Origin of the sequence: Caballeronia sordidicola (assembly GCF_000729995.1) — a bacterium.
Classification (GTDB): domain Bacteria; phylum Pseudomonadota; class Gammaproteobacteria; order Burkholderiales; family Burkholderiaceae; genus Caballeronia; species Caballeronia sordidicola_A.
Genome location: NZ_JNFG01000019.1, coordinates 1 through 114,822, shown reverse-complemented (window position 1 = coordinate 114,822; position 114,822 = coordinate 1). Strand labels below are relative to the sequence as shown.

The 114,822-nt window shown below is 60.3% G+C and carries 103 protein-coding genes and 1 tRNA gene; 48 read left to right on the top strand and 56 right to left on the bottom strand.

Annotation, left to right across the window (positions count from 1 at the left end):
• Positions 1 to 468, bottom strand: a 468-nt coding sequence (locus FH08_RS0119245) for a M17 family peptidase N-terminal domain-containing protein (RefSeq protein WP_031359904.1), incomplete at its 3' end; no start/stop codon positions are given.
• A gap of 254 nt (positions 469 to 722) precedes the next feature.
• Between FH08_RS0119245 and lptF the strand changes: the two genes are divergently transcribed.
• The 5 genes from lptF (at position 723) to FH08_RS0119220 (ending at position 5,359) form a co-directional block, all read left to right on the top strand.
• On the top strand, positions 723 to 1,820 hold the full coding sequence (lptF, locus tag FH08_RS0119240) for an LPS export ABC transporter permease LptF (RefSeq protein ID WP_031359903.1): 1,098 nt from the start codon (positions 723 to 725) through the stop codon (positions 1,818 to 1,820).
• 4 nt (positions 1,821 to 1,824) lie between these two features.
• Positions 1,825 to 2,973 carry an LPS export ABC transporter permease LptG gene (gene lptG / locus FH08_RS0119235; RefSeq protein WP_031359902.1) on the top strand — a complete coding sequence of 383 codons (1,149 nt, stop codon included), beginning with the start codon at positions 1,825 to 1,827 and terminating at the stop codon, positions 2,971 to 2,973.
• A gap of 41 nt (positions 2,974 to 3,014) precedes the next feature.
• On the top strand, positions 3,015 to 3,383 hold the full coding sequence (locus FH08_RS0119230; RefSeq protein ID WP_031359901.1) for a sirohydrochlorin chelatase: 369 nt from the start codon (positions 3,015 to 3,017) through the stop codon (positions 3,381 to 3,383).
• Between the two features lie 340 nt (positions 3,384 to 3,723).
• A complete protein-coding gene (locus FH08_RS0119225) occupies positions 3,724 to 4,065 on the top strand; it encodes a helix-turn-helix domain-containing protein (RefSeq protein WP_031359900.1) in 342 nt (113 codons plus the stop codon).
• Positions 4,055 to 5,359, top strand: a complete 1,305-nt coding sequence (locus FH08_RS0119220; RefSeq protein ID WP_031359899.1) for a type II toxin-antitoxin system HipA family toxin — start codon at positions 4,055 to 4,057, stop codon at positions 5,357 to 5,359. The genes FH08_RS0119225 and FH08_RS0119220 overlap by 11 nt, the downstream gene beginning before the upstream one ends.
• Positions 5,360 to 5,549: 190 nt before the next feature.
• Here FH08_RS0119220 and cobA read toward each other — a convergent pair whose 3' ends face one another.
• The 6 genes from cobA to FH08_RS0119190 form a co-directional block, all read right to left on the bottom strand.
• Positions 5,550 to 6,308, bottom strand: coding sequence for a uroporphyrinogen-III C-methyltransferase (cobA, locus tag FH08_RS0119215; protein ID WP_031359898.1), 759 nt, complete (start codon positions 6,306 to 6,308; stop codon positions 5,550 to 5,552).
• A gap of 9 nt (positions 6,309 to 6,317) precedes the next feature.
• Positions 6,318 to 7,643, bottom strand: coding sequence for a sulfate adenylyltransferase subunit 1 (locus tag FH08_RS0119210; RefSeq protein WP_200878764.1), 1,326 nt, complete (start codon positions 7,641 to 7,643; stop codon positions 6,318 to 6,320).
• Positions 7,644 to 7,674: 31 nt separating this feature from the next.
• Positions 7,675 to 8,637, bottom strand: coding sequence for a sulfate adenylyltransferase subunit CysD (gene cysD / locus FH08_RS0119205; protein ID WP_031359896.1), 963 nt, complete (start codon positions 8,635 to 8,637; stop codon positions 7,675 to 7,677).
• A gap of 67 nt (positions 8,638 to 8,704) precedes the next feature.
• The gene (locus FH08_RS0119200) at positions 8,705 to 9,436 is read right to left on the bottom strand and encodes a phosphoadenylyl-sulfate reductase (RefSeq protein ID WP_031359895.1); all 732 of its coding nucleotides are present in this window, start codon (positions 9,434 to 9,436) and stop codon (positions 8,705 to 8,707) included.
• Positions 9,433 to 9,969, bottom strand: a complete 537-nt coding sequence (locus tag FH08_RS0119195; RefSeq protein WP_031359894.1) for a DUF934 domain-containing protein — start codon at positions 9,967 to 9,969, stop codon at positions 9,433 to 9,435. Before FH08_RS0119195 ends, FH08_RS0119200 begins: the two co-directional genes overlap by 4 nt.
• Before the next feature lie 20 nt (positions 9,970 to 9,989).
• Positions 9,990 to 11,669, bottom strand: a complete 1,680-nt coding sequence (locus tag FH08_RS0119190; RefSeq protein ID WP_031359893.1) for a nitrite/sulfite reductase — start codon at positions 11,667 to 11,669, stop codon at positions 9,990 to 9,992.
• A gap of 219 nt (positions 11,670 to 11,888) precedes the next feature.
• On the opposite strand from FH08_RS0119190, the gene FH08_RS0119185 reads away from it, so the two are divergent.
• The 6 genes from FH08_RS0119185 to FH08_RS0119155 all read left to right on the top strand — a co-directional run bounded on the left by FH08_RS0119185 (position 11,889) and on the right by FH08_RS0119155 (position 17,206).
• Positions 11,889 to 12,830 (top strand): CysB family HTH-type transcriptional regulator, encoded by a 942-nt coding sequence (locus FH08_RS0119185; protein WP_031359892.1) that lies wholly within the window; start codon positions 11,889 to 11,891, stop codon positions 12,828 to 12,830.
• Between the two features lie 159 nt (positions 12,831 to 12,989).
• Positions 12,990 to 14,132 carry an ABC transporter substrate-binding protein gene (locus FH08_RS0119175; RefSeq protein WP_235210410.1) on the top strand — a complete coding sequence of 381 codons (1,143 nt, stop codon included), beginning with the start codon at positions 12,990 to 12,992 and terminating at the stop codon, positions 14,130 to 14,132.
• A 123-nt stretch (positions 14,133 to 14,255) separates the two neighbouring features.
• Positions 14,256 to 14,340 (top strand) — tRNA-Leu (locus FH08_RS0119170).
• A gap of 84 nt (positions 14,341 to 14,424) precedes the next feature.
• Positions 14,425 to 14,625 (top strand): DUF6538 domain-containing protein, encoded by a 201-nt coding sequence (locus FH08_RS54405; protein ID WP_419178019.1) that lies wholly within the window; start codon positions 14,425 to 14,427, stop codon positions 14,623 to 14,625.
• Between the two features lie 121 nt (positions 14,626 to 14,746).
• Entirely contained in the window at positions 14,747 to 15,166 is a 420-nt protein-coding gene (locus FH08_RS0119165; RefSeq protein WP_031359890.1) for a hypothetical protein, read from the top strand.
• Between the two features lie 444 nt (positions 15,167 to 15,610).
• Positions 15,611 to 17,206: an NYN domain-containing protein gene (locus FH08_RS0119155; RefSeq protein WP_031359889.1), complete on the top strand. Its 1,596-nt coding sequence runs from the start codon at positions 15,611 to 15,613 to the stop codon at positions 17,204 to 17,206.
• A gap of 172 nt (positions 17,207 to 17,378) precedes the next feature.
• On the opposite strand, the gene FH08_RS0119150 is transcribed toward FH08_RS0119155, so the two are convergent.
• The 3 genes from FH08_RS0119150 to FH08_RS0119140 all read right to left on the bottom strand — a co-directional run bounded on the left by FH08_RS0119150 (position 17,379) and on the right by FH08_RS0119140 (position 20,391).
• Complete coding sequence (locus tag FH08_RS0119150; RefSeq protein WP_031359888.1) at positions 17,379 to 17,687, bottom strand: hypothetical protein; 309 nt, start codon at positions 17,685 to 17,687, stop codon at positions 17,379 to 17,381.
• Between the two features lies 1 nt (position 17,688).
• A complete protein-coding gene (locus tag FH08_RS0119145) occupies positions 17,689 to 19,020 on the bottom strand; it encodes an acyclic terpene utilization AtuA family protein (RefSeq protein WP_031359887.1) in 1,332 nt (443 codons plus the stop codon).
• Between the two features lie 66 nt (positions 19,021 to 19,086).
• Positions 19,087 to 20,391, bottom strand: a complete 1,305-nt coding sequence (locus FH08_RS0119140; RefSeq protein ID WP_031359886.1) for a CitMHS family transporter — start codon at positions 20,389 to 20,391, stop codon at positions 19,087 to 19,089.
• 136 nt (positions 20,392 to 20,527) lie between these two features.
• On the opposite strand from FH08_RS0119140, the gene FH08_RS0119135 reads away from it, so the two are divergent.
• The gene (locus tag FH08_RS0119135) at positions 20,528 to 21,427 is read left to right on the top strand and encodes a LysR family transcriptional regulator (RefSeq protein ID WP_031359885.1); all 900 of its coding nucleotides are present in this window, start codon (positions 20,528 to 20,530) and stop codon (positions 21,425 to 21,427) included.
• 27 nt (positions 21,428 to 21,454) lie between these two features.
• Here the strand turns inward: FH08_RS0119135 and FH08_RS0119130 are convergent, their stop codons facing one another.
• The 5 genes from FH08_RS0119130 to FH08_RS0119110 are packed head-to-tail and all read right to left on the bottom strand — an operon-like array spanning position 21,455 to position 27,239.
• Positions 21,455 to 22,807, bottom strand: coding sequence for a 2-hydroxycarboxylate transporter family protein (locus tag FH08_RS0119130; RefSeq protein WP_031359884.1), 1,353 nt, complete (start codon positions 22,805 to 22,807; stop codon positions 21,455 to 21,457).
• A 39-nt stretch (positions 22,808 to 22,846) separates the two neighbouring features.
• A complete protein-coding gene (locus tag FH08_RS0119125) occupies positions 22,847 to 24,217 on the bottom strand; it encodes a short-chain fatty acid transporter (protein ID WP_031359883.1) in 1,371 nt (456 codons plus the stop codon).
• A gap of 47 nt (positions 24,218 to 24,264) precedes the next feature.
• The gene (locus FH08_RS0119120) at positions 24,265 to 25,089 is read right to left on the bottom strand and encodes an amidohydrolase family protein (RefSeq protein ID WP_031359882.1); all 825 of its coding nucleotides are present in this window, start codon (positions 25,087 to 25,089) and stop codon (positions 24,265 to 24,267) included.
• Between the two features lie 33 nt (positions 25,090 to 25,122).
• Positions 25,123 to 26,325, bottom strand: coding sequence for a CaiB/BaiF CoA transferase family protein (locus tag FH08_RS0119115; RefSeq protein WP_031359881.1), 1,203 nt, complete (start codon positions 26,323 to 26,325; stop codon positions 25,123 to 25,125).
• Positions 26,322 to 27,239 carry an HpcH/HpaI aldolase/citrate lyase family protein gene (locus FH08_RS0119110; protein WP_031359880.1) on the bottom strand — a complete coding sequence of 306 codons (918 nt, stop codon included), beginning with the start codon at positions 27,237 to 27,239 and terminating at the stop codon, positions 26,322 to 26,324. Before FH08_RS0119110 ends, FH08_RS0119115 begins: the two co-directional genes overlap by 4 nt.
• 75 nt (positions 27,240 to 27,314) lie before the next feature.
• On the opposite strand from FH08_RS0119110, the gene FH08_RS0119105 reads away from it, so the two are divergent.
• Positions 27,315 to 28,196 (top strand): LysR family transcriptional regulator, encoded by an 882-nt coding sequence (locus tag FH08_RS0119105; RefSeq protein WP_031359879.1) that lies wholly within the window; start codon positions 27,315 to 27,317, stop codon positions 28,194 to 28,196.
• A gap of 115 nt (positions 28,197 to 28,311) precedes the next feature.
• Here FH08_RS0119105 and FH08_RS0119100 read toward each other — a convergent pair whose 3' ends face one another.
• A complete protein-coding gene (locus tag FH08_RS0119100; RefSeq protein WP_031359878.1) occupies positions 28,312 to 28,599 on the bottom strand; it encodes a hypothetical protein in 288 nt (95 codons plus the stop codon).
• Between the two features lie 86 nt (positions 28,600 to 28,685).
• Positions 28,686 to 30,407, bottom strand: coding sequence for a ubiquinone-dependent pyruvate dehydrogenase (poxB, locus tag FH08_RS0119095; protein ID WP_031359877.1), 1,722 nt, complete (start codon positions 30,405 to 30,407; stop codon positions 28,686 to 28,688).
• Between the two features lie 303 nt (positions 30,408 to 30,710).
• Between poxB and FH08_RS0119090 the strand changes: the two genes are divergently transcribed.
• From FH08_RS0119090 to FH08_RS52965, 3 genes are all read left to right on the top strand, one after another.
• A complete protein-coding gene (locus FH08_RS0119090; RefSeq protein ID WP_031359876.1) occupies positions 30,711 to 31,424 on the top strand; it encodes a pseudouridine synthase in 714 nt (237 codons plus the stop codon).
• Positions 31,425 to 31,569: 145 nt separating this feature from the next.
• Positions 31,570 to 32,439: an alpha/beta hydrolase gene (locus tag FH08_RS0119085; protein ID WP_031359875.1), complete on the top strand. Its 870-nt coding sequence runs from the start codon at positions 31,570 to 31,572 to the stop codon at positions 32,437 to 32,439.
• Positions 32,440 to 32,560: 121 nt separating this feature from the next.
• Complete coding sequence (locus tag FH08_RS52965; protein WP_031359874.1) at positions 32,561 to 32,737, top strand: hypothetical protein; 177 nt, start codon at positions 32,561 to 32,563, stop codon at positions 32,735 to 32,737.
• Here FH08_RS52965 and FH08_RS0119075 read toward each other — a convergent pair.
• Positions 32,703 to 33,842 (bottom strand): NAD-dependent epimerase/dehydratase family protein, encoded by a 1,140-nt coding sequence (locus tag FH08_RS0119075; protein ID WP_051888370.1) that lies wholly within the window; start codon positions 33,840 to 33,842, stop codon positions 32,703 to 32,705. The two genes, FH08_RS52965 and FH08_RS0119075, sit on opposite strands and share 35 nt — an antisense overlap.
• Positions 33,843 to 33,901: 59 nt before the next feature.
• Here FH08_RS0119075 and FH08_RS0119070 point away from each other — a divergent pair, with 59 nt between their 5' ends.
• The 3 genes from FH08_RS0119070 to FH08_RS0119060 all read left to right on the top strand — a co-directional run bounded on the left by FH08_RS0119070 (position 33,902) and on the right by FH08_RS0119060 (position 36,830).
• A complete protein-coding gene (locus tag FH08_RS0119070; protein WP_031359872.1) occupies positions 33,902 to 34,933 on the top strand; it encodes a CDP-6-deoxy-delta-3,4-glucoseen reductase in 1,032 nt (343 codons plus the stop codon).
• A gap of 293 nt (positions 34,934 to 35,226) precedes the next feature.
• Positions 35,227 to 36,411, top strand: coding sequence for an acetylornithine transaminase (locus tag FH08_RS0119065; protein WP_031359871.1), 1,185 nt, complete (start codon positions 35,227 to 35,229; stop codon positions 36,409 to 36,411).
• Positions 36,408 to 36,830 (top strand): GNAT family acetyltransferase, encoded by a 423-nt coding sequence (locus tag FH08_RS0119060; RefSeq protein WP_031359870.1) that lies wholly within the window; start codon positions 36,408 to 36,410, stop codon positions 36,828 to 36,830. Before FH08_RS0119065 ends, FH08_RS0119060 begins: the two co-directional genes overlap by 4 nt.
• 76 nt (positions 36,831 to 36,906) lie before the next feature.
• Here the strand turns inward: FH08_RS0119060 and FH08_RS0119055 are convergent, their stop codons facing one another.
• The 7 genes from FH08_RS0119055 to FH08_RS0119025 form a co-directional block, all read right to left on the bottom strand.
• A complete protein-coding gene (locus tag FH08_RS0119055; RefSeq protein WP_031359869.1) occupies positions 36,907 to 37,611 on the bottom strand; it encodes an ABC transporter ATP-binding protein in 705 nt (234 codons plus the stop codon).
• 44 nt (positions 37,612 to 37,655) lie between these two features.
• Complete coding sequence (locus FH08_RS0119050; RefSeq protein ID WP_031359868.1) at positions 37,656 to 38,432, bottom strand: ABC transporter ATP-binding protein; 777 nt, start codon at positions 38,430 to 38,432, stop codon at positions 37,656 to 37,658.
• Positions 38,433 to 38,458: 26 nt separating this feature from the next.
• On the bottom strand, positions 38,459 to 39,628 hold the full coding sequence (locus FH08_RS0119045) for an ABC transporter permease subunit (RefSeq protein ID WP_031359867.1): 1,170 nt from the start codon (positions 39,626 to 39,628) through the stop codon (positions 38,459 to 38,461).
• A 14-nt stretch (positions 39,629 to 39,642) separates the two neighbouring features.
• Complete coding sequence (locus tag FH08_RS0119040) at positions 39,643 to 40,593, bottom strand: branched-chain amino acid ABC transporter permease (RefSeq protein WP_031359866.1); 951 nt, start codon at positions 40,591 to 40,593, stop codon at positions 39,643 to 39,645.
• A gap of 185 nt (positions 40,594 to 40,778) precedes the next feature.
• Positions 40,779 to 42,062: a branched-chain amino acid ABC transporter substrate-binding protein gene (locus FH08_RS0119035; RefSeq protein ID WP_031359865.1), complete on the bottom strand. Its 1,284-nt coding sequence runs from the start codon at positions 42,060 to 42,062 to the stop codon at positions 40,779 to 40,781.
• A 485-nt stretch (positions 42,063 to 42,547) separates the two neighbouring features.
• Positions 42,548 to 43,504 carry a 4-hydroxy-3-methylbut-2-enyl diphosphate reductase gene (gene ispH, locus FH08_RS0119030; RefSeq protein WP_031359864.1) on the bottom strand — a complete coding sequence of 319 codons (957 nt, stop codon included), beginning with the start codon at positions 43,502 to 43,504 and terminating at the stop codon, positions 42,548 to 42,550.
• Between the two features lie 2 nt (positions 43,505 to 43,506).
• A complete protein-coding gene (locus FH08_RS0119025; RefSeq protein ID WP_031359863.1) occupies positions 43,507 to 43,962 on the bottom strand; it encodes an FKBP-type peptidyl-prolyl cis-trans isomerase in 456 nt (151 codons plus the stop codon).
• A gap of 327 nt (positions 43,963 to 44,289) precedes the next feature.
• Between FH08_RS0119025 and radC the strand changes: the two genes are divergently transcribed.
• The 4 genes from radC (at position 44,290) to nadB (ending at position 47,659) form a co-directional block, all read left to right on the top strand.
• The gene (radC, locus tag FH08_RS0119020; RefSeq protein WP_031359862.1) at positions 44,290 to 45,066 is read left to right on the top strand and encodes a RadC family protein; all 777 of its coding nucleotides are present in this window, start codon (positions 44,290 to 44,292) and stop codon (positions 45,064 to 45,066) included.
• Positions 45,067 to 45,405: 339 nt separating this feature from the next.
• On the top strand, positions 45,406 to 45,639 hold the full coding sequence (rpmB, locus tag FH08_RS0119015; RefSeq protein WP_031359861.1) for a 50S ribosomal protein L28: 234 nt from the start codon (positions 45,406 to 45,408) through the stop codon (positions 45,637 to 45,639).
• Between the two features lie 11 nt (positions 45,640 to 45,650).
• A complete protein-coding gene (rpmG, locus tag FH08_RS0119010) occupies positions 45,651 to 45,818 on the top strand; it encodes a 50S ribosomal protein L33 (RefSeq protein ID WP_006478046.1) in 168 nt (55 codons plus the stop codon).
• 242 nt (positions 45,819 to 46,060) lie between these two features.
• On the top strand, positions 46,061 to 47,659 hold the full coding sequence (gene nadB, locus FH08_RS0119005) for an L-aspartate oxidase (protein WP_031359860.1): 1,599 nt from the start codon (positions 46,061 to 46,063) through the stop codon (positions 47,657 to 47,659).
• 11 nt (positions 47,660 to 47,670) lie between these two features.
• Here the strand turns inward: nadB and hutG are convergent, their stop codons facing one another.
• The 15 genes from hutG to purN form a co-directional block, all read right to left on the bottom strand.
• The gene (gene hutG / locus FH08_RS0119000; protein ID WP_031359859.1) at positions 47,671 to 48,471 is read right to left on the bottom strand and encodes an N-formylglutamate deformylase; all 801 of its coding nucleotides are present in this window, start codon (positions 48,469 to 48,471) and stop codon (positions 47,671 to 47,673) included.
• A 12-nt stretch (positions 48,472 to 48,483) separates the two neighbouring features.
• Positions 48,484 to 49,869 (bottom strand): formimidoylglutamate deiminase, encoded by a 1,386-nt coding sequence (locus tag FH08_RS0118995; protein WP_031359858.1) that lies wholly within the window; start codon positions 49,867 to 49,869, stop codon positions 48,484 to 48,486.
• Positions 49,866 to 51,098 (bottom strand): imidazolonepropionase, encoded by a 1,233-nt coding sequence (gene hutI, locus FH08_RS0118990; RefSeq protein ID WP_031359857.1) that lies wholly within the window; start codon positions 51,096 to 51,098, stop codon positions 49,866 to 49,868. The genes FH08_RS0118995 and hutI overlap by 4 nt, the downstream gene beginning before the upstream one ends.
• Entirely contained in the window at positions 51,095 to 51,685 is a 591-nt protein-coding gene (locus tag FH08_RS48500; protein ID WP_035566612.1) for a HutD family protein, read from the bottom strand. The genes hutI and FH08_RS48500 overlap by 4 nt, the downstream gene beginning before the upstream one ends.
• A gap of 2 nt (positions 51,686 to 51,687) precedes the next feature.
• Positions 51,688 to 53,370, bottom strand: coding sequence for a urocanate hydratase (gene hutU / locus FH08_RS0118980; RefSeq protein ID WP_031359855.1), 1,683 nt, complete (start codon positions 53,368 to 53,370; stop codon positions 51,688 to 51,690).
• A gap of 282 nt (positions 53,371 to 53,652) precedes the next feature.
• Entirely contained in the window at positions 53,653 to 55,173 is a 1,521-nt protein-coding gene (locus FH08_RS0118975; RefSeq protein WP_081889513.1) for an HAL/PAL/TAL family ammonia-lyase, read from the bottom strand.
• A gap of 84 nt (positions 55,174 to 55,257) precedes the next feature.
• On the bottom strand, positions 55,258 to 56,049 hold the full coding sequence (locus FH08_RS0118970; RefSeq protein ID WP_031359853.1) for an ABC transporter ATP-binding protein: 792 nt from the start codon (positions 56,047 to 56,049) through the stop codon (positions 55,258 to 55,260).
• 19 nt (positions 56,050 to 56,068) lie between these two features.
• On the bottom strand, positions 56,069 to 56,839 hold the full coding sequence (locus FH08_RS0118965; protein ID WP_031359852.1) for an ABC transporter permease: 771 nt from the start codon (positions 56,837 to 56,839) through the stop codon (positions 56,069 to 56,071).
• Between the two features lie 40 nt (positions 56,840 to 56,879).
• The gene (locus FH08_RS0118960; protein WP_031359851.1) at positions 56,880 to 57,602 is read right to left on the bottom strand and encodes an ABC transporter permease; all 723 of its coding nucleotides are present in this window, start codon (positions 57,600 to 57,602) and stop codon (positions 56,880 to 56,882) included.
• Positions 57,603 to 57,694: 92 nt separating this feature from the next.
• Entirely contained in the window at positions 57,695 to 58,561 is an 867-nt protein-coding gene (locus tag FH08_RS0118955; RefSeq protein WP_031359850.1) for a transporter substrate-binding domain-containing protein, read from the bottom strand.
• A gap of 406 nt (positions 58,562 to 58,967) precedes the next feature.
• Positions 58,968 to 59,852 (bottom strand): carboxylating nicotinate-nucleotide diphosphorylase, encoded by an 885-nt coding sequence (nadC, locus tag FH08_RS0118945; RefSeq protein WP_031359848.1) that lies wholly within the window; start codon positions 59,850 to 59,852, stop codon positions 58,968 to 58,970.
• Between the two features lie 35 nt (positions 59,853 to 59,887).
• Positions 59,888 to 61,018, bottom strand: coding sequence for a quinolinate synthase NadA (nadA, locus tag FH08_RS0118940; protein WP_031359847.1), 1,131 nt, complete (start codon positions 61,016 to 61,018; stop codon positions 59,888 to 59,890).
• A 148-nt stretch (positions 61,019 to 61,166) separates the two neighbouring features.
• Entirely contained in the window at positions 61,167 to 62,363 is a 1,197-nt protein-coding gene (locus tag FH08_RS0118935; RefSeq protein WP_031359846.1) for an acyl-CoA desaturase, read from the bottom strand.
• A 280-nt stretch (positions 62,364 to 62,643) separates the two neighbouring features.
• Positions 62,644 to 63,945 (bottom strand): RsmB/NOP family class I SAM-dependent RNA methyltransferase, encoded by a 1,302-nt coding sequence (locus tag FH08_RS0118930; RefSeq protein WP_031359845.1) that lies wholly within the window; start codon positions 63,943 to 63,945, stop codon positions 62,644 to 62,646.
• The gene (purN, locus tag FH08_RS0118925) at positions 63,942 to 64,592 is read right to left on the bottom strand and encodes a phosphoribosylglycinamide formyltransferase (protein WP_031359844.1); all 651 of its coding nucleotides are present in this window, start codon (positions 64,590 to 64,592) and stop codon (positions 63,942 to 63,944) included. The genes FH08_RS0118930 and purN overlap by 4 nt, the downstream gene beginning before the upstream one ends.
• 203 nt (positions 64,593 to 64,795) lie before the next feature.
• Between purN and FH08_RS0118920 the strand changes: the two genes are divergently transcribed.
• The 8 genes from FH08_RS0118920 to FH08_RS0118890 all read left to right on the top strand — a co-directional run bounded on the left by FH08_RS0118920 (position 64,796) and on the right by FH08_RS0118890 (position 73,761).
• On the top strand, positions 64,796 to 65,785 hold the full coding sequence (locus tag FH08_RS0118920; RefSeq protein ID WP_031359843.1) for a bifunctional riboflavin kinase/FAD synthetase: 990 nt from the start codon (positions 64,796 to 64,798) through the stop codon (positions 65,783 to 65,785).
• Between the two features lie 141 nt (positions 65,786 to 65,926).
• A complete protein-coding gene (gene ileS, locus FH08_RS0118915) occupies positions 65,927 to 68,761 on the top strand; it encodes an isoleucine--tRNA ligase (protein WP_031359842.1) in 2,835 nt (944 codons plus the stop codon).
• Positions 68,761 to 69,267: a signal peptidase II gene (gene lspA / locus FH08_RS0118910; protein ID WP_031359841.1), complete on the top strand. Its 507-nt coding sequence runs from the start codon at positions 68,761 to 68,763 to the stop codon at positions 69,265 to 69,267. The genes ileS and lspA overlap by 1 nt, the downstream gene beginning before the upstream one ends.
• Positions 69,268 to 69,287: 20 nt before the next feature.
• Positions 69,288 to 70,505, top strand: coding sequence for a bifunctional phosphopantothenoylcysteine decarboxylase/phosphopantothenate--cysteine ligase CoaBC (gene coaBC / locus FH08_RS0118905; RefSeq protein ID WP_031359840.1), 1,218 nt, complete (start codon positions 69,288 to 69,290; stop codon positions 70,503 to 70,505).
• A 46-nt stretch (positions 70,506 to 70,551) separates the two neighbouring features.
• Positions 70,552 to 71,565, top strand: a complete 1,014-nt coding sequence (locus FH08_RS0118900) for an LLM class flavin-dependent oxidoreductase (protein WP_031359839.1) — start codon at positions 70,552 to 70,554, stop codon at positions 71,563 to 71,565.
• Positions 71,562 to 72,008, top strand: a complete 447-nt coding sequence (dut, locus tag FH08_RS0118895) for a dUTP diphosphatase (protein ID WP_031359838.1) — start codon at positions 71,562 to 71,564, stop codon at positions 72,006 to 72,008. Before FH08_RS0118900 ends, dut begins: the two co-directional genes overlap by 4 nt.
• Positions 72,009 to 72,733: 725 nt before the next feature.
• Complete coding sequence (locus FH08_RS51925) at positions 72,734 to 73,363, top strand: hypothetical protein (RefSeq protein ID WP_152602867.1); 630 nt, start codon at positions 72,734 to 72,736, stop codon at positions 73,361 to 73,363.
• An 8-nt stretch (positions 73,364 to 73,371) separates the two neighbouring features.
• Positions 73,372 to 73,761: a fimbrial protein gene (locus FH08_RS0118890; protein ID WP_051888365.1), complete on the top strand. Its 390-nt coding sequence runs from the start codon at positions 73,372 to 73,374 to the stop codon at positions 73,759 to 73,761.
• A 40-nt stretch (positions 73,762 to 73,801) separates the two neighbouring features.
• Here FH08_RS0118890 and FH08_RS0118885 read toward each other — a convergent pair whose 3' ends face one another.
• The 9 genes from FH08_RS0118885 to clpS form a co-directional block, all read right to left on the bottom strand.
• Complete coding sequence (locus tag FH08_RS0118885) at positions 73,802 to 75,082, bottom strand: D-tagatose-bisphosphate aldolase, class II, non-catalytic subunit (RefSeq protein ID WP_031359836.1); 1,281 nt, start codon at positions 75,080 to 75,082, stop codon at positions 73,802 to 73,804.
• 4 nt (positions 75,083 to 75,086) lie between these two features.
• Positions 75,087 to 76,064: a sugar kinase gene (locus FH08_RS0118880; protein ID WP_051888364.1), complete on the bottom strand. Its 978-nt coding sequence runs from the start codon at positions 76,062 to 76,064 to the stop codon at positions 75,087 to 75,089.
• The gene (locus FH08_RS0118875) at positions 76,057 to 77,049 is read right to left on the bottom strand and encodes an ABC transporter permease (protein ID WP_031359834.1); all 993 of its coding nucleotides are present in this window, start codon (positions 77,047 to 77,049) and stop codon (positions 76,057 to 76,059) included. The genes FH08_RS0118880 and FH08_RS0118875 overlap by 8 nt, the downstream gene beginning before the upstream one ends.
• Positions 77,046 to 78,572 carry a sugar ABC transporter ATP-binding protein gene (locus FH08_RS0118870; RefSeq protein ID WP_031359833.1) on the bottom strand — a complete coding sequence of 509 codons (1,527 nt, stop codon included), beginning with the start codon at positions 78,570 to 78,572 and terminating at the stop codon, positions 77,046 to 77,048. The genes FH08_RS0118875 and FH08_RS0118870 overlap by 4 nt, the downstream gene beginning before the upstream one ends.
• The gene (locus FH08_RS0118865) at positions 78,569 to 79,459 is read right to left on the bottom strand and encodes a substrate-binding domain-containing protein (RefSeq protein WP_031359832.1); all 891 of its coding nucleotides are present in this window, start codon (positions 79,457 to 79,459) and stop codon (positions 78,569 to 78,571) included. Before FH08_RS0118865 ends, FH08_RS0118870 begins: the two co-directional genes overlap by 4 nt.
• A 27-nt stretch (positions 79,460 to 79,486) precedes the next feature.
• Entirely contained in the window at positions 79,487 to 80,293 is an 807-nt protein-coding gene (locus FH08_RS0118860) for a DeoR/GlpR family DNA-binding transcription regulator (protein ID WP_051888369.1), read from the bottom strand.
• Between the two features lie 95 nt (positions 80,294 to 80,388).
• A complete protein-coding gene (locus FH08_RS0118855; protein WP_031359830.1) occupies positions 80,389 to 81,759 on the bottom strand; it encodes an amino acid permease in 1,371 nt (456 codons plus the stop codon).
• Positions 81,760 to 81,901: 142 nt separating this feature from the next.
• Positions 81,902 to 84,202: an ATP-dependent Clp protease ATP-binding subunit ClpA gene (gene clpA / locus FH08_RS0118850; protein ID WP_031359829.1), complete on the bottom strand. Its 2,301-nt coding sequence runs from the start codon at positions 84,200 to 84,202 to the stop codon at positions 81,902 to 81,904.
• Positions 84,199 to 84,513 carry an ATP-dependent Clp protease adapter ClpS gene (clpS, locus tag FH08_RS0118845; protein ID WP_031359828.1) on the bottom strand — a complete coding sequence of 105 codons (315 nt, stop codon included), beginning with the start codon at positions 84,511 to 84,513 and terminating at the stop codon, positions 84,199 to 84,201. The genes clpA and clpS overlap by 4 nt, the downstream gene beginning before the upstream one ends.
• A gap of 627 nt (positions 84,514 to 85,140) precedes the next feature.
• On the opposite strand from clpS, the gene FH08_RS0118840 reads away from it, so the two are divergent.
• Entirely contained in the window at positions 85,141 to 85,350 is a 210-nt protein-coding gene (locus tag FH08_RS0118840) for a cold-shock protein (protein ID WP_031359827.1), read from the top strand.
• 100 nt (positions 85,351 to 85,450) lie between these two features.
• On the opposite strand, the gene FH08_RS49535 is transcribed toward FH08_RS0118840, so the two are convergent.
• The 3 genes from FH08_RS49535 to icd all read right to left on the bottom strand — a co-directional run bounded on the left by FH08_RS49535 (position 85,451) and on the right by icd (position 88,042).
• Positions 85,451 to 86,041: an ImmA/IrrE family metallo-endopeptidase gene (locus FH08_RS49535; protein ID WP_031359826.1), complete on the bottom strand. Its 591-nt coding sequence runs from the start codon at positions 86,039 to 86,041 to the stop codon at positions 85,451 to 85,453.
• Positions 86,042 to 86,061: 20 nt separating this feature from the next.
• Positions 86,062 to 86,382 carry a hypothetical protein gene (locus FH08_RS0118830; protein WP_152602866.1) on the bottom strand — a complete coding sequence of 107 codons (321 nt, stop codon included), beginning with the start codon at positions 86,380 to 86,382 and terminating at the stop codon, positions 86,062 to 86,064.
• A 406-nt stretch (positions 86,383 to 86,788) separates the two neighbouring features.
• A complete protein-coding gene (gene icd, locus FH08_RS0118820; protein WP_031359824.1) occupies positions 86,789 to 88,042 on the bottom strand; it encodes an NADP-dependent isocitrate dehydrogenase in 1,254 nt (417 codons plus the stop codon).
• A gap of 424 nt (positions 88,043 to 88,466) precedes the next feature.
• Here icd and FH08_RS0118815 point away from each other — a divergent pair, with 424 nt between their 5' ends.
• From FH08_RS0118815 to FH08_RS0118775, 9 genes are all read left to right on the top strand, one after another.
• Positions 88,467 to 89,045 carry a pseudouridine synthase gene (locus tag FH08_RS0118815; RefSeq protein WP_031359823.1) on the top strand — a complete coding sequence of 193 codons (579 nt, stop codon included), beginning with the start codon at positions 88,467 to 88,469 and terminating at the stop codon, positions 89,043 to 89,045.
• A gap of 329 nt (positions 89,046 to 89,374) precedes the next feature.
• Positions 89,375 to 89,569 (top strand): hypothetical protein, encoded by a 195-nt coding sequence (locus tag FH08_RS0118810; protein ID WP_031359822.1) that lies wholly within the window; start codon positions 89,375 to 89,377, stop codon positions 89,567 to 89,569.
• 330 nt (positions 89,570 to 89,899) lie between these two features.
• Positions 89,900 to 90,352 carry a DUF192 domain-containing protein gene (locus FH08_RS0118805; protein WP_081889512.1) on the top strand — a complete coding sequence of 151 codons (453 nt, stop codon included), beginning with the start codon at positions 89,900 to 89,902 and terminating at the stop codon, positions 90,350 to 90,352.
• A 348-nt stretch (positions 90,353 to 90,700) separates the two neighbouring features.
• Positions 90,701 to 92,806 carry an elongation factor G gene (gene fusA / locus FH08_RS0118800; RefSeq protein ID WP_031359820.1) on the top strand — a complete coding sequence of 702 codons (2,106 nt, stop codon included), beginning with the start codon at positions 90,701 to 90,703 and terminating at the stop codon, positions 92,804 to 92,806.
• A 146-nt stretch (positions 92,807 to 92,952) separates the two neighbouring features.
• Positions 92,953 to 93,441, top strand: a complete 489-nt coding sequence (locus FH08_RS0118795; RefSeq protein WP_031359819.1) for a cupin domain-containing protein — start codon at positions 92,953 to 92,955, stop codon at positions 93,439 to 93,441.
• A 320-nt stretch (positions 93,442 to 93,761) separates the two neighbouring features.
• Positions 93,762 to 95,396, top strand: a complete 1,635-nt coding sequence (locus FH08_RS0118790) for an ABC transporter substrate-binding protein (protein ID WP_031359818.1) — start codon at positions 93,762 to 93,764, stop codon at positions 95,394 to 95,396.
• A gap of 51 nt (positions 95,397 to 95,447) precedes the next feature.
• Positions 95,448 to 96,479 (top strand): ABC transporter permease, encoded by a 1,032-nt coding sequence (locus tag FH08_RS0118785; protein ID WP_031359817.1) that lies wholly within the window; start codon positions 95,448 to 95,450, stop codon positions 96,477 to 96,479.
• Positions 96,476 to 97,339, top strand: a complete 864-nt coding sequence (locus FH08_RS0118780; protein WP_031359816.1) for an ABC transporter permease — start codon at positions 96,476 to 96,478, stop codon at positions 97,337 to 97,339. The genes FH08_RS0118785 and FH08_RS0118780 overlap by 4 nt, the downstream gene beginning before the upstream one ends.
• Positions 97,336 to 99,408 (top strand): ABC transporter ATP-binding protein, encoded by a 2,073-nt coding sequence (locus FH08_RS0118775; protein WP_031359815.1) that lies wholly within the window; start codon positions 97,336 to 97,338, stop codon positions 99,406 to 99,408. Before FH08_RS0118780 ends, FH08_RS0118775 begins: the two co-directional genes overlap by 4 nt.
• A 62-nt stretch (positions 99,409 to 99,470) precedes the next feature.
• Here FH08_RS0118775 and FH08_RS0118770 read toward each other — a convergent pair whose 3' ends face one another.
• The 3 genes from FH08_RS0118770 to aspT all read right to left on the bottom strand — a co-directional run bounded on the left by FH08_RS0118770 (position 99,471) and on the right by aspT (position 104,010).
• Positions 99,471 to 100,334 (bottom strand): aldo/keto reductase, encoded by an 864-nt coding sequence (locus tag FH08_RS0118770; RefSeq protein WP_031359814.1) that lies wholly within the window; start codon positions 100,332 to 100,334, stop codon positions 99,471 to 99,473.
• Positions 100,335 to 100,453: 119 nt separating this feature from the next.
• Positions 100,454 to 102,235 carry an aspartate-alanine antiporter family protein gene (locus tag FH08_RS0118765; protein ID WP_031359813.1) on the bottom strand — a complete coding sequence of 594 codons (1,782 nt, stop codon included), beginning with the start codon at positions 102,233 to 102,235 and terminating at the stop codon, positions 100,454 to 100,456.
• Positions 102,236 to 102,327: 92 nt separating this feature from the next.
• Entirely contained in the window at positions 102,328 to 104,010 is a 1,683-nt protein-coding gene (gene aspT / locus FH08_RS0118760; protein ID WP_031359812.1) for an aspartate-alanine antiporter, read from the bottom strand.
• A 580-nt stretch (positions 104,011 to 104,590) separates the two neighbouring features.
• On the opposite strand from aspT, the gene FH08_RS0118750 reads away from it, so the two are divergent.
• The 6 genes from FH08_RS0118750 to pdeM all read left to right on the top strand — a co-directional run bounded on the left by FH08_RS0118750 (position 104,591) and on the right by pdeM (position 112,905).
• The gene (locus FH08_RS0118750; protein ID WP_035566604.1) at positions 104,591 to 105,571 is read left to right on the top strand and encodes a LysR family transcriptional regulator; all 981 of its coding nucleotides are present in this window, start codon (positions 104,591 to 104,593) and stop codon (positions 105,569 to 105,571) included.
• Between the two features lie 38 nt (positions 105,572 to 105,609).
• Positions 105,610 to 106,611 (top strand): 2-hydroxyacid dehydrogenase, encoded by a 1,002-nt coding sequence (locus tag FH08_RS0118745; protein WP_031359810.1) that lies wholly within the window; start codon positions 105,610 to 105,612, stop codon positions 106,609 to 106,611.
• A gap of 246 nt (positions 106,612 to 106,857) precedes the next feature.
• On the top strand, positions 106,858 to 107,949 hold the full coding sequence (locus FH08_RS0118740) for a ligase-associated DNA damage response exonuclease (protein ID WP_051888361.1): 1,092 nt from the start codon (positions 106,858 to 106,860) through the stop codon (positions 107,947 to 107,949).
• Complete coding sequence (locus FH08_RS0118735) at positions 107,946 to 109,616, top strand: ATP-dependent DNA ligase (RefSeq protein ID WP_031359808.1); 1,671 nt, start codon at positions 107,946 to 107,948, stop codon at positions 109,614 to 109,616. Before FH08_RS0118740 ends, FH08_RS0118735 begins: the two co-directional genes overlap by 4 nt.
• Complete coding sequence (locus FH08_RS0118730) at positions 109,613 to 112,243, top strand: ligase-associated DNA damage response DEXH box helicase (RefSeq protein ID WP_031359807.1); 2,631 nt, start codon at positions 109,613 to 109,615, stop codon at positions 112,241 to 112,243. The genes FH08_RS0118735 and FH08_RS0118730 overlap by 4 nt, the downstream gene beginning before the upstream one ends.
• Entirely contained in the window at positions 112,240 to 112,905 is a 666-nt protein-coding gene (pdeM, locus tag FH08_RS0118725) for a ligase-associated DNA damage response endonuclease PdeM (protein WP_031359806.1), read from the top strand. Before FH08_RS0118730 ends, pdeM begins: the two co-directional genes overlap by 4 nt.
• On the opposite strand, the gene FH08_RS0118720 is transcribed toward pdeM, so the two are convergent.
• Positions 112,899 to 113,351 carry a hypothetical protein gene (locus FH08_RS0118720; protein ID WP_031359805.1) on the bottom strand — a complete coding sequence of 151 codons (453 nt, stop codon included), beginning with the start codon at positions 113,349 to 113,351 and terminating at the stop codon, positions 112,899 to 112,901. The two genes, pdeM and FH08_RS0118720, sit on opposite strands and share 7 nt — an antisense overlap.
• Before the next feature lie 251 nt (positions 113,352 to 113,602).
• Between FH08_RS0118720 and FH08_RS0118715 the strand changes: the two genes are divergently transcribed.
• A complete protein-coding gene (locus tag FH08_RS0118715; RefSeq protein WP_031359804.1) occupies positions 113,603 to 114,775 on the top strand; it encodes an MFS transporter in 1,173 nt (390 codons plus the stop codon).
• Positions 114,776 to 114,822 lie beyond the last annotated feature (47 nt).

Below are 114,822 nucleotides of genomic sequence, written 5' to 3'. Positions count from 1 at the left end.
TTCCGGCTTGCTCTTCATCTGCGTGAACTTGTAGGTCAACTCGCGCAGCGCGAGGATGGCACAGCGCACGCCCCAGTCGCTGGTACGCTCGGGCACCGGCAACTGGGCGAGCGTGAATGCCACGTTCGCGATCTTTGTGGCGAGCAGCGCCCGCCATGCGGCGCGCGCGGCTTCCGTGTAAGTCTTTTGATTGAAACCGTCCTGCTTGCCGAGGCCGACCAGCAGGATCCGAGACGCGCCAATCCCCGTCACTTCGGTCAGCATTAGGGTGGAACCGGCCTTGCCGCTCATGTCGCCGGCTTTCACCGTGCGCGTGAGCAGTCCCTTGGTCACCAAATCCATCTCGCGGGCTGCGCCCGTCAACGTCTGCGCTTCGAACACTCCGAGCACCACTACATCGGCCTTCCCGTTAAGGAAACCATTTGCCGAGCCTTTGCTCCAATCACAGGCTTTTATGCTAAAGTCCATCGCGCTTATCCTCGGATAAAATCTGGGCTGAAGGATGAAAGCCGCAATTATCCGCTATTTTTTTCCGAGGCGGTCGCGGGCAGCGATACCCGGATTGAATGTCTCGCACATGACTCGTTCGTGACTCGTTCAATCGGCACGTTTGTCATGGCGTGCGGTCCAAACGCGGATCCAAGCGCGGATCCAAACGGCGGACCCCACATAATCCAACCGCCAATCCAACCGCCTCGCCGCCGGTTTCCACCTGACAATCAATGATCTTCGAACGCTCCCTTCAGCGTGAACTCGCGTATACGGCTGGCGCCGTATTCATGGTTCTGCTCACGATCATGCTGACCACGATGATGATCCGCATCGTCGGCTTCGCAGCATCGGGGCAAGTCGATCCGCGCGACGTCGTCGTGCTGATCGGGCTTACCGTCATCGGCTATCTCGCCGTGATCATGATCGTGACCCTGTTCGTGTCCATCCTCTTCGTGCTGACGCGCTGGTATCGCGACTCGGAAATGGTGGTGTGGCTCGCGTCGGGCATCAGTCAGACTGCGCTGATCAAGCCGATCGCGCTGTTCTCCACGCCCATCATTATTGCCATCGTATTTTTCGCGTTCGTGGTCTGGCCATGGTCGAATTTGCAAAGCAAGCTGATCAAGGCGCGGTTCCAGCAACGCGACGAAGTCTCGCTGCTCGCGCCTGGCCAGTTCCGCGAATCGCAGACCAGCCACCGCGTGTTTTTTATCGAAAAGATGTCGCCGGATCAGGGGCACGTGCAGAACGTGTTCGTGACGAGCACGGAAGGCGGCAAGGTCAACGTGGTGGTATCGAAGAACGGTCATACTGAAACGCACGCCAATGGCGATCGTTTCGTGGTGCTGGAAAACGGCCGGCGCTATGACGGCATTCCGGGCCAGCCGAACTTCCGTATCATGGAATTCGAGCGCTACGGCGTGAAGATCCAAAGTCAGCAATTCGTGAACACGCCCACCACGACCGGCATGTATACGGACGAATTGCTGGCCAATCCCACTCGCGACAACCTTGCCGAAATTGCGTGGCGCGCGGGTCTGCCGCTGATCGCGATCAACCTGATGCTGCTTGCCATTCCGCTGTCTTATCAGAATCCGCGACGCAGTCGCACAATCAATCTCGTGATGGCAGTGCTGATCTACCTGACGTATTCCAACCTGCTGAACGTGGTGCAGTCGTGGATCGAGCAAGGCCGGGTGTCGTTCGTCTTCGGGCTCGTGGGACTGCACATACTCGTCTCGATCATGGTTGCGGTCATCTTCTGGATGCGCATACGCAATCGCCCGCTCTTCAAGCTGTCGGCGTTCACCCGCTCGAAAGGGGCCTGACGCAATGCGCATTTACGAACGGTATTTCGCGCGCCAGATCTATCTCGCGTTCATCTTCATCCTGTTTGCGTTCTCGGGCCTGTTCTTCTTCTTTGACCTGATCAATGAGCTGAATACGGTCGGCCACGGCAACTACAAGTTCGGGCTCGCCGTGCTGCGGGTGGCCTTGCAGACGCCCTCGCGCTTCTACGAAATCATTCCGGTTGCCGCGTTGATCGCGGCCATCTACGTGTTCGCGCAAATGGCCGCCGCGTCCGAGTTCACCATTTTCCGCGTGTCCGGATTGTCCACGGGCAAGGCGCTGCGCTCGCTGCTCAAGATCGGCATACCCATGGTGTTCCTCACGTATGTGATCGGCGAAGTGGTCGGTCCCTACTCCGACCAGCTCTCCGAGAAAGTGCGGCTCGAGGCGCTGGGGTCATCGGTGTCCATGAACTTCGAATCAGGCGTCTGGGTGAAAGACACGCTGACCGCGCGCGCGGACGGCGAACAGGTCACACGCTTTGTGAACGTGGGCACGCTGAATCCGGATACGACCATTGCGAACGTGCGTATCTACGAATTCGATTCGCTGTTCCGGCTGACGAATGTGCGGATTGCGAAGAGCGGTGTGTTCCAGCCGCCGGGCCACTGGAAGCTCACCGATGTGACGGACACCGAACTCGTCGATGCGCCGCCGCAAGCGGTGAATCCTGGCGATGCGCTTAACCCCGTTTATCGCGCGAAACAGATCACCGTTCCCGAGTACTCGCTGCGCTCCGAACTCACGCCGCAGATATTGTCGGTGCTGCTGGTGTCGCCGGACCGGATGTCGATGTTCAGCCTGTTCCGCTACATTCAGCATCTGACGGAAAATCATCAGGACACGCAGCGTTACCAGATCGCGTTCTGGCGCAAGATCCTGTACCCGCTCGCGGTGCTCGTGATGCTGGTGCTGTCACTGCCGTTCGCCTACCTGCATACGCGCGCCGGCGTGGTCGGTGTGAAGGTGTTCGGCGGCATCATGATCGGTATGAGCTTCCAGCTGATCAACACGCTGTTCTCGCACATTGGTACGCTGAACACCTGGCCCGCGCCATTGACGGCCGCAGCGCCGGCGCTGGCTTACCTGGTCGTCGGCTTGATCGGGTTGCGGTGGGTGGACCGGCACTAGGGGCTTCATGCGTCGGGGCTTTGAAGACAGCGGAGAACGCGATGAGCAAGCACGGCATGATCTTGTTTGGCCACGGCGCACGCGATCCACGCTGGGCCGAGCCTTTCGAACGGCTCGCCACGAAGCTGCGCGCAATGCGCAGCGTGCCTGTATCGCTGGCGTTTCTTGAACTGATGACCCCCGATTTACCCACGGCTATCGAACGCCTGGCGGCGGATGGATGCGATGCGCTCACCGTCGTGCCCGTGTTCTTCGGCCAGGGCGGCCATATACGACGCGACCTGCCTGAATTGCTGGATCGATGCCGGGTGATGTTTCCATCGCTGACCATTCACTGTGCAACAGCGGTCGGTGAAGACGACTCGGTGCTGGATGCGGTCGCGCAATATTGCATTCGGCAGATTGAATAGGTGTATCGCCTCGCACTGATGTGCTGACGAAAGCACGACCGTGTTCCACTCTGCCCCGCGAGTCATGGACTTCCGGGGCATTGTCTTGTCCGAGGGATTGTCTTGGCCGACGCCGCTGCGCCTGCTCCCACAAGACGGCCGCAGGATGAGCTTCGGCAAACGCCGATGTGGACATTTCACCGATCAAACGTCTTTTAAATAGCCAAAAATAGTCATATCTGAATAATTAAGTAGGTTATTTGATCAGATATGGATAATTTTGCTATTCCGAAACATTGACGATCTGCGAATTTTGTCTATACTGACCAATTAAGTGGGTTTATATGTCAGATACGACCAAATGAAGCGCAACAACAAGGATTTTTCTTCGCCAGAACTTGGTTATCAAGCCACGGGGCTGGGACGCGCGGTCGCCGCTGCCCGCATCGCGCGCAACATGACCCGGAAGGATTTTTCCGAGCGAGCCAACATCAGCCCGAGCACCCTGATACGCATAGAAAACGGCGATGTTTCGGTCAGCTTCTCGTCGTGGCTGCACGCGTTCGAACGTGCCGGCCTTCTCGGATTGCTCCAGCCGCTCGCGAATCCGCAAAACGACGTGGTAGGCGAAGCGCGACGCAAGACGGAATCTCGTGTGCGTCCCCGCAAGACCGCTTCGAAGACAGGCGAATATGATTTTTAATACGACGACATGGAGCAAATACGTCTTCATCTCCCTCGAAGGTGCAGCCGAAGCGGTTCCTGCCGGCAAGCTCGAACTACTCGAAGAAGGCATCAAGCCCGTCGGGTCGACTTTCGTCTACGGCAACAAGTACCTGCAGCGTGCAAACGCCGCAGCCGTGGATCCGGTCAGCATGCCTCTGGACGAGGCGAAGCGGTCCAAAGAAGCGGTATTTCAGCCACCTGCCGGATTAGCGCTATTTGGCGCAATTCGTGATGCTGCCCCGGATTCTTGGGGACGGCGCGTGATCGAGAATATGTTGAGGGCGGCGCCTGATGGTTTGCCCGAAACTGAATATCTGGCTCATGCGGGCCCGCACCGGACCGGCGCGCTGGATTTCAGGGACTCCCCCACCGCCCCCGCGGAACCCGGCAAGTTACCGGATGCAAAAGAGCTCTCCTATCTGCTCGACGCAGCAGCCATGATCCAGGAGGGCAAACCGGTACCGAAAAAGCTGCAGTTACTCTTTAGCGTCGGCGCAACTTTCGGAGGCGCGCGGCCCAAAGCCGTGCTGCTGGACAATGGGCGGCAATGGGTTGCCAAATTTCCCGTCGCCCGGGACGGGTTCAACGTTCCTGTTGTGGAGCGCGCCACGCTTGAACTCGCCCGCGAGTGCGGTATGCGCGTTCCTGCCACCAAGCCCGTTCACTTGGCCGACGGGCGGGATGTCATGTTGATCGAACGATTTGACCGCATGCCGTTGTCCGGAGGCGCATTCGGCAAACGCCACGTCGTGAGCGCGCTGACCATGCTCAAGATGCATGAGAGCGATACCGCATCGGCCAATTACACGGACTTGGCGGACCTGCTTGGTGAACGCGGCGCGACGGGCTTTGTGGCGGCCGACAAGGTCGAGTTGTTCAAGCGAATGGTCTTCAACATCCTGGTGACGAACGACGACGACCATCTTCGCAATCATGCATTTGTGTGGGACGGAGCAAACAAGGGTTGGCGCCTCAGCGATCTTTACGACGTCGTACCGAAGCCGCAAGTCGGCACCGAGCGCTTCCTCGTGCTGGGCGTAGGTCCGGCAATGGGCCGACTGGCGACGCTCGACAATGCGCTCTCCGCGGCGGGGCGATTCGGTCTGCTCAAGCACGCGGCCGTCGAAATCATCCAGCATTTGTCGGCTGTTGTGAGGGAGTGGCGGATTTACTTCGAGGAGGTCGGCGTTCCCCGGGCCGAGTGCGACAAGATCGCCTCTGCATTCCGCAAGCCGCAGGCCATTGGGCTGCGTGAAGTGGAGAAGGCATAGTTCTTCAACGCTTGCGGGACGGGACGGTGCAGAACCTAATTGTGCGGGCATCAAGAAACCGGCACAGGTGTAAGAAAGCCCCGTGGGTCTATGACCCACGGGGCTTTTCAGACGACGAATCGCAACGGACGTTAAGCCGAAGAACTCCACGCGCAGCGGCGCGGTTTCGCCGCGTCAACGTCAGCCTAAATCAGGCCGCAGCCTGCAATGCCGCATCCGCGCTTTGCACGGGGACCAACACCGACCGCTCCGCAAACGCCTCACCGATCATCAACAAACTCGGCTGCGATGCGTCGAGCCAGTTCTGCGCATCACCAATCGCCATTTCGCCCAGCGTCAGCGTCAACGAACGCTCACGTTCGGTACTGCACGCCTCGACGATGGCAACCGGCGTCGACGCTGGCCGCCCTGCATCGATAAGCTGCTGCGCAATCTCCGGCGCGCTGTCGCGGCCCATGTAGAACACGAGCGAATCCGCACTCGCCTGCTGGCGGATTTCATCGCTGTCAGGGGCACGGCTGTAGGTCGCCAGGGCAACACTACGCGCGACCCCGCGCAAGGTCAGCGAGCGCTTCAGCGTCGCGGCGCTCGCCAATGCAGCCGTAATCCCCGGCACCACTTCGTACTCAATACCCGCCGCTTCGAGCGCGCGCATTTCTTCGTCGGCGCGGCCGAACAGCATGGGGTCTCCGCCCTTCAAACGCACGACGACATCATGTTCGCGGGCGGCATCGACGATCTGCTTGTTGATGAAATGCTGCGCGGTCGAGCGCTGTCCGCAACGCTTGCCGACCGCGATCTTGCGCGCTTCGGGCGCGTAATCGAGCATGGCCGGCTCGATCAATGCGTCATGCAAAACCACATTCGCCTGGCTCAACAACCGGGCGCCACGAACCGTAATCAGGTCGGCAGCCCCCGGCCCCGCGCCGATCAAATACACCTTACCCATAGTCAATTCTCAGGCTGAATACGCGCGAATCATCCCGGCCGCAACCGTGTGATGCGTCGCTTCATCGATAAGAACAAACGCGCCCGTGCCCTGATGCGTGTCGTAGGCATCGCAGACGATCGGCTTTTGCAGCGTCAGCGCCACGCGACCGATGTCGTTCATCGTCAGGTTATGGCGGTCCACCGAATGCAGCAGCGTATGCACGTCGAGGACTTCCTTGATCGCGCCAATCCGCGCGAACACCGTGTTCGTGGTCTGCTTCAGCAAGTACTTGCGCTGCGGCGAGAGCGGTTCTTCATCGAACCAGCAGAGGTCCGCGTCCAGCTTCTTCGCCGGCTCGATCTTCGTGCCGCTTGTGTTACGCGGCACGAAAGTATCACCGCGCGACACATCCACATCTTCCGTCAGGCGAATGGTCACCGTCTGGCCCGCGAACGCACGATCCACTTGCGCCACGCCGCCCGGAACCGGCGCGATGATCTCGGCAACGGTTGCATCGCGATTGGCCGGCAGCACGGTGATCGTGTCGCCCAGTTTCACTTCACCAGACTCAACACGGCCCATGTAGCCGCGGAAATCGTCGGCCTGGCTACCATCCTGGCGTGCGACCCATTGCACCGGGAAACGCAGCGCCTGATCGACAGGCTGCGCAACCGGCAAAGCTTCGAGCAGATCAAGCAGCGGCTCGCCCGCATACCACGGCATGCGCTCGCTGGCGGTTACGATGTTATCGCCCTTCAACGCCGACACCGGCACGAAGCGCACATCGGCAATCCCCAGCCGGCGCGCGAGTTCGACATACGCATCACGGATCTCGTTGAAGCGCGACTCGCTGAACTCGATCAGGTCCATCTTGTTGATCGCGACGATCACATGCTGCAGCCCAAGCAACTTGACGATCGCGCTATGGCGCACCGTCTGCGGCAACAGTTGCGCGACGCCATCCTTGAACGTCACGCGCGTTGCGTCGACGAGAATGATCGCGGCATGTGCCGTCGATGCACCCGTCACCATGTTGCGCGTGTACTGCTCGTGGCCGGGGGTATCGGCGATGATGAACTTGCGCTTCGCAGTCGCGAAATAGCGGTATGCAACGTCGATCGTAATGCCCTGCTCACGCTCAGCTTCAAGACCATCGGTCAGCAGCGACAAATCGATTTCATCGCCAACAGTGCGCTTATTCTTCGCCCGCGACAACGCGGACAACTGATCCGACAACACGGCCTTGCTATCGAACAGCAGGCGGCCGATCAACGTGCTCTTGCCGTCGTCCACACTGCCTGCCGTGATGAAACGCAACACGCCGAGGTCTTCGGGTTGATGAATACTCATGATGTTTCCCTGTTCCTTGTTTGCGGCGTGATGCTTAGAAATAACCTTGTTTCTTGCGGGTTTCCATTGCGGCTTCGGACGCTTGATCGTCCATGCGCGTGGCGCCGCGCTCGGTGATTTCCGTCACGGCCGTTTCAGCGATGATCTTCTCGACATCGTCGGCATCGCTGGCAACGGGGCACGTGCAACTGATGTCACCGACGGTCCGGAAACGCACTTGCGCCACTTCCGACACTTCGCCTTCCTGCAACGGTGTGATCGGCGTCAGCGGCACGAGCAAGCCATTGCGGCGGATGATCTCGCGATCGTGCGCGTAGTAAATGGACGGCAGTTCAAGCTTCTCACGGCCGATGTATTGCCAAATATCCAGTTCAGTCCAGTTCGAAATCGGGAACACGCGCAAGTGCTCGCCGTTATGCAGGCGCGCGTTATAGATGCTCCACAATTCGGGGCGTTGCGCTTTCGGATCCCACTGGCCGAACTCATCGCGGAAAGAGAAGATGCGCTCTTTCGCACGGGCCTTTTCCTCATCGCGACGCGCGCCGCCGATCAACGCCGTATAACCGTATTCTTCGATGGTTTCGAGCAACGTCACTGCTTGCGCAGCATTACGCGAATCGGTTTCGCGACGCAGGCGCACGGTGCCTTTCTTGATCGAATCTTCGACATGACCCACCACGAGTTCCGCACCAATTTCAGCGGCACGGCGATCGCGGAAGTCGATCACTTCGCTAAAGTTATGACCGGTATCGATATGAACCAGCGGGAACGGCAGCACGGTCTTGCGACCCGAGCCCAGGCCAAATGCCTTCAACGCGAGATGCAGCACGACGACCGAATCCTTGCCGCCGGAGAACAGCAAAGCAGGCTTGCTGCACTCGGCCACGAGTTCGCGCAGGATATGAATGGACTCGGCTTCGAGCCAGTCGAGGTGGTCCATCCGGTCACCGCGATTCGCGATCGGGGCGTTGACTGTTGAATCGAGCGTGCTGCTCATATGCGTCGTTCCTTGGTTGCTTTGCATGACACCTAGCTTGCGGCGACATGCGTCAATATCAATGCGTTCAGAGCGCCGAACTTGGCGCTGCGCTGCGGTCTTCCACGAGTCTGATATTCGTCACGTGCAAGCCGCATTCCTTCGTGTCCCGCGATTCCCACCACCAGCGTCCTGCCCGGCTGTCTTCGCCTGGGCGAATGGCGCGCGTGCACGGCTCACAGCCAATGCTCGGATAACCGCGCGCATGCAGCGGGTTGACGGGGACGTCGAAGGCCTTCAAATAAGCCCAGACATCCGCTTCGGTCCAGTCCGCGAGCGGATTGAACTTGGCTATTCCACGCGGTGCGTCCTGCTCTTCTTCATGCAACTCTACGCGCGTTACGGATTGCTCGCGTCGCTGCCCCGTGACCCACGCGCTCACTTCCTTCAGCGCGCGATTTAGCGGTTCGACTTTACGAATGCCACAACAGCTTTTACGCAGATCCACGCTTTCATAGAACGCGTTCAGACCGTGATCCCGAACATACTCTTCCACCGCTTGCGGCTGCGGATGAAACTGTTCGATGTCGTAGCCATACCGCTCTTTCACGCGATCGATCATGCCCAGAGTTTCAGCGTGCAAACGGCCGGTGTTCAGCGAGAAGATGCCGATTTTTACGCTGCGCGAAAGAATCGCGTGCGTGAGCAACATATCTTCGGCGGCGAGACTGCTGGCTAGCTTGACGTTCGCATGACGTTGCGCAATGGAATCGAGCAGCGCGTCAAGACGTTCGACTTTGGCTTGCAGTTCGGCATTCATGCAGACGCTCCGACAGCCGCTTTTTCACGACGGCGAAACAGCGGTTCCGGATTGTCCACAGCGCCCTGATACGAGATGCTCAATTCGCCGAACGCGTTCAGCGCGTCGTGAATGTCTTTATCGGCGCGAACGGCGAACGCGTCGAAGCCGCAACGTGCGTGAAAACGCAACTGATCGCGTAGTACATCGCCAATAGCGCGCAGCTCACCCTTCCACTGATAACGCTCGCGCAGCAAACGTCCGATGCTGAAACCGCGGCCATCGCTGAACTTGGGGAAATCGATGGCGATCAGTGCGATCTTGTCGAAGTCTTCGACAAGTTCCGCGGGTTCATCATCCGGGGCAAGCCACACGCCGATCAGTTCTTTCTTGTGCGCCAATGTCAGCGCGTTCTTGTGCTCTTTCCACCATGTGAACGGCACGAGCACCTTGGCCGGCAATGCATCCACTGCGGGCAGCGTGCCATCTTCGGTGGCGCGCACCACGGTCCAGTCGTCTTCAACCACTTCGCGATTCTTGATAATCAAAGCCATGTGCTTTTTTCCTTGAGCGATCAAGCATGCGCCGGCTGGCGCGACGCGTACACGCGTTCCTTGAACGGTGCGATGCCGATACGGCCATACGTCTCGATGAACCGCTCGCCTTCAATGCGATTCTCGACGAACGTATCGATCACTTGCGACACCACGTCCGGCATCTCTTCCGCCGAGAACGACGGGCCGATCACGCGGCCAAGATGTGCGCCGGTTGCGCCCGAGCTTTGCTCGCCGCCGAGCGTGACCTGATACCACTCCGAGCCGTCTTTATCGACACCGAGCACGCCGATGTTGCCGATGTGATGATGACCGCACGCGTTGATACAACCCGAGATGTTGAGCGTCAGGTCGCCGAGGTCGTACACATAGTCGAGGTCGCTGAAACGCTCTTGAATGGCTTGCGCAATCGGGATCGACTTCGCATTTGCCAAAGAGCAGAAATCGCCGCCCGGGCACGCAATGATGTCGGTGAGCAAACCAATATTCGATGTCGCGAAACCCAGCGCCTTTGCACGTTCCCACACAGCGAACAGATCACGCTTCTCGACGTTCGCGAGAATCAGGTTCTGCTCGTGCGAGACGCGGATTTCACCGAACGAGAATTCATCGGCGAGATCGGCGACTGCTTCCATCTGCACGTCCGTTGCGTCGCCCGGCGCAATGCCTGTCGGCTTCAGCGACAACGTCACCGATGCATAACCCGGCACCTTGTGCGGCCGCACGTTGCGTTCGATCCAGCGCGCGAACGGCTTGCTATCGATGAGATGCTTTTCATATGACGCATCCGTATCCGGCAGCTTCTCATACGCCGGTGGTGCGAAGAACTGCGACACGCGGTCGAGTTCTTCTTGCGTGAGCGTAGAAGGACCGTCCTTCAAATGCACCCACTCTTCTTCCACTTGCTGCGAGAATTTCGCGGGGCTCAGCGCCTTCACGAGAATCTTGATCCGCGCCTTATACATATTGTCACGACGGCCGTAGCGGTTATACACACGCAACACGGCTTCGCAATACGTCAGCAGATGCTGCCAGGGCAGATCTTCCTTGATGATCGCGCCGACGATCGGCGTACGACCCAGGCCACCGCCCGCGAGAATGCTCGCGACCACTTCACCGTCCGCGTTCTTCTTCAGATAAACGCCCAGATCATGCACTTGCACCGCTGCGCGATCTTCCACCGAGCCGTTCACCGCGATCTTAAACTTGCGCGGCAGCCATGCGAACTCGGGGTGAAAAGTCGACCATTGGCGCAGGATTTCGGCCCAAGGACGCGGATCGACGAACTCATCGGGCGCCACGCCCGCGAATTGATCGGCGGTGATATTGCGGATGCAATTGCCTGACGTTTGAATGCCGTGCATTTGCACCGATGCCAGCTTGCGCAGGATTTCGGGTGTCTCTTCGAGCTTGATCCAGTTGAACTGGATGTTGGTCCGCGTCGAAAAGTGGCCGTAGCCGCGGTCGTGTTCACGCGCGATCGTGCCGAGCATGCGCATTTGGTCGCTGCGCAAGTTGCCGTACGGAATCGCGATGCGGTGCATGTACGCGTGGCGCTGCAAATACAGACCGTTCTGCAGGCGCAGCGGCCGGAATTCTTCTTCGCTCAACTCGTCCGACAAACGGCGGCGCACTTGGTCGCTGTATTGAGCGACGCGTTCGTCGACGATTTTCTGGTCGATCTGATCGTATTGATACATTCGGGGGCCCCAGTATTAGTAGTTCCTTCAACACGGCGTCCTAGCCACGCCGCATCTCGAAATTAGTAGAGTCGTTGACAGGAACGCCGTTCAGACCATGCGTTCATTTGCTTATGACAAATACAGATATCGATATTGGAAAAATTGCCTCGATGGTAATAAACTTCCTATATATTGCAAACGACTGATAAATTACTTTGATATGCGGATGGGTTATATATGAATCTGCACCAGTTCCGCTTCGTGCGCGAAGCCGTCCGGCAGAACTACAACCTCACCGAAGCCGCTAAAGCGCTGTTCACGTCGCAGCCGGGGGTATCGAAGGCGATCATCGAGCTGGAGGATGAACTCGGGGTCGAGATCTTCACGCGTCATGGCAAACGGGTTCGTTCGCTGACGGAGCCGGGGCGAATTATCCTGGCATCGGTGGAAAAAATCTTGCAGGAAGTGGAAAGCCTGAAGCGCGTCGGTAAGGATTACGCGGCGCAGGATCAGGGCAATCTCGTGATCGCGGCCACGCACACGCAAGCGCGGTATTCGCTGCCGAACGCCATCGCAGAGTTCAAGAAGCGCTTTCCGAAGGTCCACCTTTCGATTCTGCAAGGTAGCCCGACGCAGGTTGCCGAAATGGTCATACATGATCAGGCTGATATCGCCATCGCCACGGAAGCGATCGCCAACTATAAGGAACTGGTGTCGCTGCCGTGTTTCCAGTGGCATCACGTGGCCGTGGTGCAGCCGGACCATCCGCTGCTCGAACGCAAGCTGCTGACGCTCGACGACCTCGCGCAATACCCGATCATCACCTACGACAACGCATTCGCCGGCCGCTCGAAGATCAACCAGGCGTTCGCGCTGCGCCACCTGACGCCGGACATCGTGCTGGAAGCTATTGATGCCGACGTGATCAAGACCTATGTCGAGCTTGGGCTGGGGGTGGGCATTCTCGCGGATATCGCGTTTAACCCGGAACGCGATAAACATCTTCGGGCGATGCCCGTCGGCCATCTGTTCGGCACGAATGTCACGCGGCTCGCTCTGAAACAAGGCGCGTATTTACGCAGCTATGTGTACACGCTGGTCGAACTGCTTTCGCCTTCCATGAACCGCAAGCTGATCGAGCAGGCGCTGTCGGGCGAGCACGAAACCTACGAGCTTTGATTGAGCGCTTGGATCGACAGCTTTGATCACGACGCGGGCAATGCTCGCGTCGAAACTCTCGCTGCGCGATCGTACCGCGCGATTTTTGTCAGCCCCACACTTCAGCATTTTTAAACCACACCTCTTCGCGGAGACCTTCCAATGAAGTTGTCGAAGTTCATGCGTCCGGCGCTCATGTTCAGCGCACTCGCATTTTTCAGCGTAGCGGCCAATGCGCAGTTGAAAGTCGGTATCGATTTGTCGAGCACCGGCCCGGCGGCCGCTATCGGCATCACGAGCAAGAACGCCATGCTGATGTGGCCGAAGACGATTGCCGGTCAACAGGCTGAATACATCATCCTAGACGATGGCTCCGACCCGGGCGCAGCGGTACGCAATATCCGCAAGCTGATTACAGAAGATAAAGTCGATGTGATCGTCGGACCGAACATCACGCCGGCAGCGCTCGCGGCGCTCGATCCGGTAGCCGAATACCAGACACCGATGATCACGCTGATCGGCTCGGCATCGGTGGTCGAGCCGCAGGAAGGCAAGAAGGTGTGGGCGTTCAAGATGGCCCAGACCGACCGCGCAATGGCCGATGTGATGACGCGCACGATGGTCAACCGGAACGTGAAGACGGTCGGTTTCATCGGTTTCGCCGATAGTTACGGCGATAGCTGGTTCAACGAGTTCTCGAAATTTGCCGAGTTGCGGCATATCAAGGTGGTCGCGAGCGAGCGGTTCAATCGCACGGACGCGAGCGTGACCGGGCAGATTCTCAAGCTGATGGCGGCGAAACCGGATGCTGTTCTGATCGCGGGCGCGGGGACGCCGACGGTGCTGCCGGAACGCACGCTGATCGAGCGCGGTTATAAAGGCGCTATTTATCAGACGCACGGCATTGCCACGCCGGAGTTCATCAAGCTCGGCGGCAAGGACGTGGAAGGCACGCTGTTCCCGACCCAGCCGGTCGTGGTCGCGCGGACACTGCCTTCTGATCATCCGTCGAAGAAAGCAGCGCTGGCGTTTGTTGACGCGTACGAGGCGAAGTACGGTAAGGGGTCGGTCACGCAGTTTGCCGGCGATGCGGCCGGGGTCTATCCGCGACTGCAGGATGCGGTCGGACGCGCGCTGAAGGCCGGGCAGCCGGGGACGGTGGCATTTCGAGTGGCGCTGCGTTCGGAGTTGGAACACGCGCATGAATTGGTCGTGCCTAACGGCGTGGTCAATACCAGCGCCACCGATCACGTCGGGTTGGATCAGCGGGCCAGTGTCATGGGCATCATCAAGAACGGCCAGTTCACGTATTTGAGCCAGTGAGTGCGGTTGTCTGCTCGGAGCGTCCAAGGGCTTGCCCGCGGAAACGATTTTCGGCATAATCGCTGACTTGCCGGTTGGCGTCGGAATTTTTCCGCACCTAGTCGGCTGGTTCAAATGCTGTTTGCCCGGGTGGTGAAATTGGTAGACGCAGGGGACTCAAAATCCCCCGCCGCAAGGCGTGCCGGTTCGATTCCGGCCCCGGGCACCACGCAAACTTCTGAAGTCCTTACGCAGCAAGCCTCCCCGGCTTATAAGGTCGTGTTTCTGTGGTAACTTAAGTGGTAGTTACCCAATGCAGATACGAACCATCACCTTGAGATGTTCCTACTCAGGCAGAAGCGCTTTCTACTTCCAGCGTCCTGTTCCGATTGACCTCCAGCCCCACTACGGGAAGAAGTTGATGAAGGTGAACCTTCGCACATCTGACATGGGCGTGGCAGCCAAGCAGATATCGCGCGTGCCCCCCGATGGGCGCATTAAGGCAGACGGATGAGCACGCGTGGAAACCGAGGGGGCAGGGGGGGAACGTGACTGACAGGCTGGCTTTATCAGATACCCTTTCATAAATTTGCCTCAAATTATTCGGCCCGCCCCCCACGCGTTCCCAGGAAACAATGAAAACGAACGAAGAGTTTATCCAAGAGGAAAATCTGCAGTTTTATGCTGCCAATGTCGCGGCGTGGTTCAACACGAGGCTTGAATACGACAAGAGCCTACTAGTGCTCTCGACAGGCGGAGTGGCGCTGCTCCTCACTCTGTTTACATCGCTAGGCGCTAGCTCAATAACCGTGCTCGTTTTATATGCGCTAGCTGCCATCTCATTTTTAGGTGCGGCGGTTAGCCTCCTGTTTGTCTTCAAATTGAACTCGCGCCACATTGAAGAAGTACTGCAGCAAGCGCATAGCGACGCCTCCGCAGAAAGCGACTCCCCGGACTCAGCAAAAGCTGAAGCGTTGACTAGCAAGGTGCTCCAACTTCTTGACTGGTCCGTAATAGTGTTTTTCGGTGTCGGCCCCAGCTTCAAGACGCAGTAGACCTAAGAGAGCTGCTGATTGATGAACTTCATCTTAAGATGAAAGAGCTAGAGCGCGTAGATGTCGATGAACTTCCTGATGCAGCGCTGCGCAAACATGTAAAGCTTTGCAGGTTGCTCATCAGCCATCTCTTCCGGCCCCGGGCACCATTTCCGAAAAGCCGTTTCTGCGTATGCAGAGACGGCTTTTTCGCATTGAGTCCGGGCTCAAAGTCGATTACCGCATCTGCGACCGGCAGACTGCCGAACCCGAACATCCCCCCGCATCACAACGCGTCGGTTGCCGGCATGCGCGAGGCTCTGACAGCCCCTTCCCCGCCACGATTGTTTCTCTCCTTTAAAACCCCAGCCCACAAACAGATATCATGTGCGCTCGTTAATACTGCCGTGCACACCCGGCATTCCTGCTGGAGTTTCTATGGCCTCATCCCCTGATAGCGTCAGCATGGCGTTGTTTTGCGACTTCGAAAACGTCGCCCTCGGCGTGCGCGACGCAAAGTACGACAAGTTCGACATCATGCCGGTGCTCGAACGGCTGCTGCTCAAAGGCAGCATCGTGGTGAAAAAGGCTTATTGCGACTGGGATCGCTACAAAGGTTTTAAAGCCGCGATGCACGAAGCGAGTTTCGAGCTGATCGAAATTCCGCACGTGCGTCAGTCGGGCAAGAATTCAGCGGACATCCGCCTCGTCGTTGACGCGCTCGATCTCTGCTACACGAAATCGCACGTGGATACGTTCGTCATCATCAGCGGCGATTCGGACTTCTCGCCGCTCGTGTCGAAGTTGCGCGAGAACGCGAAGAAAGTGATCGGCGTGGGCGTGAAAAACTCGACCTCCGACCTGCTGGTTGCGAACTGCGATGAATTCATTTTCTACGATGACCTCGTACGCGAGCAGCAACGCAGCATTGCCAAGCGGGAAGCGCGCGAGGCCCGTGAAGCACGCGACGCACGGGATGCGAACGCGGTGGCATCGTCGGCGAAGCGCTCGCCCGACGACGACCGCCAGCCGAAGCAGGAACTTGAAGCACGCAAGGCCAAGGCCATCGCGATTGCGGTGGAAACGTTCGATGACCTCGCCTCCGAGCGCGGCGAAAGCGGCAAGATCTGGGCCTCAGTGCTCAAGAGCGCGATCAAGCGGCGCAAGCCCGATTTCAACGAGTCGTACTACGGCTTTCGCGCATTTGGCAATCTGCTGGAAGAAGCGCAAGTGCGCGGTCTGCTCGAAGTGGGACGGGATGAAAAGTCGGGTTCATTTGTGTTTCGCGCGCAATCTGTGGCCGCAACGGAACCGGTGAGGGACGTCGAGGCGCCTGTCGTGTCGAAGGAAAACCGGCAGACGGGTGGCTCGGGTAACGACCGGAATCGTAGAAAGGGCCGCAACCCGCGTCCGCAAGTTTCCGAACCGCTCTTCGATGAACCGCGCGAAGCCCAACCCGCAACGCATGCAGAACCGCGCTCCGAATCGAGTGGCGAACCTGATCGCAGGGACGAACCGAACCCACGATCGCAGGTAGCGGAACCGCTGCTCGACGAAGCGCAAGACGCGCAACCTGAGGCCCGCGCCGATGCGCGACCGAGGCAGGGCCGCGACCGCAATCGCAGGAACAATCGGAACCCAAGACCGCAGGTTCACGAACCGGTGTTCGATGCAGCACAGGAACTGCCACCCGAAGCTCGCGCCGAAGCCGCCGACGAGCGACCGTTCTTCACGCTACCGCCGAAGGCCAAGGACGAATTCGTGTTCGTGGAACGCACGGAAGAAGCCCTTGCGCAACCGAGCGAAGTAGGTGAACCGCCGTCACCTAAACCCGGCGTAGCGCGGCGTGGGCGTCAGGCGGCAGCGAAGAAAGTCGTGGCAAAGACGCAGCCGGAAGCGCCGGTTGAGACTGCCGCTGCAGCTGACACCGTCGACAGCACGGACGAGTCTCAAGCCAAGAAAACGGCTGCAAAGAAAACAGCCGCAAAAAGGACGCCACGTAAAACGGCGCCGGCTAGCCGGCGTCCGCGAAAGACAGCGGCCGCAACGAGCGAAGAGTGAACGTATGAAGACGCGTCATCGCCGTGACTTGGTTGTCATGGCGATGACGGCTTGTGCAAATTTGCTTGCGGCCAAACGACTGGAACGTGTTGGCGACGGCCAGGAGTTGAGAGTTCACATATAGCGTCCGGCTCGCCTTAGCCAGTCCATCTCAACGCAAGAACGCAACGCCTCAAGGCTCCGGAATCTCCAGATCCATCAACGCCGAACTCATCGATTTCCCGTGCGCATCGAGCGCGAGCGATCGTGTCACGCCACCGCCCAGTGCGCGTCCGAGTACGAAATTCATCGCGGAAATTTCCGGCAATTCGAAGCGTGTTACATCGCCCTTCACCACATCGCCCAGATGCGCCTTAACACGCTCCGGCGTGACATGCGCGAGCAGATGATCGTAGTGCCGCGCGTCGTAACAGATCACCGATACATTCAACGTATTGCCCTTATCACCGGTTCGGGAGTGAGCAAGCAAGCGTAGTTTCATCTCAAACCTCCACCATTTCAAACGATGGCCGCACGAGTTCTCGTGGCATCAAAACCGACTGCACCGCGATCACCTCGCGTGCCGTCTTTGTCACCCCACCGCCGCCAGCCGGACCGTTGGTATAAAGGGTCTCGACTTCATTGCCGATACGAACCGCCTGCTCCATCGAATCGGTGCGGCCAGCGACACGCAAACGAACTTCGTACGGTTCTGCATTACGCTCACCCAGCGTCGCGCCATGCAGCGAGTCGATACCGATCAAATCGAAGCGCAGTTCGCTCGTCGCAACGCCAGTTATCTCCAACCGTTCACGCACGATCTCAAGCGCCAGTTTCGCTCGCGCGACCGCGCCCGGGCCGCCATACGAGATCTGCCCCTCGCCGATAAATCCATCCACGTAAGCCACGGTCACCTTCAACGTCCCCGTACGCGATGTCCCGCGCCCACCGCTCACGCGCACACGATCCGGTGCTTCCTCCACCACGCGAACCTGAGTGAAGTCGGCGACTACATCGGGCTGCAGGTATCGACGGGGATCGTGGATTTCGTACAGCAGTTGCTCCTTGCACGTGGCCTCCGTCACTCGTCCGCCGGCGTGCGCGACCTTAGTGATCGTGACGGCGCCATCGGCGTCGACCTCGCCTATCGGGAAGCCGAGGCGCGCGAGCATCGGCACATCCTTGAAACCGGGATCGGCGAAATAACCGCCCGTGATCTGCCCCGCGCATTCGAGGAGATGGCCCACCACCGTCGCCTGGCCAAGCGTGTTCCAATCGTCCATCGCCCAGCCGAACGCGTGGATCAGCGGCGCCGTGAACAACGACGGATCGGCCGCGCGACCGGTGAGCACGATATCGGCGCCGGCCCTCAACGCATCCACAATCGGTTCCGCGCCCAGATACGCATTCGCCGATACGAGCCGGTTGTCGTAGTCGGCAACACTGACGCCCGACTCCTCGAATCGATACGTCCCTTGCCTCACGACATCGAGTACATCGTCGCCGCTGACTGCCACGATTTTCAAACCGCTCAAACCCAATTCATGCGCAATCGATGCCGTCTTGCGCGCCGCCGCTAACGGATTCGCCGCTCCCATGTTCGAGATAATCCGCACACCATTGCGCACAGCGGCCGGCAACACCGCGCGCATCCGGGCTTCGAGCAACGGGTCATAACCCAGCTCCGGATTCGCTCTGCGCGCCTGCTGCGCAAGCGCAATGGTCCGCTCTGCCAGGCACTCGAACACGAGATAGTCGAGCGCCCCGTGTTCGGCCAGTTCGACCGCGGGTTCGATGCGATCGCCCGAGTAACCCGCGCCCGCGCCGATCCGCATGCGGGTGGCTTGGGTCACAGCGTTAAATGCAGCAGTCATAGCGATTCCTTGCGTTAGAAAACGCGCTCAAAGAGGAAAGATGCCCAGCACGACGCACGCGATCGTCATCACGATCGATGCGCCAAACAACAGCGGAAACGTGAATTTCTGATGATCGGCGAGATCGATGCCGGTCAGTCCGACGACCAGGAACGTCGCGGGCGTGAGCGGGCTGACCGGGAACCCCGTCGTCATCTGCCCAAGCAATGCTGCCTGGCCGACATGCACAGCAGGCACGCCCAGCTGCCCTGCCACTTCCGCGATCACCGGCAGCACGCCGAAGTAAAACGAGTCGGGATCGAAGAGCATGCTGAGCGGCATCGATAAGAAACCGAGCGCAACGGGGATGTGCGTTGCCATAGAAGGCGGCACGAAACCAACCGCGGCTTGCGCCATCGCCTTGAGCATGCCGCTGCCTTGCATCACGCCCGTGAACACACCGGCTGCGAGCAGGATGCCCGCCATCATCAGTGCGGCGCGTGCGTGGGCGTCAATGCGCTGACGCTGCATGTCCACGTTCGGATAGTTGACCAGCAACGCGACGCACAGGCCGACCATGAACATGATCGCCGGCGGAATTTTCTCGCCCATCACCACCATCGTGCCGAGCACCACCAGCGTCAGCAGGATGTTGAACCAGAAATTCTTCGGTCGACGCAGCGCTTTCTGTTCATCGGTGAGTTCGCGCTTCGGCATCGGGATTGCGCCGTCAGCGCCCGTGTATCCCAGCCGTTTCTCCTCGCGCCGGCCGAGCCACCAAGCCATGCCAAACACAAACACGAGGCCGACGATCTGCACCGGAATCAACGGATTGAACAGCGCCGATATCGGCAGATGCAGCGACGCCGACGCGCGAATCATCGGCCCGGTCCATGGCAGGAAATTGATCCCCGCTGCCATCGATGCCGCCGCGGCCAGCACCCGCCGATCCATCTTGAGACGGTCGTAAAGCGGCAGCATCGCGGGAATGGTGACGAGGAAGCAAACCGCGCCCGAACCATCGAGGTGAATCAGCAGCGCGAGCAGCGTAGTGCCCATCACAATCCGCGTTGGCCGCGTACCGACCGTGCGCAAGATGCGGTCGATGATCGGATCGAGCGTGCCGGCGTCCGTGATGGTGCCGAAGTACAGGATCGCGAAAACGAACATGCCGACGACGGGCGCAAGGCTCTTCAGACCGTCGATGACAAACTTGCTCGTCTGCAAGCCGAAGCCGCCGATCAGCGACGCCGCTATCGGCACGATGATCAGCGCCACCAGCGGCGACATCCGTTTTGAAAGAATCGCCGCGAGCAGGACGACGATAGTGGCCAAGCCAAGTAAGGGCAGCAAGGTTTTGTCTCCGATCTTTTTAATCGATTGTTTTATGACTGAACCAAGCGTAGTTTCAAGACGTCGATAAAACAATTGAAATGATTTGATGACAGCAATCACGTTTCGTAATAGACGAAAATAAGAGTCGAAAATCATGGACCTGAATCTCCGCGATATCCGCGCATTCATCGCCGTGGCGCAGGCGGGCAATTTCACACGCGCGGCGGTGCGGCTGCATCTGTCGCAGCCCGCGTTGACCGTGCAGATCCGGCGTCTTGAAGAAACGATCGGCGCGCGGCTGTTCGACCGCAATAGCCGCAGCGTTGCACTGACGCCGGTCGGACGGGATCTGCTGCCGGTCCTGCAAAAGTCGCTCGGCGACATGGAACAGGTTCTTCACGATGCCCGCGCGCTCAGCGACGGTTCCGCCGGCACGGTAAGGCTGGCGTGCCTGCCGTCATTCGCCGCGAGCTTGCTGCCCGACCTGATCCAGGATTTCAGACGCGCGTTGCCGCGCGTGTCGTTTCAAATCCGCGATGTGGTCGCAAGCGTCGTCAACGCGCTGGTGCGTAACGAGGATGTCGACGTGGGACTGACCGGTGGCGATGTCACCGATGCCTCCCTGGAAGTGCTGCACGCGGGCGAGGACCGGCTGTGCGTCGTGTGTCCGGACGGGCATCCGTTGGCAGAAGAGCGGCGTGTCGGCCTGGAGGAAATCGTCCGCTATCCGCTGGTGTTGACGGCGGCGGGAACGAGTGTGCGAGCGGTTGTGGATGCCGCGTTCGAGCACGCCGGTTGCGCCCCCGTGCCCACCTGCGAGCCGACCTACATGATGACGGCGGTGGCCATGGTCCGGGCCGGGCTAGGCGTGACTATCCTGCCCCGCTTGGCGCGCGAGGTGCGCGCGGAACCGATGCTGGTGTCGCGGGTTATCGATGAACCGGGTTTCGTGCGCCCCATCGCGCTCGTGAAGAAACGCGGACGCACACTGCCGCCCGTGACGGAGGCGTTTGTCGGGGTGATCGTCAAGGGGCTGGGGCAGCGCGGAGACTAAGGGCGCGGCTGCCGACTCAACGCAGATTCAACGCATATAGGCGAACACCGCGAGCGCGGCCATCACCGTGATCGCGCCGCCAATGCGCGTCGCGATTTGCGCGAACGGCATCAGTTCCATGCGGTTCCCCGCCGTCAGGATGGCGACGTCGCCCGTGCCGCCCAAACCGCTGTGCGTTGCGTTGACCATGGCGGCTTCCACCGGATGCATGCCCATCATCCGGCCCACGAAGAAGCCCGTCACCACCAGCGTCAGCACGGTCACTGCGGCGGTCACAATATTCGCCCAATGGAACGCGGTGACGATCTCTCCCCACGGCGTCATGGCGACGCTGATGGCGAACATCAGCGGGTACGTGACAGCGGTGGAAAAGAACGAATACATGAAGCGCGCGCCGCCGCGCACGCGAGGCGATACCGCTTGCAGCAATTGCGCCGCGACCACCAGCAACAGCATCACGACGGGCGCAGGCCAACCGAACCATTGATGACTCAACTGCCCGACCAGATACAGCGCAATGGCGGTTGCGCCCGCTGCGGCAACGGAGCTGACATCGAATTCAAACGCAACAGGCGCTGCCGGCGATGTATCCGCCTGCGAGCGATCGTCGTTGCGCGTCAATTGGCCGTTGCCGGTCCATGCCGGCTTCTTCGTGCCCACGTAGTTCAGGAAACCCGCACAGCAAATTGCCGCGATGTTGCCAAGCATGACCGCAGACAACACTTGCGCGAACAACGGGCCTTGATCGACACCGAGCGTCTGCGCGTACCCCATCGACAGCGGCAATGCGCCCTCACCCACGCCGCCCGCCATGATTGGCACGACAACGAAAAACAGCGTGTGTTTTGCGCCTAGTCCAAGCAGTGCGCCCACACCGGTCCCCACCAGCGCCGCTGCCAGGGAACCGGCGCACACCGGTACGAAGATCTTGATGAAGCCTTTGATCAGCGTCTGCCGGTCCATGCTGAGCACGCTGCCCACGATAATCGCAGCGATAAAGAGATAGAGAAAATTGGTGCTCTTGGTAAACGAGGTCACCGACTTCACGACGCTCGGCGGCATCAGGTGGTAATAGATTAGCGCTGACGGCAGGAAGGCCGCGAAGATGGACGTTGCGCCAATGTGCCGGATCCACGGAATGCGCCGCGCGAGTTCGGCGCAGGTAAAACCGCCTACGGCGACCAGCGCGATACCCGTCGGCAAATCGGAGTCGAGTTTGCCGCTTGCAGCCATCGCGGCAAGCACCAGCAGCAACACGATATACACCGGCAAGGGCAACACGCCGATACGGACATCGAATATCACCCACCAGCGATCTCTCCATACCGTCGCGCTTGAGGGCGCAGCGGCGTGGGCATTGCGTGTTTCAGACGTCTCCATTCAAGTCTCCGTGACTTTGGTTTGACTTTGGGCGGGCACCTAAATCAGCAACAGCAAGGCCGCGCCATACACGACGGCGCCGAGCAGGAAAGTCATGACGGTAAAGCCGAGCACGCGCTGCACGCCGACACCCGCCATGGCGACCACCGGCGCGGCCCAGAATGGCTGCAGCATGTTGGACACCTGTTCGCCCATGGCGACCGCCATGGTTGCGCCAGGTACCGATGCATGCAGCGCCACCGCCGCCGGCACCACGAACGGTCCCTGCACCGCCCAGTGCCCGCCACCGGACGGCACGAGGAAAGTCACGATCAGCGAACACACATAACTCCAGAAAGGCAGCGTGTGCGCGTTCGAAATAGCGATGAAGAAGTGCGACAGCACGTCGGGCAAACCGGTCGCCTCCATGATCCCCATGATGCCGCCGTAGAGCGGGTATTGCAGCATCATCGATCCGGTCTGGCGCGCGGCGTTCTTGATGGCATCGGCGTACGCGAGGGGGTAGCCGTGCAGCACCACGCCCGCGATGAACATCACGAAGATCACCGCGTTCACGCCGCTGAAGCCGGTCTTGTGCGTCCAGGCAATCGCCAGGAACGACACCCCCGCCGCGCCGATAAACGCACTGCCCACCCACGAATATTCGAGCCACTTCGCCGGCGTGAGTTTGCCGGTGGGACGGGTCTTCACGGGCGGATCGGGATTCTTGTCGAGATCGAGTACGACGATGTCTTCATCGGCGGGCTTGAGGAAAGCCAGCACGATCGGCGTGGCGACCAGCATCACGATCGTCGGCACCAGGTTGAACGCGGTGAACACCGTGCTGCTGAACGGCAACACCTGCCCCGTCAGTTTTTCGACGACGTTCATGGCGCTGCCGTGCGTCGCCTGGGCCAGTGCGATCGAACTCGAGATGCCGCTCGCCCACACGACCCAGCCGGAGAAGCCGGCCGCGACAATCCACGCAAAGTCCACGCGCATGCGCTTGGCGACTTCACGCGCGAGCAGCGCTGCAACCACGAGGCCGAAACCCCAATTGAAAAACGATGCGAGCGCTACTGACACAAACGTGAGCGTGGCGGCCTGGACCGGCGTGCGCGCGAGAGAAACGACCGCGCGAAAAAGCCGCTGCACCGGAGGCGCGTGAGCGAACGCGTGGCCTGTGACGAGGATCAGCGTGATCTGGAACGCGAACGTGAGGATATCGAAGAAACCCTTGTACCAGCCGCCGACAATCCCCATGAACGACGCATGCGGCGCGAACAACGCGGACACGACCGCGACGAACGCGGTGATCAGGATGGCGAGAACGAAGGGGTCGGGGATTACTCGCTCAAAGAGCTCGATGGTCGCGTTGGTGAAGCGCGTTTTACCGCTGCCGCCCGAAGGTGAAGCGCTCGCCGGTTTCATATCAGTCTCCTTGTGATTGTTGTTGGATGTTTTAGCGTCGGGCGGAGTCAGAAGTCATATAACCTCGCGGGGTTATCGACGAGAATTACGCGGCGTTGTATCGGGTCTTGAACCCAGTGCGAAAGCAGGTCGAACAGCGCGGTATCGTCGGGCTTGGCAGCCTCGGTCGTGTGCGGCCAGTCGCTGCCCCACACCAGCCGCTCAGGCGCGGCATGAACCCATGCATGCGCCGCGCGGTCCATGTCGCTGTAGCGTTGCGCTTCGCCCACGCGCGAATCGAGATACGGACCAGACAACTTCAGCCACGCACGGCCACCGTCCAGCAACGAGCGCACGATGCCGAAGGCGGGATGATTAATCCCCTCGGGCAAAGACAAACGCGCGAGGTGATCGAAGACGATCTTCGACGGCATGCGTCGCAGCAAAGCCTCATGTTCAACCATCTGCGCCGCTGTCCAATGCAACTGGACATGCCAGCCAAGTTCATGCACTCGCTGCGAGAGCGACTCCACCATCTCGAAGCCGACCACTGCCTGCACCGGCGTGTACAGCGTGAAGCGAATCCCGCGGATACCGCCCGTATGCAGCGTGACTAGTTCGGCGTCGGTCACGTCCGGTCGGAGCACAGCCACGCCGCGCGTGCGATCGGCGCCTAGTTGCCGGATCGCGTCGAGTGTCACGCGGTTGTCGACGCCATAGATACGCGGCGTCACGACCACCGTGCGTGTAGTGCCGATGCGCGCCTGAAACTCACGTCGATAATCATCGGCGGTGGCGTCGTTCACCATCGTGCCGTCGTGCGGAAAGCGGGCATCGTAGACATGCATATGCGCATCGCAGGCAAGCGGTGGCGCCAGGGTGATTGCGGGCATGACATGTCTCCTTCTTGCTGGTTTTAGCCACTTTTATTCAATCACGCGCTTCGCCCGCAGCGCTTCGATGTTATCGGCCGACATGCCTTGTTCGCTCAGCACTTGCTCTGAATCCTGTCCGAACGTAGGCGCGGCAAACGGTTCGGGACCGGGTGTGCGGCCGAAGCGGATCGAGCGCTTGAGCCCGCGATATCGCCCGACCACCGGATGTTCATACGTCGCGATCATGTCTTCGGCCAGCACCTGCGGGTCGTCGAACATGTCTTCGACGGTACGCGCGGCGGCGCAAGGCACGTCCTCGCCGAACAGCGCTTCCCATTCCAGCGCGCTCTTCGCGGCCAGAGCGGCGTGAAGCTGCGGCACAATTTCATTCACGTGAAGCGCACGCTTCCTGACGGTGTCGAAACGGGAATCGGCCGCGAGTGCGTCGAGGCCCGTCTTGCGGCATAACGCCTGCCAGAAATGCGGCGTATTGGCGGAAATGTAGAGGTAGCCATCGCGCGTCGGATGAATCCCCGTGATGCCGCCTGAACGCATGTCCCGACCAACTTCGCGGGGCTCGCTGTCGGCCCAGACGAGTCGCGCCGACTGCATGGTGAGCGCGCTGCGCAACAGCGACACGCCCACGTATTGCCCCTCGCCGCTGCGCTCGCGCTCGAACAATGCCGACGCAACGCCCCCTGCCACCATCGCCGCCGCGTAATAATCCACCACTGATCCGTACAGCACCTCGGGTGGCCCGCCGCTCTTGCCTTGCATCGTGCACATGCCGGTCATCGTTTGTAGCACCTGGTCGTAACCGGCCTTGTCCTTGAGCGGCCCGGTTTCGCCATAACCGGTCACGGCGCAGTAAATGAGCCGTGGATTGAGCGCTTTCAACTGCTCGTAATCGATACCCAGCCGCGCCGGCACACTCGGCCGGAAGTTGTGCACGAGCACGTCGGCGTTTGCCACCAGCGCCTTCAGCGCGGCCAGTCCATCAGGTTGTTTCAGGTCGAGCGCGAGGCCAAGTTTGCTGCGGTTCACGCCGAGAAAGGCGCGGCTTTCGCTCTCGAGCGTCGACGGATATTTGCGCAGGTTGTCGCCCGCGGGCGGCTCGATCTTGATGACTTCGGCGCCCTGGTCAGCGAGCAGGCTGCACCCATACGGCCCGGCGATATAAGCGCTCAGATCGAGCACCCGGATGCCGCTCAGCGGACCGCGCGCGCCATCGGGTCTGCGGGATGACGTGCTCATGACTTTGGCTCCTGCTCCTGCTTTGAGGTAGCGCCGACGGCCAGATTCGAAGCCGCCTGCGCCACGATCGCCCGTGCCCGCGCGACGAATGGGACGTCGATCATCTTGCCGTCGACCACATATGCGCCCCGGCCCGCCGCGTCGGCTTCTGCAGCCGCTTCGACGACCCGTTGCGCGTGAGCGAGCTCATCGGGTGTCGGCTGGAATACTTCATTGGCGAGCGCGACCTGGCTAGGATGAATGCAGCTTTTGCCGATAAAACCAAGACTGCGCGCAAGCCGTGCTTCCGTCTGGAAACCGGCCTGATCGCCGATATCGGCGAAGGCGGAGTCGTAGGCGAACACACCCGCCTCGCCGGCCGCCATGCTCAACGCGAACATGGCCTGCTGGATGGCCGCAGTTTCCCGCCGCGCAATGCCGAGCGGCTCGAACAAGTCACCCAGCCCAAGCTGCAAGCCTTTCACGCGAGGATGTGCGCTGGCCAGTTCAAACGCGCGCCGCAACGCACCCGGCGACTCGATATTCAGCAGCAAGCCAATCGGCTCGGTCACGCCGTTGGCACGTTCGGCGGCATCGAGCGCGTTCGCGGCTGCCTGAACGTCGTCGGCGTTGCGCGGTTTCGGCAAGTTGATCAGATGGACACCCGTCTGCACGACGGCGGCGAGATCGGCTTCGAAATGAGGCGAATCGATAGCGTTCACACGCACGATCATCGTCTTGCCGCGAAAGCGGTCCGAGGCGCCCGGGTCTTCCAGAGAACCCAGCAGAAAATCGCGCAGATGCGCCCGGGCTTCGGGCTTGCGCGCCTCCGACACTGAGTCTTCGAGATCGAAAGAAAGGGCGTCTGCCTGGCTCGCCAGCGCTTTAGCGAACAGTTCGGGCCGTGAGCCCGGAACAAATAATTTGCTTTTCATGCCGCCAGTCTAGTCATCAGCACAATGAAGATAAAGCGATAGAATGTGCCTTCAAAATCAACTAAAAGTATCTTTATGGAGACCTCGTTCCTGACCAGCTTCCTGCTAGTCGTCGATACCGGTTCAATGGCCGAAGCCGCGCGCCGCCTCGACCTGACGCCCGCTGCGGTGGCACAGCAGATCCGCACGCTCGAACGCGAATTCGGCGCACCGCTGTTCGCGCGCGCCGGCCGGACGGTGTCGGTCACGCCTGCAGGCAGCCGGATAGTCGCGCAGTCGCGGGGTTTGCTGCGCGAACTCGCCGACCTGAGGATCCTCGCCAACGACCAATATGCGACCGGTGAGCTCAGGCTCGGCACGATCAATACGGCGCTGCATAGCCTGCTGCCGGATATCCTCGCGCGTTTTGTCAGCGCTCATCCGCATGTGAAAGTGTTCATCCAGTCGGGGACTTCGAGCGAATTGTATGAAGCGTTGCAGCAGGGCGAAGTCGATGCAGCGGTCTGCACGCATCCCGCGTTCGCCATGCCGAAGACCTTCGTGTGGGAACTGCTGCGTGAGGAACCGCTGGTGGTCATTGCGCCGCAAAACCTGGCGAACCGCGAAGCGCATGACCTCCTCGCGCACGAACCGCTGATCCGCTACGACCGGTCGCTCGCGGGCGGTAAAGAAGCGGAGCGATATTTAAGGCGCGTCGGCATTGTGCCGAACGAGCGCTTCGAACTAAGCTCGCTCGCCGCCATCGCGATGATGGTGGATCGTGGACTCGGTGTATCGCTTGCGCCCGATGTCGCCTCGCCGATGACCAGCGCCTTGCGGATCGCGCGGATCAGCTTGCCGATGGAGTCGGAGCCGCGCCGCTTTGGTGTGCTCTGGAAACGGGCGTCGGTACGCGACCGGCTGATTCGCGGCCTGGTGGACTGCGCGCTGCAATGCGTGCGCGCTCAGAGGGTATGAAAGTACCGGGCACTTCGCGCGGCCCAATAACAATACGGCGGCACGCTTAACGCATGCCGCCGTATGCAGCGCTTCGGACATACCGTCCCGAGCGCCTTATTCAAGGCCTTGCCGCTTACTGCGGTTGACCCTTGTCGTTGGTACCCAGGGCTGAAGCAGCTGCGGCCGCCGAGGCGCCCTTCAGGTGCGATGCCTTGTCTTCTTGATGCAACGTCGTACCGCCTACGCCCGATGCTGCTTTCTTATGCTTGAAGTGCGGCAGGTGCGGTTTGGGTTCCTTCGGACTGACTGCAGGCTTGCTTGTGTCCGTCTTCGAACCGCCACCACCCGACTGTGCCATTGCCGTGCCTGCGAACGCGAATGCGAGCGCACCAACCATTGCAATTTGCGAGAACTTCTTCATTGCCAAATCTCCCTGGAGTTGTAAATTGATTGCAGCATCGCATTGTTGTTCGAAATGCATGGAATTTCAACGAATTCAGAATGTTCCTAGCGAAAATTGGTCTTCGCGAGTTCCACGATCTCGTCGCCGCGGCCGTTCAAAATCGCCCGTAGCATGTAGAGGCTGAAGCCTTTTGCTTGCGCTAATTCCACTTTTGGCGGCATCGCCAGCTCGTGCTTCGACGTCACCACGTCCACGAGCGCCGGCCCGGGATAAGCGAAAGCCTTCTGCAGAGCCTCTTTGATATCTTCAGACTCTTCTACCCGGATGCTGAAAATGCCCGCACCCTGGGCGATGGCCGCGAAGTCGGTTTTGGCCAGATCGACGTTGGTATCCAGGTACCCGGCAGCCTTGAGCTCCATTGAAACGAAGCCGAGCAGACTGTTGTTATAAACCACCACTTTGATCGGCAAATCGAGTTGGCGGGCGCTGAGCAAGTCGCCGAGCAGCATCGATAAACCGCCATCGCCCGAGAGCGAAATCACCTGCCGCCCCGGATTCGCGCCTTGGGCGCCGAGCGCCTGCGGCATCGCGTTTGCCATGGAACCGTGGTTGAACGAGCCGTGAAGCTGGCGTTTGCCGTTCATCGTGAGGTAGCGCGCGGCCCAGACCGTCGGCGTGCCGACATCGACGGTAAAAATGGCGTCTTCCGCGGCTGCCTCGTCGATGAGCTTCGTCAGGTATTGCGGATGGATCGCCTGCCCCGGCCCTGCCGGCGTGGCGAGCTCGTCGAGTCCCTTTCTTGCCTCCGCGTAGTGCTTGCGGGCGGTATCGATGAACTTGCGGTCAGGCTTGCGCGTGAGCTTCGGCAGGACCGCCGCGACCGTCTCCTTGACCGTGCCGACCAGTCCAAGCGCAAGCGGCGCTCGCGCGCCGAGCTTCGAGCCGCGCCAGTCGACCTGGATGATTTTGGCGTCGGCGGGATAGAACGGCCGGTAGGGAAAATCGCAGCCGAGCAGCAGCAGCGTGTCGCAGGACATCATCGCGTGATAGCCGGAACTGAAGCCGATCAGTCCCGTCATGCCGACGTCATACGGGTTGTCCCATTCAATGAACTGCTTGCCGCGCATCGCGTGGACGACCGGTGCGCCGAGCATGTCCGCGAGCGCAACCACTTCGTCATGTGCGCCCGCGGTGCCGCTGCCGCACATCAGCGTCACCGCTTCCGACTCGTTCAGCATGGCCGCGAGCCGGTCGATATCGATCTCCGAAGGCAGGATGGTCGACGGCCCCGTAGCGGACCAGCCCGGCTTTTCCGCCGGCGCGTCGCTCAACGCGACATCGCCGGGCAAGACGATCACCGCGACGCCGCGCTCTTCAATCGCCGTGCGCATCGCGCGGGCAAGCACGCGGGGGAATTGAGCCGCGCTCGACACCAGCTCGACGTAATGGCTGCACTCCTTGAAGAGCGCAGTCGGATGGGTTTCCTGGAAGTATCCGAGCCCGATTTCCGTCGATGGAATATGCGCGGCAATCGCCAGAACCGGCTGCTGGTTGCGGTGGCAGTCATACAAGCCATTGATCAGGTGCAGGTTTCCCGGGCCGCAACTGCCGGCGCACACGGCAAGCTTTCCCGTCGATGCTGCGTCGGCGCCTGCCGCGAACGCGGCCACTTCCTCGTGGCGCGTGTGCATCCAGCGGATGGAGCCGACTTGATCGAGGCTGTAGGCGAGCCCGTTCAAGCTGTCGCCGGTAACGCCCCAGATACGTTCGACGCCTGCTGCCGCCAGCGTCCTCGCCAAATATTCCGCCACCGTGTTTCTTGCCATGTCCTGCTCCTTGGATGAAAAGAGGGATCGGAGTGGTCGATTGGATGCCGGGTTGTCAGCGTCCAATCGTCATACGCGTGAGACAGGTCAAAACGAGTTCAAGCCAAAAAGCATAAACGCCATGCGGGGGATCAATGATGAAAAAAACTTAATCAGCCTGCTTTACGAATGGCCGACGGCCGATGCAGGCAATGCTTGAGTGTGCGTGCGCGGCGCCCGTTCAGGCTATGTGCCGCAAGGGATAAAACCATGCCGGTTGCTAGAATGTCCATCCCTACTTCCTGTTAGCCGCGAACCGCCCTGATGGATCTCGAACGTATTCTCTTCACGCAGGGTTTCGGCTCGCGCCGCCAATGCCGGGCGCTCATAACCGATGGCCGCGTATCCATCGCAGGCTCAACCTGCAGCAATGCCGCGCTCGACATTGCGTCCGACACGCTCGCTTCGTTCGAGTTTCAAGTCGATGGCGTGACATGGGGGTATCGCGAGAAAGCGTATCTGGTGCTGAACAAGCCGCCGGGCTACGAGTGCTCACGTGATCCGCAGCACCACCTGAGCGTCTTTCACCTGTTGCCGCCGCAATTGACGGAGCGTGGCGTGCAATGCGTGGGACGTCTGGATCAGGATACGACCGGCCTGCTGCTCCTCTCCGATGACGGCGCGTTCGTGCACGCATTCACATCGCCGAAACGCAAGGTGCCGAAGGTCTACCTTGCAACCACGCGCCATCCACTGGACGACGCCCAACTCTCGGCACTTCGCAACGGCGTCTTGCTGCACGGCGAATCACAGCCCGTTGCAGCGGTTAGCGCCGAACAGCGCGACGAACGGCAGCTCGAGCTTTCGGTGCTCGAAGGCAAGTACCACCAGGTGAAGCGGATGGTCGCAGCAGCGGGGAACCGGGTGGAGAAATTGCATCGGGAGCAGATCGGCGGCTTTGCCCTGCCCGATGATCTCGCCGAAAGCCAATGGCGCTGGCTGGACGATGCAGACCTCGCCATGCTCGGGCATTCCTGATGCGCCTGGCGCATGTCATGTTCGTGCGACAGCACGCTGAGTTACGCCCTCGCAAGGTCTAACGTCTCATCAGGCCAACCCGGCGCGCTGCATCCATCCGGTTGCTTCGAGCGTAGAAGTGGCATCCCCCAGCTTTTCGACATTTATGCCCACACAACAAAAACGCCGCATCGTGACATTCGGTCTTGCCAGTCTTGGCGCTGCGGCGCTCGCCGCTTGCAGTCCCGTCAAACTGTTAAACGCCACTATCCCGTCGAGTGGTTATCGGAAAACGTCGGGTATTGCGTACGGAAGCGATCCGCGCCAAGTACTCGATGTGTACGTGCCTGCCGCTGCGGCGAGTACCGAGCCGCGCCCGGTTGTCGTCTTTTTCTACGGCGGAAGCTGGCAGAACGGCGATCGCGGCAATTACCTCTTTGTCGCACAGGCGTTGACGTCACGCGGCTACGTGGCAGTGCTGCCAGACTACCGGACGTATCCGGAAACGGCGTTTCCCGGTTTTGTGAATGACGCGGCCGCCGCCACCCGCTGGACCCGCGACCACGCGCATGAATTCGGCGGCGATCCGTCGCGGCTGTTTGTCATGGGTCATTCGGCAGGCGCTCATCTTGCCGCGCTGATCGCGACCGATCCACGCTATCTCGGCTCTCAATCGATGTCGAAAGCCGACTTGCGCGGAGTGATCGGTCTGGCTGGACCTTACGATTTCCTCCCCATCACCGATCCGACGCTATTCGACGTCTTTCCGGCAGACACGCGCGCCGAGAGCCAGCCGATCAACTACGTCACGGGCCACGAGCCGCCGATGTTCCTCGCAGCCGGCACCGACGACTCCGTCGTCGATCCCGGCAACACCGACCGCTTGGCGGCCATGCTGCGCAAACACGGTGACTCGGTCGAGGTGAAGCACTACGACGGCTTCGGCCATATCCGGATTGTTTCGGCGCTGGCGTTGCCCTTGCGGGGACGCTCGACGGTGCTCGCGGACGTTTCGGCGTTTATCGACTCGCGTTAAGCGGCCGGTAACTATTCAATAGGTGTTAACACAATACGCTGGCGTCGCACTGCAGCATGCCTTTCTTACGACGGAAATCTATACTCCTTACACGACTATTAAAAGAAGCAGGAGGGCCATCATGGCCGCTCACATGACCATTGCAATGATTGCGTTCGTGGCGATCAGCGTGTTGTTTATCGTCGGATTGCTGGTGACGATGCATCTGCGCCATCGCTATCAACCCAACCTGATCGGTGCGCTGATCGGGGCCTTGCTGTGCTTCATCCTGCTGGAGACGCTGCCGGTACTGATGTGACGGCCGGATGAACGTCCGTCTTCTTGCGCGGGGAGTCACGCAGGAAGTCGTCGATGCTCGGATAACGCAGCGCGTAACGCATTTCGTCTCGCAGCCGGGTGTTCTGCAGACGTCGCGATTCGCGCATGAACGAGAGCATCATCGGCTCGAGTTGCGCCTCGGCTTGCTCGCGCGAAACGCGGGGCGCGCGCGGCAAATCGAACGCATCGGCGATCAGGTCGAAATAATCGCCCATGCGCAAGTCGCTGTCGTCCGATGCGTGGACCACTCGCTGCGGGCGTGCTCGCCGGATCGCGAGCACGAGAATGGCGGCGAGATCGTCGGCATGGATATGGTTGGTGTAGACATCGTCGGCTGGAGCGAGCGCGGGCGTTCCCTTCTGCAGCCGTGCCAGCGGCAGGCGGTTGCCGGCGTAGATCCCGGGAATCCGCACAATCGATGCGCTCAGCACCCCGCGCCGCGTAGCGCCCCGCAATTGCGTTTCCGCCGATACCCGACGTTTCGCGCGCGCGTTGTCCGGCCTGACCGGGCGCGTTTCATCGATCCACGCGCCGCCGCAATCGCCGTAAACCCCGGACGTGCTCGCATAAATCAGGCGAATCCGCGCCCGGCGCGCGGCGGCGCCAGAAACCCGGTCGGGTACAATAGGCGCTCTTTTTGTGGCTTTGACGTGCGTAGCGGCGTGCATTCTGATGCCCGCCGGCATGCTGCTTTTGAAGGTCGCGCGAAACCATCCGCGCCACGCCCGCTGTCGGGCCACAGCACTGGTCGCCACGCGCGCAACGGAGCGTCGCGGTGCACTCAGCGCGGCAATCAGCGCACGAGTCCTGTTGTCGTCGTCGCCGGTTTTCTGCGGGGGCGCCAGATGCAGCACCGTGGACGCCAGACCGGCCAGCCGCCGCAGGCTGCGGCGCTCGTCAAGGTCGCCGATCAACGGTGTTGTGCCGGCTGCGCGCAGTTCGGCTGCGCGCGCGGGTTGACTTGAAAGTGCGATCACGCGAGGCGCGGCGGCACGGTGGGCGAGAAGCGGCACGCAACGCAGGCCGATATCGCCGCAACCGGCAATCAGCACACGCGCGCGGCGTAGTTTTCGAGTGGCGATCATGCTGTCGATTGTAGCCGCGACAGCTTTTGCATTTGTTTCATCCAACTGATTCAGGATCTATGGCTTTCAACGTTACGCTCCGGCAAAGCGGCCGGCAGTTTCAGGTAGAACCCGACGAAGCGGTGCTGCTCGCCGCCCTGCGTCAGGGCATAGGACTTCCCTACGGCTGCAAGAACGGAGCCTGTGGTTCATGCAAGGGCACGGTCGTCGCGGGCGAAGTCGAGCAGGCGCCGCATTCCTCGTCGGCGTTGTCCAACGACGAGAAGACCCGCGGCATGGCGCTGCTGTGCTGTGCGACGGCCAAGGGCGATCTAACGGTCGATATACGGGAGGTCGCAGGCGTAGGCGACATCCAGGTCAAGAAGCTGCCTTGCCGCGTGAACGCGCTGGGACGCAAGGCAACCGATGTCATCGAACTGAAGCTGCAATTGCCGGCCAACGAACGGCTGCAATACCTGGCCGGCCAGTACATCGAATTCATCCTGAAAGACGGCAAGCGTCGCAGCTACTCAATGGCGAGCCCCCCGCACCACGAAGGCCCGATCGAACTGCACGTTCGTCACATGCCAGGCGGCACTTTCACGGACCACGTGTTCGGCGCCATGAAAGAGCGCGACATCCTGCGCTTCGAAGGTCCGCTCGGCACGTTCTTCCTGCGTGAAGATTCAGAGAAGCCCATTGTGCTGCTCGCTTCCGGCACGGGCTTCGCGCCCATCAAGGCAATCATTGAACATGCTGTGTTCAAGAACCTGAACCGGCCCATGACGCTTTACTGGGGCGGCCGCCGCAAGCAAGACCTGTACATGATGGACATGGCTGAACAATGGGCGAAGGACGTGCCTAACTTCTCGTTCGTGCCGGTGCTGTCGGAACCCGATGCAAGCGACGCGTGGACTGGCCGAACCGGCTTTGTTCATCGTGCTGTCATTGAAGATCTGCCAGACTTGAGCGCGTATCAGGTGTACGCCTGCGGCGCGCCGGTAATGGTGGAATCCGCGCAGCGCGATTTCACGAATCACCACCGTTTGCCGGAGGACGAGTTCTACGCCGATTCGTTCACCAGCGCGGCGGATCTCGCCAATCCGGTCTAGCCGCCCTCAAGCCGCCGAGTGTGGCGGCTCGACAAAAATCGGGCCGCCATGGTTTACACGCAGGAACTTCGTATCGTATTCTTCGCGAATGCTCAAAATTTACGCCACTCTTCGACGTCGCTCGCCGCTCCCCTAGGGATGCCGCTGGCTCGTCACGGATTGGCGCTTGAGTTTTCGAACCAGCGCACATTTCGCCACCATGAAGCCACGGAATTCCGTGGCTTTTTGCATTGTTGGTTCGGTTTTTTATCTCGCCACTTTTTTTACTTGCTGTTTTCGTGGAGCCCGCCGTCATGAATTTCCAAGAGTACCCCGTCGAATCGCTGATGTTCATCACGAACCGTCCTGAGATCGTGTTCACGCACGGCAAGGGTTCATGGCTCTACGACAACAACGAGAAGCGATACCTCGACTTCATCCAGGGCTGGGCGGTGAATAGTCTCGGTCATTGCAACGACGGCATGATCGAAGCCATGGAAAGCCAAGCTCGCACGCTGATCAACCCGTCGCCGGCTTTCTACAACGCGCCGATGGCCCAGCTCGCCGGCTTGCTCACCGCGAATAGCTGCTTCGACAAAGTGTTCTTCGCCAACAGCGGCGCCGAAGCCAACGAAGGCGCCATCAAGCTCGCGCGCAAGTGGGGCAAGAAGTTCAAGGGCGGCGCGTACGAGATCATCACGTTCGATCACAGCTTCCACGGCCGGACTTTGGCGACCATGTCGGCTAGCGGCAAGCCGGGTTGGGACACCATCTACGCACCGCAAGTGCCGGGCTTTCCGAAGGCTGACCTGAACGACATCGCATCGGTGGAAAAGCTCATCACCGATAAAACCGTCGGCGTGATGCTCGAGCCTATTCAAGGCGAAGGCGGCGTGATTCCGGCCACGCGCGAATTCATGCAGGCTTTGCGTGCGCTGACGAAGAAGCATGGGTTGCTGATGATCGTCGATGAAGTGCAAAGCGGTTGCGGTCGCGCCGGCACCTTGTTCGCGTATGAATTGTCGGGCGTGGAGCCGGACATCATGACCCTGGGCAAGGGCATTGGCGGTGGCGTGCCGCTGGCCGCGCTGCTCTCGACCAAGGAAGTGGCGTGCTTCGAACCCGGCGACCAGGGCGGCACGTACAACGGCAATCCGTTGATGACGGCCGCGGGTTTTTCGGTGATTTCGCAACTGACGGCGCCGGGCTTCCTCGAAGGCGTGCGTGAACGTGGCGAGTATCTGAAGGCGCAGTTGTTGCAGCTTTCGGAAGAACGCGGTTTTAACGGCGAACGTGGCGAAGGTCTGCTGCGCGCGTTGCTGCTCAATAACGACAACGGTCCGAAGATTGTTGAAATGGCGCGCGACATGGGACCGGACGGTTTGCTGCTGAACGCAGCGAGGCCGAATCTGCTGCGCTTCATGCCGGCGCTGAACGTGACGAAGGACGAGATCGACCAGATGATGTCGATGTTGCGGTCGATATTGGACGCCCTGTGATTATTCGAGTCTTCGACGAGCGCGACACGCAGGCCGTGCTCGCGCTCTGGGCACAAGCGTTTCCGGAGTACGCCACGCCTGGCAAACCACAGCGCGATCCACGTTTATCGATTCGAAACAAGCTCGCCATGCAGCCGGAGTTCTTCTTCGTCGGCTTGTTGGAAGAGCGTCTGATCGGCACGGTGATGGTGGGTTACGACGGGCATCGCGGATGGATGTATTCGCTCGCGGTCGCCGAGGATGAACGCGGCAACGGTTATGCCCGGGCGCTGGTTGAGCACGCGGAACGCGCGCTCGCCGCTATCGGATGTCCGAAGCTGAATCTTCAGGTCATGGCGAACAAACCGGAAACGCGGGCGTTTTACGCGAAACTCGGTTATCAGATGGATGAAGTGGTGAGCTTCGGCAAGCGGCTTTAATCGCGGATTAAAAAAGCCGCATGCCCTTCAAAGGCATGCGGCTTTGTCATTCATCAAACTACGATCATTCACCCACTCATTCACCCAGATAAGCAGCCCGCACCTTCGGATCATCCAGCATGGTCTTCGCGTCACCCGACATGGTGACCAGACCCGAATCCATCACGTAGCCGCGATTCGCCGCCTGCAACGCCAGCCGCGCGTTCTGCTCAACCAGCAGCACCGTCAGCCCTTCGCCCGAAATCTCACGCACCACTTCGAAGATCTTCTCGACCATGATCGGCGAGAGACCCATCGACGGTTCGTCGAGCAGCAAGAGCTTCGGGCGCGACAACAGCGCACGCGCCATGGCCAGCATCTGCTGTTCACCACCCGACAACGTGCCCGCATACTGCGACGCCCGCTCTTTCAGCCGCGGAAAGAAGCCGAACATGCGGTCGGTGTCCTTGTCGATTTCGTCCTTGTCGTTGCGCAAGTAGGCGCCCATCTGCATGTTTTCAAGAATCGACATGCGCGCGAAAATGCCTCGCCCTTCCGGCACCATCGCGAGGCCGCGCTTGAGCAATTCATGCGACGGCACGCCCTTGATCGACTCGCCCATGTATTCGATATCGCCTGCCGAATACGCCTTCAGGCCCGTGATGGCTTTCATCGTGGTCGTCTTGCCGGCGCCGTTCGCGCCGATCAGCGTCACGAGCTCGCCTCGGCCAACTTCCAGGTCCACGCCCTTGACGGCGTGAATGCCGCCATAGCTGACCTGCAGCCCCTTGACCTTCAACATTGCGCCGTTTGCGCCATTAGCGTTCGCGCCATTCGTCGTAGCCATCAGTGAACCCCTGCACCAAGATATGCCTCAATCACCTTCGGATCCTTCTGCACGTCCTGCGGCAGACCCTGGGCGATCACCTTGCCGTAATCGAGCACTGTCATGTTGTTGCACAGGCCCATCACCAGCTTCACGTCGTGTTCGATCAAAAGGATCGTGCGGCCGTCGCTGCGAATCTTGTCGAGCAGGCGCGTGAGCTCGACCTTCTCCGTCGCGTTCATGCCGGCGGCGGGTTCATCGAGTGCGAGCAGCTTCGGATCGGTGGCCAGCGCACGCGCAATTTCCAGCCGGCGCTGGTGCCCGTACGACAGATTGCGCGACGTGTAATCCGCGTATTGCAGCACGCCCACATACTCCAGCAACTCCAGCGCGCGCTCCTTGATTTCCTTCTCTTCGCGACGCTCGGACGGCGTCTGCAGCACCGCGCCAATCAGGCCGTGCTTCGTGCGCACGTGGCGTCCAACCATCACGTTCTCGAGCGCCGTCATGCCGCCGAACAGGCGAATGTTCTGGAAGGTCCGCGCAATGCCTGCCTTCGCCACCTGATGAACGGCGGTCGGCGTGTACGGTATACCGTCGAGCACGAAATCGCCCGAATCCGGCGTGTACAGACCCGTGATCACGTTGAAGAACGTGGTCTTGCCCGCACCGTTCGGGCCGATCAGGCCATAGATCTCGCCTTCCCTGATTTCCAGGCCAACTTCGGCCAGTGCCTGCAAGCCGCCGAAGCGTTTGTTCACGCCCTTCACGGACAGTCGAATGGGTTTTTCGCTCATTGTGTTTTCTCCGCTCTCTCGGGGGCTCAGGCGCGCACCGGCTTCTTGCCAGCGCGCTTCGCAATTTTCGCGATCTTGTCTTCGTGTTTCGGAGACGGCCACAGGCCTTCCGAGCGATACAGCATGATCAGCACCATCGCGAGACCGTAGAGCAACTGGCGAATGACTTCCGTATCGACAATTTCATGGCCGAAGATGAAGTTCTGCAGCGGACCCATGGTCGAGCGCAGGAACTCGGGGAACACAGCCAGCAGCACCGCACCCAGGATCACGCCCGGAATGTGGCCCATGCCGCCCAGCACCACGCACGCGAGCACCACGACCGATTCCCAGAACGTGAACGATTCCGGCGAGACGAATCCCTGGAACGCACCGAACATGGCGCCCGACAATCCGCCGAACGATGCACCCATCGCGAAGGCCAGCAGTTTCACGTTACGGGTGTTGATGCCCATCGCCTTGGCGGCGATTTCGTCTTCGCGGATCGCGGCCCACGCGCGGCCAATACGCGAATGCTGCAAGCGTATGCACACGAAGATCACGAACAGCGCACACAGCACGAACAGGTAGTAATAGTTGTAGACCGAGGGAAAGGTGAACCCGAACAACGAGTGGGTCTTCGACAGATCGAAACCGAAGAACGACACCGGGTCGATGCCGGTAATCCCTTTCGGCCCGTTCGTGATGTTGACCGGCCGATCCAGGTTATTCATGAAGATCCGGACGATTTCCCCAAAGCCCAGTGTCACGATAGCGAGGTAGTCCCCGCGCAAACGCAGCGTTGGTGCCCCGAGCAGCACGCCGAAGGTGGCAGCCAGCCCCATCGCACACGGCACGATGACCCAGATCGGCGCATGCAGGCCGCCTGGGAACAGATGCGCGATCCACTCGAACTGCGTGGTCAGTTGCGGCGACGACAGCAGCGCAGCCACATACGCGCCCACTGCGTAGAACGCGATGTAGCCCAAGTCCAGCAGGCCGGCAAAACCCACCACCACGTTCAGGCCGAGCGCCAGCATCACGTACAGCATCGCGAAGTCGAGCACGCGGACCCAGTAATTGCCGCCGGCCGCGCCGATCAGCATGGGGGCGAGGATCACCAGCGCGGTCACCAGCACCGTGACGGCGTAGTTCTTCGCGGTCTTTCTTTCAGGGATGAGCGTGGTTGACGGCTCGATCGGTTGAATTGAAGTCATCTTGGTCTCCCCTTTTAAGCGCGATCTGCGACACGTTCGCCGAGCAGGCCGGACGGACGGAACACCAGCACGATGATCAGCACGATGAACGCGAACACGTCCTGGTAGTTACTGCCGAACACACCGCCGGTCAAATTGCCGATATACCCGGCACCGAGCTGTTCGATCAGGCCGAGCAGCACACCGCCCACCATCGCGCCGCCCAGGTTGCCGATCCCCCCCAGCACCGCCGCCGTGAACGCCTTCAACCCGGGGATGAAGCCCATGTAGAAGTGCGCGTTGCCGTATTCGGAGGCGATCATCACGCCGGCAAGCGCGGCAAGTGCGGAGCCGATCATGAAGGTCGCGGAGATCACGAAATTAGGGTTGACCCCCATCAGGCTCGCGACACCGGGATTCTCGGCAATGGCGCGCATGGCGCGGCCGAGTTTTGTCTTGTGCACCAGCAACAGCAAGCCGCCCATCACGAGGAACGCGACCACGATAATCACGATTTCCGTCATCGAGATAACGGCGCCCGGACGATCGGCGGTGGCCGTAATCACGTTGATCGGATCGGTCGGCAGCAGTTGCGGGAAGGCCAGCGGATTGCGGCCCCAGATCATCATGGCGATGGTCTGGAGAAGAATCGATACGCCGATAGCCGTAATCAGCGGCGCAAGACGCGGCGCCTTACGCAAAGGCCGGTAAGCCACGCGTTCGATGGTGTAGCCGACCAACGCGCAGACGACTGCGGCAACCAGTAGCGCGATGACCAGCACCAACGATAACGGCATGCCCGGGAAGTGGTTCTGCATGACGCCGATGGCAGACAGAGCGACCATGGCGCCGACCATCAGCACGTCCCCGTGTGCAAAGTTGATGATGCCGAGAATCCCGTACACCATCGTGTAACCCAACGCGATGATGGCGTAGACGCTGCCAAGCACCAGCCCGTTGATAATCTGCTGGATGAAGATATCCATTGAAGGCTCCTTAGCCCGTGCGACTAGATTTACGCTTTATCGCTGGCCGATAAACCGAAGGGAAGTAAAAAACGCAACCGCACCGCTCGTACTTGAAAAAAAACTCTAAAACGTCCGAAAGTGACTACGTATCGAGGGGTTGCTCAACCTGATGTGCATTCGCCGCGCGGCGCCGCAACACAGGACTACGGCGTAATGACGTCAATGACGTTCTTCTTGTTATCCTTGAAATCGATTAGCGTAATGGCTCCGCCGCCCTTCAAATCGCCTTTGTCATCGAATGCAATGTGCCCTGTCAGGCCATTGAAATCCGTCGACGCAATCGCGGCAAGCACCTTTGGCGCTTCAATCGAATTCGCCCGCTTCATGGCGTCGACAATCACATAGACAGCGTCATAGGTGAACTGCGCGTAGCTCTGAACCGGGATATGGAACCGCGCTGCGTAGCGCTGCGCGAAATCCCCGCCTTTGTCCAGCTTCGACACGTCCACACCCAGTTCCGAGCACACCACGTTCGGCGCTGCGTTGCCCGCGAGCGTGGCCATGTCGGTGGAACACATGCCGTCACCGCCAAGAATCTTTGCCTTGATACCCAGCGCCGCAGCCTGCTCGGCAAACGGTCCGCCGGTAACGTCCATGCCCCCGAACATCACCGCGTCCGGCTGCGTGCGCTTGATCTTGTTCAAGATCGCCTTGAAATCCCGCGACTTTTCGCTCGTGACTTCGTGCCCCGTGATGTGCCCGCCGCCTGCGACCACGGCTTTCGCAAACTCGTTCGCGAGACCTCGGCCGTAAAGCGTAGCGTCATCGACGACCACGATTTTCCGCGCGTGAAGCGTCTTGAGCGCATAGGTCGCAAGCACCGGCCCCTGGCGCGCATCCGTCGGCACCACACGGAACGTCGTTTTGTACCCTTGCTGCGTGAACGCGGGGTTGGTCGTCGCACCCGAGATCTGCGCCACGTCCGCGTCGCTATAGATCTTCGATGCGGGAATCGACACGCCCGAATTCAAATGCCCGACAACCGCTACCACGTGATCGGCCACCAGTTGCTGCGCCGCTGCAATCCCTTTCTTGGCATCGGCTGCGTCGTCCTGCGTGTCCAGCTCGAGATGAATCGCGTGGCCGTCAATGGTCAGTCCCTGCGCGCTTATTTCCTCGATAGCCAGTCGTGCGCCGTTTTCGTTGTCCTGCCCAAGGTGAGCCAGCGGTCCGCTAACCGGAGCAACGTGGCCGATCTTGACGACGGTCGCGTTGCTGGCCGGTGCGGGCGCGGAGGCCGCAGCCACCGATGCCGCCGATGCCGGCACGGCCGGCGCACTTCCCCCCACACTCGCCGAGGCTGCAGCCGTTGCTTCCGGCACCACCGATGCCCCCGCGGCCGGCTCGTTATCACTCTTTTTGCCGCACGCCGTTGCCATCGCAACCGCAGCCGCGATGGTCACGGCAAAGCCAAACTTCATTCGCATTCAGTAGGTCTCCGGCGCCTTGAAAAGCTGATGTTTCCAGCCCATCCGGCTTGGAACGCGCGCATTGTAACTCGGTTTTTGAGACGTGCAATATTGTTCTGCGACAGGGGTTTTCCTCCATTGCAACCCTCTCTTCGGCCTCCAGTGGAGGTCTTGGAGCAACCTGGTTGCACCTCGCATCGGTGTGCAAGTTGCACCATCGGTTTGCGTCGTGGGTAAACACCGATGCGCGTGCATCCCTTCGGCGACGCTGCGGACTCTCATAAATGAATTTCATGGTGCGAGTGCAAAATCAACCGGTCAATCCGGGCGTTCTCGTAGCGACCCTGGCGGCGTGCTCGCGGGCGCAACATTCGGGCGCAATATTTCTGCAGCGCGCAAATGAACAAAAGGCCGCGTCAACACAAGTTGGCGCGGCCCCTCAACACACTTTCGACTGTCACCTCGAATTCAGGAACGAGGGACGACACTTCCCGGACGGTGCGTCACCCCGGCAGCGTCAGTCCACGCGGCAGCGGAAACGAGACCGTCTCCTCGATCCCTTCCAGCGGACGCACGTTCCGCACTCCCAGCTCCCGCAACCGCGCGATCACGGCCTGCGCCAGCACTTCAGGCGCCGACGCGCCCGCCGTCACGCCGATGCGCTTTTTTCCTTCCACCCATTTCGGATCGATTTGCGTGGGCGAATCCACCATATAGGCGGGGATGCCGCGCTTTTCAGCGACTTCGCGCAGCCGGCTTGAATTCGAACTGTTCGGGCTCCCCACTACGATCACCACGTCGCATTGAGGCGCGAGAAACTTCACCGCGTCCTGACGATTCTGCGTGGCATAGCAAATATCCTGCTTCTTCGGCTCTTTCACCGACGGGTATTTCGACTTCAATGCACCGATGATCGCGGAGGCGTCATCGACTGACAGCGTGGTTTGCGTCACGTAGGCAATCCGGTCGGGATCGGCGAGCGCGAGCGCTTCCACGTCCTCGATATCCTCCACCAGATGCATGCCTTCGCCGCTCTGCCCCATCGTGCCTTCCACTTCGGGATGGCCCTTGTGGCCGATCATCACGATATCGAAACCCTCCTGGCGCATCTTCGCCACTTCCATATGCACCTTGGTCACCAGCGGGCAGGTGGCGTCGAACACGCGCAAGCCGCGGGTTTCCGCTTCCGAGCGCACCGCCTTCGACACGCCGTGCGCGCTGAAAATCAGCGTACTGCCTTCAGGCGCATCCGCCAGGTCTTCTATGAACACCGCGCCTTTCTTGCGCAAATCCTCGACCACATAGGCGTTGTGCACGATCTCGTGGCGTACATAGATAGGCGCGCCGAACAGCGCGATGGCCCGCTCCACGATTTCGATTGCACGATCGACGCCGGCGCAAAAGCCACGCGGCTGGGCGAGAAGAATTTCGACATCGAGAAGGGTGTCAGTGGAGCTCATGGCTACAGAATTCCGATGATTTTCACTTCGAACGCCAGCGCCTGGCCGGCAAGCGGATGATTGAAATCGAACAGCGCGGAGGTCTCGCCGACCTCCTTGAGCACGCCCGCGTAACGGCCACCGCCCGGCGCATTGAATTCGACAAGGTCGCCGGGAGAAAAATTCTCGCCGATCATCGCGTTCTCTCGCAACGTGGCAAGCGACACCCATTGCAGCATGTCCGGATTGCGCGGACCGAACGCCTGGCCAGGCATCAGCCGAAAGGTCGAGTGGTGGCCTACCTTCAGACCCAGCAGAATGTCTTCCAGCGGCGGCGCGAGATGACCGGCGCCCAACAACAGCGTGGCGGGCTTGTCGGCGAACGTGCTGACAATGTCCGCCCCATCCTCAAGCGCAAGCCGGTAATGAAGCGTGACGTGCGAACCGGGTTTCACCTCGGAAATATCAATGATGCTCATGTTTGATCGTGGTAGCCGTAAAAGCCGTAATTACCTTCTCAGCCGGCCCCGCCGTCCGATAAAAGGCCGGGCGTCCAAACAGGACGCGGTCATGTCGAAAGCTTGGCCGGCATCCGGGCATCGCACCGCCGGGACCAACATCCTCGTGGACCAAACAGGCAGGCGAGCGCTCGGGGAAGTGCCAAACCTCCATTGTAAGCCACAGTGCGGCCGCCCCGCCTCGGTCCGAGCAATGCCCCAGCGTGATAGGGAATGGGCCGGGCGATCGCCGCTCTCGACGCTATTTTCAACGTTGTCTCCGCCCTTGCGCGCGGACGGGAGCGAGACATGAATGCCCGGCTCGAGCTGGTGCACAACAACGCGCCCTATCCCGTCAACGCCCTGCACGCAGTAGAGCCATCAGCACCGATCGCGCCTGCTGTCATGCGCATGCTCGACTGGCCTGAGCGTGACCGTCCGCGCGAACGCCTGTTGAAACTGGGCGCTCAGACGTTATCGGACGCCGAGTTGCTGGCGCTGTTCCTGAATACAGGCCGCCCGGGCATGACGTCCGTCGACGTGGCGCGCGACCTCCTGGTCCGGTTCGAATCAATTAGAGGCGTGCTGGGTACGACTGCGACGGAATTACGCAGATTCGACGGTATCGGCCCGGCCAAGGCGGCGCTGCTGCTCGCTGTCTCGGAGTTGTGCCAGCGTTCGCTCGCGGAGAAAACCCGCGACCGGCCCTTGCTCGACGCCCCGCAGGCGGTGGAAGACTATTTGAAATGGCTGATCGGCACGCGGCCCAACGAAGTGTTCGTCACCCTCTTTCTAGATATCAAACATTGCCTGATCACCGTGGACGAATCGTCGAAGGGGTCGATCTCGCGCGTTGCCGTCTATCCTCGGGAAATCGTGCGGCGGGCGCTCACATTAAATGCGGCCAGCCTGATCGTCGCGCATAATCACCCCTCTGGCGGCGTTGAGCCGAGCGCAAACGACCGCAGGCTGACGCGAGTCCTGCAAGACTCGCTCGCGCTGATCGACGTCCGGCTGCTGGATCATCTGGTGGTAACCTCGAATGAAGTCTTCTCTTTTTCGCGACATGGATGGATTCCGGCATGAAGTGAATCCCGGCGTAGCCGAATTTGCAGCCCAACGCTGATTTCACTGATTTAATAGCGGGCCGGGGGCAAAAGCGGTGAAACCAAGCCTGATTGGGGCTGCGCGAGCCGAAAACCGATTGAAACCTGTTCCGGACCAGATAGCCGGATACCTCGTCCGGAACCAAAAAGAGTTGATTTTGCTGGTTTTTTGCGGTTAGAATCTCGGTTTGCTTCTTTCAACCAACCTGTTCCGAGCGTACGCGGTCATCATTTCGGGCAAACCTCTCCGGTAGCCCGAAGCGGTCCAAAATGTATCTGGCGTTCGAACTCAGAATTAAAGCGTATTAGGAGTGCTCTCATGGCACGTGTATGCCAAGTAACCGGGAAGGGGCCGATGAGCGGCAACAACGTTTCCCATGCGAACAACCGCACCAAGCGTCGTTTCCTGCCCAATCTGCAAAATCGCCGCTTCTTCGTTGAAAGCGAAAACCGCTGGGTTCGTCTGCGTCTCTCGAACGCCGGCCTTCGCCTGATTGACAAGAACGGCATCGACTCCGTGCTCGCAGATTTGCGCGCACGTGGCGAAGTCTAAGGAGCACGAACATGGCCAAGGGCGCACGCGACAAGATCAAGTTGGAATCGACCGCAGGTACGGGTCACTTCTACACGACCACGAAGAACAAGCGCAACATGCCGGAAAAGATGGCGATCAAGAAGTTTGATCCCGTTGTCCGCAAGCACGTTGAATACAAAGAAACCAAGATCAAATAAGATCCGGTCTCTTTCGCTCCAGTTTCACAAAAGCCTCGCTCACGCGAGGCTTTTTGCTTTGGCGCTGCGGCTTTGGCGCCTCGTCCGCCCACGCCTGCGCGCGCCCTGTTCGCCCTACTGGCCGAACGGCCAAGTGGGCCGCGTAGCGTGCCGCGCGTTATCCTTACCGATCAGGCTTTCCCCATGCCACCGGCGTGAATCCCGAAAGTCGCAGCGGACAAAATTGACGGAGACGTGGCAGGATGAATTTCGACGTGGCAATCATCGGCAGCGGGCTGGCGGGCTTAAGCGTGGCGCTGAGTCTGGCGGACACGCGGCGCGTTGTCATTCTCGCCAAGCGCAGCGTAAGCGAAGGCGCCAGCGACTGGGCCCAGGGCGGTATTGCGGCCGTCCTCGACTCGGCCGACTGTGTCGACAACCACGTTCGCGACACGTTAATAGCCGGCGGCGGCTTGTGTGATGAAGCCGCTACACGGTTCATCGTCGAAAACGGGCGTGCGGCCATCGAATGGCTGATCAACGAAGGCGTGCCGTTCACGAAGGATCTATCCGCTGAACTCGGCTTTCATCTGACACGTGAAGGCGGCCATAGCCATCGACGGATCATTCATGCCGCCGATGCAACCGGTCACGCCGTGGTCACCACGCTCAACGAACGCGTGCGCAATCATCCGAACATCACGGTCCTCGAAGACCACTATGCGATCGACCTGATCACGTCCGAGCGGCTCGGGCTGCCCGGGCATCGCTGTCATGGGCTTTATGCGCTTGATCTTGCGAGCGGACGTACTGTCACCATCGAGGCGCCGCATACCGTGCTCGCGACCGGGGGCGCCGGCAAGGTGTATCTGTACACCACGAATCCGGATACGGCGACCGGCGATGGTATTGCAATGGCGTGGCGCGCCGGTTGCCGGGTATCGAACATGGAGTTCATCCAGTTCCATCCCACTTGCCTGTTTCATCCGTACGCGAAGTCCTTCCTGATTTCGGAAGCAGTACGCGGCGAAGGCGGCATCCTGCGCCTGCCCGACGGCACGCGGTTCATGCCCGCCCATGACGAACGCGCCGAACTTGCGCCCCGCGATATCGTCGCCCGGGCGATCGACTTCGAGATCAAGAAGCGCGGGATTGATTGCGTCTATCTCGACATCAGCCATCAGCCGGAAGCGTTCCTGCAGGAACACTTCCCCACCATCCTTGCGCGCTGCCGCGAGTTCGGTATCGATATCACGAAGCAGCCCATTCCCGTGGTGCCGGCCGCGCATTACACGTGCGGCGGCGTAGTCACCGACCTGGCCGGCCGCACGGATCGCGCGGGCCTGTATGCCGTGGGGGAAACATCGTGCACGGGGTTGCACGGTGCGAACCGGCTGGCAAGCAACTCTCTGCTCGAATGCCTGGTGGTCGGGCGTGCAGCGGCGCAAGCCATGGAAGAGGAAGGCTTTGCGGCGAGCGGCCATGCGCCGCTGCCCGCCTGGGATGAAAGCCGCGTCTCCGATCCGGATGAGGAAGTCGTGGTCGCGCACAACTGGGACGAATTGCGGCGGTTGATGTGGAATTACGTGGGGATTGTGCGTACCGATAAACGGCTTGCACGCGCACAACATCGGATAGCCCTGCTACGTGACGAGATCCACGAGTACTACGCGAACTTCAAGGTGAACCGCGACCTGCTTGAATTGCGCAACCTTGTTGATGTCGCTTCGATGATCGTGGAAAGCGCGTGCTCACGGCGCGAGAGCCGTGGTTTGCACTTCAGCCGCGACTGGCCGGAGACGTTGCCCAAGGCGCTGCCGACTGTGTTAACGCCGCCGGCAGTGAGGCGGCGGGAGATTTAAACTGCGTCCGGTTACGCCGAACGCACCGCATCCAGCGCGCATTGAACCAGATCCCGCATCAGCGGCGCGACCCGTGCGGCGCGCGCTTCGTCGTAGGCGTACGGCCGCGTCTCTTCCATGTAAGTCACCTGCGACAACTCCAGTTGCACCGCGTGAATGCCATCCTGCGGCGCTCCGTAGTGTCGCGTGATGTAACCGCCCTTGAAGCGCCCGTTAGCTACCGCCGTGTAAGCACCCTGCCCGACCACTATCGCTTCGAGCTTCTCTGCAAGACCCGCGACCGCGCTTTCGCCGCCCGCCGTGCCGAAGTTAAAGTCGGAAAGCTTGCCATCGAAGAAGCGCGGCACGTGTGAGCGGATGGAATGGGCTTCCCAGAGCAATGCCTTGCCATGCGCGACTTTCAAACGCGCCAATTCTTCGGTCAGCGCATCGTGGTAGGGCCTCCAATATTTCTCACGGCGCTGGGCGATCTGCGCCTCCGAAGGCGCACCGCCCGGGGGATACAACGGCTCGCTGTTGAAGGTATCGACGGGACACAGGCCGGTCGTATCGCGCCCTGGATAGAGATTCGCGCCATCCGGCGGACGGTTCAAATCGATCACATAACGCGAATTCGCGGGCACGATGATCGATGCGCCCATCTCTACCGCAAAAGCGTAGAGACGTTCCAGATGCCAGTCGGTGTCATCGACTTCACGGGCGATCGGCGTCATGGAGGCGGCTATGTCGGCGGGAATCTGAGTACCGGCATGGGGAATCGAAATCAGCAGCGGCGCAGTGCCGCGCTTCAACGTAAAAACTTGATCGGTCACAAGCGGTGTCCTTTATTTGAGCAATCCGGCCAGCGTGTTCCGATACCGCCCGAACGACTCTCCTTCATCGCGATGCCGACGCGCCTCGACCACGAGCTTGCCGCCAACACTCACATCCAGCACGGGCGTCTCCCCGTGTTCGCAAAACACCACGCCCGATAACCACGCATCCGGCGCATGCCCTGCGATAGCCGGATGATCGGGATCGAGCACGATGAAATCCGCCCGTCGCCCCGCTTCCAACGCGCCGGTCGCGCGGCCAGTAGCGCAGGCGCCACCCTGTACGGCAGCATCGAAAAGACGATCCGCGACGTGCACTTGTTCAGTCGATGCCAGCACATTGCGCTCGCGTCGCGTCAGCCGTTGTCCGTATTCCAGCAAGCGCAACTCTGAGCGCCAATCGACTGCGATGTGGCTGTCCGAGCCAAGCCCAAAGCGTCCACCGTCGTTGAGATACGCATGCGCGGGGAAAATGCCATCGCCGAGATTGGCTTCGGTTGTCAGGCACAGGCCCGCTACGGATCTACTCGCGGCCATTGCACGGACTTCGTTTTCATCGACGTGCGTAGCGTGCACGAGGCACCAGCGTTCGTTCACGTCGAAGTTATCGAGCAGCCAGCGTACGGGCCGGGCTTTCAGCGTCTCGAGACAGGCGTCGACTTCGGCCGTCTGCTCGGCGATGTGGATGTGCACCGGCGCGCCCGGAAAAGCGCTGTCGAGTCCGCTGAGCAAACGGCCCAGCGATTCCTTCGATACCGCCCGCAGCGAATGCGGTGCGACGCCGTATCGGAGGTTGCCGTTTTCGGGCTGCGCCGAGCGCAATGAAACGAGAGCATCGAGCAGGCTTTCCGGCGTGTGGACAAAGCGCGCCTGACCGGATGTTGGCTCGCGTTCACCGAAGCCGCTGTATTGATAAAGCACGGGCAACATCGTCATGCCGATGCCGGTTTGCGTTGCGGCATCAACCACGCGAGCGGCCATTTCAGCGAGATTCGCGTAGTGCCGGCCATCCGGCGCGTGATGCACGTAGTGGAATTCGCAGACTGACGTGTAGCCTGCCTTCAGCATTTCGATATAAAGCCAGCGTGCAATATCGCCAATGCTGTCCGGAGAAATGCGCGCGGCAAACCGGTACATCAGGTCGCGCCAACTCCAGAAGCTGTCAGTAGGATTCGCGCGATATTCGGTGAGCCCCGCCATCGCGCGCTGGAACGCGTGCGAGTGAAGATTCGGCATGCCAGCGAGCACCGGACCCTTGGCTTTGTTCACGCCAGCCGGTTGCTCGCTGTCCGGCGTGACGGCGACCAAGGTTCCTTGATCGTCCCATTCCAGCAGCACGTCACGGCGCCAGCCATCTTGCAGACGCGCGTGGTCGGCGAACAAGCTTTTTGATGTCATCGGATAGTCCGTTTATTTACGGTTACGGCGCCGTGACGCACGACCAGCGCGCAACGATCGAGGCCGGTCCAGTACGCCAGCTCCGCCAGCGTTTCGATATCCCACGCAACAAAATCGGCCTTCGCGCCGACGGTGATCTCGCCGTTCACATCGGCGTGGCCGAGCGCTTTTGCACCGTGACGCGTCACGCCCGCGAGCACTTCCGCCACCGACAAGCGGAACAACGTGCAGCCCATGTTGAGCATCAGCAGCAGCGACGTGCTCGGCGATGTCCCCGGATTGCTGTCCGTGGCAAGCGCTATGAGTACGCCGTGGCGACGCAGCAAGTCGATGGGCGGCAACTGCTTTTCGCGGATGAAATAGAACGCGCCGGGCAACAACACGGCGACTGTGCCGGCTTCGCGCATCGCGATGGCGCCGGCTTCGTCGAGGAATTCGAGGTGATCGGCCGATAGCGCGTGATGCTTCGCCGCGAGCGCCGCACCGCCCATCAGCGACAACTGCTCCGCGTGCATTTTCACAGGCAGATTCAGTTTCGACGCCGCGTTGAACACGCGCTCCGCCTGTTCGAGCGTGAACGCGATGCGCTCGCAAAACACATCGACGGCATCGACCAGACCTTCCGATGCGAGCGTCGGCAACATCTCGTCGCAGACATGGGCGATGTAGTCATCGGCGCGGCCGGCGTACTCGGGCGGCAACGCGTGCGCGCCAAGGAACGTCGTGGAAATGGTCACCGGCCGCGCCGCTGCAAGCCGCCGCGCGACGCGCAGCATCTTGCGTTCTGTCGGAAGATCCAGCCCGTAACCGGATTTGATTTCCAGCGCGGTCACGCCTTCGGCGAGCAACGCGTCCAAACGGCGCAGTGACTGTGCGAACAACTCGTCTTCGCTCGCTGCGCGCGTGTTGCGCACCGTCGAGACGATGCCGCCGCCGCGTTTCGCGATGTCTTCGTAACTCGCCCCTTCAAGGCGCATCGCGAATTCTTCAGCGCGGTTTCCCGCGTAGACGAGATGCGTGTGGCAATCGACGAGACCCGGCGTCACGAGACGCGCTTCAAGATCGTAGCTATCTGCTTCGGCAAATGTTGAAGGTAGTTCAGCTTCTTTACCGAACCATTCGATACGCCCGCCGCGCACGACAATCGCCGCGTTTTCCAGGACATCTGCGGGATCGGCACGCGCTGCAAGACGTGCATTGCGCCAGATCTGCACGCGGTTATCGGTCATGTCAGCGTTTCCTTTGAAACAATACGGGCGTCGATGAGAACCGCGCCCTCCGAAACCGGTTCGACGTTTAACACGTGGCTGCCGCGCGAGGCCTCAAGAACAAGCGCATCGCCTTGAGACAAACGCTCGTCACCAACCGCAAATTCGCCAAGCGCGCAGACGAGCACGACGCTGCCCTGCTCTACGCTCAGCGTTACAGCATCACGCCGCACGGTCACACTTCCCGACACGCGACTCCGCCTCAACATCAGGTTGAAATCGCGCGTCGGACCGTTCGGCAACTCGGCCGTTATCTTCGTTTCGCCAGCGAACGCGAGCGAATCCCAGCGTGCAAGAACATGCCGAGGACCGTCTGCATCGATGAGCACCATCTCCGTGCCTTCGATCAACGCCAACACGCGGTCGATGCCCTCGAACACCGAGAACGCCCCCGCCTCCGATACATCCGCAACGCTCACGCGCCAATCGAAGGCATCGAAAGCCGCACCCGGCGGCGACGCGGCGATCTCGCGCGTCGCGCCGCCGCCGTTTTTCCACGGCACGGCCTTCAAATCGGCCGCGCGAATAATGCTGAAGGCCGACGCCATGATCAGGTCGTAATGAACGGCAGATCGAGACCGAAGTTCTTCGCGCATTCAATGGCTTGCTCATAACCGGCATCGCCATGACGCATCACGCCGGACGCGCAGTCGTTCACCAGCACGCGCGCAAGACGCTTTTGCGCTGCATCGGTACCGTCGGCAACGATCACCATGCCCGCGTGTTGCGAATAGCCCATGCCAACGCCGCCACCATGATGCAGGCTGACCCACGTCGCGCCGCCCGCTGTGTTCAACAGCGCGTTGAGCAACGGCCAGTCCGACACAGCATCCGTGCCGTCCTTCATGCTTTCCGTTTCGCGATTCGGGCTGGCGACGGAACCCGTATCCAGATGATCCCGGCCGATGACGATCGGCGCTTTCAGCTCGCCGCTCTTCACCATTTCATTGAATGCCAGACCGGCGACATGACGCTCGCCGAGGCCCAGCCAGCAAATCCGCGCCGGCAGACCCTGGAACGCGATGCGGTCGCGCGCCATATCGAGCCAGCGGTTCATGCCTGCGTTGTGCGGGAACAGTTCTTTCAGCTTGGCGTCGGTCTTGTAGATGTCTTCCGGATCGCCGGACAACGCGACCCAGCGGAACGGCCCCTTGCCTTCGCAAAACAGCGGGCGGATGTAAGCCGGAACGAAGCCGGGGAAATCGAACGCGTTCTTGACGCCATCGTCGAAAGCGACCTGACGCAGGTTGTTGCCGTAGTCGACGGCGTGAATGCCCATCGCGTGGAAGTCGAGCATGGCCTGGACGTGCTGGGCGCACGAGCGTTGCGCGGCGGCCTTCAGTTCAGCGTGCTGGGACTCATCCTGCGACGCCGCGCGCCACTTCTCGAGGCTCCAGCCGGCCGGCAGATAGCCGTTGATCAGGTCGTGCGACGAAGTCTGATCGGTGACCAGATCCGGCTTGATCCCGCCGGCCTTGGCGCGGCGCACGAGTTCCGGCAGCACTTCGGCTGCGTTGCCCAGCAGCGCGATCGACACAGCGTCGCCGGCGGCCGTGTGCTGCTTGATCAGCTCAAGCGCGTGATCGATGTCCTTTGCTTGTTTATCGACGTAACGCGTACGCAGACGGAAATCGATACGCGTCTGGTCACACTCGATGTTCAGCGATACCGCGCCCGCCAGCGTCGCCGCCAGCGGCTGCGCGCCGCCCATGCCGCCCAATCCTGCGGTCAAGATCCAGCGGCCCTTCCAGTCGCCGTTAAAGTGCTGCCGCGCGGCTTCGACGAAGGTTTCGTACGTGCCCTGCACAATCCCCTGGCTGCCGATATAGATCCAGCTTCCGGCCGTCATCTGGCCGTACATGAACAGACCTTTGCGGTCGAGTTCATTGAAGTGTTCCCACGTCGCCCATTTCGGCACGAGGTTCGAGTTCGCGATCAACACGCGCGGCGCGTCGGCATGCGTCTTGAACACGCCGACCGGCTTGCCGGACTGAACCAGCAGCGATTCATCGCTTTCCAGGCGTTGCAGCGTTTCGAGGATTTTGTCGAGACATTCCCAGTTGCGGGCAGCGCGGCCTATACCGCCATAGACCACCAGCTTGTCGGGGTTCTCGGCGACCTCGGGGTCGAGGTTGTTCAGCAGCATCCGATACGGCGCTTCGGTGAGCCAGCTCTTGCACGTAAGCTCGGTGCCGCGCGGTGCGCGCAGGGGACGCGGGTTGTGGTTTTTCATCAAAGCACTCCTCGGACGGGATGGTGAACATTCGGTATCTTGCAGCCAATTCCTCGACGCGTTTCGGGCAACGATGGAGCTTGGTCGGCGAGTTGTATATACAAGTCTGAATTAAAACAAATCGGAGTGCAAGCGGTGTGCAGGTCGATTCGGCTAGGGGTTTACTTGAATGAGGCTGACGGGCTGATGCAGATTGGGCCACAGCCGTCGACCACGCGTAAATACGGCGCGATCGACGACAACGGAAGGCGACAAATCTGTCTATACAAGAGCCCCGGTGGATTAAAACCCGGGGTTTGCGTCGTGGACAAACGCCCATGCTGCAGCGATATCGCCTGCTAATGGCCGGTCGTCCCGGTATCGGGAAACAACAGCACGGACGCTTCGATAAATTGCATCGGTTTTAGGCGCGCGCGACAGCTCGGCCGGTTGGAGGTCATACGCCTGGGTCGCAGCCAGCAGCTCGATAGCCAGGATCCGCTCAGCATTGGCGATGATTTCCAAAGCCTTCAACGCAGCCGGTGTCGCGTGACACAGATGGTCCTCCTGCAAGCCGGAGGTAATTCCCCCGTCCAGGCTCGCCGGCATCGCAAGCCGGCGGTTGTGCGCAACCAGGGACGCCGCCGTGTATTGCGCGATCATGAAACCGGAACAGGTGCCACCGCTATCGGCGAGAAAAGCGGGCAAGCCGCTGACCAGCGGATTAACCAGCCGGTCGATGCGCCGCTCGGCCATCGCGGCAACCTCTGCCACGGCGGTGCTCAGGCTATCCATCGCCAGGCCGATCGACGCGCCCACCGCATGCGCCTGCGAAAACACCCGCGGCGACGCGAGCGTGCCGGCGACGACGGGGTTATCGGTGACCGAAGCCAACTCGCGATTCACCACTTCCGCCGTCGTCGCGAACACGTCGCGCGCCGCGCCGTGCACGTGGGGAATGGTTCGCAAGCTCAAGGGGTCCTGCGTCTTGCGTCCGAACGACGCCGCAATGATGCCGCTGTCGGCAAGAAGCGCCCGCAGATGCGCGCCCACCACCGACAATCCCGGCGATATGCGCAGCGCAAGCGAGTCGGCATCGAAGGCGGCAGCTTGACCGCGCAGGTTCTCGAAAGACATCGCCGAGATGGTGTCGGCCCATTCCAGCAGGCGCTCGGTGCGCGCGAGCGCGAGCGAGGCGAGTCCCGTCACGCATGGCGTGCCATTGACCACGCTCAAGCCCTCCTTCGCCTCGAGCACGAGCGGTTCGTGCGCCAGCCGCTGCAACGCGCCGGCGGCGCTCATACGGCCGCTGTCGTCGCGGACAAACCCTTCGCCGATCAGCACCAGCGCGATATGCGCCATATGGCTCAGATATCCGACCGAGCCGAACGCCGGGACTTCGGGCGTCAACCCGCTGTCGAGCAACGTGACGAGCAGCTCGACAAGTTCGAGGCGAACGCCGGAATGCCCGTGGGCGAAGTTGTTGACGGCTGCCGCGATGATCGCGCGCGTCTCTTCGCGCCGCAGCGGCTCGCCGACGCCGACCGCGTGACTCATCAGGATATTGCGCGACAAAGCGCGCTGTTCCGACGGCGACACGACCACGTCGCACAGCGCGCCCACGCCGGTGTTCACGCCATACGCGCGAATCCGGCGCTCGACGATCTGCTCGACCAGCGCTCGCGCATGGTCGATCCTCGAGCGCACGCCCGGCGACAAAACCAGCTTCGCGCCATTCGCAATCCGGGCGACACCACGCCAGTCGAGCGGCTGGTCGATACACACCGCTGCCGGCGAGCGCTCGTTGTCGCGGCTGTCACTCAAGTCCGCGCCGATGACGATAGGATCAATCGGATCAATCGATGGCGTCGGTAAAACGGAACTGGCAAGCACGGCAACCTCGTTGATTTAGTTAGCAGTACGGGAATGATGACTCGATACAAACTGCTGGAAACGTTCCGAGCAACGGCCGTTGAACAGGTCGTCTGGAGCGCCCTGCGCGTCGACTTGTCCCTGGTGCAGGAACATCACGCGATTCGATACATGCCGCGCGAAACCCATCTCGTGCGTGACGACCAGCATGGTCCGGCCTTCCTCGGCAAGCGCGCGCATCACGCGCAATACTTCACCAACCAGTTCCGGGTCGAGCGCGGACGTGGGTTCATCGAAGAGCATGACCTTGGGGTGCATGGCCAAAGCACGCGCGATAGCTACACGCTGTTGCTGACCGCCCGAGAGATGCGCGGGGTACGCATCGCGCTTCTCGTAGAGACCCACCTTCGTCAGCAACTGCTCGGCCTCTTCAACACACTCCGCACGCGTGCGTTTCTGCACGCGCAGCGGTCCTTCGATCACGTTTTGCATCACCGTCATGTGCGACCAGAGATTGAAACTCTGGAACACCATGCCGAGCTGCGAACGAATCCGGTCGACCTGTTTGCGGTTGCCCGGCTGCAGGCGTCCATCGCGGCCACGCTTCATTTCGATCGCTTCGCCCGCGAGTTTCACTTCGCCGTCATCGGGCGTTTCCAGCATGTTGATACAGCGCAGGAAGGTGCTTTTGCCGGACCCGCTCGCGCCGAGGATGGAGATCACATCGCCTTCGTGCGCGTCGAGGGAAATGCCCTTGAGCACGTGCGCGTCGCCGAAGGACTTATGGATGTTGGTCGCGGACAGCGCAATGGAGGTGCTTGTGTTCATGAGGTTTTCTCCCTTGGATTCAGGAATCGATGTGCTGGCTGTCGGGGACGGTCGCCGCTTTGAGCGTGGCCTGTGAAGACTTCTTCGGTGCAGTCGCGTTGCGATCCCGCAGGTGCGGCGAGAGCTTCTTTTCGAGCATGCCCAGCGCCCGCACGATGATGAAATTCAGCACGAGGTAGATAGCGGCCGCGCAGATGAAAACCTCCATCGTCCGGTAGGTCCGCTGGATGATCTGCTGCGCGACGCCTGTCACGTCCCATACCGTGACAAGACTGGCCAGCGCCGTCGACTTGACGAGCAGCACGGCTTCGGTCGAGTACGCCGGCAGTGCGTAACGCAGCGTGATCGGCGCGATGATCCGACGCAACACGGTCCATCGCGACATGCCGACCGCGAGCGCCGCTTCAATCTGTCCGTGCGGTACCGACTGCAAACCGCCACGAATGATCTCGGCGGTATATCCGGCCGTGCACAACGCGAGCGAGACAATCGCACACACATACGGCACGCGCAGCAGCGGCCAAAGGAAGCTCTCGCGCACGGCCGGGAACTGGCCCAGGCCGTAGTACACAAGGAACATCTGGATCAGCAGCGGAGAGCCGCGAAACACCAGGATGTAGCCACGCGCGAAACGGTTGAGCGCCCAGTTCGGGCTCACCCGCATCGCGACAATGACAAGAGAAAGCAGGCCGCCCACGATCAGCGAGGCGAAGAACAGCCCGAGCGTGGTGGGGACGGCGGCTAACAGTTTCGACAACGTATCGCCGAGAAATTCGAAATCGATATTCATGGTCGGATTCGCTTGGGGAACTTACTAGTGGCTCAGTGACTCAGTGGCGCGCGAGCGTGCCGCGAAATGATCGGCCGATACGTGCTTCGGCGCGGTCGAAGACGCGGTTCGACAGGCTCGTGAGGATCAGGTACAGCGCCCCACCGACCATATAAAACGTGAAGTATTGATGAGTCGATCCGGCGGCGACCTGGCTCGTACGCATCAGTTCGGCGAGTCCCGTCACTGCGATCAACGCTGAGTCCTTGAGACTCAATTGCCAGACGTTGCCGATACCCGGCAACGCAAAACGGATGACTTGCGGAATCAGCACGCGCCGCCATAACGTTGCCGTCGGCATGCCGATGGCCCGCGCCGCCTCGATCTCGCCACGCGACACCGCGAGCACAGCCGAGCGATACACCTCAGCTTGATACGATCCGGAAATCAGGCCGATGGCGAGTGCGCCGACCACGAAAGGCGGCACGCCGATGAACCCGTCGGCACCAAAAAAGTGACCGACGGCGGTCATCACCGACGAGCCGCCGAAGTAAAAGAGATAGATGATCAGCAGCTCGGGAATGCCGCGAAAGAGCGTGGTGTAGGCATCGCCGATAATTCTTAGCGTGCGGCTGCGCGACAGTTTCGCGGCGGCGACCATTGCGCCAAATACTGCACCTACTGCGAGCGCGGCGATCGTCAGCACCACGGTCATGAGCAGCGCAATCAGCAAGGTGGCGCCCCATCCTTGCTCGCCGAAGCCGAGTAGTTGAACCAGACTCATCTTTTATCTCCAACGGTGACACATCGTCGAGCGCACCCGCTTAGAGGCGTGCGCTCGCCAGAGCTTCTTGAACTTCTTGAATCAGCAACGCATCAAGGCGTGGCGTCGACCTTCAGCCACTTCAGCGAGAGACGCTTGACGGTGCCGTCGGCGAGTGCCGCCTGGATGCCCTGGTCGAATTTCGCCTTCAGGTCCTTGTCGGACTGACGAAATGCCAGCGCTTCGCCGGGACCCCAGACCGTTCCTGCAATCTTCGGACCGGTGAACGCGAGGCCCTTGTTCTCCGGCTTGGTGAATGCCGACGCCCAATAGGTGCTGTCGTCGAAAGCGACGTCGATGCGGCCTGCCACCAGATCGAGGTCATGCTCCGGCGCAGTCTTGTATTCGCGGATGGTCGCGACGTCCTTGAAGTTCGTATCGATGAACTTGGTGTAGACCGTGCCCGACTGGATGCCGATGGTCTTACCCTTCAGCGAAACGCGCAGTGCGTCGACGGTGGCTTTGTCGTGGGCGGCGTCGCCGGTCAGCTTGACGATCTGGCCTGCGCCGGGTTGCTTCGCGAGCGTGGCGGGGCTTTGATCGGCGGACACGAAAGCGGCGGGCGTCGATGCGTACGGTGTCGAGAAAGCGATGATTTTCTCGCGTTCCGGCGTGACCGAGATGGCGTCCATGAGCACGTCGAACTTGCCTGCTTGCAGGCCGGCGATCATGCCGTCCCAGTCTTGCGTAACAAGGTTGCACTGGATCTTGATGCGGGCGCAGACGTTCTCGATCAACTCCGGCTCGAAACCGCCGAGCTTGCCACCGGGAAGCGTCAGGTTCCACGGTTCGTACGCGCCTTCAGTGGCGATCGTGACGGATTTCCAGTCTTTAGCCTGGGCGCTGGCAGCGCCGAGAGCGATTACACCAACGGCCACCGATGCAGCCAGCCGGGCGAGCAATTTCATTTTGCCTGTCATTGTTGAGCCACTCTTCCACGAAGGTTGTTGGACCAAGTGGCGAATGCCAACTTGTATATACAAGCATGGAGTGAACAAAAAGGACTGGCAACGTTTTTTTCGCCTAAGCAGGGGAAGTTAGGGAAAATACTGATTAGCTTGATGGATAAGGCTTACGGAGGCTTTACTGTGGTGCAGGCGGGGGATTTGACGAGCGGTCGTTCGTTTTTTTATAACGTTTAATGAAGTTGTCTAGACACGACGGCGGGGATTAGAAGTTTGGGTGGTTGCTGCCCAGTCGCTGGTGGCCTGGGTCAGTGGCGGGGTCGGGTTGATGCTTTCAGTGTCCGCGGTCCGCCGGTTTCCGCTAAAACGAGAAAACCGGCTCAGCCAGACCACCTAGTTTGAAAGCAGCGCCCCTTGGCCCCTACTCGAGCCGCATCGAATAATCGGTGGCCCGCACATCCTTGGTCAGCGCGCCGATGGAAATCCGGTCCACGCCCGTCTCGGCAATCGTCTTCACGGTATCGAAGTTCACGCCGCCCGACACTTCCAGCACCGCCCGGCCTGCAGTTAGCCGTACGGCATCGCGCATGGCGTCGAAGGCGAAATTATCGAGCAGGATCGATTCCGCCCGATGCGCCAGCGCCGTTTCAAGCTGCTCGAGCGTCTCCACTTCAATCTGGATCGGCACGCCAGCGTTCAACGCAAGCGCCGCGTCCATAGCCGCGCCCACGCCACCCGCCGCAGCAATATGGTTTTCCTTGATCAGAATGCCGTCGTAAAGCGCCAGCCGCTGGTTCGCGCCGCCGCCCACCCGCACCGCGTACTTCTGCGCCAGACGCAAGCCCGGCAAGGTCTTGCGCGTGTCCAGAATCCGCGCCCGCGTCCCTTCGATCGCATCCACATAACGGCGCGTCGCAGTCGCCACTCCCGACAACATCTGCAGGAAATTCAACCCGTTACGCTCTGCGGTCAACAGCGCGCGCGCGGGGCCATGCAGCATTACCACGGGCGTATTGGCGATCATCCGCGCCCCTTCGCGATACAGCCATTCAATGCGAATCGATTCGTCCACCCGGCGCATCACCGCCTCGAACCATGGAACGCCGCACAACACCGCCTCTTCGCGAACCGTGATACGCGCAGTACGACGCGCGGTGGCAGGCACGAGAAGCCCGGTCCGGTCGCCGTCGCCGATGTCTTCCGCCAGCGCATCGGTGACGTTGCGCTGAAGCGCCTGATCGAATGCCTCCCCGTACAAGGCCCGGATTTCTTCAAACAAGGGAGAAACCAACTGACTTGCCGCCATCGACTCCTTCGCCACGTTCTCCACCTTCGCCACCATTACGCCGCTCCTACGTTTGAAAACAACGAAACATCCTTCGCGAGGTCCCCGCTCGCCTGGACGCGCTTCTTGTGGCGGGCAGCGAAATCGAGCATGCGGTCAATCGGCAACCGCGCGCGCGCCGCGATCTGTGCATCGACGAAAATTTCGTTGTGGCCGCGCTCCAGCACCGCCGCCAGATTCGCCAGCCCGTTCATTGCCATCCACGGGCAATGCGCGCAGCTCTTGCAGGTCGCGCTGTTCCCGGCCGTCGGCGCTTCAATGAACTCCTTGCCCGGCGCCGCTAGCCGCATTTTGTGCAAGATCCCGAGATCCGTCGCGACAATAAACCGCTTCGCATCAAGTCGCACCGCCGCGTCGATCAACTGCGTCGTGGAACCGACCACGTCGGCCAATGCGACCACCGCTTCCGGCGACTCCGGATGAACGAGGATCTTTGCATCGGGATACTCGGCGCGCAGCAGATCGAGTTCGATGCCTTTGAATTCATCGTGGACGAGACACGAGCCTTGCCACGACAACATGTCGGCACCGGTTTTCTTCTGGATGTAACCGCCGAGATGCCTGTCAGGCGCCCAGAGGATCTTTTCACCGCGTGCGTGCAGATCCGCAACGATCTCCAGCCCGATCGACGATGTCACCATCCAGTCCGCCCGCGCTTTCACCGCAGCGCTCGTATTCGCGTAGACCACGACCGTGCGGTCGGGATGGGTATCGCAGAAAGCGGAGAACTCGTCGGCGGGGCAACCCAGGTCGAGGGAACAGGTGGCGTCGAGATCGGGCATCAACACGCGCTTTTCCGGGCTCAGGATTTTCGCCGTCTCCCCCATGAAACGAACGCCGGCCACGATCAGCGTCTGTGCCGCGTGATCGCGCCCGAAACGCGCCATTTCGAGCGAATCCGCCACGCAGCCGCCGGTTTCATCGGCGAGCTCCTGCAATTCGGCATCGACATAATAATGCGCGACCAACACCGCTTTCTCACGCACGAGCAACGCTCGGATGCGCTCCTTCAACTCGCGCTTTTCCTCGCCCGACGGGGCGTCCGGCACTTTCGCCCACGCCTGGCCGATGCCGCATGTCAGTCCCTGCGGCCGGTCGTATTCGACGCTCTTAATCGCATGCTCCATCGCTTCCTCGTCTCCAGTCTCGTACATGCGTCGTGAAATACGTCGTGAATACTGCGTCCCAAAACGCAAAAACCCCGCCAGAGCGGGGTCTTGTGACGTCATCAAATTTTAACGGATATCGATGACGTAGGTCTGCGGTGTGAAACTGTCAGGCGTAGCGTCGCAGGCGTGACGCAAAGTCCTGCAGCGCCTTGATCCCGCTTTGCTCCGCCCGATGACACCAGTCCTGCAGTTGCGCGAGCAGTTGTTCACGCGACGCGTTGGAGCGGTCCCACATGGCCGACAAGTCCTCGCGCAATTCAATAAACGTGCGCAGCTTGTGGTTGTCGGAGAAAAGCGCCGGCAACTGCTGGCGTTGCGGTTCGTCCAGACCCGCCTCTTCCTTATGCGCCCACTTGCGGGCACCGCGCATCAGTTGGTACTTGTCGGCGGAACCGCCTTCTTTCAGCTTCGACAATTCCTGGCGATACGCACGCTTGAGCGTCTTCCCATAACGCGCCATCACTTCGTAGCGGTTCGACAGCACGGCTTGCAGCGTGTCGTGATCGAGCACCGGCTTGGACGCCGACAGACGCGGCGTGGGCGCGATCTTCTTGACCTTGGCCAGCTTGAACGCCGACATGATGCGGATATACATCCAGCCGATGTCGAATTCGTACCACTTGTTCGACAGCTTCGCCGACGTGGCGTACGTATGGTGATTGTTGTGCAGTTCTTCGCCGCCGATCAGGATGCCGAGCGGGAAGATGTTCGTGCTGGCGTCAGCGGAATTGAAGTTCCGGTAACCCCACCAGTGCGCGAGTCCGTTGACCACGCCGGCTGCCCAGAACGGAATCCAGATCATCTGCACGGCCCACACCGTCAGCCCGACCAGGCCGAACAGCGCAACGTCGATGACCATCATGATGCTGATGCCGAGAATGGGGTAGCGCGTGTAGACGTTGCGTTCCATCCAGTCGTTCGGCGTACCGTGACCGAACTTGCGCATGGTTTCTTCGTTCTTGGCTTCCGAACGATAAAGTTCAGCGCCTTGAAGCAAGACTTTCCAGATGCCGCGCGTTTGCGGGCTGTGCGGATCTTCTTCGGTCTCGCACTTGGCGTGATGCTTGCGATGGATTGCCGCCCATTGTCCGGTCAACATGCCGGTGGTGGCCCAAAGCCAGAAGCGGAAAAAGTGGCTGACGACCGGGTGCAACTCCAGCGCGCGGTGCGCCTGGCAACGATGCAAATAGACGGTCACGCCGATGATCGTGATGTGCGTCATCACGAGAGTGAACACCAAGATCTGCCACCACGAAAGGTTGAGCAATCCGTTGGCGAGAAATTCAAGCGATGAATTCAGCAAGGCAATTTACCTGAAAGGCGGAAAAAATAGCCGAACGAAAACAGGATCGACGGCTGTTGTGTGCATGTAAGGAATATGCACTTGGTTCGACGGCATTTTACTTCATGCGTTCCAAGTCTTTGTGTCTATTAGGGAAAATTTTGATTTCGCGCAGGGTCAGCAGGAAATTTGACCGCGAAATCGCGCTGTTGTTTAGTGCGGTAAACACGAATTTCCCGCTTTTGAAAGCTTTGGCCGAGGATCGCTTCCGATTCCGCCGGCCAAAGCGAGCAAATATTGCTTATTCCTCTGCGGGTTCTTCAACTGCGGCTTCTTTTGCAGCAACGGGCAACCGTTCGAGCACGGCGGCGAAGAAACCGTCCGTGCCGTGCTTGTGCGGCCAAAGTTGCAGATAGTCGCCTGTGTCCAGATCGATGCGCTGTTCAGCCAGCACCTCGCGCGCCGGAACCAGCTTGAACCCCGGATGCGTCGCCAGGAACTGGTTGACCACGCCCTCGTTTTCCGCTTCCAGCATGCTGCATGTTGCGTAGACGAGACGGCCGCCCACCTTCACGAGCCGTGCGGCGCTGGTCAGGATGGACAGTTGCTTGGGCGTCAGTTCCGCCACCGATTCCGGCGACTGGCGCCATTTCAGGTCCGGATTGCGGCGCAGGGTGCCGAGACCGGAACACGGAGCATCGACGAGAACCCGGTCGATCTTGCCGGCCAGGCGCTTGATCTTGGCATCGTGTTCGCTGTCGATCAGCACCGGATTGACATTCGACAATCCGCTGCGAGCCAGGCGGGGCTTGAGTTTGGCCAAACGGCGGTCTGACACGTCGAAGGCGTAGAGACGACCCGTCGAACGCATCATTGCGCCGAGCGCCAGCGTCTTGCCGCCCGCGCCCGCGCAGAAATCGACGATCATCTCGCCGCGCCGGGGCGCAACCAGCGAGCACAAAAGCTGGCTGCCTTCGTCCTGCACCTCGATCCAACCGTCCTGGAACGGCTGCAAGCGCGTCAACGCCGGCTTGCCGTCCACGCGCACGCCAAACGGAGCAAACGGCATTTCGCCTGCATCGATACCGGCTTCGGTCAGCGTCTTGATCACCAGTTCACGCGTGGCCTTGATCGGGTTCGCGCGCAGATCGAGCGGCGCCGGGTAGTTCAGCGCGGCCGCGAGCAAGGCGAGCTCTTCAGTATCGAAGCGCTTCGTCATGGCGTCGTAGATCCACTGCGGCAAATTGGTCCGCACCCGCACCGGCAAGCTGCCCGGATCGATCTTCGATACCTGGTTGAGCCACTGGTATTCATCGGCGGAAATGAACGGCTTGACCGCCGATAACCCCGCGGTCTGCATCAGGCCCAGCAAGGCAAGACGCCGCGCGAGGTTGCCGCTGCCGCTTTCGGCGAGATGCGAAAACTCCATCTTGCGGCGCAGGACGGCAAACACCGCTTCGGCGATAACCCCGCGCTCGTTGTGGCCGAGCTTCGGATGCGCGCGGAAAAAGCGGCTGGTGGCCGCGTCGGCTGGGCCGCTGAAGCGCAAAACGTCAGCCAGCAACGTTTCTGTTTGTCCTATCAAAAATCCATGAAGCCTCATACGCCCTCCCCGGCAATGTCGGCAAAGAGCCATTGCGGCTCTGGTGGCGTGAGCACGACACGCTCGCCGTCGATGGCAAGACGCCCTTCGACGAACCAGCGCACCGCGCGTGGGTAAATAATGTGTTCAACTGCAAGCACCCGCGAAGCGAGCGCTGCGGCGTCGTCGTCGGCCAAGACCGGTACCGCCGCCTGCGCGACGATAGGACCATGATCCAGCGTCGGCGTGACAAAATGGACGCTTGCGCCGTGCACGCGCACGCCGGCATCGAGTGCTTGCTGGTGGGTTTTGAGCCCTGGAAAGCACGGCAGCAGCGACGGATGAATGTTGATCATGCGGCCTGCGTAGCGTTCTACGAAGGCATCAGTCAGTACGCGCATGAAGCCCGCGAGCATGACCAGATCTGGCTCGAAGCCGTCGATTACGCGTGCAAGCGCCTGATCAAAGGCGTCGCGCGTGGTGAAATCCCGGTGATCTATAACAGTCGCCGGAATGCCGTTTTCCGCCGCGAACGCAAGCCCGGCGGCGTCCGGCCGATTCGATATGACAGCGGCCACCCGCGCCGGCCAGCCGTCGCGCGCGCAAGCCCGCACGACGGTTTCCATATTGGTTCCCCGCCCGGAAATCAGGATGACGATTTTTTTCATCCGCGGATTTTATCATTCGATGCTGTCAAAACCCGGCGAATCCGCCCGGCCCGCAGTGGGCTCAGCCTCCGTCCCGTGCTGTGAGCGTTTATAATCGAACGCTTTGCGGCGTTGCCAGCCTCGCGCTGCATCGGCCCTGCATGACTGTATACAAGCCAGTGCATTAGCCCTTTCAACCGCCAACCGCCGACCCAACCGATATCGTGAGAGTCTTTCGCGGCCTACCCAATGCCGAAAGCCGTGCGCCCTGTGCGCTGACCATCGGCAATTTCGACGGTGTCCACCGTGGCCATCAGGCGCTGCTCGCCCATGTGCGCGCTGCAGCGGACGCCCGCGGACTGCCGGTCTGCGTGATGACCTTCGAGCCGCATCCCCGCGAATTCTTCAACCCCGCCGGCGCGCCGCCCCGTATCGCCATGCTGCGCGACAAGCTCGAAGCGCTGCGCACGAACGGCGTGGATCGCGTCGTGGTCGAACACTTCAATCGCACCTTTGCCAGCCAGCCGCCGGATACGTTCGTCGAAAACGTGATCGTGAACGGCCTGCACGCGCGCTGGGTGATGATCGGCGACGACTTCCGCTACGGCGCGAAACGCGCCGGGGATTTCGAATCGCTGCAAGGTGCCGGACGCAAGCACGGCTTCGAAGTCGAACAAATGGCAACCGTCGCGGATCTGAACGGCGCGCGCATCTCAAGTTCTGGCGTGCGGGCATCGCTGGTAGCAGGCGATCTCGACGCCGCTCGTCTTGCACTCGGCCGCCCTTATGTCATCAGTGGGCACGTGGTCCATGGGCAAAAGCTCGGCCGCGATCTCGGCTTTCCCACGCTCAACATGCCGATCGCCCACAAGCGGCCGGCGCTCGCAGGCATCTTCGTCGTGCGCGTGCATGGACTCGGACCCGAGCCGCTGCCCGCCGTGGCGAGTCTCGGACTGCGCCCGACTGTGGACGATTCCGGCCGCGTGCTGCTTGAAACCTTCGTGCTCGACTGGCATGGCGACGCGTACGGCAAGCTCGTGCGCATCGAATTCCTGAAAAAGCTGCGCGACGAGGAAAAATACGTGGACCTCGAAACCCTGACGGCAGCCATCGCGCGTGACGTGACCAACGCGCGCGCCTATTTCGCTTCAGACGTGAACTCAAGTGGCCGCGACAGCGGTTTCGCCACCTCGGCCACCGACCGAATTAGGTGAGCGCGTGGCGCCGGGTGCTTGAAGTTTCCGATCAAGCTCCCGACGCGCTGCCCGCTGCCTCGCCAAGCACACACCTTCGAGCCCGTTCCCGAGCTTGCCTGCCCGGAACCGCCGCCTCATCGAACACATATCGAGTTATCCATGAGCAACAAGAAAGAAGCCAAGCCCCAGTCGAAATATCCGGTCAATCTGCTGGATACGCCGTTCCCCATGCGGGGTGACTTGCCCAAGCGCGAGCCGCAATGGGTCAAGGAATGGCAGGACAACAAGATCTACGAGAAGATCCGCGCCGCCAGCAAGGGCCGCAAGAAGTTCATCCTGCACGATGGCCCGCCGTATGCGAACGGCGACATCCATCTCGGCCACGCGGTGAACAAGATCCTGAAAGACATGATCGTGAAGGCACGCAATCTGGCGGGCTTCGATGCGGTCTATGTCCCCGGCTGGGATTGCCACGGCATGCCGATCGAAATCCAGATTGAGAAGCAGTTCGGCAAGTCGCTGCCGGCACGTGAGGTGATGGAAAAAGCGCGCACCTACGCGAGCGCCCAGATCGAAAAGCAGAAGCTCGGCTTCCGGCGCCTTGGTGTGCTCGGCGATTGGGACAATCCATACAAGACGATGAATTTCACCAACGAAGCGGGCGAAATCCGCGCGTTGGGGAAGATCCTCGAGAAGGGTTATGTGTATCGCGGGCTGAAGCCGGTGAACTGGTGTTTCGACTGCGGTTCGGCGTTGGCTGAAGCCGAAGTCGAGTATCAGGACAAGGTCGATCCGACCATCGACGTGCTGTTCACTTTCGCCGATCCGGAAAAGACCGCGCAGGCGTTTGGCTTGCCTGCGTTGCCGAAGCAAGAAGGCGGCATCGTGATCTGGACGACGACTCCGTGGACCATCCCCGCGAACCAGGCGCTCAATGTGCACCCGGAGATTGTCTATAGCCTCGTCGATACGGAAAAAGGCCTGCTGATCCTGGCCGAAGATCGCGTGGAAGAATGCCTGAAGCAGTACGAGCTCACGGGGTCGACCATCGCGACCACGACGGGCGAGAAGTTGAGCGGCCTGCGCTTTCATCATCCGCTGAGCGCGGCGCACCCCGGCTATAAGCGCACGGCGCCCGTGTATCTCGGCGACTACGTGACGACCGAAAGCGGCACGGGGATCGTGCATTCATCGCCGGCGTATGGCGTGGAAGACTTCGTGTCATGCAAGGCGCATGGCATGACCGACTCGGACATCATCAACCCGGTCATGGGCGATGGACGGTATATCGAGTCGTTGCCGTTGTTCGGCGGACTTTCCATCTGGGAAGCGAATGACCAGATCGTGGAAGCGCTGCGCGGTGCGAAGTCCCTGCTGAAAACCGAGAAGTACACGCACAGCTACATGCATTGCTGGCGCCACAAGACGCCGATCATCTATCGCGCGACGTCGCAGTGGTTCGCCGGCATGGACGTGAAACCCAACGATACGTCGCGCACACTGCGTGAGACGGCGCTGGAAGGGATCGAGAACACGGCGTTCTTCCCGGCCTGGGGCAAACAGCGGCTGTACAGCATGATCGCGAACCGGCCGGACTGGACGCTGTCGCGGCAACGCCAATGGGGCGTGCCGATGGCGTTCTTCGTCCACAAGGAAACCGGCGAACTGCATCCGCGTACGCTGGAATTGCTTGAAGAAGTGGCCAAGCGTGTGGAAGTGAGCGGCATCGAAGCGTGGCAAACGCTCGATCCGGCCGAACTGCTCGGCGATGAAGCCAATATGTATGAGAAGAATCGCGACACGCTCGATGTGTGGTTCGATTCCGGCACGACGCATTGGCACGTGCTGCGCGGCTCGCACAAGGATTCGCTGGAGTTTCCTGCTGACTTGTACCTGGAAGGCTCGGACCAGCATCGCGGATGGTTTCATTCGTCGTTGCTGACCGCCTCCATGCTCGATGGCCGCCCGCCGTATAACGCGCTGCTCACGCACGGCTTCACCGTCGATGGCGAAGGCCGCAAGATGTCGAAGTCGCTCGGTAACGGTGTCGACCCGCATGAAGTGTCGAACCGGCTGGGCGCGGAAATCATCCGCCTGTGGATTGCATCGACGGATTATTCGGGCGAACTCGCGATCTCCGAAGAGATCCTGAAGCGTGTGACGGAGACGTATCGGCGGATTCGCAATACGTTGCGTTTCCTCTTGTCCAATCTCTCCGATTTCGACTTCGAGAAGAACGCGCGCCCGGTGGAAGACTGGCTCGAGATCGATAAATACGCCGTCGCCCTCGCGCAAAACCTGCAAGACGATGTGCTCGCGCATTACGAGAAGTTCGAGTTCCATCCGGTTGTATCGAAGCTGGCTACGTTCTGCTCGGAAGACCTCGGCGGTTTCTATCTGGACGTGCTGAAGGACCGGCTCTACACCATGACGCCCGATTCGCGCGAACGCCGCGCGGCGCAGACGGTGCTGCATCACATCGCGCATGGTTTGCTGCGGCTGGTCGCGCCGTATCTGTCGTTCACGGCGGAAGAGGCGTACAAGGTGCTGCAACCCGGCCGTGACACCATTTTCACCGAGGTGTATCACAGCTATCCGCAAGTGCCCGAAGCCGGTGAACTGCTCGACAAGTGGACGTTGATCCGCTCGGCTCGCAGCGACGTCACGAAGGCGATGGAAGAAGCGCGGACGGCCAATCTGATCGGCTCGTCGTTGCAGGCCGAAGTGGATGTACGGGCGAGCGGCGCGCGGTACAACGCACTGACCAGCCTTGGCGATGACCTCAGCTTCGTGCTGATCACATCGGCGGCGCGGGTGGTGAAGGTAGCGAGCGAGGCGGAAGAAGGCGTCGACGTGTTGGCATCGACGTATCTGAAATGCGAGCGCTGCTGGCACTATTGCGACGACGTGGGGGCATCGGCGGAACATCGCGGATTGTGCGGCCGCTGCATCACCAATCTCTTCGGCAACGGCGAATCGCGGAGCGCAGCATAATGGCAAGAACCATGTCGAAACAAAATCAAAGCAGTGGTTCACTCGCGCCGTGGCTGGGCGTGGCGTTGATTGTGATTCTCTTCGACCAGTTGTCGAAGATCGCGGTCGCGCGCGTGTTCACGTATGGCGAACCCCACGCGCTTACGCCTTTCTTCAACCTGTTCCTGATCTACAACCGCGGCGCGGCGTTCAGCTTTCTCGCCACCGCCGGCGGCTGGCAGCGTTGGGGATTCACGGCGCTTGGCGTGGTCGCGGCTATCGTGATCTGCTACTTGCTGAAAAGGCATGGCACGCAGCGATTGTTCTGCACGGCGCTGGCGCTGATCATGGGCGGCGCGATCGGCAACGTGATCGACCGGATTGCGTATGGCCACGTGATCGACTTCTTGGACTTCCACGTCAACACGTGGCACTGGCCGGCGTTTAATCTCGCCGACAGCGCGATCACCATCGGCGCCGTGCTGCTCGTATTCGACGAGTTGCGGCGCGTGCGCGGAGCGAAGTAACCCGCTTGAAGGAGGCATCGTTGGACACGGCAGAACTCGCAGGAAAGCATCTCGTACTTGGGCTGTCAGGCGGTATTGCGTGCTACAAGATCGCCGAACTCACGCGTCTGCTGGTGAAAGCCGGCGCGACCGTGCAGATCGTGATGACCGACGCCGCCACGCAATTCATCACGCCCGTCACCATGCAGGCGCTGTCCGGCCGTCCCGTGTACACGTCGCAATGGGACGCGCGGATTGCGAACAACATGGCGCATATCGATTTGTCGCGTGAAGCCGATGCAATCGTGATTGCGCCGGCGTCGACTGACTTTATCGCCAAGCTCGCGCATGGCAATTGCGACGACCTGCTCTCAACGCTGTGCGTCGCGCGCGATTGCCCGCTGCTCGTCGTGCCCGCGATGAACCGCCAGATGTGGCAGAACGCGGCGACACAACGCAATGTCACGCAACTGCGCGGCGATGGCGTGCAGGTGCTTGGGCCCGATTCCGGCGCGCAAGCGTGCGGCGAAGTGGGCGATGGCCGGATGCTGGAACCATCGGCAACATTTGAAGCGATCTGCGCCTTTTTCCAGCCGAAGATTTTGCAGGGACATCGCGTATTGATTACGGCCGGTCCGACCTTCGAACCGCTCGATCCCGTGCGCGGCATTACCAATCGATCATCCGGCAAGATGGGCTTCGCGCTTGCGCGCGCGGCGGCTCAGGCGGGTGCGGATGTGCATCTCGTGGCCGGGCCAGTTGCGCTGGAAACGCCTTGGGGTGTGGTTCGCGAAGATGTGCAAACTGCGCAGCAAATGCACGACGCCGTGATGCACGCGACGCCGGATGCGGACATTTTTATCGCGGTGGCGGCCGTCGCGGATTGGCGCGTCGATCATCTGAGCGAGCACAAGATCAAAAAGACCGCCGGTCAGCCGATGCCCACCTTCACATTCGTCGAAAACCCGGACATTCTCGCGAGCGTCGCGCGTTTGCCGAACCCGCCGTATTGCGTGGGTTTCGCGGCGGAAAGCGGCGATCTCGAAGTGCATGGCGAAGAGAAACGCGCACGGAAGAACGTGCCGCTGCTGATCGGCAATCTCGGCCCGCTGACGTTTGGCCTCGACGACAACGAAGTCGTGCTGTTCGAGGCGTCGGGTATCACGCGTCTGCCTCGCGCCGATAAAAAGCTCCTGGCGAAGTTGCTGATTGGCGAGATTGCGAAGCGGGCCCCGCGCGGCGGTTCGCTGCTGTCTTAGCCTGCTGGCTTAGCCCATTGCCATTGCCATTGCTGCTGCCAAGACCATGACGACGAAACTCTCCGTACTCGATCAAACGCCGGTCATTCACGGCCATAGCACCGCCGACGCAATCGCCGCCACGCTGGATCTCGCGCGCCTGGCTGACGACCTCGGCTACACGCGATACTGGTGCGCCGAGCATCACGGGTTGCGCGGGGTATCGAATCCGTGCCCTGAGGTTTTGCTCGCGCGTATTGGCAGTATTACGCAGCGGATCCGGATCGGCTCGGGCGGCGTCATGCTGCCCTACTACAGCTCGTTCAAGGTCGCCGAGCAATTCCTGATGCTCGAAGCGCTGTTCCCGAATCGCGTGGACCTGGGCGTCGGGCGTGCACCCGGCGGCGATATGCGCACCGCGCAGGCGGTTGCGGCAGGTGACTACAATCGCGGCGATATTTTCCCGCAACAAGTGGGCGAACTCGTTGGCCTGTTCGACGGCACGCTGCCAGAGGATCACCTCGCGCATGGCGTGTTGCTGCAGCCTGAAATCGCGACGCGTCCCGAGTTGTGGATGCTCGGCTCCAGCGATTTCGGTGGCCTGCTAGCGGCGCAGCTCGGCATTCGTTTCGCGTTCGCGCATTTTATTAACGCGCAATATGGACACGCGGTGGCGGAGGCGTATCGCGAGCGGTTTGTATCGCGGAACGGCTCGCAGCCGTATCTCGCTGCCGCCGTATTCGTGATTTGCGCCGATACCGAAGCGGAAGCCGCCGCACTGGAACGCGCGGTTGACTTACGCCGCGTGCAGATGGCGTACGGGCTGAACATGCCGATTCCATCGATTGCGCAAGGTGCGGGCCAAGCATTCGGCGAACGCGAACTGAGCGTGATTGCCCGGGAAAAGAATCGCAGCATCATTGGCACGCCGGAACGCGTGACCGAACAATTGCATGAACTCCAACAACGTTTCGACGCCGACGAACTGATCGTGTTGACCGTTGCGGGAAGCTACCCTGCGCGCATGCGCTCGTATGAACTGCTGGCCGAAGCTTTCGAACTCAACAAACAGACCTCATGAAACTCGACATCAAGATCCTCGATGCGCGCATGCGCGACTATCTGCCTGCCTACGCCACGACAGGAAGCGCCGGACTCGACCTGCGTGCGTGCCTGGACGAAGCCATTACGCTTGAACCCGGCCAGACAGTGCTGGTGCCCACGGGTTTGGCGATTCATATCGAAGATCCGGGGTATGCTGCGGTGATTCTTCCGCGTTCAGGTTTGGGTCATAAGCACGGCGTGGTGCTCGGGAATCTGGTCGGGTTGATCGACTCGGATTACCAAGGCCAACTGATGATCTCGACGTGGAATCGCGGCGCGACCGCGTTCACGCTGAACCCGCTGGAACGTCTCGCGCAAATGGTGATCGTGCCGGTGGTGCAGGCAACGTTTAATATTGTCGATGAGTTCCCAGACAGCGACCGGGGAGCGGGAGGATTTGGAAGTACTGGACGGGGTTGATTTCATCGGTTGGGCCACGACTGAACTGCAGCATATGCCTGCTTTTCGATTGCATGTAATCGCGAAAACTGGATAACACACAGCGCAACGCGGTTTGGATCCAAGCTGGCCCGCTAACCCTTCGTGCGAGGGTTAGCGCCTCAATTACATGAAGTAGTGCCAAGCGTATTCCCGCCACTTGGATTAAGACGAGTATTAAGCCTTGCTTCGCACTTCGGATGCGCCATTCACTTCGACCGCTTAACCACCAGCTTAGCTTCACTTCTACGACTTCGTAACATTGCGCTTCAACGTGGAACCCATAAGAATCGCACCGTATTAACTAAAACGACGCAACTCGGGAGCAAAACGTTGCACTTTTATTCGATCAAATCAGACAAGATAAAAAAATATGGTCTAGTCAATCGGGGCAGCATAGAATTTGTGAGAGATATGCAAATTCGTAGAGCCAGCGGACAACGCGATGAATACTAGTTAGATACGTTTCAGAAATAATTCGCCAATCGGGCGAATATGGTACGTGAAAGCCAACACCAGGCGCTCTACGAAGAAACGCTGAAAGAGATTAATTCAACGAAGCGGGAACAGTCCCTCCGACAACGAAGTAACAGTAAGCTCGGTGATGGGATGACGTGAACGAAACATATTTGTTAATAAAGTTCCCTCCGGCAGCGAGCTGACAAGCCGCAGCGTCGGGCACCATGCTTTGTGAGGTAGCGCTTCTCATGTTGAAAATTGGTCCGTCAATCGTTTTTTGCCTGCTTCAAGTAACAGTTGGAGCATCAGTTTCACTTGGCGCAACTACGCCCTGCACTATCGGAGGCGCAGTAAATTTTGCGCCTGCAGTCGCCGATAACCTGTTTCCCCGCGACGCTCCCATAGGCAAGGAAAGCCCGCCTTATTCCACAATTGTGGAGATCGACTGTATTGCGGATACCGTAGCTGTGAAGCTCAGTTTTTACGTAAGAGCGCCCGATGGCGTTAATGTGCCAGGATCCACATATAATTTCCAAACGAACGTCCCGAACGTTGCTGTTCGATACGATATTGAAAATGGGCCATCAACGAGTTGCAGTCCCTATTCGGAAGGTTGGCCGTCCCACGTGAAGCAGGTTAATCGAACGATTAACTGCACACTCACGGCTTCCGCTCAGCCGAAGACCCAAATATTCAATCTGAAAATGAGTGCTTATTTCTTGAAAACCGGTAACGGCACAACCGGCAATCTAACGACCATCGCGCCAGTCGTCATTAATGAATATACTCCAGACGTTAGTGCTACCGCTAACGTATTTTCCGGGGCGCGACCGGCAAATTCTCCATATCCGCATGCACCGTCACAACAACGTCAATAGCGGTGACCATGCCGAAGACCTACACCTATCGGTTACCGAACGTCGGGTCAACTGACGGCGAAACCAGTTTGAACATTGGCCTGAATTGCGATCCGGGCGTGAAGGTGTACACCACACTCACCGACGTAAGCACACCAACGAATCAGACGACGATCTTGTCCCTCAGCCCTGACTCAACGGCCCAAGGAATTGGTTACCAGATTCTGTTCGGCGGAACCCCGGTCACCTTCGGTCCAGATTCAGCGGTAGTCGCAAATACCGGACAGTTCATGACGACACCTGCGCAAACAACGGGCGGCCCACTTACCGTTCCGCTAACCGCGCGATACATCCGCACTGGCAAGATCAACAGCGGATCGGCAAATGCCAAAGCCACCTTCACCATGTCGTATCAGTAGCCACGCGTCCACAACACGTACTGGACGAGCAATCTAAAGCCTACCGGCATGCCGCAGCGTAGTCGCGCACAACGGATCTCACCCGGTCCATGACCAACGCCAGAGGTTCGTTGCGCAACTCGCCGCGCCGCACCGCCCAATACTGCTCGGGCAAGAACTGGCTGAGCAGATTCTCCGGAATCTTCAGAGCGCTCAGGTTGTCGAGTAGCGTTTGCGCAGCCGCGCCGATTTCCGCATCGGCCCAGTAATAACGCACGCGGTCGCTATAGCTGTAAGTGCGCAACACGCGTTGCTGCTCAGCATCGCCGTGATAATACTTTTCCCAATAGCCAGGTTTGCTCAGCATCACGCGCTCGACTACTTCGCGTAGATTCGATCGTTTATGCGCACCGATCAATTCTGTTTCGATATCTGCCAATGCGTACAACGCCTCGCGCAATGCGAACGTCACGCCCGGGCCAACCTTGAGAATGCGAAAGCCATCGCGGACTAAAGCGCTTAGCGCCTCGGGCGTTTGATAATCGGTGGAATGTGCTTCGAAGACCATGCCATGCAGATCATCCAGCGCACTCTTCAACGACTCGGCGCGCGCCGGCACGTAGTCGATCACCTTCGTATGATCAAACTCCACACCCGGTTGCACGACCAACGCGATCACACGCGGCCACGTGTCCTGCACGCCGTGTTCCTGCCACGCCTTCTTATGAACCAGAGCCGTTTCAATCGCTGCCTCACGGGAGGTGGGCTCGACCACATCAAGCTCTTCCGCCGCACCGCCCGGCACCGGTACTTCAGTGCCGATCACATAGACCGGGCTCACGCTCAAACTGGCGCGCTTCACCGCTGCCTCGGCTACCGCACACAAGCGTGCAGCCCTCGCCGCCACCACCGCATCCGACAAGCGCTCGGGGTCATCGGCGCACGACATGCTCGTATCGAGGTGAATCTTCGTGAATCCCGCCGATGCATACGCGTCAATCAACGCATCGGCGCGTTGCATGGCTTCTTCGGAGGGAAGATCTCGCCACGCGTTCGGCCCGAGATGATCGCCGCCAAGAATCAGGTGCTCGTGCGGGAAGCCAACGCGCTCGGCAATAGAACGAACGAAGTCCACAAAATCAGCCGGCTTCATGCCCGTATAACCGCCGTATTGATCGACCTGATTCGATGTCGATTCGATCAGCAGTGGCGTCTCGTCTTCCAGCGCCTGCCGCATGGCCGCTTCCAGCACCCACGGATGCGCGGAGCAAATCGAATAGATGCCGGCCAACCACGCCGACGCCGGATGTGCATTGCTCAAACGCGAGACGATCGAGTTCATGACATCACTCCGTGGTTGCCGTTGCCATAAACGCGTCGAGTTCAGCGAACGTCGCCGTGCCTTCCATCGGGCCTTTCACGCCGACCGCTCGCGCTCCGCTCGCGCTCGCATATTTGAGCGCGGTCTCCACGTCCTTCCCTTGCGCGCGGCAGCTGATATACGTTGCGCCGAAGCAATCGCCGGCACCTGTTGGGTCGAGTTCCTCCACCTTGAAAGCGGGCCGGTGCGTCTCGCCGTTGGCATCGAAGAAACTGCAGCCTTGCGCGCCGCGCTTGACGACCACCTCTTTCACGCCGCGCTTGAGCAGTTCATCGATCGCGCCGCGCTCCGACGTCGCGCTGGCGAGCAAGGTCACTTCGTGGCCGCTTGGCAGGAAAACATCGGTGTAGTCGAGAATAAAATCGAGCGCATCGCGCATCTCCGGAATCCGCAGCATTTCCTTGCGGATATTCGGATCGAAACTCACCGTGCCGCCGTTCGTCTTTACCGTTTCGATAGCCTGCTTCATCGCCTCAATGATCCTGAAGGAGAACAGCGACGACCCCATCACATGGAAATTGCCGCACTGCGCGAGCAAATCGTCACGCAGGTTCGCCACCGACAACTGCGCCGACGCGCTGTTCGTAATGTTGTAGATAAAGTCGCGATCGCCGTCGTCCCGATACGTGACGAATGCACTGCCGGTTGTCGCGTCTTTCAGCACCGCGATGCCGGACACGTCCACGCCGTCGCGGCGCAAGCGCTCGACGTTGAGCACGCCGAAATCGTCGTCGCCCACGCAGCCGATCATCGCGCACGGGCTGCCGAGCTTCGCGACCTGATCGATGAAAATGGCCGGCGCGCCGCTCGCGAACGGGCCAATGAGCGTGCCCGGTTCGCGAAAACTCTGACCTATGCGCGTGGCCATGATCTCGACCAGGATCTCGCCCATCGCGATGATCGTGCCGGGCTTCCTGGATGTAACAGGGTTTGGATTAGGCATGACGTTTCTTCGTTTGAACATCGATACACACCGCGACCAGGATCACGATGCCTTTCACGATGAGTTGATAGAAATAGGGAACGCTGAGCAGGTTCATCCCATTGTTGATGACGCCGATAATCAGCGCGCCGATCAGCGTCCCGGTGATGGTTCCGTAACCTCCCGAGAGACTCGTTCCGCCCAGCACGGCGGCGGCGATGGCATCGAGTTCATAGCCGATTCCCGCATTCGGCTGCGCGGAGTAAAGCCGCGAAGTCATCAGCACGCCGCCAATACTGGCGAGCAAGCCCGAGATCATGAAAATCATGATTCGCAGCCTGTTTACATCGATACCGGAATACAACGCCGCCTCGCGATTTCCTCCCGCCAGATACGCCTTGCGTCCGAATACGGTACGCGAGAGCACGAAGTGATTCAACAACAGCAGGACCGCGAGAATCCAGATCGGCAGCGGGATGCCCAGCACGAGGCCGTTGCCGAGGAAAGCGAAGCGATCATCGTCGATGGAAATGGGCACGCCGTTCGACGTCAGGTAGGCTAAGCCCCGGAAAACGCCCATGGTGGCGACCGTGACAATAAACGAGGGAATCGTCAACAACGCGGATAACGAGCCGTTCACAGCCCCGAGAACGAGCCCTGTGACCATGGCGGCGAGGACAGCCACGAACGGCGACGCGCCGTGCTCCAATGCAAACGCACAGACGGTGCCGACCAGCGCCATGGTCGCGCCGACCGACAGGTCGATATCGCCGAGCAACAGTACGTACGTCATGCCAAAACCGAGTATGGCGATGATCGAAACCTGCATCACCACGTTCACAAGGTTGTTGACCGACATGAAGTTGGGCGACAACGCCCAGAAGAATCCGCACAGCACGATCAGCCCGACGACGATCCCGCCGTAGTGCCTGAGCGCGCGTTGCAGCGCACCGCTTGCGTGCGAGCGGCGCGTGGCTGCGGCGCCGCTGAGTTGAGTCGGGTTCATGCTGTTTTGGCTCCCGTTGCGTACGACATTACTTCTTCTTGCGTAGGACCACTTGCATCGAATTCATGGACGACGCGCTTCTCGCGCATCACGACAAGCCGATCGCTCATGGCAAGGGCCTCCGGCAGTTCAGACGAAACGAGAATGATCGCGGTCCCGGTCGAAGCCAACTCACGGATCACTCGATAAATCTCAAACTTGGCACCAACGTCGACGCCGCGCGTGGGTTCATCGAGGATCAGGACTTTGGGTTTCAACGCCAGCCATTTCGAGAACACCACTTTCTGCTGATTGCCGCCACTCAGGTTTCCAACCGCCTGAAATGGCCCCGATGCGCGGATGTTCATGCGCGCGATTGCGTTCGCAGTCTCATCGCGTTCGAAGCGGCGGTTCAGGATGCCGAAGCGCGAACCGTGTTCTTCGAAACTCGCCATCGTCACGTTGTTGGCGATCGAATGCATGAGCACGAGGCCCTCGTGCTTGCGGTCTTCCGTGACGAACGCGATGCCCTCCCGGATAGCATGCGCGGGATTACGCAATTTCAGGCGCTTGCCGCTCATAGTGATCTCGCCGCTGGGCCGGCCGATGCCAAACAACGCCTTCATCACGTCCGAGCGTCCCGCCCCAATCAGCCCGAAGAAACCGAGGATCTCGCCGGCGTGAATCTGGAAATTGATGTCTTCGAATTGACCAGGCAACGTGAGATGGCTGACCTCGAGCAGTGGCTGCGGCGGACGAACGTAGGGCGTCTCGCGGCGCGGATACAGATCGCTCATTTCACGGCCGACCATCATGGCGATCAATGCGCCAATGGTCGTCTGGTCCTTCTGCAACGTCGCGATGTAACGGCCGTCACGCATGACCGAGATGTCGTCGGAGATGCGCATGATCTCGTCCATCCGATGCGAGATATACACGACCGCCGCGCCCTTCGCCGTCAGCTTCGTGACGATATGAAACAGGATCTCCGCTTCACGGTCACTCAGCGAAGACGTGGGTTCGTCCATGATCACGAGCGATGCATCGCGGCTCAGTGCCTTGGCAATTTCAACGAGTTGGCGCTGCGCCATGGACAGCCGCGAGACGGGCGCGGTGGCGTCAATATCGATACCCAGGTCATCCAGCAGCGCCTGGGCTTGTGCATACAAGCGCTTGAAATCGACGACACCAAAACGTCGCGGTTCGTGCCTCGCGAACATGTTCTCGGCCACGCTCAGGTTCTTCGCGAGACTGAGTTCCTGGTAAATGATCGCGATGCCCGCCTTCTGCGACTCACCGGGATTTGCAAATGTGGCGGGCGATCCGTGCAGGAATATCTCGCCACGCGTGGGCGTGTGAACGCCCGCGAGAATCTTCATCAGCGTAGATTTGCCCGCGCCGTTCTCGCCGAGCAGCGTATGCACGCGGCCCGGCAAGATTGAGAGCGAGACCTCTTTGATCGCCTCGACCGGACCGAACGATTTCGCGATACCGCGCAACTCGAGCAGCGGGTCGGCCGGGCGAGGTTTCAAAACCGTATTCATTTCACCGACGCATTCAGATACTGACCCGGCGTCACCGGTTGCAGTTTAGGCACGGCTTGCTTTTCCGCGACCTTGACCGCGGTATCAACAGCGAGCGCACCCATCTTGTCCGGGTACTGGCGGATCACGCCGACAAAATTCGGGTTCTTGTCCACCGCTGCACGCGCTTCCGGCATGCCGTCGAAGCCGATCACCTTCACGTGATTGCCCGCCGACTTGCCTGCCACCGCAGCGGCCATTGCAGCATCGTCGCCGAAGCCGAAGATGCCCGCGAGGTCAGGATTCGCCTGCAGCATGTTCTGCGCAGCACTCAACGCATCAGCTCGCGTGATGCCCGGCTGCACCGCGACGATCTTCACATCGGGACATGCCTCCAGTGCCTTCTTGAAGCCCGTCACGCGGTCGATCACCGATTGAATCGTCGGATAGTCGATCACGCCGACCTTCCCCTTGCCGCCCAGGACCTTGCACATCAACGCGCCGGCTTGCAGGCCGCCTGCGTAGTTATCGGTGGCAATGTGCGACGCGACTTCAACGCCTTGCGCGCTGATATCGACGGTGATCACCGGAATCCCCGCGCGCTGCGCCGTCAGCACGGCGGCTTTTACGCCTTTTGAATCGACCGGTGAAATCACAATCACATCGACCTTCTTCGTTACGAAATCCTGGACGTCGGCGATCTGCTTGCTCAGGTCCTGGTTCGCGATCGCGATATCGATCTGCGCGTGATCCTTTGCGGCTTCCGCCTTCATCGCGTTGGCAAGTTCGACGTAAAACGGGTGTTGTTGCGTGAGCAGGGATGCGCCAATTTTTACGTCGGCGGCGTGAGCAGCCGATGCCGTGATAGCGGTGACGAGGACAGCCAAAAGTGAACGACGACGAAACATGCGATTGTCTCCAGTTATTGCTTAGGGTTACTGACTACGAAATTCAAGAATTCCTTCTTCTCGTCGATGCACGTCCAGCCCAGCTTTGAGAATCAGGTCGAGTGTCGGCGGGTCGATCGCGTCATCCAGCACCAGTCCGCCCAAACGGCTGACGTGGCAGAAAGCCTCGCCATCGCCTTGCAGCGCGGGCTGGTAAGCCACGACCACACATCGCTTCGCATTCTTCAACGCGGCTTTGAACACACCCGCCAGCCGCGGATCGGCGCACAGCAAATTGCCCTCGCGATCGATACCGCTCGCCTCCAGCACCACCAGATCCAGCGACAGCGCGGAGAGCGAGCGTTCCGCGTCCGGTCCGAGTAGAACCGTAGAATCGTCATCCAGCGAGCCGCCAGTGAGGCGCAATTCGCAGCGCATGAAACGCTGGACGGTCGGCACCATCGCGATGTCGTTAAGCGTCAGCGCGAGGTTTGCGCGATCCGCGAGCAGCGGCAGCAGCTTGTGGGTGATCAAACCGGCGCCAATGAACGCCGACGCGTGGTCATCGATGAAATCTGCGGCCATGCGCGCAATCGCCATGTCCGCGGCCTGCCGCGTCGCGCTCGGGGGCACCGCCGCCAGCAAGTTCTCGCCGGGCCTCTGCGCGACGTAGCGCGCCTTGCCAAACGCTCGGATCAGGTAGCGTTGCTGCTCCAGGTAGTTCAGATCCGAGCGGATCGTGACGCTGGAGACGTCAAACGCTGTCGCGAGTTCGTCGACCGATACTTCCCCGCGCTTGCGGACAAGTTCGACGATACGCAAACGCCGATGAAGCGAATTCTTGTTGGCCAACACAGGCAGCACCACCTTTGCTCTTTCGTTTCGAAAGAGTTTAGTTTCGAAACGAAAGACATGCAAAGGAGTTTATGGTCGGTGTATACCCGCGCCCGCTAACGTTTTCTATACCGGAGCAGGAAGGTCGCAACCAGAACGACCATAAACGCAAAGCCGTAGACGAGCGTCATGCGGAATTCTTTGGTGAACGCGGTGGTGATCATGATCGCCGCCATCAAACCCGCGCCCAGCAAACTTCCGAACGGATGCAGCACCATCCGGAAAGAAGGCGCAGGTCCCTCATAGCGGGCGCGAAAAAACAGGTGCGTAACGAAGATCATCAGCCACGCGAACATCGCGCCGAAGATTGCCAGCGACATCATCAAACCGAACGCCATCGCCGGCCAGAACGCGGTCAGGATCGTGGCGAGTGCAATGCCGCTGGTCGACAAGGACAGCGCAGCGGTGGGCACGCCGTTCACGCTCAGACGCCCGAAGCGCGCCGGTGCGTAACCGGCCCGCGACAGGCTGAACATCATGCGCGTGGTGATGTAGAGCTGGCTGTTCATCGCGGAAAGCGCCGCCACGAGCACCACGAAGTTGATCACGCCCGCGGCGAACGGGACGTGCGTGGCGGCCATCACTTTGACGAAGGGGCTTTCGTCAGTGCTCGCCTGTGTCCACGGGACAATCGCGAGCATCAACGCCAACGTGAGCAGATAAAACAGCACCAGCCGGAACACCGTCGAGCGAAACGCCCGCGCCACGGCACGTTGCGGGTCACGCGCTTCGCCGGCAGCGACCGCGATCGTCTCGATGTTCAGATAGCTGAAGATGGAAACGATCACCGCGGACCACATGCCCTTCACGCCATGCGGAAAGAAGCCGCCGTGGGTCGTGAAGTTATTCAGCCCGACGCCAGATGACACCGGCGCGCCATACACGAACACCGCACCGAGCAGAATGAACGCGACGATCGCTACAATCTTCAGCATCGAAAACGCGTATTCGATCACGCCGTACACCTTGACGCTCGCGGCGTTCACCCCGATCAGCGCGGCGGAAAAACCAACGATCCAATACCAGCCCGGCACGTTCGCGAACCAGTACTTCATGAACACGGCGACCGCGCTGACTTCGGTGCCGACCGCGAACACGACAGCCGACCAGTACGCGTACCGGACGAGATATCCCGCGAGGGGCCCGATATAAAACTCCGCGTACGCGCCGAACGAGCCGGAGGTCGGATGCGCGACGGTCATCTCGGCGAGCGCTCCCATCAGCAACAAGGCGATCAGCGCGCCGATCGCGTAGCTCACCAGAACACTCGGCCCGGCAAAACCGATCGCGAAACCGCTGCCTAAAAAAAGCCCCGTCCCAATCGCCCCGCCGATAGCAATCATCGACATCTGTCCGGCGGTCAAACTCCGGTGCAGCCCCTTCTCCCGTTCGACGATGGTCTCGAACGACCCACGTTTAAAGCTCAAATCAACCTCTTGAAGTCAATATCCGCAACAAACGCGGACGCAAAAAAGCGAGGCGGCGCGGAAAACTTCCCCGCGCCGCCTCGCCGATGATGACACACCTCAAGCTCGTGTCATCTGACTTCAGTCATCGCTTCCTACCCAGTCATTCAACCTCGACCGCTTCCGGATTCGGATTGCGCGGCACTGGACTTTCGTCGAACGTGAGCGCCACCTTGTCGTTCTCGTCGACGTCCACCGTCACCCTGCCACCCGACATCAGCTTGCCGAACAGCAACTCGTCCGCCAACGCACGACGGATCGTGTCCTGGATCAGGCGCTGCATGGGACGTGCACCCATCAGCGGGTCAAAACCGTGCTTCGCCAGATGCGCGCGCAAGCCGTCGGTAAAGACCGCGTCGACCTTCTTCTCATGCAACTGATCTTCCAGTTGCATCAGGAACTTGTCGACCACACGCATGATGATTTCTTCATCCAGCGAGCGGAAGCTGATGATCTGGTCCAGACGATTGCGGAACTCAGGCGTGAACATCCGCTTGATATCGGCCATTTCGTCACCGGTTTCCCGACGATTCGTGAATCCGATCACCGACTTCTGCATCGCTTCGGCGCCCGCGTTCGTCGTCATGATGATGATGACGTTGCGGAAATCCGCCTTGCGACCGTTGTTGTCGGTCAGCGTGCCGTGGTCCATGACCTGCAGCAGCACGTTGTAGATGTCTGGATGCGCCTTTTCGATTTCGTCGAGCAACAGCACGCAATGCGGCTTCTTCGTGACGGCTTCAGTCAGCAAACCGCCCTGATCGAACCCAACATAACCCGGCGGCGCGCCAATCAACCGGCTGACTGCATGACGCTCCATGTACTCGGACATGTCGAAGCGCAGCAATTCGATACCCAGCGTGAACGCCAGTTGCTTCGCCACTTCCGTCTTGCCCACACCCGTCGGGCCCGAGAACAGGAACGCGCCGATCGGCTTGTCCGTCTTGCCGAGACCCGCCCGCGCCATCTTGATGGCGGCAGCGAGTGCATCGATTGACTGATCCTGACCAAACACCACGCTCTTCAGGTCACGATCGAGCGTCTGCAACTTGCTGCGATCGTCCTGTGACACGCTTTGCGGCGGGACACGCGCGATCTTCGAGATGATCTCTTCGATCTCGTTCTTGCCGATAGTCTTCTTCTGCTTCGACTTCGGCAGGATGCGTTGCGCCGCGCCCGCTTCGTCGATCACATCGATAGCCTTGTCCGGCAGATGACGGTCCGTAATAAAGCGTGCCGACAACTCAGCCGCCGCGGACAGCGCGCCCGACGAATATTTCACGCCGTGATGTTCTTCGAAACGCGACTTGAGACCGCGCAATATGGCGATGGTCTGCTCGACCGTGGGCTCGGCAACGTCGACCTTCTGGAAACGACGCGACAAAGCAGCGTCTTTTTCGAAGATCCCGCGATATTCCGTGAACGTGGTCGCGCCGATGCACTTCAACTGACCCGACGACAACGCCGGCTTCAGCAGATTCGATGCATCCAGCGTGCCGCCGGAAGCCGCGCCCGCACCAATCAGCGTGTGAATTTCGTCGATGAACAGCACCGCATGCGGGCGTTCCTTCAACTCTTTCAGCACCGTCTTGAGGCGTTGCTCGAAATCACCCCGGTATTTAGTACCGGCGAGCAATGCGCCCATATCGAGCGAATACACCTGGGCGTCCGCAAGAATGTCCGGCACTTCGCCGCGCGTGATGCGCCAGGCGAGCCCTTCGGCAATGGCGGTCTTGCCCACGCCGGCCTCACCGACCAGCAGCGGATTGTTCTTTCTGCGGCGGCACAGCACCTGCACCACACGCTCGACTTCCAGTTCGCGGCCAATCAGCGGATCAATCTTGCCGTCTTTCGCGAGCTGGTTCAGGTTCTGCGTAAACTGCGCAAGTGGCGTTTCCTTTTGCGCAGCCGCGTCTTCCGCTTCGGGGTTCGCGTCGCTGCTGGCCTTCGCGGCGTCGCCCGTATTGGTCTTCGCGATGCCGTGCGAGATGAAATTGACGACGTCGAGGCGCGTCACTCCCTGCTGTTGCAGGTAGTAGACGGCATGTGAATCCTTTTCACCGAAGATAGCGACAAGCACGTTCGCGCCGGTCACTTCCTTCTTCCCGTTCGATGTTGATTGCACGTGCATGATCGCGCGCTGAATCACGCGCTGAAAACCAAGCGTCGGCTGGGTATCGACATCGTCAGTGCCAGGCACGGTCGGGGTGTTGTCGTGAATGAAATTGCGCAGGTTTTGACGCAAATCTTCAATATTTGCTGCGCATGCGCGCAACACTTCAGCCGCGGTCGGGTTGTCCAACAAGGCCAGTAAAAGATGCTCGACCGTAATGAACTCGTGCCGCGCCTGACGTGCTTCCATAAACGCCATGTGCAGACTGACTTCCAGTTCCTGGGCAATCATGCTTCCTCCATCACACACTGCAGCGGATGACCCGCTTGCCTCGCGTGGCTAACGACTTGCTCAACTTTGGTCGACGCGATGTCCCGCGTATAGACCCCACAAACTCCCCTGCCTTCGCGATGAACCTTCAGCATGATTTGCGTCGCAGTCTCACGATCTTTATTGAAATGTTCCTGCACGACGAACACGACGAATTCCATCGGCGTGAAGTCGTCATTCAGCAGCACCACTTTGTACATGGACGGCTGTTTCAGCTTTTGTTCCTGCCGCTCCAGTACGGTGCCATCCTGCTTGTTGGGATTGATCGCCATACGCCCATTCTAAACAACTCGGACAGGCTCGCCATCTCGCCAAAACTCCGCTCGCCGTGAGAACCGAACGGTGTCGCCGCACACTTCGCGCAACCTGTCGCTTGCTGAATTCCGCCGGCCCTTGTGACGCGGGCCAGCCCTCTTGAAACATCGTTGAATCCAGTATCGCACAGCTCTTAAAAAAACAAATTTTCCGCTCGGCTGCGGCCTGGCTTGGGAACCGCATTGGCCCCATTCCACGCTACGACTGACTAGGTGATCCACTCGTGCGAAGCAATTGTTCATCCCTTCGTGCAACCGGCTCCCGCGGGTGCTTGTAGCCGCCCGCTGCCGATACTCCTCATGTGCGTCGATTATGCGACTTTTCAAGATGGCGTGCTTGTGCGGCGGGATACGCGCAAAGCGGGAAAAACCCTTGAAATGAGGTCTTTACAACGTCTTTACGACCATCTCAAAATTTTCTTGACACTTGATTTAAGAGATTAAACAATCAAATTGGCACTTTTTTCCGAAGCGTTTCAGGTGAAGAAAAGGCCGCGGTGAGCTTGTGAGGAGGGGGCGGTCCACATTGTGGGTTGCCAAGCTTTTCGAGCGTGCTCGTGGTAGCGACGAGAGAGAGGGGAAGTGATGTCAACTGGTACGGTCAAATGGTTCAACGACGCGAAAGGCTACGGATTCATCACGCCCGATGAAGGCGGCGAGGATCTGTTTGCTCATTTCTCGGCGATACAGATGAATGGTTTCAAGACTCTCAAGGAAGGCCAGAAGGTCAGCTTTGAGATCGTCCAGGGACCCAAGGGCAAACAGGCATCGAACATCCAGGAATCTGCTGCCTGACCGTTCGATAGCGCGCTGTCCTCAAAACCCGGCATTGCGCCGGGTTTTTTTATTTGTGCATCATGAACAAGAAAAGCCGGGACGCGTCCTGGCTTTTTGCTTATTTGTGTTTGCCAATTCCGACATTGCTCAATCGGAACTCCATGGCCGGATGGGAAACCCGAAATTTGGCCGCCATTACATTGATAAAACTCGTCAGCGGCATTTTTTCGGTATTGTGCTCCGCCTTATATGCGTCGATTACGCGCCGTCCCATTGATTCAATGAGCTGTTGCGGCATCAACAGTTCGGCAGCAAACCGGTTTGCCTCGGACTCGTAACTGTTCCAATAGGATTCACTGCGATTCATGGTGCTTTTGTCGTCAATAAATTCGTGGCGGTCGGTGGATCTGTGCATGCAAAAGTGCGCTATTTCGTGAGCCAGGGTGAATCGACGCCTTGGACCATAGGCATTTTCCGCCGGATTGATCCAGACCTCTGCCGGCCCGTCTTGACTTAGCGTTATTTTGCCGATGGTGTTCGCGGCGCCGGGATCCGCATGCTCGGTCACCTTGATCTGGAGCAATCTCGTGATTTCGTCGACGTCGATGGGTGGTGCGAACTCCACCATGTCGTAACGGCGCTCGGCCATCAAAAATGCCGCCAACGCTGCAGTGGTACGCAAGATAGGTACAGGCGAAACGATCGTCATATTCTTCCCTCCCAAACGGTCTAGGCGCTTTCCAAATCACTGGCGATGCGCGACAGCGCATCACGTTCGCTACGCGCACGCGCCTTACGCTGGTCCGCGTTGTCCAGTTGCGCACGCATCACTTCTCTGAGCTTCTCCTTTACCTGATCTTCGAAATGCTGGACCACTTCGGCGTTCTTCATGACTTCCTTCACGACCGCTACAGCGCACCCGTTGGCGCGGGACATTTCGGCCACCAGCGCGGCAAAGGCGTCCGCGACGTGACGTTCTTTCTCCATGGCGAAATGCTGCGTGAATATCAAACCCGCCATGGTCAGGAAAACGGCAACGGCCGCGATCATGAGTGTTGAATAGACGATATAGGTGTTTGCAATGGAAATTGCATCGACGCCGTTCGCCTGGCTAGTTGCACTAAAACGGTTTATCAGCGTGAACGCGACGACACCCCCGATCACGCACCCGCGAGGCCGCCAAGCAAACCGCGCGTTTCTTTCGCGAGCCAGCGGGCGAACAGGCTATTCAGGCGCGAATTTTGGTGAGACATAGGCGTGTCCAGCGAGGCAAACTGTATAAAAACACATAGGTTGTCCAGCAATTCGAAGGTATCACTCCGCCGCAGTGAAACACTCGCTTGCGACAACTTTTGACAGAGCTGTGCGGAATGGCCCCAATCGCGCTCGCACTCCCCATGAAAAAAGCCCCGGTGCGAGTACTCGCACCGGGGCGTTCCTTGAAGCTTCGCCGAACTTACATATTGTCGATCAGCACCTGCCCGAAGCCCGAGCATGAAACCTGCGTCGCGCCTTCCATCAAACGCGCGAAGTCATATGTCACGCGCTTTTTCAGAATCGACGCTTCCATCGACTTGATGATGATGTCCGCCGCTTCAGTCCAGCCGAGATGGCGCAGCATCATTTCCGCCGACAGGATTTCCGACCCCGGATTTACGTAGTCCTTGCCCGCGTATTTCGGCGCAGTGCCGTGCGTCGCTTCGAACATGGCCACCGAATCCGACATGTTCGCGCCCGGCGCAATGCCAATACCGCCAACCTGAGCGGCGAGCGCGTCCGACACATAATCGCCGTTCAGGTTCAGCGTGGCGATCACGTCGTATTCAGCCGGGCGCAGCAGGATCTGCTGGAGGAACGCATCTGCAATCACGTCCTTCAGCACGATGTCTCCGCCCTTCGGGCTCTTGATCTTCATCCACGGGCCGCCGTCGATGAGTTCCGCGCCGAACTCCTTCTGCGCGAGCGCATAACCGAAATCACGGAACGCACCTTCCGTGTATTTCATGATGTTGCCCTTGTGCACGAGCGTGACGGTGTTGCGATTGTGGTCGATGGCATACTGGATCGCCTTGCGAACCAGGCGCTCCGTGCCTTCACGCGACACCGGCTTGACACCGATACCCGACGTGTCCGGGAAGCGGATCTTCGTCACGCCCATTTCTTCACGCAGGAATTTGATGACCTTCTTCGCCTCTTCCGACTCGGCCGCCCATTCGATGCCTGCGTAGATGTCTTCCGAGTTCTCGCGGAAGATGATCATGTTGACCTTTTCCGGCTCGCGCACCGGCGACGGCACACCCTTGAAATACTGCACCGGGCGCAGGCAGACATACAGGTCGAGTTGCTGGCGCAGCGCGACGTTCAGCGAACGGATGCCGCCGCCAACCGGCGTGGTAAGCGGCCCTTTGATGGAGACGACATATTCCTTCAGCACGTCGAGCGTTTCATCCGGCAGCCAGACGTCCGGGCCGTACACCTTGGTGGCCTTCTCGCCCGCGAAGATTTCCATCCAGTGGATCTTCTTCTTGCCTGCATAGGCTTTTTCCACGGCTGCGTCCACGACCTTGATCATCACCGGCGTGATGTCCAGACCCGTACCATCGCCTTCGATAAAAGGGATGATCGGCTGGTCGGAAACGTTGAGCGAGTAATCCGCATTAACGGTGATCTTGTCACCGCCCGTCGGAACCTTGATGTGCTGATACGGCATGGTCGACTCCAAAGATGGCTGGGCTAGCTAACTACAGAAATGCGCAGATTGCGTTCGGAAATTCGGCGAAAAGCGGATGAGCGAACGGTGGTCGGGCCAACAGCGCCAATGCCGGCGCGGCGCCCGAGGCGACCAGAACGTTATTCTAGCCCACGGTGCAGACCGCCTGCCCTGCCCCCGTTTCGCCGCATTGCAACAAAACAGTGCATGCAAGCACGGTTCGAAGATCGCCCGTTGATGCTGTTGCTGCAACTGTGGCCGCGACAGACTGCTACTCGATTCATGTCTTATGTCTTATATAAGACTTGGGACTTGGTGTTTCGGATTATGCATTAATATCGCGTCATCCGCCATAGCCGGATTCCCGCGCTGCGCTTGAATGCAGCCTCGTTTCCTTAGCGCGTTTCCTCATTGATTCCCCGCCATGCCGCTGCTTGCTCTTAACAAACCGTTCGGCACGATCTGTCAATTTTCGCCGCACGAGAAGCACCCTTCGTTAGGCGTTTGGGTCAAGACGCCCGGCGTTTATCCGGCCGGCCGCCTGGACACCGACAGCGAAGGCCTGCTGCTGCTCACCGACGATGGCGCGCTTCAGGCGCGTATCGCCGAGCCGCGTCACAAGCTGGTCAAACGGTATTGGGCACAAGTGGATGGAGCGCCCGGCACGGCCGCTCTCGAGCATCTGGCCGCGGGCGTGGACCTGGGTGACTTCGTGACGCGGCCGTGCGGCGTGCAGCGGGTTGAACCGGTGGAATGGGTGGACCAGCTTTGGCCACGTAACCCGCCTATCCGATATCGCGCCGCTATTCCGACCACCTGGATCGAACTGTCGATCAGCGAGGGACGTAATCGGCAGGTGCGTCGAATGACCGCAGCTGTCGGATATCCAACACTGCGGCTGGTGCGCGTCGGTATCGGTGCGCTGGATATATTCAGTCTCGGACTGGCACCGGGCGCATCGATCGAACTGCCGCCGCGCGCGCCGTGGAATGGCATCGTTTAAGCGTAACGTTTCATCCAAACCCAGACATTACAAATTCATTTCGTCTTGCAAACAATCATCGCTGCTCGATTGCCGAAAAAACACGTCAACGGACTTCCGGCATGCGGCGTTATTCGCTGCAGATGCCTTAAAACCGCCATCCGGCATTAGCGAAGGACCGCAACACACAGCCAGCATGCGAAGGCTTTATGTAAGGTTCAAGCGCTCGCAGCGGGATCGAAGTTTTGTTCGATTCCCCTGTCAACCAAAAGGTGGATGGCTCGTTTACCGTCATGACTCCATCGACCGGGTCACAAGGTTAAATCAAACTAAAGCTGAGGATTTACAACATGAACAAACTGATCGCTGCTCTCGTCGCTGGCCTGTTCGCAACGGCTGCATTTGCACAAGCTTCGGCCCCGGAAGCATCGGCTCCTGCAGCTGCTTCGACCGCTCACAAGGCAACGCACAAGAAGTCGACCCACAAGAAGGCTACGCACAAGAAGGCAGCTTCGGCTGCTGCTGCTTCGGCCGCGTCGGAGTAAGTTGGTAATAGATCGCGGTAACGCGACGCTACACCAAGCAGTGCCGCCGCGAAAGCGGCATTGAAAGGCAGACACCCGCAAGGGTTTCTGCCTTTTTCTTTGGGTCTTTGAAATATCCGCGGCTTGTATCCGCACGCACTTTTTGTCGGCATGCGCCCGCTCAAGTAACATGCGCCAGTCTTCACTGATTCTTTAGCTAACCGGCTTCATCTCACCAGGAGTTTCGCCGTGCGTCTTTCATGGCTCTCGCCCCGTTCGGTTTCATCGTTTGATCTTGGGCGTCTCGTGCGCCGCACGCTTGTTGCGTTCTCTGTTCCGCTCGTTTCGCTGATGGCAGTCGCGCCGCTGGCCGCACACGCTCAACCGCTGGCAGCGGCACCCGGAGAAATGCCGGCCGGTGCGAAAAAGCCCGCCGATTTCCCGCACACGAAACTCACCGCGGGCATGTATGTGATCGACGCCGCCGTTGCCGCGAACGATGCCGATCGCGAACAAGGCCTGATGTATCGCACGAAGCTCGAGCCCAATGAAGGCATGCTGTTCGTCTTCAATGAAACGGCCGTCCACTGTTTCTGGATGAAAAACACCCTGATCCCGCTGTCGATCGCGTTCATGCGCGCGGACGGAACGGTCACGGATATCGACGAAATGCAGGCGGAGACGGAAAACAACCACTGCCCGCGCAATAACGGTGTGTACGCACTCGAAATGAGCAAGGGCTGGTTTGCATCGAAAGGGATTCAGCCGGGCATGCAGATCAAGGGGTTGCCCGCAGCGCAATAACGTTTGCCTCGGGCGGGGGTGGTTAGCGTCATCACGCCCCGCTCATCTGGCGCCAGTCCTTGTCGCTTGAGCCCAAAGCCGGCCGCCCGCTTTTTGCGCGCGCCGGCTTTTTGTTTCCGGAACGCGCGCGGAACGCACGACGGCGCCCTGAACACCGCCCACGCGTCACCAAAGATTCATCTTTTTCGCCGAGCTGGCAAGAATCCTGCAAAGACCTTCTCGACGCGCTATCCTGATAAACCAGCGAAGCGCTCACCAAGCACGACAGCGCTTCGCTCCGGAGCCGCCGGCCAGGCCATCGTGCCCGGTTCGGGCTACAAAGCTCCAATCAATCAACAGGAGGTTCAAGTGCCCCGCAAGACTCCCATCGACCGCTATCGGAATATTGGTATCAGCGCTCATATCGATGCCGGCAAGACCACCACCACCGAACGCATTCTTTTCTATACCGGTGTGAATCACAAAATTGGTGAGGTTCACAACGGCGCGGCCACGATGGACTGGATGGAGCAGGAACAGGAGCGCGGCATCACGATCACCTCCGCCGCCACCACGGCCTTCTGGAAAGGCATGGCGGGGAATTATCCGGAACACCGGATCAACATCATCGATACGCCCGGACACGTCGATTTCACCATCGAAGTGGAACGCTCCATGCGCGTGCTCGACGGCGCCTGCATGGTCTATGACTCGGTCGGCGGGGTTCAGCCGCAATCCGAAACGGTCTGGCGCCAGGCCAACAAATACAAAGTGCCGCGCATTGCGTTCGTCAACAAGATGGACCGCGTGGGCGCCGACTTTTTCCGCGTGCAACGTCAGATCGGCGAGCGCCTGAAGGGCGTCGCCGTGCCCATGCAGATTCCCGTGGGCGCTGAGGAACACTTCCAGGGCGTGGTCGACCTGGTCAAGATGAAAGCAATCATCTGGGACGAAGCCAGCCAGGGCGTGCTGTTCGAATATCAGGAAATCCCTGCGAACCTGCTCGCAACCGCCAAAGAATGGCGCGAGAAGATGATCGAGGCTGCAGCGGACGCGAATGAAGCGCTGATGGACAAGTACATCGGCGGTGAACCGATCAGCGAAGACGAAATCAAGGCCGCTATCCGCGCGCGCACGCTCAGGAGCGAGATCGTCCCCATGTTCTGCGGCAGCGCATTCAAGAACAAGGGCGTGCAGGCCATGCTGGACGCGGTGATCGACTATCTGCCGTCGCCGGCGGACATACCCGCCATCAATGGCGTGGACGAGTATGACAAACACGCGGAACGTCATCCGACCGATGAAGATCCGTTCTCGGCGCTCGCGTTCAAGATCATGACGGACCCGTTTGTCGGCCAGTTGATCTTCTTCCGTGTGTATTCGGGCGTGGTGAATTCCGGCGACTCGGTCTACAACGCGATCAAGGAGAAGAAGGAGCGGCTCGGCCGGATTCTCCAGATGCACGCGAACGAGCGTCAGGAAATCAAGGAAGTGCGCGCCGGCGATATTGCCGCGGCAGTGGGTTTGAAGGAAGCCACGACTGGCGACACGCTGTGCGATCCGGCCCATCCGATCATCCTCGAACGCATGATCTTCCCGGAACCGGTGATCTCCCAGGCCGTCGAGCCGAAGACGAAACCCGACCAGGAAAAGATGGGTATCGCGTTGAACCGGCTGGCGCAGGAAGATCCGTCGTTTCGCGTGCAGACCGACGAGGAATCCGGACAGACGATCATTTCAGGCATGGGCGAGCTGCATCTGGAAATTCTTGTCGACCGGATGCGGCGTGAGTTCGGCGTCGAAGCGACGGTCGGTAAACCGCAAGTTGCGTATCGCGAGACGATCCGCATTCCGGTCGAAGATATTGAAGGCAAGTTCGTCAAGCAGTCGGGCGGGCGCGGTCAATACGGTCACGTGGTGCTGAAACTGGAGCCACAAAAGCCGGGCACGGGTTACGAATTCGTCGATGCCATCAAGGGCGGTGTCGTGCCGCGCGAATACATTCCGGCGGTCGACAAGGGTATTCAGGAAACGCTGAAAGCCGGCGTGCTGGCGGGGTATCCGGTGGTGGACGTGAAGGTGACGCTGACCTTCGGTTCGTACCACGACGTGGACTCGAACGAAAACGCGTTCCGCATGGCTGGCTCGATAGCGTTCAAGGACGGCATGAGGAAAGCCAAGCCGGTGCTGCTCGAACCGATGATGGCCGTGGAAGTGGAAACGCCTGAGGATTTCATGGGTAACGTGATGGGCGATTTGTCGTCACGCCGCGGGATCGTGCAGGGCATGGAAGACATTGCGGGCGGCGGCGGCAAGATCGTGCGCGCCGAGGTGCCGCTGGCTGAAATGTTCGGCTACTCGACCACGCTGCGCTCGCTGACCCAAGGCCGCGCCACATACACGATGGAGTTCAAGCACTACGCCGAGACGCCGAACAACGTCGCGGAAGCCATCGTGAATTCGAAGAGCAAGTAGACGTTGTCAGGCTCGAAAATCGAATCGGGCGAATGAAAGAAGTCCGTTGTTGCCTCCCGGCGGCAACGGACTTTTTTGCTTTTTGCCAGAGTCACTGTGACGTAGATTGACGGCAGCCTTTTCATGGATCGGCGGAGACGAAGACAATGAGCGACGAACATCAGCACGAGCACACCGACTGGCGCGAGAACGGCGTCAAGGTGATCAAGGGCGATCAACTCGATACGAATACCCCACAGACGCCCGGAATGAATCGCGCAGCCGCCATCAACGCTGCACGCGTAGGCGCCCAGAAGATCTGGGCGGGCACGGTCACGATCCATCCGAATGCGAAAACCGGCGCGCATCACCACGGCGCGCTTGAAAGCGTGATCTACATCGTGCGCGGCCAGGCGCGCATGAAGTGGGGCAATCATCTGGAATTTACCGCTGAAGCCGGACCGGGTGATTTCATCTTCGTGCCGCCGTACGTGCCGCATCAGGAAATCAACGCGCTCACCGACGAACCGCTCGAATGCGTACTCGTGCGCAGCGACAACGAGGCGGTGGTGGTGAATCTGAATATCGATGCGGTGGAGGAGCCTGAAGAAGTGTTCTGGGTAGATCCGATTCATAAACATCCACATCAGCATTGAAGACTAGGGCACAAATCAAATGAGGTGCGGAATTTTCTACCGCCCTCCTGAAGCTCCGTCCACAAGCTTTGAGCAAGCTTTTCCGCAACGTAGCGCCTGTCCCACAGCACGGGCAATTAATTGGCACGTGAAACGCGCGTCAGGAATCCGAACACTATTTGCTCCGCTAAACTGAAAGCGCATCCGATTCCGTCGCTGCCGCTGTCCCTCGTGGGTGGCGCAGTATCGTCGAGTCAAAACAACAACCGAACCCTGAACCGGACAGCCCGATGAAAAAGACCGCAACCGATCTGGACTCCCTCATCCCCTTCCATTCAGCGATGGAACAGTCGAGGGGAACGGCGGGAGAACTCGGCAATCATGCCATCGATGAATTCAAGGCCGGCCGGCTGTCGCGACGCGAGTTGCTGCGGCACGCGAGCCTGCTGGGTTTGTCGATGGCCGCGGGCGGTTTGATCGGCATGCCGCACGCACGCGCGCAAACGCCTGCCGGGAAACCTGGCGGTACGATCCGCGTGGCACACCTGACGCCGGCGGGCGCGGTCGATCCGCTCACCGTCAACGACGCCGCCGGCCTCGCGCTGATCAATCAGACCGGCGAATTTCTTATCGACGATGACGGTCAGGAGCTCAAGCTTCGCCCTTCCCTCGCGCTCTCCTGGAAGCCGAACGAGAAGGGCGATATATGGACGTTCAAGCTACGCCCGAACGTCAAGTTCCACGACGGTCAGTCCATGACCGCCAAGGACGTGGCCGCCACTTTCAACCGGCTCGCCGATCCGGCCAGCGGGTCATCCGCGCTGTCGGTGCTGAAGGGGGTGTTGTCGAAGGGGTCGGTGAAGGTCATTGACGACATGACGGTCGAGTTTCATCTCGACGCGCCGAACGGCAATTTCCCCTACTACGTTTCATCGGATACGTACAACGCAGTGATCCTTCCGGCGAATGTCAGCGGTACGTATGAGAAGGCGTTCCCGGGCACTGGCCCGTTCAAGTTCGAGTCGTACACGCCGAAAGTGGGCGCGGCGTTCGTGCGCAATCCCGATTACTGGGGCGAAAAAGCGCTGCCTGAGCGCGTAACGTTCGCGTTCTACGCCGACCAGCAGTCGCAACTGCTCGCGCTGCAAGGCCGGCAAGCCGACGTGATGAGCGACTTCACCGTGCAGGGTGGCGTCAGCATGATGACGAACCCCGAGTTCAAGGTGCTGGGTGTGAAGTCGAGCGCGCATCGGCAAATGCATATGCGTACCGACACCGGTCCGTTCAAGGACAAGCGCGTGCGCCAGGCGCTGGCGCTGGCGTTGAATCGCGACGTGATGGTGAAAGGGCTGTTCAAGGGTCACGCCGCGCTCGGTAACGACAGCCCGTTCTCGCCGGTGTTTCCGTCGAGCGACTTGTCGGTGCCGCAGCGCAAGCTCGATGTCGCGAAGGCGAAGCAATTGCTCGCGTCGGCAGGCGTGCCGAACGGTTTCGACGTCACGCTCACGACCGAGAAGTACATGGAGATTCCCGATCTCGCGGTGGTGATCCAGAACGCAGCGAAGGCGGTCGGCATCCGCATCACGCTGAAGGTGGAAAGCCAGGAGCTGTATTACGGCGCAGGCACGTATGGCAAATCAGACTGGCTCGACTCCCCGCTCGGCATTACGGACTACGGGCATCGTGGCGTGCCGAATGTGTTTCTCAACGCACCGCTGACCAGCGAGGGCACGTGGAACGCTGCGCATTTCAAGAACCCGCAATACGACAAGCTGGTGGCGGATTTCGTGGCGGCGCTCGACGTGGCATCGCAGAAGAAACTCTCGGGCCAGATCCAGACCTTGCTGCTCGATGAAACCCCGGTTGTGATTCCCTATTTCTATGATCAACTGATCGTCACGCGGGCGAACGTGAAAGGCGTGCGCTTCAATGCCATTTCGCAGTTGTATTTCCAACGCGCGACTATCGGCGCGTAGCCGGTTCTTTGAGTCTCGCGCATTGAAGCCTGACCCGAGGACGCTCCGAAAATGAACACGGTCTATCCTCCCGCCGCGCCGGGCGCGCCGAAAATTAGCTCACGCAGCCACGCCGGAAGCGCCGCGCGCATTGCGCGGTTTATCGGCGTGCGGCTGTTGCTCGCGATCATCACGTTGTGGCTGTTGTCGGTGATCGTGTTCGCGGGCGGCCAGTTGCTTCCCGGCGATGTCGGCCGCGCAATCCTCGGGCCGCTGGCCGACGCCCGGGCAGTCGCCGCGCTCAATCATCAACTGGGTGTCGACCGGCCTTTGTTCACGCAGTACGCCGGCTGGATCAGCCACTTTGTGCGCGGTGACATGGGTCAGTCGTATTCGTATCGCGCGCCGGTGGCGCCGTTCATAGGCGACGCGTTGCTGAACTCCGCCAAGCTCGGCGCGCTGGCGTTTATCGTTGTCGTGCCGCTCGGCATTGCCGGTGGCGTGTATGCCGCGCTGCACGAGGGCCGCTGGATCGACCGGACGATCAGCATTGCGGGGTTATCGGCGACGGTGGTGCCGGAGTTCGTCTCGTCCATCGTGCTGATTCTCGTGTTCGGTATCTGGCTGCAATGGCTGCCGATTGAAGCGACGTTTCCACCCGGGTCGAACGTGTTCATTCAGTTGCAGCATCTGATCCTGCCCGTGTTGCCGCTGGTGCTGGTGTTCTTCGGTTACATCGCACGAATGGCGCGCGCCGGAACCGTCGAAGCGCTCGATGCCGACTACACGCGCACCGCGATCCTCAAGGGCCTGCCGCGCCGCGTAGTGATCATGCGTCACGTGCTGCGCAATGCGCTGCTGCCGACCGTCACCGTCGCCGCCACGCAACTCGGCTATATGATCGGCGGCCTGGTGGTCGTGGAAACGCTGTTTCACTACCAGGGCATTGGCTCGCTCATTTATAACGCCGCCAAAGGCAAGGACTTCCCCATGCTCGAAGCCGGTGTGCTGACCATCGGCGTGATCTATACGGCGGCTAACCTGATCGCGGATGCGTTGTATGTGGTGCTGAATCCGCGCTTGCGGGTGAGGAACGCGCAATGAGCACTGCAACCGTTGCGCCCGTGCCGCACAAGGCGCCGCGTTTTGAACGCGGCAAGGCCTTGCTGCGGTCACCCACGTTCGTGGTCGGCATGCTGATCCTGTTGTTCTGGGTCGCGTGCGCGCTCTTCGGACATTGGGTCGTGCCACAGGACCCGTACGCGACCGATCCGTTGAACTCTCTCACCCCGCCCGACGCCACGCATTGGTTCGGTACCGATCAACTCGGCCGCGATGTGTTCGCGCGCGTGATCGTTGGCTCTCGCGACATTCTGACCATTGCGCCGCTTGCGACCCTGCTTGGAACACTAGCCGGGACGGCGGTCGGCTTGATCGTCGGTTATTTCGATGGATGGGTCGACAACGTGATCGGCCGGCTGATCGACGCGGTGCTCGCGCTGCCGCTGGTGATCGTCGCATTGCTTGCTCTTGCTGCGGTCGGCGCGAGCAACGTCACCGTAATCCTGGTGATCGGCATCACCTTCACGCCGATCACCGCGCGCACCGTGCGCGCGGCCGTGTTCGCCGAGCGCAATCTGGACTATGTGCTGGCTGCGCAATTGCGCGGCGAAAACGCGTTCTACATCATGTTCGCGGAGATCCTGCCGAACGTGCTGCAACCGATCATCGTGGAAGCCACCGTGCGGCTCGGTTACGCCATTTTCGCGGTTGCCACGCTGTCGTTCCTCGGCTTCGGCATCCAGCCGCCGTCGGCCGACTGGGGCCTCGCCCTCTCCGAGTGCTACACGCTGATGGCGGGCGGCGCATGGTGGACCGTCGTCTTCGACGCCGCCGCTATCGCCTCGCTGGTCGTGGGCGTGAACCTCGTCGCCGATGGCATACAGGGAGTGCTCGATCGATGAACGGACCGCCGCCATCGGCCTTCCCCATCTTCGATGGCTCGAAGAGCGCCGACACCGACGCACTGACCCTGGTCGGCCTGACGGTCGCGTACCGCTCGCGCGGGCGTGACCGCGAAGTGCTGCAGGATATATCGCTGCGGGTAAAACGCGGCGAGGCGTACGGGCTGGTCGGCGAATCGGGCTGTGGAAAGTCGACCGCCGCACTCGCCATATTGCGTTATCTGCCGCGCAACGGCCGCGTGAAGTCGGGGAAGATTTCGATCGCCGGCCACGACATCGCTTCGATGAACGCCGACACGTTGCGGCACATGCGCGCCAACGCGGTATCGATGGTTTATCAGGACCCGGGCCGCGCGTTGAATCCGTCGCTCACTATCGCGCGGCAGGTGTCCGAAGCGTTCGAGCTCGCGGGCGCGTCGGTGAATGAAGCGCTGGAACACACCATCGACATCTTGCGGCGCGTGCGGATCTCGTCGCCCGAGCGCGTGATGGATAGTTATCCACATCAATTGTCGGGCGGTATGCAGCAGCGCGTGGTCATCGCGATGGCGCTCGCGTGCAACCCGGAGTTGCTGATCCTCGATGAACCCACTACCGGGCTCGACGCCACGGTGGAAGCCGAGGTGCTCGATCTGATCGCGCAACTGCGCGAAGAGCTTGGCACAGCGGTGCTTTTCATCAGCCACAACCTGGCGGTGATCGGACGGATGTGCGATCGCGTCGGCGTGTTGTATGCGGGAAAGCTGGTCGAAGAAGGCACCACACGCGATGTATTCGCGCGGCCGCGGCATCCGTACACGGTGGGCCTGCTGCGCTGTCTGCCTACCACGGGTCGAGCCAAGGACACGGGCCGGCTCGACACCATCCCCGGTTCACTGCCTCTGCCGGGATCGGTGACGCAGGGGTGTATCTATGCACAGCGCTGCAAGCTCGCCGATGACCGTTGCCATCGTGACGCGCCGCCGCCGTATCGGGTATCGGCCGCGCATGGCGACCAGATGGCGCGCTGCCATTATCACGAACGTGCGATCGATTTGCCGCGCGCGACGCCGGAGGTCCTGAGCACGGCTATCGACCGGACAGATGCACCGGTTGCGTTGCGCGCGGCGAATTTATCGAAGACGTTTCATGTCGGCGGCGAATCACTGCGGGCCGTGCACGATGTATCGCTTGAACTGGCGCTGGGTGAAACGCTCGGGCTGGTCGGCGAGTCCGGCAGCGGCAAGACGACACTCGCAAAGCTGTTGCTGGGCTTGCTCTCGCCGGATGCGGGCGGCTCCATAGAACTCGACGGCGCCGCTCTGCCCGCACGCGTGACGAACCGCAATGACGAGCAGGTCAAGTCGCTGCAGATCGTGTTCCAGAATCCGGATTCCGCGTTGAACCGGGCGCACTCGGTGCGTCGGCTGATCGCACGGTCGTTGTCGAAACTCGGCGCGTTGCGTGGCGCGGCGAAGGAAGCGCGACTGCAATCGCTGACTGCCGCCGTGCGCTTGCCCGAACGCTACCTAAGCTCGCGCACGCGGCAGTTGTCGGGCGGGTTGAAACAGCGCGTGGCGATCGCGCGTGCGTTCGCCGGTGATCCGCGCGTGGTGGTCTGCGACGAGCCGACGTCCGCACTCGATGTCTCCGTGCAAGCCGCCATCCTGAATCTGCTTGCCGACCTGCAGCGCGAACGCGGTGTGAGTTACGTATTTATCTCGCACGACCTGCACGTGGTGCGTTATTTGTCCGATCGTATTGCGGTGCTGTATCTCGGCCGGCTGATGGAGATTGGCCGCGCAACGGACGTCTTCGACGGACCGCATCATCCTTATACCGAAGCGTTGTTGTCATCGATTCCGGCAATTGGCGATGAACCGCAAGCGCGCGAGCGCATCCGCCTATCAGGTGAGTTGCCGAGCGCCGCGAACCCGCCGTCGGGATGTGTGTTCCATACCCGGTGTCCGCGCAAGATTGGAGCGGTCTGCGAGCAGGAGGAGCCGCCCTACGCCCACGCCGCCGATGGACACAGGATTCGATGCCACATTCCCGTGGCCGAACTGAGGCGCTTGCAAAAGCCTGAGTAAGCCGGCGCGCAAAAATCAAGGTCAAAAACCATCCGGCGCTCGTTCCACCATAGCTTGAGCGCTTAAAGCATTTCCAGCGGCCGTTTTGATTTCGGCGGTTTGAACTGGGTGTCGATAAGACTCAGTTCTTCCGTCGATAAAATCACCTCTCGCGCTGCCGCGTTCTCAATCACATGAGCGACAGTCGCGGCTTTCGGAATCGCCATGACCTGCGGTTGTTGCAAGACCCACGCGAGCGCGACTTGCATCGCAGACAGACCGCGGGCCTTCGCTATGTCGTTCAGGACGCTTTGTTTCGGCAGGCGCGCGTGATCGACGGGGCTGTATGCAATCGCCGGCATATTGTGTTCGCGCAGCCACGGCAGGAGTTCGAATTCGGGACCACGCCGTGCGACGTTATACAGAATCTGGTTGGTTGCACACCGGTTGCCGTTTTCCAGGGCAAAGAGTTCGACCATGTCCTCGGTGTCGAAATTGCTCACACCCCAGTGGCGGATCTTGCCCTGCGCTCTCAAGGCCTCAAAGCCGCCGATCACCCCTTCCAGATCTTCACCCCCGCGCCAATGCAGCAGATATAAATCGATGCGGTCAGTCTGTAGCCGCTTGAGGCTTCGTTCACACGCGGCCTTCACGCCGGATTCGCTACCGTTATGCGGATAAACCTTGCTGACGATGAAAAGCTCCTCACGCCGGTCTTTCAATGCTTCGGCGATCAGCTTTTCACTCTCGCCTTCGCCGTACATTTCCGCGGTATCGATCACGGTCATGCCAAGGTCCACGCCGGCCTTCAACGCGGCGATTTCCGCGTTGCGGGTTCTGGCGCTGTCGCCCATTTCCCAAGTGCCCTGGCCCAAGGCTGGGACGTGCTCTCCGGTCCCATGCAGGGTTGCTGCCGGAAGATGAACGATCTTTTGTTGCGACGTCATGGGCGGTCCCCTTTCATGCTGAATGTCGTTGGGCTCAAGCCCTTCGCTTCAGTTCAAATTTTTTTGAGTGCGCATGATTTCACTCAACCGTGCGCACTCAAACCATCGTCAAGCCATCATCAGACCAATCCCACCACCAGTGGCCCCAGCAATGTCAGCAAGACATTGGCCAACGCATAGGTAATCGCGAACGGAACCGTCGGCACCGCGCTTTCCGCCTTATCAAGCACGCCGCCAAACGCAGGATTCGCACTACGCGATCCGGTCAGCGCACCCGCCAGAAGCGCGGCGTTTGTGTATCGCAGCACGTATCGGCCGAAGAGCATCGTGAGAACGAGCGGCACTATCGTGACGATCGCACCCAGCAAAAAGATCGTCAGGCCGCTGTTCTTCACCGTCACCACGGCCGCCAATCCGGAGTTCAAGCCAACTGCCGCCACGAACGCCGCGAGCCCGAAATCCTTCATCAGTTGCGATGCCGCCGATGGCATCACGCCATACATCGGATGCTTGCCCCGCATCCAGCCGAATACCAGCCCAGCCAGCAAACAGCCTCCGCCGGACCCCAGGGTCAACGGCACGCCGCCCACATTCACCACGATCAACCCGATCAACAAACCGAGCACAATCCCGACGCCCATGTAGATGAAATCAGTCTTGTTGGTAACCGGCAATTCATAACCCGCCGCATCCACGGCACGCTTCGTATCCTGCGGCGAACCGTAGAACGTAATGACATCGCCGTGTTCGAGCTGGGTCTCGGGAAGGATCGGCAACGGCTGGTCCGCCCGGCGAATTTCCTGCACGAACACGCCGTGCCGCAAGTCACGATCCACGGTCGTGCGCACCGCGGCAATCGTCATGTGATTCATGCCCTTGCGCGTGAACACGCCCTGCCGGTTCTGCATCACGACGCTGATGCCGTCGGTGTCCGCAACCTCTTCACCAATGTTCGACGCCGCCGTCACCATCACTTCGCGCCGGCCGACGACCAGCACGATATCGTCGACTTGCAGCATTACGTCCGGCCGCGGCTCCATCGCTTTGCCGGCCCGGCGGATTCGCTCGATGGTGATCATGTCGGACTCGGCCATCTCGATCTCGGCGACTGTCCGGCCCGCAGCACCGCCCACGCCCGATTCACCCAATCCGCCTGGAGCGGCCTTGATCGCCAGCGACCCGGCGTCAGCGCCACCCGCGCGCGCCGCCGCACCGCTGCCGCCTGTCACGCGATAAGCCCGCCCGACCAGCTCCGGGAGCGCCGCTGTCTGACCGGCCCCATGCGCGACCGTGCCGCCCAGCAAACTTTTCTCCGCTTCCGCTGCGGCCTCCTTCAAACCTTGCCCCATGAACTTCGGCAAGATATTCACGCACACGATGATCGCACCCAGCGATCCGAATACGTACGTCACGGCATAAGCGACAGCCACGTCGCCCTGGAGCGCCTTGGTTTCGGCAACCGGCAGTCCGAGCCGCGCGATGGCATCGCCTGCTGTGCCGATGATCGCGGACTGCGTCAACGCTCCACCGGCCAACCCCGCCGCAATGCCCTTATTCAAGCCGAACAGCTTCGCGCACACCAGCACCGTCACCAGTGCAGACACCGCGAGGAACACCGCCATCGCGATCTCACGCAGGGTCTTGCGCGACAGCGAGTTGAAAAACTGCGGTCCTGAGTCGTAGCCCACTGCATAGATGAAGATCGCGAACATGACAGATTTCACGCCGTTGTCGATCTGCACACCGAACTGACTGATGACGACCGCCGCCAGCAACGACCCGCCAACACCGCCGAGCTGGAACTTGCCGAAGTTGATCTGGCCGATGAAGTACCCCACCGCCAGAGACAGGAAAAGCGCAATCTCCGGTGACTTCGTGAAAACCTGATGTATCCATTCCATAGTGCCCTCTCGAGTTTGGTATACCCTGCCCGACCTGCTAAAACTGACGCTCCTGCCTACGCGCCTATCCTGCTTTTATGACGTAAACCTCTTCATCCCACCTTGCCTGCAAGCCCGACGATCACCGGCCCCATCAGCGGCAAGAGAACGTTCGATAACGCGTACGTGATCGTGTAGCCGATCACCGGCGTCGCATTGCCCGTCACACCGACGAGCGCGCTGATCGCGGGTGTGCTGCATTGCTGGCCGGCGATCGCGCCGAGCAGCATCGGCACTTCGAGTTTCAACAGCCAGCGTCCGACCGCGAGCGACACCAACGCCGGCCCGAGCGTGATGACCACGCCCGCCAGCGGCAGCGCAACGCCGTACTCGCGGATCAGGCGGATCGCATCGGCGCCTGCCCCCAGCCCGACCGCGGCGATAAACGTGCACAGTCCGAAATCCTTGAGCACCTGCGCCGCAGCGGAAGGCAGCGAACCGATCACGGGATAGCGCGAGCGAATCCAGCCGAACAGCAGCCCGGACAACAAACAGCCGCCGCCCGTACCCAGGGCGACCTGCACGCCGCCAACGCGTGCGCTCAGATGCCCGACGACAATCCCCGCAATCACGCCGATGCCGAGAAACACGAAATCGGTCTTTAACGTCGCGCGGATCACGTAGCCGAGCTTCGCCGCGCCGCGCCGCACGTCATCGGCCCCGCCGATCAAGGTCAGCACATCGCCGCGATGCAGTTCCGTCCCCGGCAACGCGGGGATCGTGCTGTCCAGCCGCGTGACGGCCGAGATATAGACACCGCGGCTATCGGCGGACGTCGCGCGGGCACGCACCTGCGCGACCGTCAGGCCATGCACTTCGCGCCGCGTAAGCATCACATCGAGCGCGGTGGCATAGACGTCGGCGACATCGCGGCCGGTGACTTCTTCACCAATGGACGGCAGCGCCTCCACGAGGGCCGTGCGACGGCCGCCGATCACGATCCGGTCGCCCTTTTTCAACACGAGATTCGGCTGCGCTTTCACAATCGAGCGGCCGCGCACCACGCGCGCCACGGTGAGCTCGTTGCCATAGCGCTTTTCGAGGGTATCGATGCTCAGATCCGCCGCGCCCGTGACGCTGACCTCGCGCGCTACGAGTGATGGCGCCGCCAGTCGCTGGCCCTCGGCCAGCGCGCTGTCGCCACCGAGCGCGCGCCACAGGCGCTCGGCTTCGTCGCGCAGATTCACGCGCAACATCAGCGGCGCGATCTGGCTGGTGAACAACACGATAGTGACGAGCCCGAACAGGTAACTCACGCTGTAGGCAGTGACAATGTTGGCCTGCAGCCGGGCAATCTCGGCAGCAGGCAGCGCGAGCTTGCCGATTGCCTCGGACGCCGTGCCGACCACGGCCGATTCCGTCGCGGCGCCGGCGAGCAAACCAGCGGCCGTGCCGCGATCGAGCTTGAAGAGGGCGACGGCTCCGAGCACGAGCCCAATTACTACCACCAGCTCGACAACTGAAAGGAGCCCATATCGCCAGCCGCGCCCGATATTCGCGAAGAATTGCGGTCCACCGGTGAAACCCAGTGCGAAGATAAATAGCGCAAATGCAATATTCTTTAGATCCGGCGACAGACGCGCACCGCTTTGTCCGAGAACCAGCGCCACAATCAACGTGCCGCATACCCCGCCGAGCTGGATCGGTCCTAACTTGAAAGAGCCGATGAAAAAGCCGAGTGCCAGACTCGCGAACAATGCAATTTCGGGTTGACTCGCCAGCAGATTCCAGATCATGAAATTATCGCCTCTATTGATTATTTAAACGCAACTATCAAACGACCTTGAATGACGGAAATTAAGGATTCGATTAATTATGATCGTGATTCCGGAATCGTTGAACAATGTACCTTGTAAATGTCAGTTTGCCAGCCGGCAAGTTGGGACGGTATGAATTTAACGCCCATCTTCATTTTTGACGTGCCGGTATCGTTTCCACTCAATAAACACCTGTAATCGGAACGCCTGGCAGAGCTTATCGCGGTTCGATGAGAGTCGAACCGTCAGATTGCATGCAATAGACAAGTCGTTTATCGATCGCATCAAAAGTCGAATTCCGTAACACAACTCTTGAAACAAAAATCTGCATAAATCAGACGATCCATTCCAAAATCCGTGGAAGTGTAATTTTTCATTGCAATGAATTAGCAAATGTGAAAGTCTTGCGGTTAATGCGGAATGCAGACAAGAAATGGCCCAGATATTGCAATTCCGCATAGGTGTCAATACGCTTTTTGGCGCTGATCAAAAAATGCTGTATGCGCGGTGACGCGTAATACGGCCCCACACTGTTTTGCACACTGAGAGGTAAGAGACAATGAATCAAATTCATGCCATGCGTGTGTTCGTACGGGTGTCGGAAACCGAAAGCTTTCGGCGAGCCGCACAACAACTCGACGTCTCAAACGCGCTTGTTACTCGCGCAATTGCAATGCTGGAAGCGCATTTGCGCACCCGGTTAATCAATCGCACTACTCGTAACCTCTCACTGACAGAAGCCGGCACGCGTTATCTCGAAGGCTGCCGCGCATTGCTCGAAGAACTCGATCATCTCGAGTCAATGGTGGCGCATACCGAAGGCGACCCCAGCGGCACATTGCGTGTGGTGGCTTCAGGATCGCTTTCGCTCATGGCGTTGACGCCGCTGATCGATGGCTTCCGGCAGGTTTATCCGAAGGTGAATGTGCGCCTCACTTTATCCGAGCGTCATGTGGATCTGGTGGAGGACGGATTTGATGTCGGGATTGTCACGGCATTCATGGTGACGAGTACGGCGTTGGTAGAACGCCCGGTCGCCACCAACACGCTGATTCCCGTCGCCACGCCCGCTTATCTGGAAGAGCACGGCTCGCCCAGCACGCCGGCCGATTTGCTGCATCATGCGTTCGTGGCATTACCCAGCGAAATGCGCAGCGCCACCTGGCACTTCCGGCATCGCAATAACGGCAGCGCCGACCAGGTCACGCTCGCCCCCGTCTATACTGTCAACAGCGCATTGATGGTGCGGCTGGGAACGCTTGCGCACATGGGCATTTCGATCATTCCGGAAGGCATTGTCGCGGCAGATCTGGAAAACGGCTCGCTGGTACGAGTATTGGGTGACTACGCTATTGATGATCCGGACGTGAAGGTGTCTATCGTTTATCCGGGACGACAATATCTGCCGGCGAAGACGCGCGCCTTCATTGACTACACGCTTGAACACATGGGCCCGGGCGGAGAAGTCGGACTGCCGCAGCCGGAAACCATCCTCTCGCGGCTTTCAATGGTGCCCCCGGCGAGCGCGATCGCTAGTTGATTCATTTACCTGGCTGGCAGGGAGACCATTCGATGTCGATTCACATAATCGTCTTCAGCAGCCGGCAATATGATCGCGACGTCTTTAGCGAGGCAAACGCGGCGTTTGGTTACTCTCTGCAGTTCCAGGAATCACAACTTGACGCGCAAACGGCCATTCTTGCCCACGGGTGTGCGGTGGTATGCCCGTTTGTGAATGACATCCTTGACGAAGCTGTCCTGGAAACACTTTGCGAGGGCGGCACACAACTCGTGGCGCTGCGCTCGGCAGGTTTTAATCACGTTGATCTGGCAGCGGCAGTCCGGCTCGGAATCGGCGTGGTGCGTGTGCCGGCTTATTCTCCGCATGCGGTGGCGGAGCACGCCGCCGGGCTGATCCTGACGCTGAATCGCAAGTTGCATCGGGCTTATGCCCGCACTCGCGACGGCGATTTTTCGCTCAACGGCCTGCTGGGTTTCGACCTGCACGGCAAGACGCTTGGCATTATTGGCACGGGTGTAATCGGGCGGGTATTTGGCCGCATCATGGCCGGTTTCGGCATGACGCTGCTGGCGTTTGATCCTGGAACGCCGGCAGCCGATCTTCTTCAAGCCGGAGCGCGCTATATTCCGCTCGATACTCTCCTGTCCGAGTCGGACATTGTCAGCCTGCATTGCCCGCTTTTACCCTCCACCTATCACCTTATCGACGCCGCCGCACTCGCCCGCATGAAACGTGGCGCCATGCTGATTAATACCGGCCGCGGCGGTTTGATCGATAGCCGGGCGCTCGTCGGCGCGTTGAAAAGCGGGCAACTAGGCCACCTTGGCCTCGATGTCTACGAGGAAGAAGGGGGACTCTTTTTCGAAGACCATTCGAATCACATGCTGCAAGACGACGTGCTCGCGCGGCTATTGTCGTTTCCGAATGTTATCGTTACCTCCCATCAGGCTTTCTTCACACGCGAAGCCCTCAGCGAGATCGCCAATACCACGCTCGGGAATGTAAAAGCCTGGTTTGACGGCTCTCCGCGCTATCAAGTACTTCCCCTGACAATCTGATTTCACGCTTCGAATGCGGAGTTTATTGGCGGGATGTTTTTATACTTCCCGTCCGATAAATCAGCTTTTCGGATAATCAATGTATTCTTCATACAAATAAAACTTACAAAACTATTGTGGTTTTATTACTCCAGGGCGGCATGCCGTTTGCTGTGATCCAATGCGGCATCGCAAGCTGTTGCCATTTTCGAACCAGTTTGGCGCCACTTTCATCTGTCGTTATCTTTAACCGCGAGTGGGGAACGGTTGGACACATCGCAAGACCTGATCGTCGCCAGGCCGGAGGGCCTTTATTGCCCGCCGGGGGATTTTTATATCGACCCGTGGCGCCCCGTTGATCGGGCAATCATTACTCACGCCCATGCCGATCACGCCCGCTTAGGACACGCCAGTTATCTCGCCGCTGAGGCGAGTGTCGGCGTGTTGCTCTCGCGCTTGCCGGGTATCAACCTTCAAGGCATTCCCTACGGCGAGCGCGTTGTTGTGAATGGCGTCGCCGTCTCACTGCATCCGGCCGGCCACGTTCTCGGCTCCGCGCAAGTGCGTGTGCAGCATGCCGGTCGCGTCTGGGTCGCCTCGGGCGACTATAAGGTCGAGCCCGATCCTACTTGCACACCGTTTGAAGCGGTTCGCTGCGATACCTTCATCACGGAATCCACGTTCGGCCTGCCGATTTATCGATGGGAACCGTCCCCCACGGTTTTCGACGGCATCAATTCGTGGTGGCGGCATAACGCGGCCGAGGGCCGGGCTTCCGTGCTGTTCTGCTATTCGTTCGGCAAGGCGCAGCGGATTCTGGCCAGCGTTGATCCCGCCATTGGGCCGATCTTTTGCCATGGCGCGGTGGAACCGCTGAACCGCGCATACGCGCAAGCCGGCGTGAACTTGCCGCTGACGCGGCCGGTCAGCGCTATCGCCGCGAAAGACAAGACCGCGTTCAAGGGCGCGCTGATCATTGCGCCGCCGTCGGCGCAAGGGAGCACGTGGATGCGCCGCTTTGGCGACTATAGCGACGCGTTTGCGTCGGGCTGGATGCGGCTTCGCGGCACGCGGCGACGACGCGGCCTGGACCGCGGCTTCGTGCTCTCCGATCACGCCGACTGGCCGGGTTTGCAGACGGCGATTGGTGCGACGGGCGCGCAACGCGTGATCGTGACGCACGGACAAATCGAGCCGATGGTGCGCTGGCTCCGCGAACAGGGTCTGGAAGCGGGCGCGTTCACGACTGAATACGGCGATGACATGATAGAAGCCGACGAAGCGGAAAACGACCAGGCGAGCCGGTCCGGGCAGCAAGCCGTCGAACCCGCTCCGCCGCCCGAGGCCGACTCGCGATGAAACGCTTCGCCGCGCTGTACACCGCCCTGGACGGCACCACGTCGACAAATGAAAAGCTCGAGGCGCTGATCGCGTATTTCTCGGCGGCCGAACCCGAGGACGCCGCGTGGGCGTCGTACTTTCTCAGCGGTGGCAAACCACGCCAATCAGTACCAACACGTCTTCTCACCGAGTTCGCCCGCGAGCGCGCCGGCCTGCCGGAATGGCTGTTCGAAGAGTCGTACCAGGCGGTCGGCGATCTGGCTGAAACTATCGCCCACATCCTGCCGCCCGCGCAGCACACATCCGAACTCGGCCTTGCGCAATGGATCGAGGGGCGTGTGTTGACCCTGCGCGGCTTGGAGCCGGGCGAGCTTCGAACCCGTTTGCTCGGCTATTGGGACGAACTCGACTGGAGCGAACGTTTCTTGTTGACCAAGCTGATAGGCGGCGGTTTTCGCGTGGGTGTCGCGCGTCAGCTCGTCGTGCGCGCGCTTGCCGAAGTCGCGGGTGTGGATCACAAACGCATTGCCCAACGCATGGTCGGCTGGACCGATTCGCAGCAAGCGCCGGGCGCGGCGCGTTATCTGCGTCTGATCGCACCGGAAAGCACGGACGATGAAAACGCCGCCGCGCCGCATGAAAGCGATCTCGGCCTGCCGTACCCATTTTTCCTGGCTCATCCCTTGCAAGCCGATCCGGCGACGCTCGGCGCGCCGTCGGAGTGGGTGATCGAATGGAAGTGGGATGGGATTCGCGCACAGCTCGTGAAGCGCTGTGGCCGCGTGTGGTTCTGGTCTCGCGGCGAAGATCTCATCACCGATCGCTTTCCCGAACTCGCGTCGCTCGGCGCCGCGCTGGCGGACGGCACTGTCATCGACGGTGAAATTCTCGCGTGGGAACCCGGTGGCGATGCGCCATTGCCGTTTGCGCGGCTGCAACCCCGGATCACGCGCAAGACTTTGTCGAAGAAAGTGCTCGCCGATTCGCCCGCCACGTTTCTTGCCTACGACTTGCTCGAAACCAACGGCCGCGATCTGCGAGTCACGCCGCTGATCGAGCGCCGCGCGCAACTCGATGCCTTGGCCGCCGCGCTGGGCGAAACACTGGCGGTGGACTTGCTGCGAGTGTCTCCAATGGTTGAAGCACCCGATTGGGAAACCCTTGCCGCGTTGCGCGACGAAAGCCGCGGCCGAGGTGTTGAAGGCCTGATGCTGAAGGGACGTGAATCGCTTTATGGCGTCGGGCGCACGAAGGCTTCCGGGACATGGTGGAAATGGAAGATCGACCCGTACGCCATCGACGCCGTTTTGCTTTACGCCCAACGCGGCCACGGCCGGCGCGCGAGTTTGTACACCGACTTCACCTTCGCCGTGTGGGACGAAGCCGATGGCGTGCGCACCCTCGTGCCCTTCGCGAAGGCGTATTCCGGCTTGACCGACGAAGAGATGCGCAAGGTCGATGCAGTCGTGCGCAAGACGACGATCGAAAAATTTGGGCCGGTGCGCAGCGTCACGCCGACGCTCGTGTTCGAGATCGGCTTTGAAGGAATCCAGGCGAGTCCGCGCCATAAGTCCGGCATTGCCGTGCGGTTTCCACGCATGTTGCGATGGCGTACGGACAAGCAGATTGACGACGCGGACACGCTCGGCATGCTCAAGGGTTTCCTCGAAGGAGCGGCGCCATGAGCACGCCGGCCGAGGACGACGATATAGACAATCAGGATACCCAACCAAGTAGCGATACAAAACGCCGATCCCCGCGTCCACGCCGGGTACCGAGAACACGCGCGGCGCAGGCAAAAGCCGATGCCGTTGCCGAGCTGTTTCGCCCCGTGCCGATCGTCATCGATCAGGACGTGGTGAACATACCGTTCGATGCACGTCTCGCTGCGTGGTTCGAACGGCACGGCTGGCAGCCGTTCCCGTTTCAACGCGAAGTATCGAAAGAGATCCAGGGCGGCGCGAGCGGCCTGCTTCACGCGACCACGGGCTCCGGCAAGACGTGGGCAGTCTGGCTGGGCGCGCTGTCGGCATACCTTCCCGAGCACCCGATGCGCACGCTACCGGCACCGCTTACCGTGCTATGGATCACGCCCATGCGCGCCCTCGCCGCCGATACCGCCCGCGCCTTGCAAACCGCGGTGACGGAGCTGGCGGTGCCGTGGAGCATCGGTTTGCGTACCGGCGATACCCCGTCCGCCGAACGCGCTCGGCAAAACAAGCGCATGCCGACGGCGCTGGTCACCACGCCTGAAAGTCTCACGCTGATGCTCACGCGCGCAAACGCCGAAGAGGAGATGAAGCATGTGCGGCTGGTTGTGATCGATGAATGGCATGAACTGCTTGGGAATAAACGCGGCACGCAAACCCAGCTCGCCCTCGCTCGCCTTGCGCACTGGCGGCCTGAGCTACAGGTGTGGGGGTTATCGGCGACGCTCGGTAATCTCGAGCTCGCCCGCGATGCATTGCTTGCACCGGTGAAAACGCCGCGCGTCGTGGTGCGGGGTGCGCAGCCGAAAACGCTGATCGTCGATACGCTCATTCCCCACACCATCGAGCGTTTTCCGTGGGGCGGCCATCTCGGCACGCGCCAGGTCGGACCCGTTGCCGCAGAAATCGAGCACGTGCGCAGTTCGCTCGTTTTCACCAACACGCGTTCGCAGGCTGAGGTCTGGTACCAGGCGTTGCTTGAATCGCGTCCCGATTGGGCGGGCGTGATCGCACTGCATCACGGGTCACTCGATCAGGAAGTCCGCGAGTGGGTCGAACTTGGCCTTAAAAGCGGCCAGTTGAAAGCGGTGGTCTGCACGTCAAGCCTTGATCTGGGCGTCGACTTCCTGCCGGTCGATCGCGTGTTCCAGATCGGTTCGCCCAAAGGCGTTGCGCGTTTGATGCAACGCGCCGGACGCTCAGGACATGCGCCGGGGCGGACATCACGGGTGACGATCGTGCCGACCCACGCACTCGAACTCGTGGAAGCCGCCGCTGCGCGCTGGGCCGTCGAGGAACGGCGCATAGAAGGCCGCGAGATGCCCACGAAGCCGCTCGATGTGCTTGTCCAGCATCTGGTGAGCATTGCCATAGGCGGCGGCTTCAAGGCGCGTGAACTCTTCGACGAAGTGCGCACGACCTACGCGTATCGCGACCTGACGCAGCAGGAGTTCGACTGGGCGCTCGCGTTTGTCGAACGCGGCGGCACGTCGCTCGCGGCGTATCCCGACTATCACCGCGTGACGCTCGATGCCGACGGGGTGTATCGCGTGCCGCGTGAGGACTTGATCCGGCGCCATCGCAACAATGTCGGCACGATTGTCGCTAACGCGACCATCAGCATCGCGTATATGACGGGGGGCCGCATTGGCTCAATGGAAGAATCATTCGTCTCGCGGCTGAAGCCCGGCGACGTATTCACGTTCGGCGGCCGCGCGCTCGAACTCGTACGCGTGCGCGAGATGACCGCATACGTGAAACGCGCGACGTCCTCGCGTGGCGCCATGCCTCAATGGGCCGGCAGCAAGATGCCCCTGTCTTCCGAACTCGCCGACGCCACGCTGATGATGCTCGCGCGCGCGGTGAACGGCGTCTACGACGAACCCGAGATGCAGGCCGTGCGGCCGCTGCTCGAATTGCAGGCGAAGTGGTCGGCGCTGCCCGAGCCGGGCGTGTTGCTGGTCGAGTTGATTCGTTCGCGCGAGGGGCATCATCTGTTCTGTTATCCGTTTGCCGGACGGATGGCGCACGTCGGGCTCGGGTCGCTGATCGGCTGGCGCGTCGCACGCGATCAACCGAGTACGTTCTCCATATCGATGAACGATTACGGCTTTGAGTTGTTATCCGCGCGACCCTTCGACTGGGAGACGCTTATACAGGACGGACTTTTTTCGCCCGATAATCTCGAACACGACATTCTCGCCAGCCTCAATTCATCCGAGCTTGCCGCTCGGCGTTTTCGCGAGATCGCGCGGGTGTCCGGGTTGATCTTTCAGGGACATCCCGGACAACAAAAAAGTGCGCGGCAATTGCAGGCGTCGAGCGGACTTTTCTATGAAGTTTTTCGCCGGCATGACAGCGGGAACCTGCTGCTTGCGCAGGCCGAGGAAGAGGTCATGTTGCAGGAACTTGAACTCGACAGGATACGAGCCGCGCTCAAGAGCATGAGCACGAGCCGGCTGGCGCTGACGCGCCCGAAGAAGCCGACGCCGTTTGCGTTTCCACTGATCATCGCGCGGTTGCGGGAGAAAGTGAGCACCGAGAAGTTGTCCGATCGCGTCGCGCGCATGCTTGCCGATCTGGAAAAGGCGGCGCGCGCATGATGCTCGAGGCGTTGACGGTGGATATTGGCGGGCATGCGCTGGTGTTGTCGGCGGCGCGGGCGGCGTTCGATCCGGTGCGGCAAACCTTGTTCATCGCCGATGCGCATATCGGCAAGGATGCGGTGTTTCGCGCGCGAGGCATTCCCGTACCGGAAGGTTCGACGGCGGAAACGCTTGCGCGCCTGGATATCCTGATCGCGATGCATCGGCCGGCGACGATCGTGTTTCTCGGCGATCTGCTGCATGCGCGCGAGTCACATGCGTTGACTACGCTCGGCGCGTTGGCCGAGTGGCGCGAACGGCATGCCGGTTTGCGGCTGATCCTCGTGGAAGGCAATCATGATCGCCATGCAGGCGGGTTGCCCAACGCGCTCGCGCTCGAGGTGGTTAAAGAGCCTTACCGGTTCGGGCCTTGGGCGTTGTGTCATTACCCGCAGCGCGTGGCGGGCGCGTATGCGCTGGCGGGGCATGAACATCCGGTGTATCGCGTCGCCACCCGGCTCGATAGCGCGAGATTGCCGTGTTTTCGTTTTGGTTCCGATGCCGGCGTGCTGCCTGCGTTCGGCGCGTTTACCGGTGGGTTCGAAGTGAACGCGAGCGCGCGCGGCGAGCGGATCTTCGTGGTTGCGGGGGAACGCGTGATGGCAGTGCGGACTCAGTGATAAGTCATCTTCGATGACGTCAGTTTCGTCAGCGTCCCGCGCTGGAACCTGTACCAGCCATCGGCACTTTTCAGCACCACTTCATCGCGCTGCCAGAACACGCCGGTTAGCTTCAGGCGCTTTGTCATGCGCTCAACCGTGGGCGGCCGCTTGGTGAAATCGTAGAAAACGAGTTCGGGTGCGCCGGTATCGAATGCCTCGACAATCATCCGCGCGCCGGACGGCTCCTCGAAATGCGCAATGCGGCGTGCGTGCAGCTGATCGAACGGCCTGCCATCGATTTGAGCTTCGAAGGTGGCTCCTTGCTGAACGAAGACCACGCTGCCGCCCGTGGTACGTATCGGTCCCGCGCTCGTGTCGGCGTCCTGAGCAAACACCCTCGGCACGACCGCGAATGCGAGCAGCGCGGCAACCATCAACGGGAAAAATTGCCGGAGCGCAGTCATGAAGGTCCTTGGTCGTAAAGCAGGAACCCGCAACCTAGTCCGCCCGATGGCAAAAAGCAACACAGATCGCCTCTCGACAGGCTGAAGACAGGCTGAAAACCCAACTCGTTGAATCAACTGCACAAATCTCAGGGTTTTCACCAAGCAAACTCGACAACGTTCGGTACAATTTGATCCCTTCAGCTCGCCCGAGCCTGCGTTCTTCACCCCGATAACGCGCGACCGGCCAGCACTCAGTCACCGCTTATCCCATGCCTCTGCCCCTTCTCGCCCTCGCCATTGCCGCGTTCGGTATCGGCACGACCGAATTCGTCATCATGGGCTTGTTGCCCAACGTCGCGCGAGATCTCGGGGTGTCTATCCCCGCGGCGGGCATGCTCGTGTCGGGGTACGCGCTGGGCGTAACCATCGGCGCGCCCATTCTCGCTATCGTCACTGCGAAAATGCCGCGCAAGAAAGCGCTGATGAGCCTGATGGGCGTATTCATCGTTGGCAACCTGCTGTGCGCCGTCGCGCCGGGTTACTGGATGCTGATGGTGGCGCGCATTCTGACCGCGTTCTGTCATGGCGCGTTCTTCGGTATCGGCTCGGTGGTGGCGGCGGACCTGGTCGCGCCCAACCGCCGCGCGCAAGCCATCGCACTGATGTTCACCGGCCTCACGCTCGCGAACGTACTCGGTGTGCCGCTTGGCACCGCGCTCGGTCAGGTTGCGGGCTGGCGCGCAACGTTCTGGGTGGTGACGTTGATCGGACTGGGCGCGGCGGGTGCGCTCGCCGTGTGCTTGCCGAAGCACATCGAGATGAGGGAATCGAGCATCCTGCGTGAATTCAACGTGCTGAAGAATCCGCAAGTGCTGATGGTGCTGGGCATCAGCGTGCTGGCATCGGCGAGTCTCTTTTCCGTGTTCACCTATATCACGCCGATCCTTGAAGACGTGACCGGCTTTTCACCGCATGCGGTCACGTTGGTGCTGCTGTTGTTCGGGCTTGGATTGACCGTGGGAAGCACGCTCGGCGGCAAGCTCGCGGACTGGAAACTATTGCGCTCGCTGCTGACGTTTCTCGTATCGATCATTGTGGTCCAGGCCATTTTCGCCGCCACGATGCACGCAGCCATTCCCGCGATGATCACCATCTTTGTCTGGGGCGTGCTCGCTTTCGCGATCGTTCCACCCTTGCAGATGTTGATCGTGAACCGCGCAAGCGATGCGCCAAATCTCGCGTCTACGTTGAACCAGGGCGCGTTCAATCTCGGCAACGCGACGGGTGCGTGGCTCGGCGGGATGACGATTGGCGCGGGTGCGGCGCTTAGTGTGCTGCCGTGGGTGGGCGTGCTGATGGCATGCGGCGCGTTTGGGTTGACGCTGCTGTCGGCGTCGATGGATCGCAGGGCGCGGCGCGCGAGCATCGGGCAGGCGGTTTAGGTTCGTTCGCACCGGTGGACGGGGTTTAAGGTTGGTCGGGTTTTGGG

What these genes read in the sequence shown, in the direction of transcription:
- FH08_RS0119090 (WP_031359876.1), top strand. Translation starts at nt 30,711, where the DNA reads ATGGATCTCGAACGTATTCTCTTCACGCAGGGTTTCGGCTCGCGCCGC.
- FH08_RS0118840 (WP_031359827.1), top strand. Translation starts at nt 85,141, where the DNA reads ATGTCAACTGGTACGGTCAAATGGTTCAACGACGCGAAAGGCTACGGA.
- FH08_RS0119175 (WP_235210410.1), top strand. Translation starts at nt 12,990, where the DNA reads ATGCGTCCGGCGCTCATGTTCAGCGCACTCGCATTTTTCAGCGTAGCG.
- hutU (WP_031359855.1), bottom strand. Translation starts at nt 53,370, where the DNA reads ATGAAAAACCACAACCCGCGTCCCCTGCGCGCACCGCGCGGCACCGAG.
- FH08_RS0118970 (WP_031359853.1), bottom strand. Translation starts at nt 56,049, where the DNA reads ATGAACACAAGCACCTCCATTGCGCTGTCCGCGACCAACATCCATAAG.
- FH08_RS0119230 (WP_031359901.1), top strand. Translation starts at nt 3,015, where the DNA reads ATGAGCAAGCACGGCATGATCTTGTTTGGCCACGGCGCACGCGATCCA.
- FH08_RS0119040 (WP_031359866.1), bottom strand. Translation starts at nt 40,593, where the DNA reads ATGGATATCTTCATCCAGCAGATTATCAACGGGCTGGTGCTTGGCAGC.
- clpS (WP_031359828.1), bottom strand. Translation starts at nt 84,513, where the DNA reads ATGGCGATCAATCCCAACAAGCAGGATGGCACCGTACTGGAGCGGCAG.
- FH08_RS0119225 (WP_031359900.1), top strand. Translation starts at nt 3,724, where the DNA reads ATGAAGCGCAACAACAAGGATTTTTCTTCGCCAGAACTTGGTTATCAA.
- FH08_RS0119190 (WP_031359893.1), bottom strand. Translation starts at nt 11,669, where the DNA reads ATGTATCAATACGATCAGATCGACCAGAAAATCGTCGACGAACGCGTC.
- FH08_RS0119145 (WP_031359887.1), bottom strand. Translation starts at nt 19,020, where the DNA reads ATGCGGATCGGCGCGGGCGCGGGTTACTCGGGCGATCGCATCGAACCC.
- FH08_RS0118770 (WP_031359814.1), bottom strand. Translation starts at nt 100,334, where the DNA reads ATGACGTCGCAACAAAAGATCGTTCATCTTCCGGCAGCAACCCTGCAT.
- FH08_RS0118995 (WP_031359858.1), bottom strand. Translation starts at nt 49,869, where the DNA reads ATGACATCAAAAAGCTTGTTCGCCGACCACGCGCGTCTGCAAGATGGC.
- FH08_RS0119025 (WP_031359863.1), bottom strand. Translation starts at nt 43,962, where the DNA reads ATGAGCATCATTGATATTTCCGAGGTGAAACCCGGTTCGCACGTCACG.
- FH08_RS0118830 (WP_152602866.1), bottom strand. Translation starts at nt 86,382, where the DNA reads ATGATCGCGGCCGTTGCCGTTTTCCTGACCATGGCGGGTTTGATATTC.
- aspT (WP_031359812.1), bottom strand. Translation starts at nt 104,010, where the DNA reads ATGATCTGGAATCTGCTGGCGAGTCAACCCGAAATTGCATTGTTCGCG.
- FH08_RS0119045 (WP_031359867.1), bottom strand. Translation starts at nt 39,628, where the DNA reads ATGACTTCAATTCAACCGATCGAGCCGTCAACCACGCTCATCCCTGAA.
- FH08_RS0119165 (WP_031359890.1), top strand. Translation starts at nt 14,747, where the DNA reads ATGAAAACGAACGAAGAGTTTATCCAAGAGGAAAATCTGCAGTTTTAT.
- nadC (WP_031359848.1), bottom strand. Translation starts at nt 59,852, where the DNA reads ATGGCGGCAAGTCAGTTGGTTTCTCCCTTGTTTGAAGAAATCCGGGCC.
- radC (WP_031359862.1), top strand. Translation starts at nt 44,290, where the DNA reads ATGAATGCCCGGCTCGAGCTGGTGCACAACAACGCGCCCTATCCCGTC.
- FH08_RS0118715 (WP_031359804.1), top strand. Translation starts at nt 113,603, where the DNA reads ATGCCTCTGCCCCTTCTCGCCCTCGCCATTGCCGCGTTCGGTATCGGC.
- FH08_RS0118805 (WP_081889512.1), top strand. Translation starts at nt 89,900, where the DNA reads ATGGCAGTCGCGCCGCTGGCCGCACACGCTCAACCGCTGGCAGCGGCA.
- purN (WP_031359844.1), bottom strand. Translation starts at nt 64,592, where the DNA reads ATGAAAAAAATCGTCATCCTGATTTCCGGGCGGGGAACCAATATGGAA.
- poxB (WP_031359877.1), bottom strand. Translation starts at nt 30,407, where the DNA reads ATGGCAAGAAACACGGTGGCGGAATATTTGGCGAGGACGCTGGCGGCA.
- hutI (WP_031359857.1), bottom strand. Translation starts at nt 51,098, where the DNA reads ATGACCGATAACCGCGTGCAGATCTGGCGCAATGCACGTCTTGCAGCG.
- FH08_RS0118900 (WP_031359839.1), top strand. Translation starts at nt 70,552, where the DNA reads ATGACGACGAAACTCTCCGTACTCGATCAAACGCCGGTCATTCACGGC.
- dut (WP_031359838.1), top strand. Translation starts at nt 71,562, where the DNA reads ATGAAACTCGACATCAAGATCCTCGATGCGCGCATGCGCGACTATCTG.
- FH08_RS0118865 (WP_031359832.1), bottom strand. Translation starts at nt 79,459, where the DNA reads ATGTTTCGTCGTCGTTCACTTTTGGCTGTCCTCGTCACCGCTATCACG.
- lptG (WP_031359902.1), top strand. Translation starts at nt 1,825, where the DNA reads ATGCGCATTTACGAACGGTATTTCGCGCGCCAGATCTATCTCGCGTTC.
- FH08_RS0119070 (WP_031359872.1), top strand. Translation starts at nt 33,902, where the DNA reads ATGGCTTTCAACGTTACGCTCCGGCAAAGCGGCCGGCAGTTTCAGGTA.
- icd (WP_031359824.1), bottom strand. Translation starts at nt 88,042, where the DNA reads ATGCCGTATCAGCACATCAAGGTTCCGACGGGCGGTGACAAGATCACC.
- FH08_RS0119185 (WP_031359892.1), top strand. Translation starts at nt 11,889, where the DNA reads ATGAATCTGCACCAGTTCCGCTTCGTGCGCGAAGCCGTCCGGCAGAAC.
- FH08_RS0118735 (WP_031359808.1), top strand. Translation starts at nt 107,946, where the DNA reads ATGAAACGCTTCGCCGCGCTGTACACCGCCCTGGACGGCACCACGTCG.
- FH08_RS0119105 (WP_031359879.1), top strand. Translation starts at nt 27,315, where the DNA reads ATGGAGACCTCGTTCCTGACCAGCTTCCTGCTAGTCGTCGATACCGGT.
- cysD (WP_031359896.1), bottom strand. Translation starts at nt 8,637, where the DNA reads ATGAGCAGCACGCTCGATTCAACAGTCAACGCCCCGATCGCGAATCGC.
- FH08_RS0118765 (WP_031359813.1), bottom strand. Translation starts at nt 102,235, where the DNA reads ATGGAATGGATACATCAGGTTTTCACGAAGTCACCGGAGATTGCGCTT.
- FH08_RS0119120 (WP_031359882.1), bottom strand. Translation starts at nt 25,089, where the DNA reads ATGCCCGCAATCACCCTGGCGCCACCGCTTGCCTGCGATGCGCATATG.
- FH08_RS0119055 (WP_031359869.1), bottom strand. Translation starts at nt 37,611, where the DNA reads ATGTTGAAGGTCAAGGGGCTGCAGGTCAGCTATGGCGGCATTCACGCC.
- FH08_RS0118730 (WP_031359807.1), top strand. Translation starts at nt 109,613, where the DNA reads ATGAGCACGCCGGCCGAGGACGACGATATAGACAATCAGGATACCCAA.
- FH08_RS54405 (WP_419178019.1), top strand. Translation starts at nt 14,425, where the DNA reads ATGCAGATACGAACCATCACCTTGAGATGTTCCTACTCAGGCAGAAGC.
- rpmB (WP_031359861.1), top strand. Translation starts at nt 45,406, where the DNA reads ATGGCACGTGTATGCCAAGTAACCGGGAAGGGGCCGATGAGCGGCAAC.
- clpA (WP_031359829.1), bottom strand. Translation starts at nt 84,202, where the DNA reads ATGATTGCCCAGGAACTGGAAGTCAGTCTGCACATGGCGTTTATGGAA.
- FH08_RS0119050 (WP_031359868.1), bottom strand. Translation starts at nt 38,432, where the DNA reads ATGAGCGAAAAACCCATTCGACTGTCCGTGAAGGGCGTGAACAAACGC.
- ileS (WP_031359842.1), top strand. Translation starts at nt 65,927, where the DNA reads ATGAGCAACAAGAAAGAAGCCAAGCCCCAGTCGAAATATCCGGTCAAT.
- FH08_RS0118960 (WP_031359851.1), bottom strand. Translation starts at nt 57,602, where the DNA reads ATGAGTCTGGTTCAACTACTCGGCTTCGGCGAGCAAGGATGGGGCGCC.
- FH08_RS0118815 (WP_031359823.1), top strand. Translation starts at nt 88,467, where the DNA reads ATGCCGCTGCTTGCTCTTAACAAACCGTTCGGCACGATCTGTCAATTT.
- FH08_RS0118885 (WP_031359836.1), bottom strand. Translation starts at nt 75,082, where the DNA reads ATGAACTCGATCGTCTCGCGTTTGAGCAATGCACATCCGGCGTCGGCG.
- nadB (WP_031359860.1), top strand. Translation starts at nt 46,061, where the DNA reads ATGAATTTCGACGTGGCAATCATCGGCAGCGGGCTGGCGGGCTTAAGC.
- FH08_RS0119075 (WP_051888370.1), bottom strand. Translation starts at nt 33,842, where the DNA reads ATGATCGCCACTCGAAAACTACGCCGCGCGCGTGTGCTGATTGCCGGT.
- FH08_RS0119130 (WP_031359884.1), bottom strand. Translation starts at nt 22,807, where the DNA reads ATGGAGACGTCTGAAACACGCAATGCCCACGCCGCTGCGCCCTCAAGC.
- FH08_RS0118890 (WP_051888365.1), top strand. Translation starts at nt 73,372, where the DNA reads ATGCCGAAGACCTACACCTATCGGTTACCGAACGTCGGGTCAACTGAC.
- FH08_RS0118750 (WP_035566604.1), top strand. Translation starts at nt 104,591, where the DNA reads ATGAATCAAATTCATGCCATGCGTGTGTTCGTACGGGTGTCGGAAACC.
- cobA (WP_031359898.1), bottom strand. Translation starts at nt 6,308, where the DNA reads ATGGGTAAGGTGTATTTGATCGGCGCGGGGCCGGGGGCTGCCGACCTG.
- FH08_RS0118810 (WP_031359822.1), top strand. Translation starts at nt 89,375, where the DNA reads ATGAACAAACTGATCGCTGCTCTCGTCGCTGGCCTGTTCGCAACGGCT.
- FH08_RS52965 (WP_031359874.1), top strand. Translation starts at nt 32,561, where the DNA reads ATGGCCGCTCACATGACCATTGCAATGATTGCGTTCGTGGCGATCAGC.
- nadA (WP_031359847.1), bottom strand. Translation starts at nt 61,018, where the DNA reads ATGGAGCATGCGATTAAGAGCGTCGAATACGACCGGCCGCAGGGACTG.
- FH08_RS48500 (WP_035566612.1), bottom strand. Translation starts at nt 51,685, where the DNA reads ATGGCGTCGGCCTTCAGCATTATTCGCGCGGCCGATTTGAAGGCCGTG.
- FH08_RS51925 (WP_152602867.1), top strand. Translation starts at nt 72,734, where the DNA reads ATGTTGAAAATTGGTCCGTCAATCGTTTTTTGCCTGCTTCAAGTAACA.
- FH08_RS0119125 (WP_031359883.1), bottom strand. Translation starts at nt 24,217, where the DNA reads ATGAAACCGGCGAGCGCTTCACCTTCGGGCGGCAGCGGTAAAACGCGC.
- FH08_RS0118780 (WP_031359816.1), top strand. Translation starts at nt 96,476, where the DNA reads ATGAGCACTGCAACCGTTGCGCCCGTGCCGCACAAGGCGCCGCGTTTT.
- FH08_RS0118775 (WP_031359815.1), top strand. Translation starts at nt 97,336, where the DNA reads ATGAACGGACCGCCGCCATCGGCCTTCCCCATCTTCGATGGCTCGAAG.
- lspA (WP_031359841.1), top strand. Translation starts at nt 68,761, where the DNA reads ATGGCAAGAACCATGTCGAAACAAAATCAAAGCAGTGGTTCACTCGCG.
- pdeM (WP_031359806.1), top strand. Translation starts at nt 112,240, where the DNA reads ATGATGCTCGAGGCGTTGACGGTGGATATTGGCGGGCATGCGCTGGTG.
- FH08_RS0118795 (WP_031359819.1), top strand. Translation starts at nt 92,953, where the DNA reads ATGAGCGACGAACATCAGCACGAGCACACCGACTGGCGCGAGAACGGC.
- lptF (WP_031359903.1), top strand. Translation starts at nt 723, where the DNA reads ATGATCTTCGAACGCTCCCTTCAGCGTGAACTCGCGTATACGGCTGGC.
- FH08_RS0118930 (WP_031359845.1), bottom strand. Translation starts at nt 63,945, where the DNA reads ATGAGGCTTCATGGATTTTTGATAGGACAAACAGAAACGTTGCTGGCT.
- FH08_RS0119110 (WP_031359880.1), bottom strand. Translation starts at nt 27,239, where the DNA reads ATGAAAAGCAAATTATTTGTTCCGGGCTCACGGCCCGAACTGTTCGCT.
- FH08_RS0119115 (WP_031359881.1), bottom strand. Translation starts at nt 26,325, where the DNA reads ATGAGCACGTCATCCCGCAGACCCGATGGCGCGCGCGGTCCGCTGAGC.
- rpmG (WP_006478046.1), top strand. Translation starts at nt 45,651, where the DNA reads ATGGCCAAGGGCGCACGCGACAAGATCAAGTTGGAATCGACCGCAGGT.
- FH08_RS0119035 (WP_031359865.1), bottom strand. Translation starts at nt 42,062, where the DNA reads ATGCGAATGAAGTTTGGCTTTGCCGTGACCATCGCGGCTGCGGTTGCG.
- FH08_RS0118870 (WP_031359833.1), bottom strand. Translation starts at nt 78,572, where the DNA reads ATGAATACGGTTTTGAAACCTCGCCCGGCCGACCCGCTGCTCGAGTTG.
- FH08_RS0118965 (WP_031359852.1), bottom strand. Translation starts at nt 56,839, where the DNA reads ATGAATATCGATTTCGAATTTCTCGGCGATACGTTGTCGAAACTGTTA.
- FH08_RS0119135 (WP_031359885.1), top strand. Translation starts at nt 20,528, where the DNA reads ATGGACCTGAATCTCCGCGATATCCGCGCATTCATCGCCGTGGCGCAG.
- FH08_RS0118880 (WP_051888364.1), bottom strand. Translation starts at nt 76,064, where the DNA reads ATGCCTAATCCAAACCCTGTTACATCCAGGAAGCCCGGCACGATCATC.
- FH08_RS0119150 (WP_031359888.1), bottom strand. Translation starts at nt 17,687, where the DNA reads ATGAAACTACGCTTGCTTGCTCACTCCCGAACCGGTGATAAGGGCAAT.
- FH08_RS0118720 (WP_031359805.1), bottom strand. Translation starts at nt 113,351, where the DNA reads ATGACTGCGCTCCGGCAATTTTTCCCGTTGATGGTTGCCGCGCTGCTC.
- FH08_RS0118790 (WP_031359818.1), top strand. Translation starts at nt 93,762, where the DNA reads ATGGAACAGTCGAGGGGAACGGCGGGAGAACTCGGCAATCATGCCATC.
- FH08_RS0119195 (WP_031359894.1), bottom strand. Translation starts at nt 9,969, where the DNA reads ATGGCTTTGATTATCAAGAATCGCGAAGTGGTTGAAGACGACTGGACC.
- ispH (WP_031359864.1), bottom strand. Translation starts at nt 43,504, where the DNA reads ATGAGCTCCACTGACACCCTTCTCGATGTCGAAATTCTTCTCGCCCAG.
- FH08_RS0119065 (WP_031359871.1), top strand. Translation starts at nt 35,227, where the DNA reads ATGAATTTCCAAGAGTACCCCGTCGAATCGCTGATGTTCATCACGAAC.
- FH08_RS0119220 (WP_031359899.1), top strand. Translation starts at nt 4,055, where the DNA reads ATGATTTTTAATACGACGACATGGAGCAAATACGTCTTCATCTCCCTC.
- FH08_RS0118955 (WP_031359850.1), bottom strand. Translation starts at nt 58,561, where the DNA reads ATGACAGGCAAAATGAAATTGCTCGCCCGGCTGGCTGCATCGGTGGCC.
- FH08_RS49535 (WP_031359826.1), bottom strand. Translation starts at nt 86,041, where the DNA reads ATGACGATCGTTTCGCCTGTACCTATCTTGCGTACCACTGCAGCGTTG.
- FH08_RS0119085 (WP_031359875.1), top strand. Translation starts at nt 31,570, where the DNA reads ATGCCCACACAACAAAAACGCCGCATCGTGACATTCGGTCTTGCCAGT.
- FH08_RS0118875 (WP_031359834.1), bottom strand. Translation starts at nt 77,049, where the DNA reads ATGAACCCGACTCAACTCAGCGGCGCCGCAGCCACGCGCCGCTCGCAC.
- FH08_RS0119155 (WP_031359889.1), top strand. Translation starts at nt 15,611, where the DNA reads ATGGCGTTGTTTTGCGACTTCGAAAACGTCGCCCTCGGCGTGCGCGAC.
- FH08_RS0119100 (WP_031359878.1), bottom strand. Translation starts at nt 28,599, where the DNA reads ATGAAGAAGTTCTCGCAAATTGCAATGGTTGGTGCGCTCGCATTCGCG.
- FH08_RS0118785 (WP_031359817.1), top strand. Translation starts at nt 95,448, where the DNA reads ATGAACACGGTCTATCCTCCCGCCGCGCCGGGCGCGCCGAAAATTAGC.
- FH08_RS0119200 (WP_031359895.1), bottom strand. Translation starts at nt 9,436, where the DNA reads ATGAATGCCGAACTGCAAGCCAAAGTCGAACGTCTTGACGCGCTGCTC.